A 115343-nucleotide genomic window follows, 5' to 3' on the forward strand; every position below is an offset into this window, starting at 1 on the left:
CCAACGGCGGCATGGGCCGGGCGATCGCCCGCCATCTGGCCGAGGTTTACCGCTGCACCCTGTTGCTGCAGGTACGCAAGCCGCTGTCGCCCCGGTCCGACTGGCCGGCACGGATCGCCGCCGAGGGCGCGGATGCGGCCTTCCTGCAAGAGGTGATGGCCCTGGAAGCCGCCGGCAGCACGGTCATCGTGCTGGCGGCGGACCTCGCCGACGAAGCAGGCCTGGCCAAGGCGTTCGCACCGGTATTCCGCCTGGTGGCCGGCGGCAACCGCATCGACTATGTCTTTCATACCGCCGGCCGTGGCGAAGGCGCGATGATCCAGCTGCGCAACGAAGCCGAGTCGCTGGCCACGCTGGCGCCCAAGGTCACCGGGACCCGCTTCCTGTGCCGTAACCGCGAGCTGCTGGGCAATCCGGCCCTGCTGCTGTTCTCCAGCCTGGGCAATCTGCTGCCCAAGGAAAAGGTCGGCCAGGTAGCTTATGTCGCCGCCAATGCCTGCCTCGAAGCCTGGGCCGGGCAGGTCCGGCGCGAGGGCGGGCGGGCACTGGCGATCGCCTGGGATGACTGGGCCGAGTCCGGCATGGCAACGCGTTCCGCCCACCAGCTGGACCGAGCCCTGGGCCAGGCGCTGGAAGCCCCGGCTGCAGGCGTACTGTGGCGCGACCGCCTGCACGCAAGGCAAGACTGGTGGCTGGATGAGCACCGGCTTGACGGCACCACCGCCGTGATGCCGGCGATGGGCATGGTGGCGCTGGTCCGCAAGGCCTTGTTGGCTTCGCACCCGGCTCCTGCCACGCCGCTCAGCCTGCAGAACATTGCCATCGAGCAAGCCCTGGTCGCCGTCGAGGGTGCCGAACCCGATGTGGTGGTGAGCTTCAGCAGCGATTTCGATGCTTTCGAGTTGTACTCGGGCCATGGCGAATTCTCGCCGGGCGGCTGGCAGCGCCACGCCAGCGGCAAGGTCCGCCTCGCTGAGCCCCTACCCGCCGTGCCCGTGCTGACGGCACCGACCGACAGCCTGTTCCGTGCCGTCGATGGCGTGGGAATCAGCCCGAAGGCCGCACTGCAGTTCGGTCCACGCTGGCGCAATGTCGTGGCGGTCGATCGACTGGCGCCGGACGCCATTCTCAGCCAGCTACAGCTGCCGGCTGCCTACCAAGGCGAAGCCGCGGCCTGCGATGTGCACGTGGCCCTGCTCGACACCGCCACGCTGATCGGTTCGCCGCTGGATGAGGATGTGCAGTTCGCACCGGTTTCCATCGGCGGCTTTACCCGCTACGCCGCAATGACCGACCGCGTGCAAAGCCATGTGCAGGTGACGGACCTCGGCGGCAACAAGCTGCTGCAGGTAAAGATCTGCTCGGCAGCCGGTGAACTGCTGGTTGGCATCGATGACCTGCTGCTGGTCGATGCTTCGGCCGCGCTGCGGGATGCGGAAGTCCGCCGGCACGGCGTGATGCGCCTGGCGGCCGAGCCCGAATTGCGGGCGGACTTCCACTTTGCGACTCGCCATGAAGCCCGCCGCCAGCCCGGCCCGCAGGAAGTCGAAATCGAAGTCCGTGCGGCCGGCCTCAATTTCAAGGATGTGCTGATTGCAGTCGGAGTACTGCCGGAACCCACCGATCCTGCCATGACTTTTGGCCAGGAGGCGGCCGGCGTCGTTACCCGTGTCGGCGACGAGGTGACCGACCTCAAGCCGGGCGACCGGGTGATGTGCGCCGGCCATAGCTGTTTTGCCGAGCACGTGCTCATGCCCCGGCGAGTCGTGGCCAAAATGCCGGCCGTGCTGGGCTTCGGCCAGGCGGCCGGGGTGCCGGTGGCCTTTACCACCGCCTGGATCGCCCTGCGCTACGCCGGCAACCTGCGGCGCGGCGAACGGGTGCTGATCCACTCGGCGGCCAGCGGTGTCGGTATGGCGGCGATGCAGATTGCCCTCTACCTGGGCGCCGAAGTCTGGGTAACGGCAGGCAGCGAGGAAAAACGCCAGTTGCTATTGGGCATGGGTGCCCGGGGCGCCGCCAATTCGCGCAGCCGGGAATTCGGCGCCGCTTTCCGCCAGCAGCTGGGCGAGCGGCCGTTCGACGTGATCCTCAACGCCCTGGCGGGCGAGTTGCTGGAAGAGAGCGTATCGCTGCTGGCTCCGCAGGGCCGCTTCCTGGAACTGGGCCTGCGCGACATCCTGCAGAACTGGCAGCTGGGGCTGGGTATCTTTGCCGAGGGCGGCAGCTTCCATGCCGTGCAGGCAGGGGCCGAGCACCCAGCCTATGCCGCCGCCTGGGCCGAGGTAGCCGAGCTGCTGGCGCAAGAGGCGTTGCGGCCCATGCCCACCCGCGTCTATCCGGCCGGCGAGGTCGGCGAGGCGTTCCGCCATATGGCGCAGGGCAAGCATGTCGGCAAGCTCGTTATCGCCATGCCCGAGCGGACCGAGGCCCACGGCTTTGCCGCCAAGCTGCGCGAAGAGGGCTTGAGCGATGCCGAAGGCGTACGGATCGCGATGGCAATGGCTGCACTGGTACCCCAGCTGGCGGTGCCTTATGTCGCCGTATCGAAGCTGCCGATCGGCTTGGTGCTCGAAAAGCAGGCCGGCACCCGGCAGATGCTGTTTGCCGCCGGCCCCGCCGCAGCCGATGCAGCCGGAGCGGCCGAATCGCTGCAGGGCGCTGATGCCGACACCCTGCTGCAGGCCATGACGACCATGCTGGAAGGCTTTCTCGGGGTGGAAGGGTTGGATGTGGATGCCAGCTTCTTTGCCCTGGGGGCGACTTCGCTCGATCTGATCCAGTTCGCCAAGCGGCTGGAACAGCGCGTGGGGCGCGAGATTCCGGTGGCCTTGCTGTTCAAGGCGGCATCGCTGCGCGAGCTGAGCAAGGAACTCGCGCCGGCCGAGGCGGCCGAGGCAGCCGCCGCCGCGCCAGCGCTGGACGACAAGCGGCGCGCGCTGCAGGCCCGCCGCAAGCTGCGCGGCGCCGGCACCCGGCAGGAGAGCGAAGTCGATGAATAAGCTTCGTTTGCAGCACTTTCTTGCACTGCTGCTGGGCTGCTGCCTGCACGTGGCGGCGGCTCCCCAGCCTGTCGCCGACCCGGACCGGCTGATCGGCGAGTTGCAACAGCGCTGGGATGCCTCGCAGGTGCCGACCGGCGGCCTGAGCCTGGTCGTCGGCGACCAGGTCCGCAGCCTGCGGCTTGGCCGGGCCGAGCCCGGTGCCTTCGAACTCGCTTCCTGCTCCAAGGCGGTGACCGGCCTGTTGATCGCCGTGCTGGAAGGCGAGGGTAAGCTCAGCCGCGACGACGCCGTCACCCGCTGGCTGCCCGAACTCGCCGCCAACCCCAAGTCCGGCTACGGCAAGGTAACGCTCGGCCACCTGCTGTCCCACACCAGCGGTATCTCCGAGCACACGCTCGATCTGCTGCGGCCCGCCGGCAGCGCCGATGCGTTGTCGCAATTGCCGACCCTGCTCAAGGATGTGCCGCTGGCACACCCGGTCGGCAGCAAGGAAGAGTACGCCACGCTGAATTACAGCCTGCTGGGGCTGGTGGCCGAACGGGCGGCAGGCAAGCCGTTTGCCGCCCTGCTGCGGGAAAAGGTGTTCCTGCCGCTCGGTATGCCGCAGACCTTCGTCGATGGCGACCCGGTCGGGGCACAGGTCTCTCGCATCGCCGGCTACAAGATCGGCTTTGGCAGCGCCCGGCCTTATCCGGCGCCGCGCTACCGGCAGAACACGCCGGCGGGCTACGTGGTGAGCACGCCCGAGGACATGGGGCGCTGGTTGCAGTTCCTGCTGCGGCCGGTACCGGCCGGCGATGCGGGGCTGGCTGGCCTGTATGCAGCCCGCGAGCGGGCCAAGCAGCCGCATGCGGCCGCCGGTGCCGCCGGCTATGCCTATGGCTGGGATGTCGAACCCGGCCAGACCACCAGCTGGAGCCACCCCGGCCAGAACCCGGACGGTGGCGCCTATGTGGCCTTCGACCCGCAAACCGGCGTGGGCGTGGCCTTGCTCGGCAACAGCAACAGCCCCCAGGTGATCGAGTTGGGCCGTGCCGCCTTCGAGCAATTGCGCCATGGTGCCGCCCAGCCGCTACCGCAGAAATTGGCGGCGGATAGCGGCGACCGTGCCGCCAGCGTACTGACCGTGCTGACCTGGCTGACGGGCTTAGCCCTGGGTCCGCTGTGGTGGCTGTGCCGGCGCCGCACCACCGCGCCTGAGGAGGGCGGCGATCTGGCCAGCCGGATGGAGGCCAGCATCATCCGCGAGAGCCTGGTGCAGTCGGCCAGGAAGGAAAGCGGCCTGGCCTTTGCCGGCCGCATGCTGGCGCACAATCTGGCGCTTGGGCTGCTGCTGGCCACGGCACCGCCGCTGGCATGGGGCTTGGGCTGGACCAATATGCTGGTGTGGGGGCCAGCCAGCCTGCCGTTCGCGGCCGGCGGGCTGGTGTTCCTGACCAACGCGGTCAGCCTGTTCTTCTTTCTGGCCGCACGCCAGAGCGAACGTTTCGACAGCCGAGTGTTCTCGACGCTGATGGTGGTCAGGGTGGTGGGCTTGACCCTGGTATCGGGCCTGCTCAACTCGGCTTTGATCCTGTGCATCCTGCAGGCGATCGACGGCGGCCAGGTCAATCTCATCGCCAGTGCCGCTTTACTGCTGTGCTGCGTCTATTTCTATATCGCCTGCCGCAAGGCGGCCGAGCAGCAGATCATGCACTTTGGCCACGCCTTCGTGCAGGGCTGGCGGATGGAGATCGTCCGCCGCCTGCTGGCCGCCGACTATCGCAGCCTGGAACAACTCTCGCCGGGCAAGATCCAGTCGGTGGTCGGTGAAGACTCGCAGGAACTGGCCAAGAGCGTGCTGGCCTTCGTGCCTTTCTTCACCAATCTGTTGACCATCATCTTCCTGTTCGCCTACCTGATGATCTTCAAGTCGCTGGTGGCCACGGCCGTGCTGCTGGCCTGCGTGGTGCCGATGATCATCCTGTACCACTTCGTGTCGGAGCGGGCCGACCACATCATGCCGCAGGCTTTGCAAAGCCGCAGCGAGTTCATGGATACGGTCGAAGACCTGCAGAAGGGCTACAAGGGCTTGCGGCGGGACGTGGTGCGGCGGGCTTTCTACCAGCATGCACTGGCGGTATCGGAGCGTTTCAAGCAGTTCCGCATCCGTTACGACCAGGGCTTCCTGGGGGCCTTCTTCGTCGGCGAATCGCTGCTGACCGTGTTGTTGGTGGCGGTGGCCCTGGTCTTCCCCTTCCTGATCGCCGGCTTCGACGGAGCGGCCGCCCGCGAGTACCTGATCATCCTGCTGTACCTGATCGGCCCCCTCAACGGGGTGATGAGCCCCGTGCCCGAGCTGGTCAGGCTGCAAAGCCTGCGGCGCAGCATGGTCGCCTTCCGCCAGTCGATCCAACCGGCCGCCACCGGGCAAGCGGCGCAGCTGCCAAGCGTGGTGCGCACGCTCGAACTGTCGGCGGTACGTTTTCACTACCCGACCACCAGCGACGGCGAGAGCTTCGGCATCGGGCCGGTGTCGTTGCGGGCCGAGCGCGGCAAGGCTTATTTCCTGACCGGCGGCAATGGTTCGGGCAAGAGCACCCTGGCGATGATCCTGGCGGGCCTGTATGCGCCGGAGCAGGGCACCCTGAAGGTGGATGGCGCCGTGGTGTCCTCCGGCCAGCTGCAGGAGCTGACCCGCACGATTTTCAGCGACAACTGGCTGCTGCGGCGCGTCTACGACCCTGCCTTGCTGCAGGCGCGCGAGGCGATCAATCACAACATCGCCACCCTGGGCCTGGCCGACAAGACCGCGCTGGAAGCCGATGGCGCCTTTACCAGCATCCGGCTCTCTACCGGCCAGCGCAAGCGGGTTGCGCTGGCGATGCTGCTGGCCGACCCCAGCCCGGTCGTGGTGCTCGACGAATGGGCGGCCGACCAGGATCCCCGTGCCAAGGCTACCTTCTACCGGGAGTGGCTCCCCCTGCTCAAGGCGCAGGGCCGCATCGTGTTCGTGGTCACCCACGACGATGAGTATTTTGCCGAGGCCGACGCCCTGATCACCATGAAAAACGGTCAGATGATCGAATCACACAGAGAGAGCCATGTTTGTTAACCATTTGCTGGAAAACCATTCCGACCATGCCGGAGCCGACATGACGTCGCTGGGTGGGCATGCGTGGGTTCACGAGCAAATCGATGCCCAGGCAGCACGAACGCCCGACCGCCTGGCCGTTTCCTTCGGCGAGCAGGCCTTGACCTACCGGGAGCTCAGCGAGCGCAGCACGCAGCTGGCAGCCGTGCTTCGCCAGCGGGGCATCGCCCGGAACGAGCTGGTCGCCGTACTGGCCGATCGCTCGCTGGAGATGGTGGTGGGCTTGCTCGGCGTACTCAAGGCGGGCGCGGCCTATGTCCCCCTGGACCCGTCGCATCCGCCCGAACGGCTTGCCTATATGGTGCAAGACAGCGATGCCCGTATCGTGCTGACGCGCAAGGCCGAGCGCGAGCAGGTCGCATCCCTGCTGGGCGATGTGCTGCAAACCGTATCGCTGCTGCTGATCGACGATCTGCCGGCGATACCGGATGCGCCGCTGGAACCGGTCGCACTCGGCGGGGATAACCTGGCCTACGTGATCTACACCTCCGGCAGTACCGGCAAGCCAAAGGGCGTGATGGTCCAGCACAGCGCGCTGGCCAATTTCCTGCGCTCGATGGCACAGCGGCCCGGACTGGATGCAAGCGACGTATTGCTTGCCATCACGACCATCAGTTTCGACATTGCAGGCCTGGAACTGTGGCTGCCGCTGACGCAAGGCGCGCGCTGCCACTTGACGGACCGGGCAACGGTGCGCGACGTCGAACGCCTGATGCACTGCATCGCCCAGGTCAAGCCGACCATCATGCAGGCGACGCCCGCCCTGTGGACCATGCTGTTCCTGGCCGGATGGCGCAATGCCGAGGGACTGCGGGCCCTGTGCGGCGGCGAAGCCATGCCGTCGTCGCTGAAGCAGCGCTTTGTCGAAACCGGCACCCAAGCCTGGAATATGTACGGCCCGACGGAAACGACGGTCTGGTCGGCGATCGATCAAGTCCATCCGGATCGGTCGGTGTGCCTGGGCGAGCCCATCGCCGAAACCAGCTTGCATGTGCTGGACCAGGATCTGCGTCCGGTCGCCGATGGAGGCGAAGGGGAGCTTTGCATCGCCGGTGCCGGGGTTGCCATGGGCTATTGGAAGCGTCCTGAACTGACCGCGCAACAATTCATTCAGCACCCGCTGGCGCCGAACGGCCGCATGTACCGCACCAATGACCTGGTGCGCCTAGGGCCCAACGGCGCCCTGGAATACCTTGGCCGGCTGGACTTCCAGGTCAAGATCCGGGGCTACCGGGTGGAGCTGGGCGAGGTCGAAGCCCTGTTGATGCAACATCCCTCCGTACTCAATGCGGTGGTACTGACCCAGCAGGAACAAGCCGGCGGCAATCGCCTGCTTGCCTACGTGATCGCCTCGGCACAGGCCTTGCAACACCAGAGCGAAGCGGGCCTGCTGGATCACCTGCACCGCCATATGCAAAACAAGGCGCCGGATTACATGCGCCCGGCCGTGATTACCGTTCTCCCGCATTTCCCCTTGACCACCAGCGGCAAGATCGACCGCCGCGCCTTGCCGGCAATCGACCAGCTAGCTTACTCGGGCCTGGATTTCGAACCGCCCCGGACAGCGCCGGAACAGATGCTGGTCGAGGTGTGGGGGGAGCAGCTGGGGATAACCGGCATCGGCCGCAACGCCAATTTCTTCAATCTGGGCGGACATTCGCTGCAGATCGTCAATGTGATGCTGGCGCTGCGGCGGCGCGGCGTCATGGTCGAGATGCATGCCCTGTACAAATACCCGCTTCTGTCCGAACTGGCCTTGCAGTTGCCGGAGCCGACGGCGCAGATGGTCGGCGCGCCGGCCTTGCCGCAGGCGAGCGGTGCGCTGACCGCGCTCGATCCGGCCGCGCTCGCCGTGCTTGCCGAAAGCGTGCCGGGCGGGCTGGCCAATATCGAAGCCGCGGGTCCGCTCGGACCGATGCAGCAAGGCATGCTGTTCCATCTGCTGGCGCACCCGGAAGGCGATCCCTTCGTGCTGTGGCAAGTGGTGCGCTTTGCGCGCGAAGACTTGCTGCATGCTTGGCTCGATGCGCTGCGGGCGACCATCGCGCGCCATGCCGCCTTGCGGGTCGGCATCGTGCACCAGGGTCTGGCGCAAGCGCTGCAGGTGGTCTGGCGTACGGCGCCGCTGGTGGTTGAAACCCTGAGCGGCCCGGATGGCGTGCGTGAACTGCAACAACGCGCCCATGCCCCGCATAAGGATTTCGATCTTGCCCAGGCTCCGCTGCAGCGCTGTAGCTGGTGCCATGACCCTCAGTCCGGCCAATGGGTGCTGCTGCACCAGATGCACCATCTGGCCATGGACCATGCGACCGAGGAACTGATCCAGCAGGAAGTCGACCAGCGTCTGCTGGGCCGTCCCTTGGCCGAAGCCCCGCCGCTCGCGATTTTCGCGGCCCTAGCCGAGCCGGAGCCGGATCGGGCGCGCCGGCAAGCGGCACACAAGGCATATTTCGATGCCATGCTGGGCGGCTACGAGCCGATTCCCGCGCCGCTGGGGGCAAGCCAGGTGCTGGCCGGCGATGCGGTGGTGGTCCAGGCCCAACGTCGCCTGCCTGCCGCGTTGGCCGGCGGGATCCGGCAACAGGCGCGCGCGCATGGCGTCACGGTCGCGGCCATTTTCCACCTGGCCTGGGCCAAGGTACTTACCGGGCTGGGCGGACGCGACGACGTGGTATTCAATACCGTGCTGCTGGGTCGCCTGCAACTGGGCGAAGCGGCCCAGACCGCGCCGGGCTTGTTTATCAATACGCTGCCTATCCGTTTGCAGCTGGGTCAACACTCGGTCCTCGACTGCCTGTGGCGCACCCAGGATGCATTGACGCAGTTGATCGAGCATGAGCAGGCGCAATTGGCACTGGCGCAAAAATCGGCGCAACTGCCAGGCAATACCCCCTTGGCTACCGCCTTGCTCAACTTCCGCCACAGCGGTATTGAACGGATGCTGTCGGCCGAGCCATTTTGTGCGGACACGCCGTCGGCGGTGCCCGGCATCAGCTACTCGGGCGTCAACGATCGCACCCCTTATCCATTGGCGCTGAATGTCGATGATCTGGGCGACGATTTTGTCCTGAATGCCCAGGTCGAGCAGGGCCAGGATGCCCAGCGGATCGGCGACTGGGTCGAATCCGCGCTGCAATCGATTGCCGACGCGTTGGCCACGGCGCCCGGCAAGGTCGCCGGCCGCCTGATCGCCATGCCGGCAGCGGAACGCGAACAAATTTTGCACGGTTGGAACCTGACAGAGGCGGCCTTTCCCGCTCAGGCGTGTCTGCATGAACTGATCGAGGCCCAGGCACAGCGCACACCCGAGGCGGTTGCGCTTGAATTCGGCGAAAGCCGCTTAAGCTATGGCGAACTGAACCGCGAAGCCAACCAGTTGGCTCGCCACCTGGTTCAGGCTTATGGCGCGGGGCCGGATAGCCTGGTCGGCGTCTGTGCCGAGCGCAGCCTGGAAATGGTGATCGCGCTGCTGGCCGTACTGAAAGCCGGCGCTGCCTACGTACCCCTCGACCCGCACTATCCGGATGAGCGGCTCGACTACATGTTGCGTGACGCCGCCACCGTGGTGGTGCTGTCGCACGCGGCGATTCCAGCCGGCGCAGCCAGCGTGCTGGGCAGTTACAGCGCCCAGACCGGGGCCCGTGTGCTTGACCTCGAGACCGGTCGTGCGCATTGGTCAGGGCTGGATGCGAGCGATCTGCCCCGCTCGGCTAGCGGCGCCAGCCCAGACCAGCTCGCTTACGTCATCTACACCTCGGGCTCCACCGGCCACCCCAAGGGTGTGATGAACGCGCATCGCGGCGTCGTCAACCGGCTGGTGTGGATGCAAAAAGCCTATGGACTGACTTCGGCCGATGCGGTGCTGCAAAAGACCCCGTTCAGCTTCGATGTCTCGGTATGGGAGTTCTTCTGGCCCTTGATGTATGGCGCGCGCCTGGTCGTGGCGCGTCCGGAGGGCCACAAAGACCCGGCCTATCTGAGCGAAACGATTGCAGCGCGCGGAATTACCACCCTGCATTTCGTGCCATCCATGCTGTCGGCCTTCCTCGACCATGCAACAGTGCAAGCGGATACGCGCCTGCGCCAGGTGTTCTGCAGCGGCGAAGCACTGCCGGCGGCCAGTGTGCGCCGTTTCTTTGAACGCTTTCCAACGGTCGAACTGCACAATCTGTACGGTCCGACCGAAGCGGCCATCGACGTCACCGCCTGGGATTGCCGCCATGCGGCCCCCACCGGGGTCGTGCCCATCGGTTGCCCGATCGACAATATCCGCATCCATATCCTCGACGGTTGGGGCGAACCTTGCCCGATTGGCGTGGCGGGCGAACTGCATATTGCCGGCGTTGGGGTGGCCCGCGGGTATCTGGGGCGGGCCAAGCTGACCGCCGAGAAATTTATTGCCGATCCCTTCCACCCGGACGGCGGCAGCATGTACCGCAGCGGCGATCTGGCGCGCTACCTGCCTGGCGGTGCGATCGAATATCTGGGACGCAATGATTTCCAGGTCAAGCTGCGCGGCTTCCGCATCGAACTGGGTGAAATCGAGGCTGCACTGCAGTCCCATCCGGCCGTCAAGGAATGCCTGGTCTTGCTGCGCCAGGACCTGGGGGATGCACGGCTCGTGGCCTACCTCACGCCAGCGGCCGCCGAAACCGCCAGCGAGCAGTCGCTGCGCGAACATCTGCTGCTCAGCTTGCCGGCCTTCATGGTGCCCGGCAATCTGGTCTGGCTCGATGCCTTCCCCGTCACCGCGAATGGCAAGCTCGACCGCAAGGCGCTGCCGTCGCCGCACGCAATGGCCAACCCCGATGCCAGCGCCGCCACGCTGGCCGAAGGCACCCAAACCCGGCTGGCCGAGGTCTGGGCGCAACTGATCGGCCACAACGCCATCGGTCCGCAAACCCATTTCTACGAAGCGGGAGGGCATTCGCTATTGGCGGTGGCGCTGATGGCCGGCATCGGCCAGGCATTCGGCGTCAATCTCTCCTTGAGCGCCATCGTCGCCCACTCCGAACTGGCCGCCCAGGCCGCGCTGATCGACGCCGAACTGGCTCGCGGCGAGACGGCTGTTGCGGCAGCGGGACCGGCCGGCGATGGCCGGATTCGTGCGCTGCCGGTGCAAAAAGCCATCTTCAAGGCGATTCGGCTCGATCCGCATGATTTGTCCAACAACAGCTACCTGGCGCTGGCATTCGAGGCCGAGCCCGACCAAAAAGTGCTGCGCAATGTGCTGCAAGCGGTATTTGCTCGCCATGAGGGCTTGCGCGCCCGCTTCGTGCTGGATAACGACGAGGTGTATCTACAGCCCGCGCCGCGTTTTCTGTTCCGCTTGGAGAAGCGCCAGACGCTGGGTTCGCTGGAACAGGATCTGCGCGACTTCGTGCAGCCATTCTCGCTCGACGACGGTATCAATGTACGAGGCCGCTGGATCGGCGATGCCGCACAACCCTTGCTGCTTTTGAATATTTCCCATGCGGTGATCGACGGCTCGGGGATGACCCAACTGCTGGAAGAACTCGCCAGCGGTGATACCGAAGCACCCGCCGAGGCCAGCCTGAGCGCGTATTCGAGTGCCTTCCATGGTGCGCGCTTTGCCGGCTTGCGGCATGGCCATGCCGATTACTGGCAAGCGCGGCTGCAGGGCTGGCAAGCGGCTACGCCCCCCGCTGCGGCCGCCGCCCGCAACGGTAGCTGGCAATTCAGCCTGGATGGCATGCAGAAGGCGCAGATCGATGCGCTGGCCAGCAGCCTCAGGATCAGCCTGTCCGAATTTTTCATGGCGCTCTTCCTCAATCTCAAGGCCAGGCTGGAACAGTCGCCCGATCAACTCACCTCGATGATCTTCCACGGCCGCGACGAACTCGCCCAGCAGGCCGTGCTGGCGCCGCTGATGGCTGTTCTACCCGTGCGGGCAGCGGTGCCGATGAGCGGTTTGAGCGCGGCGGATATCGGCAACATCAGCCTCGCCGTACGCGAGGCTTGCCGCCACTACCTGTTCGACGCCGAAGCCCTCGCAGCGCGCTGCCCCGAGCTTGCCCACGATGCGCTGTTCGCACCCGCCTTCTTCGGCTACTTCCAGCGCGCGGGCTTTGCCGGCCATATCGCCGGCCAAGCGTGCCGGCAGCTGGAGACACCCGCCATCGGCGGCGCGCAAGCGCATTGGAAGCTGACGTGCGAAATCGCCGAACACGCCGGCGGATTCGATATCCGGCTGGAAGCACTCGGGTATCGCGCCACCGACGGCAACGCCGACTGGGAAGCGCTGTTCCGTTCACTGCTCGAAGAAGCGTTGGCAATCAATATCCGCACCACTGAGGCAGGAACCCCCAGCTATGCCTAAGCATGACCCCATCGCCCTCAATGCCCGCAAACAGGCGTTGAGGGATTTTATGCAGCAACAGGCCGCCCCCGAGTACCGGGACTGCCCCTTCTTTGCCGCCAGCGCCCAGCCAGGCGCAGCGGACGTACCGACGAAACTGACGTTCTTGCTGCCGGCCGCGCTCCATCAGCGCATCTTCAGCATGGCAGCCGCGTCGGCCCTGCATCGCCAGTCGCTGTTCTCGGCCTGCTTGAAATACCTCGCGTTCCTGCACTGCCGAGAGGCGGAAGGCGTGCTGGCCTGGCAAACGGACGGCCATTGCCTGCCGCTAGCCTGGAAGATCGATGCCGCCGATCTGGAGCAACCCGTCAAGCGCCTGTTCGGCAGCGAGCTGGCGCTGTGGCGGCAGGCGGCCGAATTGTGCAGCGGCTTGGCGGCGGATGTCCTCGCGGGCGAACTGGCGCCCATGCCCGAAGTATTGGTCGCGTATGCCGAGACCGGCGACCCGCTGGAAGGCGTGAAGCTGGCCGATTATCGATTGGCGATCGGCATCGCGGCCGGGCCCGAATCCACCCGCCTGCAGCTGTGCTTTGCCAAACAGCGGGTCGATGAAGAAATCGTCGGGCTGATCGCCGAGCGTTTCATGCTGCTATTGCAAGGCATGGCGGCGGAACCGGCGGCGCCCCTGGGTTCGATGGCCTGGGTGCCGGCAGCCGAGCAGGCACGTATCACCGCCTTGTCGAGCCCCATGCCGGCAGGCCCCTTGCCTTATCCCAACCTGGCCCACGCGATCGCCGCCGCGCTGCGCACGCGGCCCGATCGCCCGTTTTTGCAGGTGGATAAGCAATCCACCCGCTTTGCCGATCTTGCGCGCTATACCGATCACCTGCTGGCCGACCCGGCTTGGCCGGAATGGGATGCGCTGGGCGACTGCATCCTGATCGTCGGCCCCAAAGGGCCCGAAACCACCCTGGCCGCGCTGGTCTGCATGCGTATCGGCAAGCCGTTCTGCCTGCAGCCCGATAGCCAACCGGAGGCGCAGCTCGATAGCGTGATGGCGGTACATCGGACCCGCGTGGTGTTGCTGGAGGCCGGTTGCGCTGCGCTGGCAGGCTTTTTCGAGGCCAGGAACTGCCAGGTATTGCTGCTGCCCGCGCTGGATGAGGCCAACACGCCGGCCGGCGCGAACGCAGCCTGGCTGGAACGCGGCCTCGCGGTCGAAGCCGATGCCAGCCTGTGCGTGGTCATGACCTCGGGCAGCGAAGGCCAGCCCAAGGGCTGCATCGCCACCCACCGGGCCTTGCTCAACCTGGCGCAGGAAAAAGGCAGTTTGTATGGCCCCGGCCGGTCCCGCGTGGCATCGATGAGCAACCACGCGTTCGACTATTTCGTGCTGGAGTGCGTCGAAGCGATGCTGCTGGATGTCGAGCTGGTCCTGCTGCCGCAGGAAGCGCGGGTGGATGCCGTCAAATGCGTGCGCTTCCTCAGCGAACAAGGGATAGACCAACTGTTCGCCACCACGGTGTTGGCCGAAGACATCATGGCCCAGGGAGAAATCGCCGGATTCAAGCAGTTGTTCTTCGGCGGCGAGAGCCTGCGCAGCTTCAGCAAGCACAACTACCAGCTGTTCCATGTCTACGGCCCCAGCGAAACGGGCGTTTTGACCAGTTGTGCGCCGATACATGCCAACCACCAGCGCATCACCATCGGCAAGCCCATCGGCGGCTACCAGTGCGCCATCGTCTTCCCCGGCACGGTCGAACCTTGCCCGCTGGGCGTACCGGGCGAGCTATTGATCGGCGGGGCAGGGGTGGGACTGGGTTACCTCAACCGGCCGGACCTGACGGCCAAGTCGTTTATCGACGTCGATCAAACCGTGCTGCGCGGACGCTTTTACCGCAGCGGCGACATCTGCTGCTGGAATGCCGAGGGCGAGCTGGAAATCCAGGGCCGGCGCGATCGCCAGCTCAAGGTGAATGGCTTCCGGGTGGAGCTCGATGCGATCGAGCGTTGCCTGTGCGAGCTACCGGGCGTCAGCCAGGCGGCCGTGATCGGCCTGGCCGACCAGCTGGGCCATGCCCGGCTTGGCGCCGTCGTCGCGGCCGGTCCCGAGCTGGGCGAACAGCAGGTGCGGACCTTGCTGGCCGCCCGCCTGCCGGCCTATATGGTGCCGGGCCAGATCGCGCGGGTGGCGGCATTGCCGCTTAACCGCAACGGCAAGCTCGATCGCCCGCGCCTGAAAGCCCTGCTCAGCGAAGCCGCGGCCGAGGCGGTCGTGCCGCCACAGGGCGCCATCCAGAATTGGCTGGCCGCGTGCTGGGCCCGCACCCTGGAAATGGACTTGGCCGCTTTGTCGGTAGACCGCAGTTTCTTTGCCTTGGGCGGACATTCGCTGCGGGCGGCCCGCATGCTGGCCGAGCTGCAGCAGGCATACCAGGTCGAAGTACCGCTGCTCGAATTCTTCCGCAACGACAGCATCGCCAGCCTCGCCGGCTTGGTCGAAGCCCGGCTGGCCCAGCCGTCGGATCAGCCGGCCCGAGCTTTCAGCGATTGTTGGCGAGCGTGCCGGCGGGCGAGGCGGGGCGCGGCCCCTTGTCCTCGCAGGAGGCGCGCCTGTATGCGCAGTACCGCTTGTATCCGCAATCGCTGGCTTATCTGCTGGAAATGGCGATTCCCCTGCCGGCCGGGATAGCACAGGAAGCGGTGGCCACGGCCTTGCAGGCCTTGCTGGAGCGGCACGATATCCTGCGTACCCGCTACCGGGTCGAGGCCGACGGTACGCCGTATGCCGAAGTGCTGCCGGAACTGGCAGCCAGCGACGTGCTGGTCGAACCGGCGGCCTGGCCACTGGCACGGAACCAGCCCTTCGCGCTGGAAGAAGGGCCCTTGCTGCGCGCCTGTATGCAGACCGACGGGCAGGGCGGCTGCCTGCAGCTGCAGATCCATCACATCCTGGTCGATGAACCGGCCATGGCGACCCTGCGCGGGGATTTCGAACGGTTGCTGGACGGCGAAACCCTGCCGGCTACCGGCCCAGGCTACCGTCATTACGCACTGGCACTGGCGGAAGCACGCCGCCAGCCCTTGTGGGAGACGGCGCAGCGTTTCTGGCGCGATTACCTGCAAGGGCTGGCATTCGACCCATTCGGCCACGGCGCGGTGGAAGAGGGCGGCCGGATGGCCAGCCTGAGCTGGCAACTGAGCGCCGCCGAGCAGGCGGCCTGCCAGCGCGTGTGCGCCGAACTCAAGCTGACGCCGGCCAGCTTCTTTCTTGCCCTGTGGGGGCTGGTGGTGGCGCGGGAAGGCAGCAGCGACGCCTTTTCCATTTCGGTTGCCAATGCCTACGGTGCGCGGCAAGGGCTGGAGACGGTCGGCATGTTCGTCTCGCTCGTGCCCTGCAGCCTGCGTTTCGGCCGCGATAACCCGAGCTTCGCCGATTACGCACGGCAACTGGCGGATACGCAGTGGCAGGTAATGGAACAGCTGTTCTTCCCGGTCGAAGAAGTATTCCCGCTGCTGGAACCCGATCCGCGCCGGTTCGGCAGCAACCCCCTGCTCAATGTGGCCTACTCCTATCTGGAAGGGGGGGCGTCCGAGCCGACTGTCGCGACCGACAGCAATGGCGTCGAAGCACAGGGGCCGCTTAGCCTGGCGATCCAGCACGGCGACGGGCAATGCCGGCTGGCGCTGGAATACCAGCCAACCCTCTTCACTGCCGCCCGGATAGAGCGGCTGGCTGCATGCTGGCGCGAGTTGCTGCAGCAGCTGGCCAGCCATGCCCCGGCCGACTGGAAGGTGGACGATTGGGTGGGCGCCACGGCGAGCTTCCGTCCCGCTGTGCGGCATGAGTCCGGCCCCGCCATCGATGCCATCCTGCGGCAGAGCTTCCTGCAACTGGGCGGGCGGCCGGCTGTCATCGACGATGCGGGCGAACTGTCCTGGCAGGAGTTTGCCGCGCTGACGGCCGGCTATGTACAACGCCTGAACGTAACTAGCGTGCGGCGGGCACTGATCCTGGGCACGACCGGCCGTCAATTGCAGGCCTTCCTGGCCGCCTGCTTCCTGACCCGTACCACCTACCTGGCGCTGGAAGACGGCACGCCCGAGGCCCGGGTGGAGGAAGTGCGGCAGCACGCAGCGCCGGATCTGGTGATCGACACCGGCCGCGAAACCGTCACCCCGCTCGCCTTCGACTGGGCAGGGTTCGAGAGCGTCAAGACGCTGGCGGACAACCCGACCGGCTGGATCCTGTACAGCTCGGGCACCACCGGCCGGCCCAAGGGCATCTGCGTGGCCGCCGAGACCGTGGCCGCCTATCTGGCCTCGCTGGTCGAACGACTGCGGCTGCCGGCCGGCGTACGTGTCACCCAGCAATTCTCGCCCAGCTTCGACGGCTATCTCGAAGAAGTGCTGCTGGCCTGGGCCATGCAAGGGACCAGCCTGGTCGTCGACCGCTACAGCCTGCTGGACGAACGCAAGGCGCGCGCCTTCCTGCAGCAACGGCGGCCCGATGTCATCTCGGCGGCGCCGGCACTCCTGTCGGCATGGAACCGCATAAGCGATCTGCAGCCGCTTCCGCGCGTCTGCATCAGCGGTGGCGACTTCCTTGCGCCGGCCGACATCAACCGGCTGCGCGCGCATATGCAGATATGGAACAGCTACGGCCCGACCGAGACCTGCATTGCCGCCTCCATGCTCGATTGCAGCCAGGTCCAGGCCGGCGCTACGCTGTCGATCGGTACCCCGTTTGCCCACGTGGCCTTCTCGGTGGTCGATGCGGAAGGCCGCCGACTGCGGCCCGGCCAATGGGGTGAGCTGCTGATCCATGGCGACTTTGCCCGGCACGGCTATCTGGACGACCCCGAGCGGACAGCGGAACGCTTTGGCAGCGACGAAAACGGCTTTTACTTCCGTACCGGCGACATGGCGATGGCCGGCCATGATGGCCAGTACTTCCTGCGCGGCCGGATGGACGACAGCTGCAAGGTCCGCGGCAATTTCATCGGCCTGGGCGAGCTGGAAGGCAAGGCCAGCCAGTACCCCGGCGTGCTGGCTGCCGGGGCGGCCGTTGCCTGGCCCGGCATGGCCGAAGCCTGCCTGGTGCTGGCGGTGGAAGGCCAGCCCGACAGCCTGGGCGGGCTGCAGCAGCATCTGGCCCGCCACTACACCCGCTCGCACCTGCCCTCGGCGATCTTTCCGCTGGCCCAGCTGCCGCGTACCGACACCGGCAAGCTGGACCGGGCAGGCGTGGTGGCGCAGTTCCACGCTTGGCGCGAGCGGGCACAGCCGGTCTCCGGCGAAATCGAACAGGACGAGGACCTGCTTGCCCTGATGGCGTGCTGGCGCGATTGCCTGAATTACCAAGGCCCGCTGGGACGGGATGCCGACTTCTTCCTGGTGTCGGGTTCTTCGCTGAGCGCCGTCCGGCTCGCCGGCCAGATCGAAACCCGCTTCGGCGTGAGTTTCAGCCCGGTCGATGTCTTCCGCCATGCCACCGTTGCCGGCCAGCAGGCCTTGATCGCGGCGCGGCGACTGGGCGAATCGGCGGCGCCGGTCAGCGTGCGGCAGCTGAATGCCGATGTGGCCGGCACACCGAGCCTGATCCTGCTGCCGCCGGCACTGGGCGGGCTGCAGGAGTTGCAGGCGCTGGCCGACCGCTGGTCGGGCCAGGTAGCGGTATCGGTGCTGACATTGGCACCGGAAGCGGCCGAGGCCCTGTCGGAAGCCGCCTTCGAAACCGCCTTGCTGCAAACGCTACAGCCCTTGCTGGCGGCAGCCGGCAGACCGGTGTGGCTGGGTGGCTATTCGCTCGGGGCCGAGATGCTGGCGGCGCTGCTCGAGCGGCATCCGGCACTGGCCGATGGGATCGACAGGCTGGTGTTCCTCGATCCGAACCTCGATACCCGGCTGTTCGAGGGCCCCGGACTATTCGCCGAATTCATCGAGTTCTTCAGCGAGCTGGGCCAAGCCGAAGATTTGGGCGGGATGCTGGACGGTATAGCCGAAGCCAGCCTGCGCCAGCGCATGCCGGCGCTGTATCGCGAATGGCGCCAATACCGGCTGCAGCACGGCTTGCTGGCAGGCCGCAGCTTTGCGGCGCGGGTGCCGGCGCTGCTGCAAGCCGGCACGGCCGTGTCCGTGCTGCTGTCGGACGAAGCCGATGCCGCTGCAATGGCCGGCCTGCCTGCCGAGCTGGCGCGGAATGGTTGGCTGCGGCAGTTCGCCGGCAGCCACACCGGATTCCTGCTGGCCCTCGACGCCCAAGAACTGATGCATGACCACAGGGTAGCGGCGGACCGCTACTCGCTTGTTTAAATAAGGTAATCAAATCGATATGAGCGCAGCAATAAGAGAAGACCTGGACATTGCCGTGATCGGCCTCGCCGGCCGCTTTCCCGGTGCCGATAACTGCCAGGCGTACTGGCGCAACCTGCTGATGGGCGTGGACTGTGTCTCGCGCTTTTCGGAGGAGGAGTTGCTGGCTGCCGGCCATGACCCGGCCAAGATACGCAATAAGGACTACGTGCCGGTGAACGGCGTGTTGGGTGGGGCCGACCATTTCGACGCCGAGTTCTTCGGCTACAGCCAGGCCGAAGCGGCCGTGATGGATCCGCAAACCCGGCTGATGCTCGAATGCGTATGGCACGCATTGGAAAATGCCGGGGTCGATCCCGACAAGCGCGGACGCAATATCGGTCTGTTCCTGGGCGCTCGCAGCACGGTGCAATGGACCATGCAGGCCATGCTGTCGGGCTTGGCCGACAATGTCGGCGGCTTTCTGGCCTCGCAGCTGGCCAACAAGGACGCCATGGCCACGCTGATTTCGTGGAAGCTGGGCCTGCAGGGGCCGAGCTTTACCATGCAGACCGCCTGCTCGACCAGCCTGGTCAGCATTCACCAGGCGGTGCAGAGCCTGCTGAGCGGCGAGTGCGATTTCGCGGTGGCCGGCGGCGTCAGCCTGCTGCTGCCGCAGCAGAACGGCCACACCTACCAGGAAGGCATGCTGTTCTCGCGCGATGGCAAGACCCGCGCCTTCGACGCCGATGCCAGCGGTAGCGTGTTCGGCAGCGGCCTGGGCGCCGTGGTATTGCGGCGGGCCGGGGATGCGATCGCCGATGGCGATCCGATCTGGGCCATCCTGAAGGGCTCGGCCATCAATAACGACGGTGCTCGCAAGGTCGGCTATACCGCTCCCAGCGTCAAGGGCCAGGCCGAAGTGATCCGTTCCGCCCTGGGGCTGGCCGAAGTCGAGGCCGCCGATCTGGACTACATCGAGTGCCATGGCACGGCCACCGCGCTGGGCGACAGCATCGAGTTCATGGCGCTGCGGGAGGTATTCCAGTGCGACCGCATCGACGATGCCGCCGTGCCGAACCAATGCGCTTTGGGGGCCGTAAAAAGCAATATCGGCCACCTGGATTCGGCCGCGGGCGTGGCCGGCTTTATCAAGATGGTGATGGCGCTGCGCCATGGCGTGATTCCGCCCACCCTGCATTTTCAGCGCCCCAATCCGCAGCTGCAATTCGACCGCGCGCCGTTCTACATCAATAGCGACGCCCAGCCCTGGCCCGCGCGGCCCGGCAAGCCGCGCCTGGGCGGCGTCAGCAGCTTCGGCATCGGCGGTACCAATGCCCATATCGTGCTGCAGCAGTATGTGACGCCGGCCGAGCCGTCCGTACCCGCCAGCTCGGCCACGCTGCTGTTCCCCTTCTCGGCCCGCAATCCTGCCGCATTGGGTCGCCAGCTGGAGGCGATGGCGCAATGGCTGGTGACGCAGGAAGGCCTGGATCCGGCGGCGCTGGCCCATACGCTGGCACGCCGTCGCAGCCTGCCTTGCCGCCTGCTGCTGGCGGCGGATTCCCGCGCGGCGCTGCTGCGGGAGATCAAGCGCTATCTGGCGCAGGAAGAGGCCGTGGCAGCCCTGGACTTTATACGTCCAGCCCTGGAAAACAACGCTGCCGACCAACTGGCCGCCGCCGCTGGCTGGCTGGCCGGCAAACCACAGGAACTGCCGGCCGCGCTGCTGGCCTACTTCGAGGGTGTTCCGCTGCTCGACCTGCCGGCTTACCCGTTCGAGCGTGAGTCGCATGGCATCGGCCATATCGCCGACAAGACCTGGCTGCAGATCGCCGAACTGCTGACCGGCTCCGAGGGCGGCAAACGCTCGAAGAACGAAGCGGGGCTGCTGCTGCCATTCTGGCGGCCCGTGCGGCCTGCAAGCGCGGCGGAGACGCCGCCGCGGGCATTGCTGCTGGCCGATCCGGCACTTGCCGCCTTGGTCGAGGGCCTGGCAGGCCGGCAGGTCGAGGCGGCCAGCGTGGACCTGCGGTGTCCGGTCGCCCTGCGCACCGCCCTGGCGCGCTTGACCGCCGAGGCACAGCCCGGCCAGTCGCTGGTCCTGGCGCTCGCCTTCGCGCCCACCGCCTTTACCCTGGCCGACGATGCACTGGCGCGGCTGGCGGAGCTGGGCCGGATGCTGGCATCGACCGATTTCTCGGGCTTCGCCTCCACCCAGCTGTACCTGCTGGCACCGACAACGACCGCCACGGCGGATGCCGATGCCGTCTTCACCGAAGCGGCCTTGAAGTCGCTGGCACTGGTGGCGCCGCAGGAGGTGCCCGGCATCCGCTGCAGCTTTGTCCAACTGGCCGATACCGATGCGGCAAGCACGCAGGCAACGCTGGCCCGCCTGCTGCAGGCCCCGCTGGCCGGGCCGCTCAAGCTCTCGGCGGAGGGCCTGTTCGTCGAGGATTTCCGCAGTCCCGATGCCGACGAGAGCGAGGGCCTGGATGCCGAGCGCTTCATGGGCAAGACCTATGTCCTGACCGGCGCGGGCGGCCGTATGGCCAAGGTGATGGCAGGCGTGCTGGCCCGCCGCTACGGCGCCAGGCTGGCGCTGGTCAGCCGGCAGGCGGCTGACTCCACCGCCATGCAAGCGCTGCGGGCCGACCTGCTGGCGGCGGGTGCGGCGGCGGTCGAAGTGTTCCCGTTTACCCTGGCGACCGAAGCCGATGGCGTAGCGCTATTCACGGACATCCGCGAGCGGCTGGGGCCGATTTTTGCGGTGATCCATGCCGCCGGCGTGACCGACGGGGATTCGTTCTCGCCGCTGGCCGGCCTGGATGCCCGCCATTACCGCGCCCAGCTCGACCCCAAGGCCCGGGCGGCGCAGGTGCTGGCAGCGGTATTCGCCCACATCCCGGTCGAGTACTGCTTTGTCACCTCGTCGATGTCGGCATTCTTCGGCGGGATCGCCCACGCGCCGTATGCTGCGGCCAATCTCTTCCTGGACGGCTGGGGCCGTAGCCGCAACCGGCAGGCAATCGGGCCGCGCTGGGTGGTGGTGAACTGGGAGACCGTGCACTTCGACGCCCATCGGCAGGGCGAGGCGCCGACCTGGGGCGCCAACGAGGTGGCATTGGCCGGCGCCGACTTCCCGGCGTTGTTCGAGCAAAGCCTGCGAGAGCACGACAGCGAAGGGCAGAAGATTTTCTCGGCCGGCCGCTTCGTCGATCGGCTGCAAACCTGGGGTGGTCGCCTGGCCGGCGTGGCAGCGTCCGCACAGCCGGCGGCAGCCGGCGGCTTGCGCCTCAAACCGCGTCCGGCCACCGTGACGGCGGCCTACCTGGCGCCGTCCACGCCCTTGCAGACCGAACTCGCAGCCATCTGGAGCCCGATCCTGGGCGTGGAAGGCATTGGCGTGGACGACCGCTTCATGGACTTGGGCGGCGATAGCCTCAAGACCATCGTGATGGCGGAAAAGGTCTACAAGAAGCTCGGCAAGCGCGTGGTCATCCAGGAATTCTTCGTCCAGCCCACCATCCGCGAACTGGAGCGTCAATGCCTGCTGGAAGGCAACCGGGCCGATGCCGCGCCCGTGGTCGAAATCGACCCGGCCGCGCCTATCGTCGCGAGCGCCACGCAGGAGTCGCTGTATGTACACCAGACCACCTTCGCGGATGCCAGCTACAACATGCCGGTCGCGTTCCATTGCCCGGTACGGTTCAGCGCAGTGGCGGTCGCCGCGGCAATCCGCCAGGTGGCCGAGCGGCATCCGGTGCTCAAGTGCCTGTTCGCGCGGCGGGATGGCCAGCTGCTGTTGCTGCCGCAACTCGCCGGCGATGTCAGCCTGACCGTCGCGCATGCCGCCGCCGACGAGGCCGAAAACACCGCGCGGCTGCAGGCATTTGCCGGCCAGCCCTTCGACCTGCACGTCGATCTACCGATCCGGGCGCTATTGCTGGAATCGACCCGGCCCGAAGTGGCGCACCAGGTGCTGATCGTGGTCCATCACATCGTTTGCGATGCCGTCTCGCTCGGCATTCTGGCCAACGACTTCCAGGGCCTGCTGGCAGGCCATGCGCTGCCGGCAGCGGACTACCAGTTTGCCGCCTATCGCCACCAGCAGCAGAAGTCCGAAAGCGCCGAACAAAGCCGCAAGGACAAGGCTTACTGGCTGGCCAACTTATTGCCCCTGCCCAAGCCGCTGGCCTTGCCGCTGCAAGCGGGCGCGCATGGCCAGGCCGATGCCGACAGCCATCGCGGCATCACGCAGCTGCGGTCGATGCCGGCGCCTTTGGCCGCCAAGATCCGCGCGCTGTGCGAAGAACTGGGGGTGTCGCCGTTCATCTTCTTCCTGGGTGCCTTCGGCGCGCTGATGAGCAAGATCGGCCATAGCGAGTCGGTGCTGCTGGGCGTGCCCGTGACCGGCCGCAACCAGCCCGAGGAACTTGCGCTGGTGGGGTATCTCGTCAACCTGCTGGCGGTAAAGATGGAGGTCGATCCCGACTTCGCGGTGGCCGATTATCTGCTCGACCTGCAAGCGCAGTGGAACGAAAGCGTGCCCTATCAACGCTGCGCGCCGGGCGAGCTGGTGGAAGCATTGCGCGGCGAGCCGTACTGCCAGGACCGGCAGGGCCGGCATCCGCTGTTCGATGTGGTGTTCGGCTATCTGCCCTTCAGCCTGAATGGCGGCACCGAAGCGGGCGACGACGGCGGCTTTGCACGGCTGGAGCTGGCGGCCGACACCGCCAAGTTCGATCTGTTGCTGGAGGTGTCCGAAACCCGCGACGCCTTCGACTGCGAGATCCAGTATCGCGAACGTTTGTTCAGCGAGGCGACCATCACGGCGGTATTCGACTACTTCTTCGAACTGGTCGATTCGGTGCTGGCCGACCCCGAGACCGAGCTGGGCCAGCTGTTGCCGGCACTGCAATCCGCCTCGGCCCAGGCGGGCATCAGCGCGCAGGACGTGGATCAGGAGTTCGACTTTTGATGATGGGACAAACCATGAGTTTTATCGGCAAGGCATGGAATGCCTTGGGTGACGCGGCACTATGGGCGTACGAGGATGTCAGCATCTACCGGCAAGCGCGCGAGCCGGCGTCCCCCATCGACAAGGCCGAGGCGCTGCAGCGCTTGCAACAGGCCGAATATCGCGAAGTTGAGCGGGTCAAGGATATATCGGCCGCCGATTTCGCCGAGCGCTACCTGATGCGCCGGCAGCCGGTGATCGTGACCGATGGTTTGCGCGATTGGCCGGCGCGCGATGGCTGGAGCTTCGACTCTTTCAGCCGCGAGTTCGGCGACATGACGGTGCAACTGCAGGACGCCGGCTTTCGCCCCGGCGCAAAGGCCAAGCTGGGCAGCTATCTGGCCGAGGTAGCGAGCCGGCCGCCCGTGGCGCTGGGTGAGCTGAACCGGGATCTGGATTACCTGCGCTACACCTACGATTCGTATTTCAAGCATCTGTTGTTCACCTGGGGCTTTGGTCACCGGGTGAAAACCGATTCCTTCAGCTTCGTGGCCTTCCAGCGCATCCGCGAGCAATGGCGCCGGCCGTATTTCCTGCCGGCCGGCGGCTACCGGATTCCCTGGGTACAGGTGGGCGAGCTGCAGCCGAACGAGCGGATGTGCCAGGACTGGGGGCTGTATTTCTCGGCACCCGGTGCCTGCACCCGCCTGCACGTGGACGGCATGCGCAGCAATGCCGTGCTGTGCCAGATCGCCGGCACCAAGGCAGGCTGGATCTTTTCGCCCTCGCTCGAAGGGGCAGCCCGCTGCGCGGCGGAAGGCAAGCCCGCCGATGACTTCCCCGGCCATGGCGACGATGCGGCGGACCGCATCTGGCGCTTCGACCTGATGCCGGGCGAGATCATGCTGATCCCGCGCGGCTTGAGCCACGAAGTGCATACGCTGTCGCCCAGCATTTCGCTGACCTACAACTTCGTGACCAAGGGGGAGTGGCAGGAATACTTCCGCTACAAAAAGGCGCGTGGCGCGGGCTGGATCGCCGGTTCGCCCATCTCGGCCGTGCCCGAGTTCGAACGGATCTACCGGGGCGGCGCCGGCACCGCCGCCGCCCCGGCCGACAAGGAGCTGCACCTTGCCTGATCCTCTCTCCGCCAATGTGATCCTGCCCCCGGCGCAAAGCAGGCCGGATGCGGCGGTACAGCTGCTGTTCCTGCACCATGCCGGAGGATCGAGCTATCCCTATCTGCAACTGGGCAACCAGCTCTCGCCGGCCATCGAACCGTTTTGCCTGGAGCTGGCCGGGCGCGGCTCGCGCTTTCTGGAGCCGCTGCAGGCCGACCCGGAACCGACGCTGGCGGCCATCGTCGCGGCGGTCGAGCGGCTGGGCCTGGGTCAGCGCAAGCCGCTGTTGCTGTTTGGCCACAGTCTGGGGGCCGAACTCGCCTACCAGCTTGCTGCGCGGCTGTTGGCCCGTTCCTTGCCGATGCCGCTGGGGCTTATCCTGTCGGCCCGGGTATTCGTCGACCCCGTTACGGTCAGTCGGCAGCCGCCTGGGGTGCCGGATGAGACGCTGACCGATGCGGCCATCCTGCGATTGTTGCAAGCCTATGGCGGCACGCCGGACGAAGTGCTGACGGATCCCGAACTGAGCCGCTACGTGGTCGGTGTCATGCGTAACGACATGGCACTGCTGGCTGCGCTATGCCGTCTGCCCAAGCCGCTGCTGCCGATAGCGGCCGAGGTTGCGGGGGGCGATGCCGATCACCGCGTACCGGCGCAGCAGCTCGCCGACTGGGGCCGCGCGTTTGCCGGGCCGGTCGGGCTGAGCCAGTTCGCCGGCGATCATTTCTACCTGTTTTCGAATGTGCAGATCATCCCCTGGATCGAGCAGCAGGCCAGCCAGCTGGCCTTTGCCGTACCGGGGCGGGCGAGCCTGCCGCAAGCTGCAATCCTTTAACCAAGTCGAGTCCACCCATGTCCGAATTTTCTTCTACCGTCGAGTCGTTCTGGCAATCGTCTTTTCTTAGCGGCGATATCATTTTCAGCAGCGACGCGCTAAGCATTTGCGCCAATCCCGACCTTGGCGCCGATCGCCAGCTGATGCTGCTGGAAACCGCTGCCGGCAAGCTGCAGATGGCACTGACCCCGGCACTGGCCGACAAGCTGGGCCTCTACCTGCAGACCGGGCTGACCCCCGCGCTGCTGCGCCAGAAGCTGCAGGATGCCGGCATCGCCCTGCACGGCGCCGACTACGTGTTCTACTTCAACGAGCCGGCACGGCAGGACTTGCTGCAGGAGCCGCAGCCCGGCCATATCCGCCAGCTGAGCGAGGCCGATGAAGCAGTCTTCGCCGAATTCCAGGGCAATGCCTCGGAGCAGGACCTGGACGATGCCTATGTCGAGCTTGATCACTGGGCGGTATTCGGCGCTTTCGAGCAAGACCGCCTGGTCTGCGCCGCCAGCATGTACCCGTGGGACGAGCAGCAGATTGCCGACCAAGGCGTACTGACCCTGCCATCGTTCCGTGGCCAGGGCCATGCCCGCAGCGTGGTCCGCGCCATCAGCCGCCATGCCTATGCCCAGGGCTACGAGCCGCAGTTCCGTTGCCAGCTCGACAATACCGCCTCTGCCGCGCTCGCCCAGTCCGCCGGCCTCAGCCTGTATGGCACCTGGGACGTGATGGCATCCGGCTCCGACGAATAAAACAATCCCCTGACCGGCAGCGGTGCCTAGGGAAACACTGATTTAATGCGCTAACGAGCGAAAGCGAGGCTCCCTCGCGAGGGCGAGGGCGGGGGGAGTGGGATAAAACAGCGAGGGAATCGTTGATTTATCACGGTCCGCCGGCACCCGGCTTTGCCGGGTGGTGAGCCGCAGCTTGAGCACGCGCAATATTTCAGACGTCCCCAGCGCTGCTGCCTACCTGCACAAGAGAAAATAGTAATGTCACATCTGAAGATCGCCGTCATCGGCGGCGGCAATATCGGTTCGAGCCTGGCTTTTGACTGCGCCCTGCGCGGCCAGCAGGTTGTCGTGGTCGAGCGCGACGCCGACGCATGCGAGCAAAGCCGGGCCCGCATCGAAGAGACCGCCAGCTACGCACCGTTGTTCAGCCCGCTGGCCAAGGGCAAGGCGGCGCAAGATATCCTGCGCCAGATCGTCTGGACCACCGAGCTGGAAGCCATCAGCGATTGCCAGTTCGTGGTCGAGAACATTCCCGAGAATATCGAGCTCAAGGAGGCGCTGTACCGGCGCATGGCCGGCTTTATCGCCGACGATGCCGTGGTGGCCGCCAATACCTCCTGCATTCCCATCACCAAGCTAGGCTCGTTCCATAGCCGGCCGGAACAGGTGATCGGCGTGCATTTCATGAATCCCGTCTACATGAAGCACACGGTGGAGGTGATCGTCAGCCTCACCACGTCCGACCAGACCCGCGACCGTTGCCTGGCGATGCTGGCGACACTGGGCAAGAAATCGGTGGTGGTCAAGGATGGCCCCGGCTTCGTATCCAACCGCATTTCGCATTTGTTCATGAACGAGGCGGCATTTTCCATCCAGGACGGGATCGCCAAGCCAGCCGATGTCGATACGATCTTCAAGGAGTGCTTCGGCCACAAGATGGGACCGCTCGAAACCGCCGACCTGATCGGTATCGACACCGTGGTCAATTCGCTCGATGTGCTGTACCAGCTGTTCCAGGACTCGAAGTACCGGGTATGCCCGCTGATGCGCAATATGGTCGATGCCGGCCATGTGGGCCGCAAGTCCGGTAAGGGCTTTTACAGCTATTAAGCGCTCGGAGCCTGTTCAACTCCCATAAAAACCCCCGGCGATGCCGGGGTTACTTATTTCCGGATGCAATGAAACCATCGTTTTCCACCCATTCACGTCGGCTACGCCGCCCCCGTCTACGCCAGTCCTGTGCCATGGTTCTGCTGGCCTTGCTGCCGGCTGCCTCGCAGGCGTCAGCCATCAAGGCCTATACGCTGGGCAAGGACGAGCAGCCCATTGCCGTTGATGGCCGGCTGGACGAATCCGCCTGGCAACAGGCGCCGCGCCATGACCGGTTCGCGCAGTATTCGCCCACGGCTGGCGCCCCGTATGCCGAGCATCTGCGTACCGAAGCGCGGGTCATCCTGGACGGCCAGGCCGTCGTGATCGGCATCCGCGCCTGGGACAAGCAGGCGCCGCGCGTGGTCCTTTCCCGGCGCGATGCCGTGCAGCGCGACCAGGACCTGATCGGCGTCTGGCTCGACCCCAACGGCCGCCGCGAGTCGGCCATGTTCGTCAAGGCCAGCCTTGCCGGCGTGGTGACCGACGGCATGTATCTGGGCGCCGACGATGAAGAAGACACGGGCCCGGACTACCCGGTCCAGCTTGGCGTGCAACGCCTGGACGACGGCTACAGCATGGAAATCCGCTTGCCGCTGGCCGGCCTGCGCTACCCGTTCGATAGCAGCACGCCATGGCAGATGACCATGGTGCGGGCTATTCCCGGCGCCGGCGACCTGATGCTGGTCAGCGGCGAGGCCGACGACAACGCGCTCAACTTCCTGAATGCGAGCCTGCCGCTTGAAGGCACGGCCGAGACGCTGAACCGCCATCGGCGCCAGTCCGAAGGACAGGCCGTGGTCGAGTGGACCGGCCGCAGCGTCAAGCAGCCCGGCAGCGAGAGCCGCGAAGGCAATCTGGGGTTGGAAGGCTGGTGGCGGCCGCGGGCCGACTGGGTGTTCAACGCCACCCTGAACCCTGACTTTGCCCAGGTCGAGATCGATGCGCCGCAAGCGAGCGGCAACCGGTCGCTCGCCCTGGCCCTGCCGGAAAAGCGCCGCTATTTCCTGGAAAGTGCCGATGTGCTGGGCTTGGCCTTGCCGGCCTTCTACTCGCGTACCGTCGGCGACCTGCGCTGGGGCCTGCGCGGCACCTGGCGCGGCGAAGCGGCCGACGCCTCGCTGCTGCTGCTGAAAGACCGGGCCGGAACCGGCGTACTGCGCGGACGCCCCTGGGGGACCGAAGCCTGGGTGCTCGATAGCCACAGCCAGGTGCAACTGCTGCGGGCGCGTTCGCAGCAGCCGCAGACCGATGGCGGCCTTACCCACGGGCTGATGGCCGGTCAGCGCAAGCTCGACAGTGCCCGCTACAACCGGGTAGCAGGCATCGATGGTCTTTGGCACCAAAGTCAGGATGGACGGCACCTGCAGGCACAATGGAATGTCATGACCAGCCAGAACACCATCGCGTTGGAAGACGAAGGGAGCTCGGGACGCACCGCCGCGCTGGCCCGTTCGGCCGAACGCGGCTGGCGCGCCTGGTTCAAGGGCCTGCACAACGACGACGACTGGCGCAATAGCGCCGAATTCGCCTTCGTCAGCCCCGAATTCGTCAATCTGCTGGGCTTCAGCGATCAGGCCGGCCTCTGGCAGGCCGGCTTCGAACTCAATCGCCAGCTGGGGGCAAAGCAGCTCCCGCTGGGTGAGCAGGGTTTTCCCCTGCACGAAACCGAACTGCATCTGGGCCTGAAGGAAGTGAGAAGCCTGCGCGATGCCGCGCGCAACGAGCCGGGCAATGAAGTCATCCGGCGGGAAGTGCGTCTGGGCGGCGAGATCAGCGCACCCGGCCGCAGCTCGCTATGGCTAGATGCGGGTGCCGACCAGCAGCGGGCCCACAGCGGCGGCCGCCTGCATGCCACCCCGGGCTTGCACGGCGGACTGGAAACCAGCCCCTGGCCCTGGCTTGCGCTATTGTCGGTTGAAGGCAACGTGGGGCGTCAGCTCGATAGCGAGCTCGATCGGGTCGGCTCGGGCGGTTGGTGGTCGGCCAGCGCCCGTATGCGCTGGCCACTGGCAGGCGGCCGCAGTATCGAACTCGACCCCGCTTTCAGCGGCGTCCGAATCAAGGGAAACGATGAGGCGCCCGGCTATAGCGAAACCGGCCTGCGCCTGCTCGGACTGCTGCACTTCAATGCCAACAGCAGCCTGCGCGTTATCCTCCAGCACGAGCACAGCGAACGCGAAGCCCACGCCGACCAGCCCGCCAGCGTAGAGCGCAGCAGCCACCGCTCCCTGCTCTGGCGCCACCGCCTGAACCCCGCCTGGCAAGTCAGCACCGGCCTGCAATGGGACCGCAACGACGGCCGGACCCGCCGGGAATGGTTCGTCAAACTGCAATCGACATTCGAGTCCTGGTAGGCGCGGGTTCAATGCCTGTCGGACGCCGCGCTTGAAACCTTCCGTGCCCCTGTCCGCCGGGTCGGTACGCGTTTTTTCGTACCGGCCCGAGGGGCTTGGCCCAATGCGCCGTCCGTCGCCAGCCAAGACCAGTCGATGTCCTTGACCTCGTCGTATTGCAGCAGATCCGTCTGCCAGAACCGTTCGAATACCCCGGCCTCCAGCCACTCCAGAAAGCGCCGATGGGCCGAACTGCTCGAGCAGATGCCGGTGGAATTGAGTGCATTCCAGCAGCAACCGGTATGCAGCACAAACAGGATCGCCGTCATCGCTGCCCGATTATCCACGCGCTGGCGGTGGCACTCCAGGGGATGGGGCTTGCTCTGTACCACCGGCAGCAAGGGTTTGATGCGGTCCCAAAGTTCATCCGATAACGCCCATTTGGCCCCCATTTTTTACCTCGTTCAGCTGTCTCAAATTAAAACCGGCAGTCACACCTATCCAGATAAGTACCAAGACCCTGTTTACGATCTTGTGCTTAAGGGAAGCTTAGCGAAATCCGGAGTTGCCGATACCTAGCAACCTTGGTCGCGGGCCGTTCAAGCAATTTCAGCTATCAGCCAGCGAGAAGGCCCCGCGCAAAACCAGGCTGTGGGCCGTTGTCGCCTGTTGACGATCATTCGTGGCTCCGCAACGCCAGCCGCCGACCGATGGTAGCCGGCCAGGCCTATGGCTCAACTAAGGAAGCGCTAATCTTAGGCGTCGTTGCGGGTGTTGCCGGGTGGCGAGCTGCGGTTTGAGTACGTGCAATATTCCGAGTAGCCGGGCGTTCTGCCTGTATTCCTTGATTTGATTCGGCAAATACCGACAAAAATCGTCAAGATTCAATAGCGCTGTTTTTTCATCGACGAAACTATGGTGGTTTGATCTTATCGCGTACCGGCAAATAGCGTTCTGTGCCACCGCCGCTGCGAAAACCTACGATAAAGCCGATTGGCATGCCGTAGGGTGAAACGACCAATACCGCCACGCGAGCTAGGCATTCACTACCTAAGTACGAGACAATCCCGCGCATCATGGCAAACAGCAATCAACTCAAGGCGCTACTGCGCTCCTTTGCAGAGGGCGACGACCGTCACTTCTACTCGGTGGCCATGCAGATGGCTGCCCACGAGGCCAAGCAGGGCCATGGCAAGCTGGCGGAGGATCTACGCGAGCTGATTGATGCTGCCAAAGGGCGCCGTAACGCAAACGCCACTGATCGTGCAATTCCCATCGCTCGACCGAAAGGCGAGCTGGCTTCGTTGCTGAGCGTCACTTATCCATCCCGACGCCTGCCAGACATGGTGCTCTCCCAACCCTTGCTCGATGCGTTGCAGCGAGTACTGAAAGAGCAAAGGCACCTGACCAAGTTGCGCAGCCACGGTCTCCAGCCACGGCGAAAGTTGTTATTGGTGGGACCGTCCGGTACCGGTAAGACCATGACGGCCGCCACCCTCGCCGGCGAGTTGGGCATTCCCTTGTTTGTCGTCCGTCTGGATGCCCTCATCACCAAATTCATGGGAGAAACGGCTGCGAAGCTGCGCCAGGTGTTCGATGCCATGTCGTCTACTCGTGGCGTGTACTTCTTCGACGAGTTCGACGCGATCGGCAGCCAACGCGGCATGGCCAATGACGTCGGCGAGATCCGCCGCATCCTGAACAGCTTCCTGTTGATGATCGAGCAGGACGAGTCGAGCAGTGTGATCGTTGCGGCCACGAATCACCCGGGCATCCTGGACGAGGCACTGTTTCGACGCTTCGACGACGTAATCGAATACCACGTGCCTGCAGGTGAGGAAATCCAGGCGCTGCTACGTATGCGATTGGCGAGCTACCTCAAGTCAGCCAAGGCGCATGCGGATCTCGCTGCAGTGGCAGAAGGTTTAAGCCACGCAGAAATTTCGCGGGCAATCGACGACGCGATTAAAGACGCAGTCATGTACGACCAGACCAATGTGCCGGCCGAATCCCTGCAATGTTTGCTACAACAGCGGCAAACCATACGTCAGCGCACGGCCGTCGGTAAAATATAAGGGCGGGGTCCGGGATGGCCACCAAGGAACAGCAGCGACGGCCCCACCTCTTCCCACAAAATACGCGCACCCGCGAGGGTTATACCGCGAGACACGGTGGCAGCGCTCCCTCTGTTCCGGCATTGCCGCGTGAACCACATGCGCTCGTCCTGCGTGCTCAATTGGCACAGGTTACGAGCGCCCAGCAGCAACGGGTCGTCCAGCAACAAGCCGCCGGGCTTCAGGCTGCGATCGGTATTCAGGTTGAGTTCGAGAGCCGGCGCGGCGTCGAATTAGCGGCCGAGAGCCTTGCACGAGACCGACAAGGCATTGAGCTTATGAATGTGCGCCACCTTGGCGATCAGGTGCTGGCTACGGTTTTTGTTCCTCAAGGCAAGCTGCCGCATTTCGAAGAACTCATCGCTGACTACGTAGACCACAAGGCGGACAGGAACGGTAAGCCTCGCGACCACCAGTCGTTGATTGATGCAATTCGCGCAGTGCGCGTGGCGACCTTCCAGTCCTTGTGGACAGACAGCACTGACGCCTTGCCTTCAAATGACGACGAGGCAGTCTGGTGGGAAGCGTGGCTGCCAGCAGGCAAGCACCGAGACCTGCGCCTGACCGACTTCCGCAAGCTGGCGGAGATGGCCAGCCTGGCGGTGAGCGAACGTGAGCTGCACTTTCCTGAACGATCGGTCATACACCTATACGGAAGCAAGAGTCAGCTGCTTCAGGCAGTACTGGTACTCAATATGGTTGCCGAGTTGCGGCGCGCCAAGACGACGGCCGAATTCTTTAATGCATTACCATTGGACGAACAATCCGAGTGGTCAGCAGAACTTCAAAGCCGACTGACACCTGCGCACACGGGCGATACCTACGTGACGCTATTGGATACGGGAGTGAACCATGGCCATCCGCTGCTGATGCCAATGGTGACCAGTGGGGATTGTCATAGTATCGAGCCTGGCTGGGGGCTACACGATCAAAACGGGCACGGTACCGAACTAGCTGGTCTGTCCCTCGTGGGCGATTTAACCCAGGCGCTAGCGGCCGGTGCGCCGCTAGATGTTCCTCACCGGTTAGAGTCGGTAAAAATCCTCTCGCAGCCAGGCGGCAACAAAGGAGAGTCCTACGGCGCGATTACGGCTGAAGCCGTCGCACGCGTCGAAATACGCGGTCCGAAACGTCGGCGAGTCTTTGCAATGGCAATTTCGTCTACGGATGGGCGGGACCGAGGCCGGCCATCTGCTTGGTCGGCCGAAATAGACCGACTTGCCTGCGATTACGACAGGCAGGGTGAATCACCCCGGCTGTTCGTGCTGAGTGCCGGCAATACGCAGGATGGTGGCGCCTGGTCTGAATATCCCGCCAGCCTGGCCACCAATACGGTGCACGACCCGGGGCAAGCCTGGAATGCCTTGACCGTCAGCGCCTGCACCGAATTCACCGCCATTTCCGGCATTGGCATGAAGCAATACCAGGCTATTGCGCCGGTAGGTGGGCTCAGCCCCTATACGACGACGTCGGTCACTTGGCAGAAAGAGTGGCCATTCAAGCCTGATATTGTCATGGAAGGTGGCAATGCCGCGTTCGACAAAACCTGTAACTTCGCCTGCGCGTTGGATAGCCTCTCACTGTTAACCACCTGCCATCAACCGCACCAGCAGCTATTTACGGTAAGTTGGGCGACCAGTGCGGCAACGGCGCTCGCTGCCGGTATGGCCGCCCGCATTCAAGCGGCCTATCCGGAGTACTGGCCTGAGACTGTACGCGCACAAATGGTTCACTCTGCACGATGGACCAAGGCCATGCGTGATGCGCCCACCGTGGGCGGTGTAGCCAACCGAGTAAACATGCTACAGCGCCTACGCCATTGTGGTTACGGTGTACCTAGTCTTGAGCGGGCGCTATATAGCGCCGGCAACTCGCTGACGATGGTCGTGCAGGACCAATTTCAGCCGTATCACAAAGTGAACGGTACCGTGAAGACCAACGAAATGAACCTGCACGAATTGCCGTGGCCAACCGATATCCTTGAGGGTTTAGGAGAAATGCAAGTCACCCTGCGGGTCACGCGCTCCTATTTTATCGAGCCCAACCCTGGCGAGCGGGGCGGCATCGACAAGTACGCCTATCAATCTCATGCCTTGCGGTTTGCCGTGCGACGCTCCCTGGAAACCGAAACGGCTTTCCGCACACGTATCAACGCGCAGGCTGCGGTGGAGGAACAAGGAATTATTGGTAACAGCGGCGGTGATTTTGGTTGGGCAATCGGAGAACGCTTGCGAGCTCGCGGATCGTTGCTCTCCGATTGCTGGACTGGAACCGCCGCCGACTTGGCCAACCGTGGTCAACTGGCTGTTTTCCCCGGCATGGGCTGGTGGCGTAACCGACCCAGTCATGAACGATTCAATCGGTCGGCCAGGTATGCGCTGCTGGTGTCGATTGAGGCGCCAACGATCAAGCAGGATTTGTACGCCAACATCGCGCAGCAATTCGCGCCGATGACGCCCATTGTGAACCAAGTCTGAGACTCAGGCGCATGTAGCCACCGAGCTTAAAGAACCCTGCATGTTCGAACAACTGCGCCGCTTACCTTCGACCATCTGGCTGCTCGGGCTGATCAGCCTACTCAACGATTCCGCCAGCGAAATGCTGTACCCCTTGCTGCCTATCTATCTCGCCTCGGTACTGATGGCCGGGCCGCGTGTGCTGGGCTTGATCGAAGGGATTGCCGAGGCCACCGCCAGTTTGTTGAAGCTGTTTTCCGGCGTACTGGTGGACCGAAGCGGACGCGCCAAGCCCTTGATCGTACTGGGCTACTCGCTGGCGGGATTTGGCCGTCCGCTGCTGGCGCTGGCCGGCAGTTGGCCGGCCGTGCTGGCGATTCGTTTTGCCGATCGGGTGGGGAAGGGCCTGCGCAGTTCGCCGCGCGATGCCCTGTTGGCGGCCAGCGTGGCGCCGGAAGGACGGGGCCTGGCCTTTGGCCTGCACCGCGCCATGGACAATGCCGGCGCCGTGCTGGGGCCGTTGCTGGCAGCCTTGCTGTTGGGGCAGGGCGTCGGCTTGCGCGAGATATTCCTGCTGTCCATCGTGCCGGCGCTTGCCTGTCTGGGTTTGAGCATGGCCTTGAAAGAGCCGGTGACCGCCGTGCCGAAGGTCAAGCCGGTATTCAACTGGGCGCTGCGGGATATGCCGGCTGTCTTCAAGCGCTATCTGCTGGTGGTGGCCTTGTTCACGCTGGGCAACTCTTCGAATATGTTCCTGCTATTGCGTGCCCGCGAACTGGGTTTGCCCGACGCGCATATTCCCTTGGCCTGGGCGCTGATGTCGGCCGTTGCCATGGTCTTTTCCACCCCCTTGTCGGCGCTATCGGACCGGATCGGCCGTTCGCGCCTGATCATGGCCGGCTGGCTGGCCTTTGCCCTGTTCTATCTGGCCATGGGCAGCATGGCGGCGCACTCGCCGTGGCTGATATTCGCGGCGTTCGGCTGTTATGGCTTGTTCATGGCGGCGACCGAGGGCGCCGAGAAGGCGCTGGTGGCCGATCTGGCGCCGGCGGCGCGCATGGGGACAGCGTTCGGCTGGTTCAATCTGGTGACCGGGTTGATGCTGTTGCCGGCGTCACTGCTGTTCGGCTGGCTTTACCATGGCTACGGTGCGCCGACGGCCTTTGCCGTATCCAGCGCGTGCGCCGCCGGTGCGGTGTTGCTGCTGGCGCTCTGGGTGGGCGCGATACCTGAAGCGGCCGGCGCGGGGGGCGGTGTTTCCCGCTAGAATGTCGGGCTTTGCCGCCCCAGCCGCATTCGTCGAGCCCCGAACCGTGAATACCTCCCTCCGCCCCGCCGTTTCAATGCTGGATCGCGTCCGCGCATTTCGTCCGCAACTGAGTGTGGAAACACTGCTCTTGCTGTGCTGCGCCTTCTTTATCCTGATTTGCAACGAGATGTTCTGGCAACAGGCCTTGCAAGGCCGGGAGTGGACTCAGCCGGCGACCTGGCTATTTGCCTCGGCCGTCGCCGTGGGACTGATGGCACTGCATTTCATTGCCTTCGCCCTGGTGCTCAACCGCTGGGTGGTCAAGCCGGTGATGATCCTGTTGCTGATGGTTACCGGCATGGCGACCTACTATATGCAGCGCTACGGGGTGTTTTTCGACTCCACCATGGTGCGCAATGTACTGGCTACCGACGTCAAGGAATCGCGCGAGCTGATGAGCTTGGCCGTGCTGCCGCACCTGCTGGTTTACGGTGTACTTCCCAGCTTGCTGGTCTGGCGCGTGGATCTGAAACTGACAAACCGGGGCCAGGCCATAAAGAGGCGCATTGTCATTATTCTGGCGGCCTTGCTGGTGGCGGTGGGCGCCATCCTGTTGGTATTCCAGGATTTTTCGGCGCTGATGCGCAACCACCGCGAGATGCGGCACCTGATTACGCCGGGTAACTATATCGTCGGCCTGATCAAGGTATTGAAGGCGGATACGGTCAAGGCTGCCGGTCCGCGCCTCGCCCTGGGCAAGGATGCCCGCCTGGCGCCTGCCTGGCGCCAGCATGACAAGCCCACCCTGCTGGTGGTGGTGGTGGGTGAAACGGCCAGGGCAGCCAACTGGGGCCTGAGCGGCTATGCGCGCCAGACCACGCCGGAATTGGCGGCCCTGGGCGTGCTCAATTTCAGCCGGGTCGAATCCTGCGGCACCAATACCGAGGTGTCGGTACCTTGTCTATTCTCTCCCTTCGGCCGGCGCAATTACGACGAAGACAAGATCCGCCAGCACGAGTCGCTCTTGAATGTACTCGACCACGCCGGGCTGAAGGTCCTGTGGCGCGATAATCAATCGGGCTGCAAAGGCGTCTGCACCGGGCTGGAAACAGAGTGGCTCGATAGTGCGAAGCATCCGAAGCTATGCGATGGCGAACGGTGCCTGGACGAAATCCTGATCGATGGCCTGGATGAGCGTATCCGCAAGGAAAAGGGCAGCCTGGTGGTGGTGTTGCATCAGTTGGGCAACCATGGCCCTTCTTATTACCGCCGCTACCCTGCCGACATGCGCCGCTTTACCCCGACCTGCGACACGTCAGATCTGGGTAAATGCTCGCGCGAGGCCATCGTCAACAGCTACGACAATGCACTGCTGTATACCGACCACTTCCTTGCCAAGACGATCAAGCAATTGCAGGCGCAGACCAGCCACAATGCCGCCATGCTGTATGTCTCTGACCATGGCGAGTCATTGGGTGAAAAGGGGATATTCCTGCACGGCCTCCCTTATGCCATCGCGCCATCCGAACAGACCCATGTTCCCATGGTGATGTGGGCGTCGAACGGCTTCGCCGCCAATCGCGGCATGGATGTCGACTGCCTGAAGCGCAAGGCGGACGAACCGCTGAGCCATGACTACGTGTTCAGTTCCATCCTGGGGATGTTGCAGGTGGAGACCAAGCTGTATGAGCGGGAGTTCGACTTTACCGCCAGTTGCCGAAAATAACGGGGTAGGGCGCTGCGGTGGCGGAACCACTGCAGCGGGACCCTTGTGGCGCTGGGACGTTATGGCGTGGCGAACAGCACTAAGCGATGGTTTCGCCGTTTTTCGAGGTGCCCTAAAGCTATAACCAGGCAGCAAATGCGAAAGTGTATGCACCGACTTCTTGTAGTTGTAATGTGTTTTAACTTCCCCAAGGAATTCGTATGGCATCGCACACGGCTGCATCTGTCGAGCCTCGTGTGGTCGGCTGCGCATTGTCTGAATCTGACCGGACGGTGCAAGGCCTTGAGAAAGTGAGGGACAGGCTAAAGGCCAACCCTGAAGAAGCTCGCGCGTTCTTGAGAAAGCTCGGCATCATCAAGGCGGATGGGCATCTGACTAAGCGGTTTGGTGGCTAGTGTACGATCAACTGCCGTCGTTCGTCCTCGCCGCATCCTGGCGCAGACCATGCAGTTGCTCCAGCAACTGCGGCAGTGCCGTTTGCACGGTGTCCCACACCAAATCGAGGTTGATATCGAAGTAGCCATGGGCGATTCGGTTGCGCATGCCACGCATATTGCGCCATGGCAGTTGATCGTGTGTCTGTGCGAACGCGGTATGGCTGTCCATCACCTTCGTGGCGGCCTCGCCGATGATGATAAGGCTCATGACGACCGCTTGCTGGGTACGTTTGTCATCCAGAAAGTCTGCTCTATCCAATCCTTCCACGAAGCCGCACGCATCCTTCGCGGCTTGCAGCATATGATCGAGGTAGTCAGACAGGTGGATGTCATTCATACCGGCTGTGCCTCCGCGAGCACCTTGTCCCGGAACTTCGGCGGTAGATCAGCAGGGGTCAGTAGGTCGACATGGACGCCAAGCAGCGATTCCAGTTCGTCTTGCAGTCCTCCCAGGTCGAACAGCGTCGCGCCGGGAAGTGCATCGACCAGCAGATCGAGGTCACTACCGTCTCTATCGGTGCCGTGCAGCACCGAGCCGAAGATGCGAGGGTTCGTCGTGCGATAACGGCCGGCTGCTTCGCGCACTGCACTACGCTGCATGTCGAGCACAAGGGACGGTCGCACAGGCTTCCTTTCTTGACGAGTTTCGTTTTGAGGAAAAGTGGTCAGTATAGTTTCAATGGACCAGCTCAGTCCGTATACACCAGCCTAGCCCGTTTGACATTACAAAACAGTTCATACGCAATGGTCCCCGCCGCCGAGGCGATCTCATCCGCCGTCAATCCTTCGCCCCATAGCCGCACCGCACTGCCGACACCGGCATCGTCGAAGCCGCTCAGATCCACCACGATCATATCCATGGACACCCGGCCGAGTATGCGGCTGCGGCGGCCGTCTATCAGTACCGGGGTGCCGGTCGGCACCACACGCGGATAGCCGTCGGCATAGCCGCAGGCCACCACGCCGACGCGGGTAACCGGCGCGCTGGTAACGAAATGGGCGCCATAGCCGATAGCTTCGCCGCAGGGCAATTCACGGACCGCGATCAGACGGCTGTCCAGCTGCATCACCGGCTTGGGCCAGTCCGGCAGCTGCCGGTCCAGGGCCGCGCCGCCATAGAGCATGATGCCGGGCCGCGCCCAATCGCCACGGGCGCCGGGCCAACCCAGCACGCCGCCGGAGTTGGACAGGCTGGTTTCCAGCGCCAGGCCGGCAATCGCGGCCTGGAAGCGGGCGATCTGCTCGGCCGTGGTGTCGCAGCCGAGTTCGTCGGCCCGCGAAAAGTGCGTCATTGCGACGATCTTGCCGACCTTGCCGCTGGCCATCAGGCGCCGGTAGGCGGTTTCGAAGTCGTCCGGGTGGATGCCGAGCCGGTGCATGCCGCTATCCACCTTCAACCAGATATGCAGTGGTTTGTCGAAGCTGGCGGCTTCGATGGCGTCGATCTGTTCCAGGCTATGCAGGGCGGTCCACAAGTCATGCTGGTCGATCAAGGCCAGTTCGCTGGATTCGAACCAGCCCTCCAGCAACAGGATGGGCTGGCGGATGCCGGCTTCGCGCAGCTGGATGGCTTCTTCGATCGCGGCGACGCCGAAGCCGTCGGCGATATCGCCCAGGGCTTGTGCGCAGCGAACCGCACCATGGCCGTAGGCATTGGCCTTGACGATGGCCAGGGCGCGGCCGCCGTGCAGGCGCTTGGCCAATTGATAGTTATGGCGCAGGGCGGAGAGATCGATGGTGGCGGTTAGCGGGCGGCTCATGAGGGGCGTATTGCTTTGGGAGGTAGAAAGATTATCGGCCAAAAAGCAGGCAACCGGCCCGATACAGCCAGGGCCGGTTGCTTTCAAGCTGTCTGGATCAGGCTTTGGCTGGGCGCAGGCCAGTCAGATGGCCGGCGACGGCCTTGCGGCCGTAGCGACCGATGTCCAGGCCTTCGGTGCTGATCTCCGGGCGTTGGCCGCTGACCAGGTCGGCCAGCAACTTGCCGGAACCGCAGGCCATGGTCCAACCCAGGGTACCGTGGCCGGTATTGAGCGAGAGATTGGCGTAGGGCGTGGCGCCGACGATGGGGGTGCCATCGGGCGTCATCGGCCGCAAGCCGGTCCAGAAGCTGGCCGCCGCCACATCGCCGCCCTCGGGGAACAGGTCGGTAACCACCATTTCCAGGGTTTCGCGCCGGCGCGGGTTGAGGCTGAGGTCATAGCCGGACAACTCGGCCATGCCACCCACGCGGATGCGGTCGTCGAAGCGGGTGATGGCGATCTTGTAGGTCTCGTCCAGCACGGTGGAGACCGGTGCGCCGGCGGGGTTGGTGATCGGCAGGGTGAGCGAATAGCCCTTGGTGGGATAGACCGGCAGATTCAGGCCCAGCGAGGTCAGCAACTGGCGGCTGAAGCTGCCCATCGCGACGACATAATGATCGGCTTCCAGCCGTTCGCCCGGCAGCGCGACGCCGGCAATGCGGCCGCGCTCCACCAGCAGTTGATCGATCTGGCAGTTGAAGCGGAATTTGACACCCAACTGCTCGGCACGCTTGGCCAACTCGCTGGTAAAGCGCTGGCAATCACCGGTTTCGTCGTTCGGCAGGCGCAAGCCACCGGCCAGCTTGCCGGAAATCTTGGCCAGCGCCGGCTCGGCCTTGGCGCAGCCGGCAGCGTCGAGCAATTCGAATGGTACGCCGCATGCTTGCAATACCGGGATATCGCGGGCAGCGCCATCCAGTTGCTTCTGGCTACGGAACAGTTGCAAGGTACCGCCGGTCCGCTCTTCGTACTGCACGCCCACTTCGGTACGCAACTGGCGCAGACAATCGCGGCTGTATTCCGAAAGACGCATCATGCGTTCTTTGTTAATGGCATAAGCGGCATCGTTGCAATTGGCCAGCATTTGCGCCATCCACTGCCATTGGAACAGGCTGCCGTCCGGTTTGACCGCCAACGGCGCATGGCGCTGGAACAGCCATTTGAGTGCCTTGAGCGGAATGCCTGGCGCGGCCCAGGGAGTGGAGTAGCCTGGCGAGATCTGGCCGGCGTTGGCGAAACTGGCTTCCAGCGCCACACCAGGCTGCCGTTCCAGCACCGTTACGTCGGCGCCGGCCCGGGCTAGGTAGTAGGCCGTGGTCACGCCGATCACGCCGCCGCCCAGCACGATTACTTTCATGGTTTACCTGTCTGCACTTAGTATTAGAGAATTCGCGCAGTGTATTGAGCAAACAGTAAAAAGTGTCGCCATTGTGTGTCATTTTTTCAGTTAAAAAAGCTGCATAAATCAAAATTTACGAGAATAAATCCTGTTATGACCTTTTCGCGTGAGCTTGACCGTATCGACCGCAAGATTCTCGCCCTGTTGCAGCAGGATGGGCGCATGGCACTGACCGAACTGGCAGAAAAGGTAGGTCTTTCCACCACCCCCACGTCGGAGCGGGTCAAGCGCCTGGAGCGGGAAGGGGTGATCGTCGGCTATTACGCCCGGGTCAATCCGCTGGCGGTGGCTTGCGGCCAATTGGTGTTCGTGGAATTGCGGCTGGCGGCCAAGTCGGCCGAGATCTTCGACCAGTTCCGGCGAGAGGTGATGAAGCTGCCCAATATCGTCGAATGCCACCTGGTGTCGGGCGATTTCGACTACCTGGTCAAGGCACGGATATCCGATATGTCGCAATACCGCATGCTGCTGGGCGACATTCTGCTCAACCTGCCCGGCGCGGTGGAATCGCGCAGCTATGTGGTGATGGAAGAGGTTAAGGAAACCCTGGCCTTGCCGGTGGGCGGCTGAAGCGGGCGCGTGCATGCACCCCCTGCGGGCTTACGCTATATATAGTGGGGAGCGGCGATTGTCGCCTGTCGTGGTTGGTAAAGGAGGCAATCCATGCTTCGCCAAGTGCTACCGGCCCTGCTGGCCTCGCTGCTAACGGGGGTAGCCGGTGCGGCCGAAAAGATCGTCCTGTATGGCGACGATGACTACGCGCCTTATTCCTACGTGGAAGACGGCCGTTTCAAGGGCATCTACGTGGAATTGCTGCGCCAGGCGGCCGTGCTGCTGGCGCCCGACTACGAGTTGGAGCTAAAACCCACGCCGTGGAAGCGAGGCTTGCGCGATCTTGAATTGGGAAGCACACTGGGGCTGTTTCCGCCTTATTTCCGCCCGAATGCGCGGCCCTATATCCAACCCTATTCCGCGCCGCTCTATCACGAGGTGGTTGTGCTGTTCTGTACCGAAAAGGTCATGAAGGTCCCGCGCAAGCGGTTTCCGGAGGACTTTGGGGGGCTGACCATCGGCGTCAACCTGGGCTTTATCATCTCCGAACCCATGTTGGTCGCCGCGAAGCAAGGCAAGCTGGCCATCGAGGAGGCCAAGGGCAATAACGCGAATATCATGAAACTGGCCAGCAAGCGCATAGATTGCTATGCCAACGACAGGCTCTCGGTCCTGTATTCGGCCAAGCGGCTACGCGCGGCGGCCAATGCACCGGACAGCATCAAGGCGCTGATTCTGCACGAGGCCGCGGTACTTTCCGGGGAAGATGCCTTTATCGGCTATAGCGAGCTGTTCCAGGCGGGGTACAAGCAGGATTTCATCCAGCGAATGAACGGCGTGCTGGAGACACTGCGCAAGAATGGGGCGATCAACCCCTTGCTCGCGCAGGCAGCCATGTAGCTGCGGTCACTCCTTCAGATACTTGTCATAGATGGCCTGGTAACGGCCGCTGTCCCGCAAGTGCTTGAGTCCCACGTTGAAATCGTCCCTCACCAGCTTGCTGCGAAAAACCGGCCGGTAGTCCATCGGGTTCAATTCCACAAAGCGATGCTCGTCTACCGGTTTGACGACCACGCCGTTGTTCTTCTTCAGCTGCAAGGTGAAGTACTTGAAGATGCTGCGGTCGCTCAGCACCACATCGTAGCGCCCCTTATCCAGCGTCATCACCTGGATGGCCTGGTCGTTCTGCTCGTAGTAATTGCCATCCTTCTTTACCCCGTCCAGCCACTTGGGATAGCGATTGGCCGCTCCCTGGAAGGATATGACCGTCAGACCTTTCAGATCGGCCGGCGTCTTGAGTTGCAATTTCCGCTCCTTCAAGGTGATCAGCACATTGTCGTAGAAAACCGCCGGGTCGCCGTAGTGGGCGCCAAAGGGCCCCAGATCCTCGCCCAGGTCGGTCATGGCGGCGTCCACCAGGCGGTTCTTGAAGGCGATCGGCACCCGGGCAAAGGGAAAGTATTCGGGTTTGAGCACGTGGCCACGGTAGGACAGGGCTTCGCCGATGATTTCCAACTCGATGCCGGAATTGGTCTGCGGAAAGCAGAAGGGCGGAATCTTTTCGCCGAAGGCCATATGCACCTCCACCGCGGAAACGAGCAGCGGGCAGCACAACAGCAGGAGTGTCGGGAAGGGATGGAATCTCATGATCATCTCCGAATTGTATTAAATATATACAGCTGGGCGGCATGGTCAAGCCGCGCCCGGCGATGACCTTGGGCGGCAACGATTTCCATCTTAGGCAAGAAAAAGCGGCAAATCTTGCCGCTGCAAGTGGAGGGCTGCAAAGCGACAGTCGGACGGGCCGGCATTGCGCGTTATGATTTATGCCTGATAAACGACGGTGGAATTCGTAGGTGGAACGATGAGCGAGCAGTTCGAGCGTGGTTTGGCCATGCGCAAGCAGGTGATGGGGGAGGCGTTCGTGGAAAAGGCTTTCGCGGATGCTGACGACTTTACCCGGCCGATGCAGGACTTCGTCACCGAGCACGCCTGGGGCACGGTGTGGAATCGGCCGGGACTGGCGCTGAAGACACGCAGCCTGATTACCCTGGCCATGCTGGCGGCGCTGGGCCGTAGCCAGGAATTGAAAGGGCATGTGCGCGGCGCCTTGAACAACGGCGCCAGCGTGGACGAAATACGGGAAGTACTGATGCACGCGGCCATCTACGCCGGTGTGCCGCTCAGCATCGATGCCATGCGGGCCGCGCGCGAAGTGATCGCGGAGGTGGAGCGTGGCTGACGCGGACGAATTGGCGCAATGGCTGGCCCGGCGACGGCTGCCCGGTGCGGACAAGGCCGGCATCGATGCGGCTATTTTTGCCCGTTTTGGCCGCACCCAGGCCGTGATGTTCACCGACCTGGTGGGTTTTTCCTATATGGCCGCCTCGTACGGCATCGTGGAAGGCCTGCAACTGGTCGAAGCATCCGAAGCGCTATTCCTGCCCCTGGTCGCTCAGCATGGCGGGCAGTGCCTGAAGCGGGAAGGGGACTCCTTGCTGGTGCTGTTCGATCACGCCTTGCCGGCGTTGTCGGCGGCCCGCGCGATGGTGGCCGCATCCAATGCGGCGGGTTTCGAGGTCTGCATCGGCCTCGGCTACGGCGACCTTTTGCGTATCGGTGAACACGAGGTCTGGGGGGCCGAGGTCAATGCGGCTTCCAAATTGGGCGAAGATCTGGCGTGCGGCGGGGAAGTACTCTTTACCCACGATTTTCGCCTGGCGGTACCGCAGGTAGCGGTCAAGCACCATGGTCTCCTGTGCGACAGGTGGCCGGTATATCGCCTGTCGGATACCTGATATTGGCGTAATCCTTGCTTATCCCACCAGTTCCGGCGAGCGCGCCATGCCGGCGGAACCGTAAAATGCGGCACTGCGTATTGAGCGGGCGCCGACTCGCGCGCATCATCGCAGGTTTCAACAACGAGACTCGGCATGCAAGCCAATCAGCGCGACCTAGAAGCCACCATCCAGACCGACTTTGCCGAAAGGCTCAGTTACGGCGGCTATTTGCGCCTGGACAAGCTGCTGGACGCCCAGCAACCCCTGTCCGAGCCCTTCCAGCACGATGAGATGCTCTTTATCGTCCAGCATCAGGTCTCCGAGCTATGGCTCAAGCAGCTGATACACGAGCTGCGCGCCGCGATGGAGTATGTGGCGCGAGACGAACTGGAACCCTGCTTCAAGATACTGTCGCGGGTAAAACTGATCCAGCAGCAGTTGTTCAATATGTGGGCGGTGCTGGAGACGATGACCCCGTCCGAGTATGGCAAGTTCCGGCCGGCCTTGGGCCAGTCGTCGGGTTTCCAGTCCTACCAATACCGTACGCTGGAGTTTCTGCTGGGCAACAAGCACGCCGGCCAGGCGGAAGTGTTCCGCCACGATCCGGAACGGTATGCGCAGATCCAGCACGATCTGCATGCGCCCAGCCTGTGGGATCTGTTCTTGCTCCATCTGGGACGCCGCGGTTTCGCCGTGCCGATGGACAAGGTCTTGCGCGACTACAGCCAGCCCTATATCGCCCACGACGAGGTGGTGGCGGTGCTCAAGGGTATCTACGAGGACCCGCATGCCCATTGGGATGCCTACGAAATGGCGGAAAAGCTGGTGGACGTCGAAGAAGCCTTCCAGCTCTGGCGCTTCCGCCATATGAAAACGGTGGAGCGCATTATCGGGTTCAAGCAGGGTACCGGCGGTTCCAGCGGGGTCGCCTTCCTGAAACGGGCCCTGGAGCTGACCTTTTTCCCGGAACTGTTCCAGGTACGCACCGTTCTGGGCTGAAATTCGACCGTTGGTAGGAAAATCAGTGGCTTATGATCTTGTTCTGAAAGAAAACGCATAGCATCGGGGGGTGGGCCTGGCCAGGCCCCACCAAAAAGGCACGCCATTACGTCAAGCGGGGGAGACGTATAAATGATACAGCGCCGTATTCGTCGAGGAGAAGTAGCCATCGGGCAGCCGCTGCCCTGGAATGTCTACAACGACAAGGGTGTCCTGCTGCTGGCCGAGGGTAACCATATCCAGTCCGGCGATCAGCTGGACCGCTTGTTGGAACTCGGCATCTATATCGAATCCACCCTGACCTGGCATCTACAACCGGAATCCGCGCTGCAGCACGTGCTGCACGCCTGTTACCGGCTGGCCGTGCTGCTCAAGCAACCGGTGCCGCCCGCCGACTTCAGCGAGCAGGTCCTGAATATCGCCCGCTTGATCGATACCGCCTGGCAGCTGGACGCGGGCGTGGTCATGGCGACCGTGGTATTGCGGCGTGGTGGCCGCTACGCGGTTCGGCATGCCGTCAACACCGCCTGTGTGGTGGCGGGCGTGTTGCAGGCCATGGGACCGGCCGCGCCCGAACGCGAATCCACCCTGGCGGCCGCCTTGACCATGAATCTCGGCATGCTGGATCTGCAGGACGTACTGGCACGTCAGACGGAGCCATTGACGCCTTCGCAACAGGTTCGGGTGAGCTGCCATCCGCTGGCCAGCCTGGAGCGGCTGCGCAAGGCCGGCGTCAACGACGAAACCTGGTTGCGGGCGGTGCTGGAGCATCACGAAGCCATCGACGGTAGCGGCTATCCGCATCGCCTGCGCGGTCCCGGCATTTGTCCGTCCGCGCAGCTCCTGGGCCTGGCGGATCTGTTCTGCGCCCGGGTGAGCGAGCGCGGCTATCGGCGCGCCGACAGCGCCAAGATCGTGCTGCGCGACGTGCTGATCGAGCGGGGACGCCACTTCGATGTCATGTTGGCGGCCTATTTCATCAAGGCGCTGGGCGTCTATCCCATCGGTACCGTGGTATTGCTGGCCAACGGCGAGATCGGCGTGGTCAGCGGCCGTACCGACCGGGTCGATACGCCATGGGTGCACGCGTTGCTGGCGGCGGACGGCTCACCCCATATTCCGCCGTTGCGGCGCAGCACGCAGCCGACCAGCCTGACCATCGTCGAGACACTGAGCGCCACCGACGTCGGGGTGCCCATCGATATGGAAGCCATCTGGGGCGAACAGGCGCACGACTTCCAGCTCGGCCAGCAAGAAGCCCGGCGGCAGGCGGTCGATTTTTCCATCTGACCTTATCCCATATCGAACTCGGCACGCCACATTGCGTATCTCTGCATGGCGAACTAAAACAAGCCGATTGATCCATTCCCACGGAGCCCGCCATGCGCAAGATCGGCCGGGATGATATCGACGCAACCGCGCCGCTGGCCTATCCACTTCACGACGTCAACGGCCGCTGTGTGCTGGAAGCCGGCAGCGTTCCCGCCGCCAATGCCAATTGGCCGCGCTGGCTGAATGGCGGCCTGTATGTCGATGTAGGCCTGCTCTGGCGGCAAGCACCCTGTGGCGCCCGCCAATGTGTGCAGCATGCCATTGTCCGCCTCACCGAACTTAAACAGGCGCCGGTGGAGAATTCGCGGGCCTTCGCGGACGAAATGACCGCGATCGCCGCCCTGGTCAGCGAGGCCTGGCGGCGCGATAGCGATGTGATGACCGCCACCGTCATGCTTTGCCGCGATGGCGACCAGGCGGCCCGCCAGGCGGTTTACACCGCTTGCGTTGCCCTGCGGGTATTGTGCTGCATGGACATGCCGGAAGCACACGGCGCATCGGTGCTGGCGGCCGCCCTTAGCTTGCATCTGGAACAGCCCCTGCCGGCCCGCCCGCTGGGCCGCCTGGGGGCGCTGCTGCCGCGCGCCGGTGTCGATGGCGTATCCGGCCTGCGTAGGCGCGGAGTGCGCGACCCGGTCTGGCTGGATACGGTGCGGCAGGCCAAGCGCATCCTCAACGAAGACGATCAGCCCTTGCGACTGCGTGACAAGCAGTTATCGGACGAAGCACAGCTGATCGCCTTGGCCGATCTGCTCTGCGCCAGCCTGGACGAGACCGGCAGCCGCCAAGCGGGCGCCTCGCGCGCGGTACTGCGCGACGTGCTGATCGAACACGGTGCGCATGTCGATATCCGTATCGCCTCATCCTTGATCCGCGCACTGGGCGTCTATCCGGTGGGCACCGTGGTGCAACTGGCGCGCGGTGAAATCGGCGTGGTGAGCGATCTGAGCGAACAGCTGGATGCACCTTGGGTATGCAGCCTGTTCGGCGAGCTGGGCGCGCCGCTGGCCGAGCCGGTGCTGCGCGACACCCGCCAGGGCGGCAACGCGATCCGGGAATCGCTGAGCGCGATGGAACTGCCGAGCCCGGTGAATATGGCGATCATCTGGGGCGAGGAAGCCGCCGACTACCGCATGCCGTCCGGCCTACTGCACGGCGAGCGCCAGTCCGTATAGGATGGCGGCTTGCCGCGCTGCCCGCCTTGTCGCGTCGGGTGGTTTGACGGCCGCCATCGGAGTCCGCCATGCCCGTGCCATCTGCCGCCCTTGCCCCCTTCGACCTTTCCGCTGTGCTTGCCGGCCTGGGGGAGGGCGCATTGCGTGAAGCGGCGCTGACCGAGCACCTCTTTCCCTTGTTCAGCCAGGTGCTGGCACGCGATGCGCGTGAAATCTACCTGGCTAATCACTCGCTGGGCCGGCCCCTGGACGCCACAGCCGCACATATCGCCGAAGCCAGCCAGGCCTGGTTCACCCAGCTTGATGGCGCCTGGGCGCCGTGGTGGCAGGAAATGGCGCAATGGCGCGCCCATACCGCCGCGCTGGTAGGGGCGCCCCGGGCCGACTGCATCGTGCCCAAGACCAGCGCCGGGCAAGGCCTGCGTGCGGTGCTCAACAGCTACGACCGGCCGCCGCGCGTATTGAGCAGCGACGCCGAGTTCGATTCCATCGACCATATCCTCAAGCAGTACGCGGCCAAGGGCAGGGCGCATTTGCGTTCGGCGAACACGCGCGCGGACGGCCTGGTGGCGGTCGACGACCTGATCGCCCGGCTCGACGGGATAGACCTCTTGGTCGTGTCGCAAGTCTTCTTCGCCACCGGGCAAATACTGCAAGACCTGCCCCGGCTGATCGCCGCCGCCCATGCGGCAGGCGCGCGCGTCCTGCTCGATGTCTATCACGGCTACGGCGTGCTGCCCCTCGACCTGGCCGGCTTGCAGGTCGATTACGCCATTGCCGGCAGCTACAAATACCTGCGCGGCGGCCCTGGCGTATGCTGGCTATATGTCTCGCCGGCCATGCTGGCGGCGGGTCATACCACGCTGGATACCGGCTGGTTCGCCAAGCGCGATCCCTTTGCCTATCGTCGGCCCATGCCGCCGGAATTCTCGGAAGGCGGCGACGCCTGGCTGGAATCCACCTTCAATCCGCTCGGCTTCTACCAAGCCAGGGCGGGCCTGGCCCTGGTCGCCGCCCTGGGCGTCGCGCGCCTGCGTGATTATTCCCTGCGGCAGAAGGCCATCCTGTCCGCCAGCCTGCGCGAGCGCGGGATCGCCGTACAAGGCGAGGGAACGGATTACGGCGCCTTCCTGACCATTCCCCATGCCGACCCGATGGGGTTGGCGCAAGCGCTGAAGGAGCTGGGGATCAATGGCGACGCCCGCGCCGCCGGTTTGCGCCTATGTCCCGATCTGCTCAATAGCGAGGCACAGCTCCACCGTGCCGCCGCGGCACTGGCTACCCTGATCGCATAAGGGATGCGCCGGGCTATACTGAAGCGTGTCGGCGGATAGCCGAGCCGTCGTCCCGGCGTAGGTACGACGGCCAAATTAAGGGACAGCATGTACAGTAGTACCAAGGCGCGTTTGAAAAGCGTCGGCAAGCCATTTCGCGCGTTGTTGGCCAGCGATGTACTCATGATCATGTCCCTGATGGTGGGACATGTCGCCGTACCCTGGTGGATCGCCCACGAAGGCGGCGCGGCCCACCTGGCCATCTATGGCGCCATGATGGCCATGGTGGCCTTTGTCTCCATGCCGCTGTTGTCGCCCCTGGGCGACCGTTATCCCAAGCGCAGCCTGATTACCGTCGGCCTGCTGATGTTCGTCGGCGAAGGCCTGTTCATGGCGGCCTTGGCCAGCCTGGGCTTCTACCACTTGGGACTATTGATCGCGCTGGAAGCCATTACCGTGGTGGCCATGTCGCTGATATTGCCGGCGTCCCTCAGCATCGCCGCCGACTTGGTGGAGCCGCATCGCCTGGCCGATGCCATCAGCCTGCAGAAAAGTGCCCAGGCTGCCGGCCGCCTGATGGGCCCGGCGCTTGGCGGCATGATGCTGGCCGTATCCGGTACCGCCGGCGCCTTATGGCTGCATACGGGCCTGGTGATGCTGGCCAGCATGCTGGCCTGGCGTATCCCCTTCATCCCCAAGCATCCGGGCAAGGGCGGCGCGGATCGGTGGTGGCGCGATATACGGGCCGGACTGAGCGCCACCTGGGATGTGCCGATCGAGCGCGGGCGCATAGCCATCAACTTCCTGGTCATGGTGTTCTACGCCCCTGGCGTCGGCATGCTGGTGCCGCTCAAGGTGCAATCGCTGGGACTATCCGGCGCTTGGCTGGGCGCCTGCGAGGCGGCCCTGTCGCTGGGCATGCTGGGCGGTTTTCTGGGGGGCTCTTCCTGGTTGGCTGAAAGTCTGGGGCGTTACCGCGTGGTCATTCTCGCCATCATGGTCGAAGGATTGGCCTTGGCGCTGGCAGGCTACACCCGCCAGCCGCTGGTACTGGTATTCGCCTTTGCCATGATCGGCCTGGGCTTGTCGGTGGTGCAACTGGTCGGCCAGACCCACCGCATGCTGGCCATCCCGGAAGATTTCCGCTCCCGCATGACCAGCGTCGGCATCATGGTGGCGCAAATCGCCGGCACCCTTGGGCCGGGCATCGCCGGCGTGACGCTGCTGCACTTTCCGATCGGCCCGGTCTATATCGTATTCGGCCTGGCCGTGTTCGCCTCGGCCTTCGGCTATTTCGTGATACCGCGCTACCGCGAGTTCCTGTCGCTGGACCATACGGCGGTGATTGGCTGGTATGGCAAGCAGTATCCGAAGGCGTTTGGGCGGGGCGAGGTAAAATAGCGGGGGCGTCGCATGATATTCGTCAAGCGAACCAGTTATTACTCGTGCCCCATTGCAGTTACCACGCCACTCATATGCAGAAACAATATAAATGCCAAGGCAGAAACAGCAAACGCTAGCGGCGCCCAATTTTTCACCATGGAAGCGGCTGTCGAGTCTGAAGACCGCTTTGATGCAAATACTGCCGCAATGACTGCAAGCACCCCGAGTACGTAGGCATACATCAATGTATCCGCTCCTATCCGGGTGCTTCCCGTCCAGCGGCTAGCCCGTTGGCAAAGTACAATTCCATACGCAACAACAGCAAGGCTCATTGAAAAAGAGCAAAGACGGGCTAGCATTTTTAACATTATTTTTTCCTGCTTTGGCTCGGCGAGAGTATTTCCGGGTCGCCGGATTTATACCGTCTAACAAATGGTTGGCCAGTTTTCTTATCAAAATTAAAAAGTTAGAAAATCCAATCGCCTTTCGGTCACTTGCATTTGCTAAATCCTGCGCAGCCAAGGTGCTTATGGTCGCAAAGCGGACCTACGAGGCCAAGTGTCAGGCAACGTCCGGTTCGCTACGGTCAAACGCGTGCTATCGACCCCTCGCTGTCATTGGCGCCGTCTATCATGGGGCGGCAGATTTCTGAACCGAAGCCGTCATTCGGCAACGGCCGCCAAAGGCGGGGAACAGCCCTCCAGTCATAGCAGTTCAGCGGCGGGTTTGGCCGCAAGCGCGCTAGTTCGCTTCCAGTAAATCAACGCAGCACAAGGGCTCTTCGCGGCTAGCAAGTGCAAGCGAGAGGTTTGCCCTGGCCACCAGCTCCATCGGCTTTAGTCGTTGAACATAGCAGCCGTGCGTGATGCGATCCATGCCGGCGCCGGCAAGCTTGGCTACCGTGCGTAGGCTTGCAGCGAGCGCCACGCTGTCCAGCCTGGCCCCGTGTAGAATCAAATTGCGCTGCCGGTACAGTCGGTGGAATGACTCCCCAATCGCGTCGCGGATCGTCTGCAGCTCCGGCCCTGGGTTGTCCAGAAGCTTCTTCAGTCGAGCGATCGCGGCCTGATCAACCTCTCCGCGCATGGCCGGCATGCGCCCCTCGACGATCATCAGCCCTACAGCCCTCGCTCGGTCCCTGTTCCCAGTCACCCCAGCCAAGTCCTGAGAGGCTTCTGGGTGCTGTCTCTCACAGCGGTAGGAAAGCGTCGTCAACTCTGCCCGCGGAAACGAGCACGTCATCAGCGTAGCCAAGTTGTCTGCCGCCGAGGACCTGTCGCTCGGATCCGCCAGGAGACCCTCGATTGCGCCCCAGCCTCCTGCAATCGCAGCTGGTGGCGAACTGCCGTCAAGGTGCGCCAGTAGTTCCAGTGCGGCATCTACGCTCTGGCTGGCCTCAGTCGAGAACACCCGGTCCTCACGGAATAGCTCCTTGACTCCCACCCCTCGTGATGCCTCTTTCATCGGTGCCGGCGACGGGGCACCTTTCACCCATAGCAGCGGAAGCTGTCTCAGCTGATTGCCTGTGGCAATCAGCGATCGTGCGGCATACCGGTCCGCCTCTCCTCTTGCCGCGCCTGCCGCACCTACATGATCGCGAGCCTGTACCTTCAGGACCATGGCAACCGAAGCGCGAACGTTGGTAGTCGAAAATCCGTTTTCCTGTAGCCAAGCCGTGATCTCGTTTCCGCGAAGCCAGCTCAATGGGACGCCGTTGGGCATGACTGGTGTTTCAGCAAACGCCAGCAGAACTTCGAACTCACGGCGCGGACTTGCAGCTCCGCCTGCAACGCCTCGCACAGCTGCGGCAGTGTGATCGCTTCGGGTGCGTCGACCCTAGACCTGATAAAATCGTAGAGATACGCACCGGAGAACCCAGCGTCGAGGAGGTGAGCCGCAACGCTGCGAGAAAAATGCTCCACCGCCACGTTGCTTGCAGCCACCGCTTGACCCCAGCGAGCCAGGTAGTCCCTCGAGACCCGCTCGGACAGCTCGCGTACGCCGAAATGGGCTGGCCCGTCGGCCTTGGGGATCTGTTGGACTTGCAGCCTTAGAAACTGCTTCTCAGAGTCCTTGAAGGCCGGGTGGACTCCCACACGCTTCTGAAGATATGAGGCCATCCGCTTGATGGAACCTTCGCTCAGGTGCCCCTGCTTGGACGCGACGCATGCCTCGAAGAGCTCCTCCATTGCGAGCACCACACCAATCCCCCACAGTGATCGCTGCCATGGGGTGCGCTCAGACAGGAATTCCAGCAGCCTCCAAGCGGCGAGGCCGTCTCGCGGATTGACTATGTTTAGCATGAGGATGTAATATTAACTCAACGGCTATTAGTAGTTGGCCCAACGTCTAGCGGGGCAAGACCCGGACGGAAGCGGCGGTTTTACTGCTCAATCTAGAAGGCTCGAGCCCCCAGTTACAAAGGAAAAGACCCTGCGTGCGGGGTCTTTTCCTTTTGGGCGGTGACATTCACTTGGCGACACCCTGAGGCTTCTTTCCTCATAAGAGCAACCGCTCGGTTGCCGTGAGGCCGGGCCTTGACCAGGGCATTCGCACTCGGACGTCATAGAAGCGTGAGTCCAAGCATATTTGCACGAATGCCATCGTCCCAATCGGCATGCTTGCGTTTCTTGCTGGGCCCTCCCTTGTGAGGATCAGTCGTATCAGCCCGAGTGACGTTGAGCACGATCTTACGGAGCAACGCCAAGTTTTGCGGAGCGTTATCTTTGCGGACAGTCGCGCCATCTTCCGAGAAATTGACGTCGAGCATCCAATGAAGCCGGTTTTCAATACCCCAATGGGCTCTAACCGCCTCCGCCAACTCGGTGGCGCTCAAATCCCGTGAACTGATGTAGTAGCGTACTTCCAACGTTGCTTGTCGCCCCTTCACGGAACGTGCCGAGGTGATACAACCGATTGGGCCATGGATTGCCGCCTCGGACATTCACATGGCCAGAATCAGACACAGCTTAACGTAGATTCCCTGCTGTAAAATGGCAAAGCTTTCTCTTTCTAAATAATATCGTCAGCAGCTATTTAATGACATCCGAGTGCGAAAGCCCTGGCAGCCAGGCGGGCTGCCTGATCCTATTGCTTCTCTTTTAATTCATTGCGGGTTAAAAACAAGCTCCACGCGAGTCCCTTCCGGCAGATCCTTTATCTGATCCGCCACATAGCCCCTAAATTGCATGCCGTATACAGCATTTGAACTAACCAGGTTTCCAAGCTCATACTTGCCCCCCAAAACAAACGGATATTTTGGGAAAAGCCTCTCGTGCGCAAGAAGCGGTCGATTTGCCAATTGCCACTCATGGGCAAAGGGAAATCCGGTTTGAAATTCGTAGTCATTCAACACCAGTGCCGCCCATTCCTCAATCGAATCTGCGATCTTCTCAGCAGCACCTGATTCTGAATTAAAAGAATAAATTCCGTCATTTCTTATGGAAAACTGGAATCCAAAAATATCTTCCGCAAAGAATAAATGGCCATCCGCCAAGTCTTGGTAATAGCTCCGCCACAGCTCGGCCGAGTTCCAGGTGGAGATATCCATTACTCCATTCTGAAAGCCTGCCGGAAAAATATGTAACGCAGACTCAAAAGCATAGAGCCCATTCTTTCTTCCCAGCAAAGCAAGGAGATCGCCCGAAAATAATCCGGCCATTTCTTCAATGCCTGCCCCCAGCACCGGTACGCTCTTTATAAGAGGTGGGCTGCCTATCTCAATTAGCTTTTCTAGTGCTGACATTTATGTTCACTCAAAATTAAATAAGCAACAAACCCTTACGCCTACCCCCGCGATCCGCTTTCCCTAGATTCGTGTTTTCAGCAAACTGGACTTCGGTGTAGCGGTGCTTTTACCTATCGCCATGCACTTGGGCGAAGAGGCCCGGCCAGGTGGGACGAGCGGTTAAGGTAGGCAAAGGAGGTGCCCGTCCATTCCGGATACTCATTCGGCGGTGTGTTACCGAATGGTTCGCCCTGCCCAGCCAAGATCGGTTGGTTGTCGGCGTCTGGGCCCCACCGAGCCGGGCGCAAATATGCAGAGTGAAGCTCTATTACTCAGAGTTAATGCAATTCGATATTTCTTTTCTCTTCCTCCGCCAAGAAAATACTCTGCAGATCGCCATTCAATTCTTCATCCCCGTTGGCAATAAGTTGAAATTCCACATCCCCGCCCTCTAGCGAGTTGACTCCATCCATTACCCCTAAAATATTGGATGTCGTATCAACAGCGACCTGCCTGAGTATTTCAAAAAAGACTTCGCGTTGCGATGGCTCTAGAGAGCTAAAGAACGCTAGCGCACGCTTCCAGTATGCATCAGACGTGTTTTCTATCGTTGAATTCGAAAACAAATCCCTGTACGCCACGGTATTTTCCTCCACAACCGCAGCGTGCAGCTTAATTGCAAATTCTTGAGGCTTCATGAGTTTCACCTTTTCTTGGAAAAAGCACCGGGGAATGCTTCTTTGTTCATTTCAATTAATTTCTGCAACTGGCCATTTGGCATGTCCGAATAAACTCGACGAAGCTCCTTTATGTCACGAGCCAAAACATCGTGCGGAGTGGTTAGATCGGCAAATGCGCGAGATACAATTCCATTAGGCCCTTTAATCGTGTGCCCAACTTTTGGCACAAGAATTGCAGGCGCCCTTGCTGCATCGTAGCCCTGAATCATTTTTGCAAGCAGAGCTTTTTGCCCAACATGATGCGCATCGAGACCTGGGACAGTGCCTTTTATTTCGTTATAAAGGAAAAATCTTTTCATTTTCAACTACTTAACAGCGTGAACGTACGGATATTCGCGAAGCGAAGTCTATGTTGGACAGTCGCGGGGCAATATTATATCCAAAAAATACTGACACCTGCCGCTGAAGTTCCGGGCCAAGGTACTCGCGGAGGCGCAGCCGGTATGAGCGGTTTCCAGTCCTCAAATTCTTGAGAGTTTCCGTACCTTGAAAGCAGTCCCGAACATCCCGCCTACCGCAGCGAAGACCACGCCATACAAACAAGGCGCCCAATATCGTCGCGATCGCTTCGGAATAGTTGGGTAAGCCTGGATTCCCGTCGGCCCATAAGGTCCCAAGTATTCAGAGCCAGGCACAGGCCATAGGCTGCGTAGCAATGACTGTATGTAAAGTGCGAAAGCGGCGCTGTTTTATGTAAGCGCGATTTGATAGGTGGGGGTTTCCTGCTTCTTTATCCCTTGTGGGTGGCTTTGGCTTATCCGTTAATAATTATTCGCTAAGGAAATTTTATGTTGAAGAGAAAATTATCGGTTGCGCTTTTGTTGTCTGGCATGCTTTGCACGGTTTCTCCCGCATTCGCGGGGTATTTTAGTCCGGTATGGTCGACCAAGTTCGTGTTCCTCAATTTCGATACCGCCTCCTCTTTCGATTTGGACCTTGGGAATCCTGTGACGGATGACGGTAAGGAAATTACGGAGGGCGAAGATCACCGCGACTTCAGGACGCCCACCTGGAGCGTGGGGAGAGGTGCTTACTCCTACAATTGCCATCGTGACCAGGGTGACCTCGGCTGTAAATTCGCCGCTATCCATGTGCCGCCCGCAACCTGGGAGAATGGTCGCATCCGGCCGGCGCAGGTGGTAATTCCCATCCTCTTCAACGCGACGATGCACGGGGGGGTGAAAAAGAGCTGCTACTACGCCAGCTATAGAATTCTTATGACGATGAACGCAAATGAACGGCGCGCCATGGATTATTTTCTAAACAGTTCCAGCTGCAGGTATGGCAGGTTCGGCGCCCAGCCGTCAACATTTTATTTCAATCTGGAAACAGACAAGCGCGGATACCCTGCTGTCTTTCACAATGGCAATACCCTGGTTTGGGCGCCTAGCCCCTACGGGGAGTCTTTTCCCAAAATCAATAACAACAATTTAGGCTCGCTCGCCTGGAATGACGAGATGTGGGACAACATTGCGCAGCTTAACCCGGGTAATTCGGGCGTATGTGTTTTACCCCCTGTTGCAAGAGGGGGTGGTACGGTTACTTGCCCGGCCGATTTCAAGAATTATTGAAAGGAGAATAATTGTTTGCGCGAGGCAATGCGATGATGACAATTAAAATTATCGACGACACTTTTTTCATCCCGCATGCTTGGCGCAATCTCTCCCGCGCTTGCCGGGGGGTAAGTTGACGGAATGCCTACCCCTCACATTCTTGAGGGCTTCCGTACCTTTGGGACAGTCCCGAACACCCCGCCTATGGCGGCGAATACCGTGCCATACAGCAAGGTACCCAAAACCGTCGCGACCACCCCGGAATCGTTCGGCACGTTCACATGTCTGTCGGTCCACAGGAAAAGGATCTTGAGCACGCCGGCGGCAATTGCCGCCACGCCGCCCATGGAGATCGCCACCGCTATTTTTCTGGCGGGCGACACCGGGGCCAGGTAAGCGGAGACTGCGCCGCCCAGTATGGGCGACACCATGAGAAATATCATCGCCGCGCTGCCGAGCAGGTTCCATGTCTTCAGGGCCAGGCACAGGACATATGCCGCGACGATGATCGCGGCGCCGAATAGCCAGGCGAGCCTGATGCTGCCTTTATCGGTACGCTTCACGCCGATCGACCCGCCAACAACTGCGCCAGATCCAATGCCGAGCGCACACCCATCTTGGCGAACACGCTGGCGCGGTGGACTTCGACGGTACGTACCGCGATATTCAGTTCATCGCCTATCTGCTTGTTCAGCTTGCCGGCCAATACCAGCTGCATCACTTCCCGTTCGCGCGGCGACAGGGTGGCCAGGCGCTTGTCCGCTTGCTGCTGGCCGCCCCGCGAGCGGCGGCGAGCGTCGGCCACGGCCAGGGCGTCGTCGATCTTGTCCAGCAATTGCCGTTCGCTGCAGGGCTTTTCCAGGAAGTCGAAGGCGCCTTGCTTGACTGCCTGGACCGCCATGGGGATATCGCCATGGCCGGACAGGAACAGCACGATCAGTTCGCTATCGATAGCCCGTAGGCGGTCGAACACATCCAGGCCGCTCAGGCCCGGCATGCGCACATCCAGGATCACCACCCCATCGCCGTTCAGCGCGGCCAGGAAGGCCTCGCCGCTTTCGAACGCTCTGACGGTGTAGCCATGCGATAGCAAGAGCAGTCCCAAGGCGTCGCGGACCGCGGCGTCGTCATCGACCAGGTAGATAGGTAGCGGTGTCATCGTGGCAGGCTTACGTGAAATTGAGTGCCGCCGTCGGGGCGGGCATGGTGGTGGAGTTTGCCATGGTGTTGCTCAATGATGGAGCGGCAGATATTCAAACCTATGCCCATGCCCAGGGTCTTGGTGGTGAAAAAGGCTTCGTAGAGCCGTTCCACGATCTCGGCGGGAATGCCGTGACCGCGATCCGCCACGCTGAAGCCGACCTGGTCCGCCGTGCAGCCGGTACTGAACACCACTTCGCGCCGGTCCGCCGCCTGCTCGGCACAGGCATCGATGGCGTTGCGCAATAGATTGACCATCACTTGCCCCAAGAGCACCCGGTCGGCGGCGATGATAGGCATGTCCGGGGCCAATTCGCAAACCAGCCGAACGCCACGGGCCCGGGCATCGGGGTCGATCAATTCCAGGGTGTCGCGGGCGATTTCGTTCAGGTCGCACTCTTCGCGATGCGGCGCATGCTTGCGGACGAATTCGCGGATGCGTCGCACTACCCCGGCGGCCCGTTGTGCCTGTTCGGCGATCTTGTTGAGGGTGGAGTCGAGCATATCCTGCTCGCCCCGGCCGGCGAAGTTGCGGGCGGCACTGGCGTAGCTGCTCATGGCCATCAAGGGCTGGTTCAATTCATGTGCCAGGGTGGAGGCCATCTCGCCCATGGCGATCAGCCGGCCGGTCTGGCGCAGCTTCTCTTCCTGCTCGTGTTCGCGCGCCTCGGCCGCCTTCTGGCTGGTGATGTCCACAACCGAACTCATCCAGCCGCGCTGGCGGCCGGTGGCGTCGATCAAGGGGGTGGTGTAGACGCGGGTCGCCACCAGCTGGCCATTGCGGTGGCGCACGGTCGATTCGAAGCCGCCCTGCGGCGCCCGGCCTGCCAGCACGGCTTCGTTCTGCGCCTGGTGGCCGGCGATATCGGCCGGATTCCAATAGGGATAGGGTGGCATGGAACCCATCAGTTCGGTGGCGCTGTAGCCCACCATGCGGCAGAAGGCGGCATTGACATAGATAATGCGGCCATCCAGATCACGGGCGCGCATGCCGACGGAAAGCGAGTCCTCCATGGCGGTCCGGAAGGCATATTCTTCGCGCAGCGCCGCTTCGGCGTTGAGCCGGCCTTGCACTTGGCGATTCAGGCGCAGCCAGCTGAGCAGCACCATGACGGCCAGCACCACCACCCCGGCGATCAGGCCTTTTTGCACCGTGCCGGTCGGCGTGCGATAGGCGGTAATCCGCAATATCATGCCCCGCCCTGGCGGATCGAAGGGCAATTGATAGCTTAGCGCCTCATCATCGGTACTGACGCCGGACTTGCTGGCGATCTGCCGTCCTTGCCCGTCGAGCACGGTGAGCCGGTATTTATTGGCGAACCACCACGGCACCTGCTGGTTCAATATTTTGGGGAGCGCCATCAGCGCGACCAGATCGCGCCCCTGATCGCTGATCGCTACGGCCAACAGGTTGTTGCCAAGTACATCGGTATAGGCGGGACGGCCGGTGGCGCGGCTCAACCGCACCATATCGGCGATCTGGCTGCTCTCCAACACCTGGCCATAATCCAGCGGCTCAACCGCACCGCTTATATGTAGTCCGACCAGCGCCGGATTCGCTTGCGCGATCAGGCGGGCGCGGGCGCGGAAATCGGCTTCGCCGAGGCCGCCGTCCCGGGCCGACTCCAGCATGGCGGCCAGCCGTTCTTCGGTCTGTTCGAATTGAAAGCGCAGGTTCTGTTCCATCCACAGCACATCACTGACCAGCACCAGGCGAGCTTCCTCGCGCTCGCTCATCCGTACATAGGCGAGCAAGCCTATCACCGCGGCCACGAACAGGACCAGGGCAAGACGAGGTAGCAACCAAAGCTGGCGGCCGCCGGCGGCGGAGAAGGAGGGGGAACGGGGAAACATGGCTCAATCGTAGAGCAGTGCTTGCTTTGGCACACTGTGGTCAACCACAATCGGGCCGCCACAATTGTCGCAGTCTTGCCGCTAGGCCAAGAATGCGCGTATTACACCAAGGAGACCTTAACATGCAACGCCGTACCCTGTTTGGCGCAGCCTTTGCGCTCGCTCTTTCCTTCAGCACCGCTTGGGCCGCGGAACCCATCGTGATCAAGTTCAGCCACGTCGTGGCCAATGACACGCCCAAGGGTAAAGCTGCCTTGTATTTCAAGAAGTTGGTGGAAGAGCGCAGCAAGGGCGCGGTGCGGATCGAGGTCTATCCGAACAGCCAGTTGTATAAGGACAAAGAAGAACTGGAAGCATTGCAGCTGGGCGCCATCCAGATGCTGGCGCCTTCGCTGGCCAAGTTCGGACCCCTTGGCGTCAAGGAATTCGAAGCTTTCGACCTGCCGTTTATCTTCGACAACTATGAAGAACTGCATAAGGTCACCCAAGGTCCGGTAGGAGCCATGCTGCTGAAAAAGCTGGAAGGCAAGGGGATCCGCGGACTGGCTTACTGGGATAACGGATTCAAGCAATTCAGCGCCAACAAGCCATTGCGTACTCCGGCGGATTTTCGTGGGCTGAAGATGCGTATCCAATCCTCCAAGGTGCTCGATGCGCAAATGCGCACCCTGGGCGCCATCCCGCAGCAAATGGCCTTCTCCGAGGTCTATCAGGGTCTGCAGACCGGTGTGGTGGACGGCGCCGAGAACCCGGCTTCCAATTTCTATACGCAGAAGATGCATGAGGTACAGAAGTTCCTGAGCGTGTCCGACCATGGTTATCTGGGCTATGCCGTGATCGTCAACAAGAACTTCTGGGACGGCCTCCCGCCCGCAGTCCGTAGCCAGCTGGAAACCGCCATGCAGGATGCCACCAAGTACGCCAACGATATCGCCAAGAGCGAAAACGCCGGCGACCTGGAGAATGTGAAGAAGTCCGGCAAGACCCAGATCGTGGTGTTGACGGCGGCCGAGCGCGCCGCGTTGAAGAAGGCGATGGCGCCGGTGCATGCCCAGATGGCCGACCGGATCGGTGGCGATCTGATCAAGGCGATCTACAAGGAAACCGGTTACGTCCAGTAAGACTGACATCCAGGGTGGCCAGGCTCTCGCCGGCCACCCTGGATGCTTCGCGGATGGCTGCCACACGGATGGCCACCCCACGGATGGCCGCCCCACGTAACCGTCTTTCCCTGCCTGGCCGAATCCGTGCCCGGCGGGCTGATTTCGTCCCTCTTTCCGGGAGTCCCCATGAAGTATCTCAATCATCTTGAGGAGTGGTTTATCGCCACTCTGATGGCGGCCGCGACGCTGATCATCTTCGTCGCCGTGCTGCACCGCTACTTTTCCGGCTTTTCCATACCGCATGTGCAGGACTGGCTGCTGTCGCTCAACCTATCGTGGGCGCAGGAATTGTGTATCTACCTATTCGTCTGGATGGCTAAATTCGGCGCGGCCTACGGCGTGCGTACCGGTATCCACGTCGGCGTCGATGTGCTGGCCAACCGGCTTGAAGAGCGCTACCGCAAGATGTTCGTGTTGATCGCCCTGGGCGCGGGCGTCTTGTTCACCTGCATCGTGGCCACCCTGGGTGCGACCTTCGTCTGGGAAATCGCCCATACCGACCAGACCTCGTCCGACCTGGAAGTGCCGATGTGGCTGGTTTACCTGGCGGTGCCTTGTGGCTCCTACCTGATGTGTTTCCGCTTTCTGCAGGTGGGCTGGCAATTCTGGCGTACCGGCGAGCTGCCGCACCATGATCATGGCCATGTCGATGGCCTGGAAGAAGAAGGAGTGCCGGCATGAGCACCGTAAGCATCCCTCAAGGCAAGCCCTTGTCGATCAAATGGCCCATCGGTATCGCGGCGGTACTGGTGGCGGCCAGCTTGCTGCTGGGCAAGCAGGCGTTGATTTTCTGTCTCCTGATAGGCTTGATGCTGACGGGCATGCCCATCTCCATCGCCCTGGGCCTGACGGTTTTGACCTTCCTGTTCACCATGACCCAGGTGCCGATCGAATCGGTGGCGCTGAAGCTGTTCACCGGCATCGAGAAGTTCGAGATCATGGCGATCCCGTTCTTTATCCTGGCCGGTAACTTCCTTACCCATGGCGGGGTGGCGCGCCGCATGATTGCCTTTGCCACCGCCATGGTGGGGCATTGGCATGGCGGACTGGGCCTGGCGGGCGTGATGGCCTGCGCCTTGTTCGCAGCGGTTTCGGGCTCCAGCCCGGCCACCGTGGTGGCGATCGGCTCGATCATCCTGCCGGCCATGGTCAAGCAGGGCTTCCCCAAGCAGTTCGGCGCGGGAGTGATCACCACCTCGGGCGCATTGGGCATCCTGATCCCGCCATCCATCGTGATGGTGATGTACTCGGTAGCCACCAATACCTCGGTCGGCGCCCTGTTCATGGCCGGTGTGATACCGGGCCTGATGCTGGCGGTATTGCTGGGCCTGGTCGCCTGGTGGCGCGCCCGCAAGCATAACTACCCCCGTATGCCCAAGGCCACCTGGCTGGAGCGCTGGACGGCATTTCGCCGTGCCGCCTGGGGCCTGCTGCTGATCGTGGTGGTGATGGGCGGTATCTATACCGGCCTGTTCACGCCCACCGAAGCGGCTGCCATGAGCGCGGTGTACGCTTTTGTCGTGGCGGTATTCGTCTACCGCGATATGCGCCTGTCCGATGTGCCGCGCGTACTGGTCGGCTCGGCCAGCATGAGCGCCATGCTGCTGTACATCATCACCAATGCGGTGCTGTTCTCCTTCCTGATCACCCACGAGAATATTCCGCAAGCCATGGCTGATTGGCTGTTGGGCATGGGTCTGGGACCGATAGCCTTCCTGCTGGCGGTCAATGTGCTGCTGTTGTTGGCCGGCAATGTGATGGAACCGTCCAGCATCGTGCTGATCTTCGCGCCTATCCTGTTCCCGGTGGCCATCAAGCTGGGCATCAACCCGGTCCACTTCGGCATCCTTATCGTGGTCAATATGGAGGTGGGCATGTGCCATCCGCCGGTGGGGCTGAATCTCTATGTCGCTTCCGGCATTACCCGCATGGGAATCACGGAGCTGACGGTGGCGGTCTGGCCGTGGCTGCTCGCCATGCTGGGCTTCCTGGGCTTGATTACCTATGTGCCGGTGATCTCGACCTGGCTGCCGACGTACCTGGGCATGATGTAGGGCATGAAAAGCGCTGGGACAGGCCCGTCCTGCCCAGCGCTTTTGCTTGCCTAGTTGCCCAGGCGGTGACGGATTGCCCTATTTTGGGGAGCCACCGCAAGCCGGCCTGCCTGGGCGGCATTATGGTGTTTTTCGCGGAGCGATTCGAGGATGGGCCGGACTTGGAGGTAGGTATCGCTGCTGCCGTGGAACTCATGCATCTCGCAATCGTTGCCGCTGTAGTAGGCCTGCTTGTATAGACGCCGCGCGGTTTGATACTCCCCTGCGGCGGCTGATTTGCTGGCCAGCCGCATCAATATCGGGGCATAGGCTTTGCCGAGCGGGACCGAGCGGGCGAGGATTTCGTTGATCTGGGCGGCATCCTCGCAGTCGAAGAGATCCATTTGCTTGTCGAGACGGCAGCGGGTGAAAAATCCATACAGCGCCTCGGCATCATCATCGTCGGCCTGTTCCTGCTTCATGCTCAAGGCGCCCTTCAGCAGGTGCAGGACGCTGATCGCGCCACCCGGGCCGATGTCGTTATTGCGCAAATCCAGGAATGTCAGGCCCACGGTGAGTTTGTTGAACGCCGGCAGCATCGGGACGCCTGGGAGGCCACGCTCGAAGATAAGTTCGCAAAGTTTGATGAATGCGGGCAGGCTGTGGGTCTTTTGGCCATTTATCAAGGCCGCGCGGAACAAGGCCTCGACACCGGCGTCGCCGATCCCGTTCTTGCCCAGGTCCAGCTTGTTCAGGGTGAGATTGGCTTCGGTAATCAGCCTTGGTTCTTTTGGGGATGTATCGTATTCCCCCTCCAGCAGCCTGGCCAAACTCATTGCGCCGTCGCAGCCGATGCCGCATCGGCTCAGATTCAGCTCGTTAAGCGCGGACACACCGCCGTCCGGCTGGGGGGCGAGGGCAGCGGCCAATGCACGTGCGCCATCGTCGCCCAGCTTGTTTCCCTCCAGGCTAAGCGTCTCGAGCGTGCGGTTTTCCACCAGGAGCCGGGCAAGCCTTGCCATTTCCACGGGGCCAATCCCACATTGCCGCAAGGTCAGGCTGGTCAGGCCCTTATTGTGAAAGAATATTTCGGCCAGGCATTCCATGGCGTTGCAAGGCAGCGGGACGTCTACTTTCTCATCGGTACCGGGCTTGGCGCCATCCAGCAGCAGTGTGTCGAGCTGGGTATTGTTCACCAGTGCGTGGGTAAGCTCACGCCAGCCATCGTCGGCTATCGTGCATGCGGTGAGCGACAGCGTACGCAGGCCGTTATAGGCGCGCAGCAGCGTGGCCAAGGCGCGGGCGCCGTTCGTACCGATGTTCATATCAACCATGCAGAGGGTATCCAGCTTGCTTCTGCTGCCTTCCCGGCTGATGGCTTCGGCCAGCCCCCGCAATACCTCGTCGCCGTACTGCGCGCCATACAGGCTGAGTTTGGTCAGGTGGCCGTGATTCGCCACGGCGTTGCCCAGCACCTGGGCGTCGCAGTCCTCGATCATCCGGCCACCCTGGGTGCTGAACAGCTCGCAATGGTTCTGGCAGGCGCTGTTTTCCCGCAGGCGGCGGATGACATGATGCAGCTCGGGGTCCACCACGCGGCTGGATCGGTCGTTGAAGAGCGAAAAATTGGGAAAACTGAAATTTATGGCTCTCGGCATGTTCCATCTCCTCGGGACTCGAATGGCAATCCGGTATCGGGAAAAACCGGATCTGCCGCGCAGCATTGAATGGACGGCAGACCTATCGATCAAGATGCATCCGTCGGCGGGGCCCTTCGGTAAACCGGTACGCCATTGTCGAAAATCAGGGGAAGCCGCCTTGCCTAGTCCTGACGGGCTACCTACACTCGTCCGCCCATCCGCTTGTCTTGCCCGCCCATGAAGCCAGCCACCTGTTATGCGCTCGCCGCCATCGCCCTATGGGGTTCCCTGGCCTTGTTGTCGGTACGCCTGACGGCCGTGCCGCCTTTTCTGCTGGTGGGCTTGGCCTTGTGCCTGGGCGGCTTGGTCGGCCTGCCGCGCTGGCGTGACTGGCGGGTGCCGGGCAAGACCCTGCTGCTTGGCTGCTATGGTCTGTTCGGCTATCACTTCTGCCTGTTTCTGGCCCTGCGCTACGCCCCGGCGCTGGAAGCCAATCTGATCAACTATCTATGGCCGCTGCTGATCGTGCTGCTGTCGCCCTTGTTCCTGCCGGATCTGCGCTTGGGTGTCCGGCATGTGCTGGGCGGCGCCTTGGGCCTGGGCGGTTGCATTTTGATCGTGGCCGGCAAGGGCGAGCTGTCATTGTCCGGCCAGCACGGCCTGGGCTATGCGCTGGCCGCCGTGGCTGCGCTGATGTGGTCCAGCTATTCGCTGCTTACCCGGCGGGTTGCGCCGTTCCCCACCGCCGCGGTGGGCGGTTTTTGCCTTGCATCCGGTTTGCTGTCGCTATTGGCCCATGCCTTGCTGGAACCGGCTTATACCCCGAGCGGCGCGGAGTGGGGCTATCTGGCGCTCCTGGGCGCCGGGCCCATGGGCGCTGCCTTTTACTGCTGGGATATGGCGCTCAAGCGCGGCGATACACGTGCCATCGGCACGCTCGCCTACCTGACTCCGCTGTTGTCCACCAGCCTGCTGGCATTGTTCGGCGGGGGACATTTTGGCTGGCAGGCGGCGGTTGCACTGGGCCTGATTCTGGCGGGCGCCTGGCTGGGGAATCGCGCGCCACGCCGCACTGCGTCATGACGGGCTGAATGGCTGCTCGTATGATCGGGTATTCAGCCATGTGGCTGGCCCCGGGCCGGGATCTTCCCTATGTTGGAAACCATGGAACAGCGCTTCAAATCCCTGCAGCCGCGGCTGGATTTCTGCGCCTTGCGCTATGTCGAGGAAGAGACCGAAATCCTGTCGGTACGGCAGGGCGTGGCCGAACCCTTGCGACGCCGGCTCGATCGCGGCGCCATGATTACCGTGCTGCACCAGGGCGGCTATGGCTATGCCGCCACGTCCGATTGTTCGACCGAGGGATTGCGCGCGGCACTGGCGCATGCCACCGCCTGGGCTGCAGCTTCCGCGGGACATTCCCTGTTCGACTACCGCCGGATCGACATGCCACGGCTCCAGGGACAATACCAGGGGCCGGGAGTGGGGCAGCCCCTGGATTGGAACCGCAAGGCGCTTTACGATCTGCTGCTGGACGAATCGGCGGCCGCCAAGGCCGGCGATGCGCGCATTGCCGATTGGTCGGCGCAGTTGTCGCGGCTGACGGTGCGGCAGCGCTATATCACGCTGGATGGGGGAAGCATCGAACAGGATTTCCAGATGCTGTTGCCCTGCCTGTCGGTCACCGCCTTCGCCGATGGCGAGGCGCAGACCCGCAGCCTGGGCGGTGTACATGACGGCATCTGCCGGCAGGGCGGCATGGAGATCGTCGCCGAAGCGGGGCTGATCGGCGCCGGCCGGCGGGTGTCGGACGAAGCCTTGGCCCTGCTGGCGGCGCCCAACTGTCCCAGCGGCCGATTCGATCTGCTGCTGATGCCCGAGCAAATGATGCTGCAGATCCACGAGAGCATCGGCCATCCGCTGGAACTGGATCGCATCCTCGGCGACGAGCGCAACTATGCCGGCAGCAGCTTCGTCAGCCTGGATATGTTCGGTCACTATCAATATGGCTCGCACTTGCTGAACGTGACCTACGATCCCGGGCCGCGCAATGAATTCGCCAGCTACGGCTGGGATGACGAAGGCAGCCCCGCCGCCAAGGTCTGGCTGATCGAAAATGGCGTGCTGCGAAGGCCTTTGGGCGGCGCGATCTCGCAAGCGCGGGCGAGGGCTGCCGGTTACGCCCTGGAAGGCGTGGCCAATAGCCGCGCGTGCGGCTGGAACCGTCCCGCCATCGACCGCATGGCCAATCTCAATATCGAGCCGGGCCGGCATAGCCTGGCGCAAATGGTGGCGGGCATCGAACGAGGCGTGTTGATGGATACCAATGCATCGTGGTCCATTGACGATACCCGCAATAAATTCCAGTTCGGCTGCGAATTCGGCCGTTTGATAGAGAATGGTAAACTGGGGCCGGTGGTGAAGAATCCCGGCTACCGCGGTACATCGGCCACCTTCTGGCGCTCGCTCAAGGCGGTCGGCGATGCGTCCACCCGGCAGGTGATGGGGACGGCGGACTGCGGCAAGGGAGAGCCGAACCAGGCCATCAGGGTGGGACATGCCTCGCCGGCCTGTGTGTTTGCCGATGTCGATGTGTTCGGCGGGGAGGGCTGATGCGAGAACATTTTTTTCGCCTGGCCGATCATCTGCGGACCCGGCTCGAAGGCAGCGAGGAGTTCACCCTGTGGCTGGTGGCCGAGCAGAGCGACTTTGTCCGCTTCAATGGCGGCAAGGTGCGCCAGGCCGGCCGGGTCGAGCAGGTCTATCTGGAATTCAAGCTGCTGCTGGGCAATAAGCATGTCAGCCAAAACCTGTCGCTGAGTGGCAAGGACGACGACTTTGCCTTGCTGGACCAGGTGGTGGCCGACTTGCGTAGTGCCCTGGGCGACGTGCCGGACGATCCTTATCTACTGCTCAATCGCACCCCGCGCGACAGTGAAAGGGTACTGGCCGACACGCTACCGCCCACCGCGGACATGCTGAACGATATCGTGACGGCGGCCGCCGGCTGCGATCTGGTCGGCATCCTGGCGGCCGGTCCGATCTATCATGGCTTCGCCAACAGCCTGGGCCAGTCCAACTGGCACCAAGCGGCAAGCTGGAATTTCGACTGGAGCCTGCATGGACCGGGCAACCAGGCGGTCAAGCGCGGCAGCGCCGGCACCGACTGGTCGGCCGAACGCCTGCGGGCCGAATTCGCCCATGCCAGCGCCGAACTGGCGTTGCTGGCGCGAACACCCCGCCATCCGATGCCCGGTAGCTACCGCGCCTACTTTACGCCGGCCGCCGTGGCGGAGCTGCTGCAAGTGCTTAATCTGGACGGCTTTTCGGAGAAGCAGCAGCGGGCCAAGCGTAGTCCACTGGTGCGGCTGGTAGAGGGAGAGGCCAGCCTGTCCCCGCTGCTACACCTGGCTGAGGACTGCGCCAACGGCATGACGCCGGGCTTCCAGGCCGAAGGGTTTATCAAGCCGGACCGTATCGAGTTGATCACGGCCGGCCGTCATGCCGGCAGCCTGGTCAGCCCGCGTAGCGCCAGCGAATACGGTATCACCGGTACCGCCGCCGAGGGCGACGAGGCGGGCCGGTCGCTTGAGCTGGCGGCGGGGACACTGGCGCAGGCCGACGTGCTGGCGGCGCTGGGCACCGGTCTGTATATCGCCAATCTGTGGTATCTCAACTTCTCCGAGCAAAGCGCTTGCCGTATCACCGGCATGACCCGCTTCGCCTGCTTCTGGGTGGAGCAGGGCAAGATCGTGGCGCCCCTGGCGGTGATGCGTTTCGACGACACCATTTATCGCCTGCTGGGTAGCGAACTGGAAGCATTGACCCGGGAGCGGGAAATGCTGGTAGATCCGGGAAGCTATGGCGCGCGTGCTTGCGCAAGTGTTTGCTTGCCAGGTGCGCTGGTGAAGCGCTTCAATCTGGTGTCGTAGCCGATCCAATCGACAGCTACCGAAGAGGGGGGAAATCATATGCAAGATTCCGCACAGGATGTCGCCACATTGGCGGGCGGGTGCTTTTGGTGTCTAGAGGCTGTATTTCTGCAGTTGTCCGGCGTGGAAAAGGTCGTGTCCGGCTATATGGGCGGGCAGGTGGAGCAACCCAGCTACAAGCAGATCTGTACCGGTACCACCGGCCATGCCGAGGTGGTGCAGGTCTATTTCAACCCGGTACGGATTACCTATGGCGACCTGCTGGCAGTATTCTTCGCCATCCACGACCCCACCACGCTCAACCGTCAGGGCAACGATGTGGGGACCCAATATCGCTCGGCCATCTTCTTCCATACGCCGGAGCAGGAAAGGCAGGCGCGGATGGCCATTGCCAGCCTGACCGCCGACCGGGTCTATCCAGACGCACCGGTAACCGAAGTGGTGCCGGCCGAAACCTTCTGGCCGGCCGAGGACTACCATCAGGGCTACTTCGACGCCAACCCGCGCCAGCCCTATTGCGAAGCGGTGGTCGCGCCCAAGGTGCGCAAGGTGGTGGAGAAATTCGACCGTTTGCTGAAGTCTTGAGGCGAGCGGGGGGATGACGCAACTACGTCTCGCGATCCCGGCCGATATCGCGTCCGTCTACGCTATCTGTCTCGCCACGGCCGACGCCGGCCAGGATGCCGGCGCACCGGGCCGGCAGGGCGAGCTATATGGCCATCTTTACGCCGGCCCTTACCTCGATTTGGCAGCACGCTTCGCCTGGGTGGCGGAAGACGGGGAGGGTGTCTGCGCTTACGCCCTGGCCACGGATGATTCAAGCGCCTTCTATGCCCGCATGGAGGCAGCGTGGCTGCCGCCGCTGCGCCGGCAATACCAGACAGCGATCTCACCCTTGGACCAGGGCCTGCTGGATCGCCTGCACGCGCCATTCACGCTCGATCCGCGCTTGGCGGACTGGCCGGGCCATCTGCATATCGACCTGCTCCCGCGCTGCCAGGGCAGGGGCTTGGGGGCCGCTTGATGGAGCGTATCCTCGCCGGTTTGGCCGAGGCCTCGGTCCCGGCGGTGCATCTGGGCGTGGACCCGCGCAATGTACGCGCGCTGGGCTGGTATGGAAGATTCGGTTTCACCGAGTTATTCCGCCAGCCCGGTTGCGTTTGGATGGGTAAGCAACTCCGCTGACTTGCAAGCAAGCGGAGCCTCGCCCCCTATCAATCCACCACGAACTTCCCGATCTGCAGATTCAGGTTCCGCGACAGTTCGCCCAGATGTTTAGCCAGCAGATTGGCCGAGGAGACCGAAGCGTGGTTTTCCTCGCTCATCTGCGCGATATGCTCGATGTTCTGTGCGATCTGGTTGGAGGCGATCTTCTGTTCCCTTACCGCGGTGGAGATCTCGGTCAAGGTATGGACCGTACCCTTGGCGCCGCTACGAATATTGACCAGGGTGGTAGCCAGGGCCTGCGCACAGGCCACGCCGGAATCGATACGGCTACTGGCCTCCTGCATGCGGCTATGGGCTTGGGCGGTGTCGCGCTGCACCGTGTCGATCTTGCCGGAGATATCCGCGGTAGCACCGGCGGTACGTTCAGCCAGTTTGCGTACCTCGTCGGCCACCACGGCGAAACCGCGACCCATCTCACCGGCCCGGGCCGCTTCGATGGCGGCATTGAGCGCCAGCAGATTGGTCTGCTCGGCAATGTCCTTGATCACCCGCACAATGCCGCCGATCTCTCCGGAGCGGGCATTCAGCGCCTCGATCGCCACGCCGGCGGCCTCCAGCGCATCGGCGATGCGGCCGATTTCCTCGGCGGCCTGGCTGGCCAGTTTTTCGCCGTCATCGGCCTGGGTAACCGCCTTGGAGGCTTCGGTGCGCACGCTGTCGGCGCTATCCGACACCACCGCGATGCTGGTGGTCAATTCCTCGATGGCCGCAGCGACGGCCGCGGAAGCCGAGGCTTGATGCGACGACGCCACGGCGACCTGCTCGGAGATGGTGTCCATTTCGGTGGCGGAATTGGCCACCTGCTTGGCGCTGTGGCCCGCTTCGCGCACCAGGTTGCGCAATCCCAGGAATAGCTGCGTGAACGCGCCTATCGTGCGGCCGACCTCGTTCCTGCCGGCATCGGGCAGGGCCAGGGTCAGGTTATTGCCGGCGGCGATACGCTGCGCCACCTGCTGGGTAGCATCCAGCGGCCGGCGGATGGAAACGGCCACCCCGCTGGCTACCGCAATGCCCAGCAAGACTGCCAGGATGGCTTGTACCCACAAGGCCTGCTGAGTACTTGAGCGCGAGGCAGCCAATTCGCCGGTAACGCGGCCGGCCTTCTCCTCGGTGACCTTCAGCAAGCCATTGAGCGATTCTTCCATGCCATGCACATGGCCCTTGAATTCGCCCATGGCCTTGTTGGCGTCTGCGGTCGTCGTCAGGCTCTGGCCCAACTGGCCGGCGACTTGGCGGAAGCCAACGGCGTATTTGTCCATCTGGCTGCGCAGCTCGGCGATCTGCTTCTTGGTATCATCGTCGGCCAGGCCTTCGGCGCGCTTGATGCTATCCTGCGCCTTGATAATGGTGTCATCCCATTTCTTGCGGTACTCCTGCACCTTGTCGGACTTGTCGATATTGATAAAGCTGTCTTTCTCGTATCGGCGTAGATTACCGACGTGATAGCGGGCATCGCTCGCGGCCGTATTCAGGGCGATATCACCCTCCACCAGCAGCTTGACCCGCTGGTACTGGCTTTCCACGCCCCAGGAGCCGGTCAGGGCGACCGCCACCATCAACAGCAACAGTAAGCCGAAGCCCGCGATGATGCGTAGGGCAAAGCTGAAATTCTTCATGCTTGCTACTCCCTGAAGACGCCTGCGATCTTGATAAACCGGGATATCGCCCGAAGGTACCTGTTAAAGCATATGAAATATCCGGGCCGCCTGTCGGTCTGTTTGCATGGATGCGTCGATAAGCGGTCGAGTTTGCTAGAATCCGCGTTTTTTCAAAGGCTTGGAATTGACTGTGCGAATTGCGTTGGCACCCATGGAAGGCTTGGTCGATGCGCCGCTGCGCGCCGCGTTGACCGAGATAGGCGGCGTGGACTGGTGCGTCACCGAGTTCGTGCGGGTCACCAGCACCCTGTTGCCGCCCCGCTATTTCAAGCGCGTGGCGCCGGAGTGGGCCAATGGCTGGCGGACAGCGGCCGGCGTCCCGCTCAAGCTGCAATTGCTCGGTTCCGATCCCGCCTGCCTGGCCGACAATGCCGCCCGGGCTGCCGAGTTGGGTGCGCCGGGCATAGACCTGAACTTCGGCTGCCCGGCCAAATCGGTCAATCGCCACCGAGGCGGGGCCGTGCTGTTGAACGAGCCCGAGCTGCTCAACGAGATCGTGCGCGCGGTGCGTGCCGCCGTGCCCGCTGCCATTCCGGTCACTACCAAGATGCGCTTGGGCTATGAGGACACCGCGCTGGCACTGGATTGCGCGCGGGCCATGGACGAAGGCGGCTCGGCCGAACTGGTGGTGCATGCCCGAACCAAGGTCGATGGCTATAAGCCGCCGGCCCACTGGCATTGGATCGCCCGCATCAAGGAAGTGGTAAGGGCGCCCGTGGTCGCCAATGGCGAAATCTGGACCGTGCAGGATTATCTGCAATGCCGGCGCGAATCAAACTGCGACGATGTCATGCTGGGACGTGGCCTGATTTCGCGGCCGGACTTGGCGCGGCAGATCCGCGCCGAGCTGGCCGGCCAACCGGCCGACACGGTGGAGTGGCCTGAACTACTGGGCATTGTGCGGCAATTCCATGCCGGCCTGATCGGTAGCGGCGCCCCTAGCTATGCACCGGGCAGGCTCAAGCAGTGGCTGGGATATTTGCGCCGCAGCTATCCGGAAGCCACCGCCTTATTCCGCGAGATTCGCGGCCAGGCTACGCTGGACGCCTTGCCGATCAGCGCCGATCAGCCGGTTTCGCCTTGAAGCATCACCTACCGCCAGCAGGCGGATATCCATTTACCACGCCGCGCTGCGGTGGCAATGAGCAAACACGATGAGTCAAATCCTGGCAGGTACTCCCTACGAAGTGATAGGCGCGGAAGCCGGCGTACGCCTGCTGGTGCAACGCTTCTACGACATCATGGACAGCGACCCGGTCGCCGCCGGCGTACGCGCTGCCCACTCGGCCGATCTATCCGAAGCGCGCGAACGGCTCTACCTGTTCCTGGTCGGTTGGATGGGTGGTCCGGCCTTGTATGTTGAGAAGCACGGCCATCCCATGTTGCGGGCACGTCATCTGCCATTTCGTATCGACGAACGGATGCGGGATGAGTGGCTGTACTGCATGTATAAGGCGATGGATGAGCAGTTGGGGGATCGGCCTGCGCTGAAACTCCATTTGGAACAGGCGTTTATGCGGACTGCGGATTTTATGAGGAACTGTAGGTAGCTAAATGAACCCCGCAATGTACCCCGCTTTGTAAGGCGGGCATGGTTGGTGTGGGGTTCTCCTAACAGGCTGGTGAGAAACTCCCGGCATCAGCGACTGCGTGGGAAAATCCGACCAGATCAGGGAGGTTTGCTCAAAAAATAGGCGAAAATTGCCTGATTCTTGAACAAAATCCCGTATTTCCACAGTTTTCCTGCAGTACAGTGGGACTCCGACGAGTTTCTCACCAGCCTGTTAACGCGTTATCAGCATTTGTCAAATTCGGCCGCGCGATTTAGATAAGCTTTACAAAAATCGGCATCCCCTTTATCGGATTTCAGTTCCTTACCGTCAAATTTAGCACTGATCACTTTGGATTTGGTGATGGAGAGGCGCTTATTTTCACAAGCCTCCAGTGCTGCCTTCTTACAGGCACTCGCATCCGCCGCATCAACAAATTCGGTACAGGCAGCCTTGCCTTCGCACTTCTTATAGCTTATGGCTTCCTTGCCAGCGCAGGCAGTCCGAGTAACATGCAGTTCGCATCCGGCTGCCAGAGCGTTGCCGTAATATAAGCAGAGTGCCAGCCCAAACAAATGTTTGATGATTGGTTTCTCCATGGAAAGTTTACTCCTTTTTGGGTTTAGTACGTTTTCGAAATTATTAATTGCGAAAGCGGCTAATACTGGCTTCCAGCCGATGTACTACCGTTTCCAGCTCGTTTGCCAAGTAGGATGCTTCATTTGAAGCTCGGGAATTTTGCTCGGTCATGTCGGCAATCTGTTCCACGTTAACTGCAATTTGCTGGCTGGCGATATTTTGCTCGACCAAAGCGCCCGAGATTGCACTGACTTGCTGTTCGACCTCCTGCGTACCGGCTGTAATGGCATGCATGGCACCGCCTGCCTGGCGGGTCAGTGTTACACCGCTCTCGACCTTTTCAACCGTACTACGCACCGCTTTCACTGCGATCTCTATGGAGGACTGGATCGCGCCTATCTTGCTTGCGATATCCAGGGTCGCGCCGGTAGTGCGCTCTGCAAGCTTGCGCACTTCGTCGGCCACTACGGCGAAGCCTCTACCTTGCTCGCCAGCCCTGGCGGCCTCGATGGCGGCATTCAGTGCCAGAAGATTAGTCTGCCCTGCTACATCCTTGATGACCTGGACAATGCTGGAGATTTCCTGGGAGCGTCGACCCAACTCATCCACTGAACCACCAAGCAGGTTAATTTCGGTGGAAATGCCGCTCATTTCATTGACTGTACGGTCGATTACCTCACGACCGCTACGTGCCCTTTCCCCTGCGTCGCGCGAAAAGCTGCGCGCCTGGTTCGCCCCATCCGTTACGTGGCTGATGCTGGTTGACAACTGCTCTATGGATGCCGCCATGGCACCAGCGGCATCGCTCTGCTTTGCAGAACCATTGGCGACCTGACCCGCCGTGTTGAGCAACTTGCGTGCAACTCCCGCAATCTCGGCAGATGCCTCATGGGTTTCATGCAAAGCGTTTTGCACTGTTGCCACAAGGCGATTGAATGAGCGAGCCGCCACGGTCAGTTCGTCGTTTCCCTTTATCGTAACTCGCCGCGTGAAGTCGAGATCATGTTCCATAGCCACCATGGAGCCGGAAAGATTACCCAGTTGGCTACTGATCGCCCGAATGATCCAAGCCGCAACCACGACAGAAACAAGTAGGGCGACTAAGGCAAAGACGGTCAGTAGGCCAGTACTGCTCTGCATCGTTGCAGCAGCAGACTGCTTGGTGCTCGCCGTTAATTCGTCCACCACCTTGGTCATTGCGCCGATTTGCTGCAAGGCGATCACACTGGATTCATCAATCTGTCCCAACGCGCCTGCTGCTTCTTTGCGCAATTTGAGTTGCGCGGCATAAAGCGTGAGAAGACCACTTTCTCCCACTGAAGCGGCCTTAATGCGATCCGTGCTTTGTCGCGCCTTTAACTGGGCCGGATCAGCACGGGAAATCGCTTCAGCCTGCTTGTCGATTTCACCAAACTTAGTCTCGACTTCGCTCCTTACCGCCAACACCGCCGATTCCAGGTTCTTTTCCAGCCCAATGCTGACACTGTGGGCTATCTGATCAGCTAGACTACCCCAGGTTTTTGCCTGAGCCGGCGCACCCTTTATCTCAGAAAGCAGTCCGGTCAATTCATCGCCCATATCGCCGAACTCACGCTTTTGCTTAACCAGGTGGATGCCTTTCTCGGTATCTACACGATGTGCTTTCATGACAGCTGGGCCTTGCTGGAAAACTTGTGTGCTAGCTGCGTCAGCGGCGGTGAGCGCCTGTTCTAGCCTGGGTTGCTCCTTGGTAAGCAATTGAAGTGTCGAGCGTGCTTGTTCGTACTGCTTGCGTTGTTCGTCGAATACCTGTTCCAGGCGACTCAATTCCCCCAGATTGCTTAGTTGAAAATGGCGCATCACCGCAAGCTTGGCCTGCAATAGACTGGACTGCATGCGGCTGGTGGCCGAAATCATGGGGGCCGATTTGTCGGAAATCACCAGTAGACTGTCATTGACGCTATTCAAACCGAGCATGCCGACAATCAGGATGCCAGCAGCCAAAAAGAGTACGACGGCATAGCCGCCTGCGATCCGGGCAGTTACAGTGAGTCGCATCACTACCTCCCGCCTATGTACCTGACGATCTTGATGAGCCTACGCTTGATCTCGCCAGGTCGGACTAAAGAACCAGGCGATGACGAATTGCATCTCGTTGTTTTATAGACTTCATGGGCAAGAATCGCCAGTCGTGCTTCATGGGACGGGTATGATCTCGATTGATGCTTTAACTTGTGCGAGGATTGGCCAGAAGCCCAATGAACCTCTCGGGATCCCTGCCGAATTACAACACCTGCGGGTCTGCGGACCCGCGAGATTCCGCTAGTTACAAATACCCCACCTCGGTTTCGTTTCGCGTCTCTGCGCAACCCGTTGTCGGAATCCCTCCCACTCCTGCAAGCCTGATGGCAGCAGAATTTTCGTGCTGTCGGTGCGTTAAGCGGCCGGTCCTGCGTCGCACCACCGAAACTGGATGGTATCTGGTCTGCATTTATTCAGCCCAAACCAGATGGGACTGGCTATCGGCCTCACCCGGACTTCAAAACGTTCAACGCTCGAAGTGACAGGCTCTCCATTTGGAACAGGCGTTTATGCGGACGGCGGATTTTATGCGAAATGTGGAATCCTAGATTCTGCCATGGAACACCTCTAAGCAGCTTGTGCCGGCGGCACGCGCTTTAAAAGAATTCGGCGTCGCCCGATGAAGCGCTGGACGCGGTAGTGCCACCATGCAGATGCGCCTGTTCCAAGGTGGAATACGTACCTTGCAGCCGGCGCAGCCAGTCGTTCGGCGACACGGCTGGCGACTTGCCGTCCGGGTCGTGCAATACGGCGGCCAAGTGCTCCTCCATGCGGGCCAGGTCCTGTACGACATGGTCCATCATCTGGCAGGCCCTATCCTGGAACTGCATCGCCACCAGGTTCTGGTTCAATTCCTGCTCGACCTGGTTGCCGTGTGCCTTCAAATTACTGTTGATATCCGCCATGCGCTGGGTCGCGACGGTGAAATCGTCCAGCGAGGCATCGAGCATCTTCAGCGCCGCACCGGTCTGCTGGTTCTCCGTCACGCTGAACCCCCGGCCGTGCTCGCCGGCCCGCGCCGCCTCGATGGCAGCGTTGAGCGCCAGCAAGTTGGTCTGGTTGGCGATTGCCGCCACCCCCTTGGCCATGCCGTCCAGTTCCGCCGAAAAGCTGGCCAGGCTGGTGACCTGCTCGATCAGTTCGGCGCGGAAGTGGCAAGGAAATTTCAACGTCGCGACCTGCTGTGCTGCGGTAATGGGCTCCTCAGGCACATTAATTGCCAAAAAATTTTATTCAGATACGACGAGTTGCGAGCTATCTGCTTGGCTTTAAAGCATTGTTCGCTGGAGCCCAAATGACCGATATCCGAACAGGGCAGGCACCGCCGCCACTCACGCGCGAGCAGTTCCACGCTCGCTTCAATGTTCGTTTCTATGACCCGGCCTATGCAGTCGAGCGCGATGCGATTGCACGGCTGGAAGAGATTGCCTGGCAGGCCTTCCAGGAAGGTCGGAAGGCGCCAATCACCCAGCCGGCGGGACCGGAATTCGCTGATCCGAGCTATCAGATATCCGTGCAATGGTTGGAAACACGCAAGCGCCTGCGGCTGGCCCAGCAGCGCTGGAATGACAGCGCCACGCCATCACGCGTGTTGTTGGTGTGTGGCAGCGCGCGCAACGATGGCACCTGTCCCGGCGAGATATCCAAGACCTGGCGGTTGACCGGGATCGCCCAGCAGGTGCTGGAGGCGGAAGGCGTCGAGGCGGATGTGCTGGATTTGAGCCTGGTCACATCGGAATACGGCCGCACCATTCAGCCCTGCAAGGGTTGCGTATCGAGTGCGATGCCGCTGTGCCACTGGCCATGCACCTGCTATCCCAACCACGCACAGGATCAAGCCGATGACTGGATGGCCGAGATCTATGAGCGCTGGGTGGCCGCGCATGCGGTGATTATCCTGGCGCCCACCTATTGGTACCAATCACCCAGCCCACTCAAGTTGCTGATAGATCGCATGGTCTGCGCGGACGGCGGCAATCCGGACCCGACCACCACGCACGGTAAACAGGTGGTGGAGGCCAAACGCATGGAGCAAGCCGGCTGGGATTATCCCAAGCATGTGGCAGGGCGGGTCTTCGGCGTGGTGGTACACGGTGATGTGGCTGGCGTGGAGCCGCACCGGCGCAGCCTGGTCGATTGGCTGGAATGGATGGGCATGATCGACGCAGGCGCGGCCGCTAAGCTCGATCGCTATATAGGTTATTACGAGCCTTACTACAGCAGCCACGATGTGCTCGATAAGGACGAGGACGTGCAGGAAGAAGTGCGTAATGTGGCCCGTTCGGTGTTGAATGCCGTTAAGGCACTGCGCGCCGGGACCCTGAGCCAGCCAGATAAAGCGACCAAGCCGCCGCGGCCGAAGTGAGGCGAGTGGCTGCGCGGAACGGTTGGTGTGCCGCCTCCGCCTGGCTTGGATAGCATTTGGCGTGGAGCAATTTGCTGATCAGAGGTTCGATGGGCGGATACGGAAGGGTAGGGAACCTGTAACTGCCGTGCGTCCATCAGACATGCAGCTTGTCCAGATTTGCTTGATCCAAAATCGTTTGGTCAACGACATTGACGATTTGTCCGGCCGGTATGTCGAAAATCCGTTGGAAATCCGCTTGCCCCAATAACTCCTCCGCTTGACGCAGAAAGTTATTGTTCAGCGCATTCAACATCTCGGCAGACGGTACCGACGTGCGGCCATCACCTGCGCCCTCGCCGATTTGAAGCAGGCTCGCTTGATGATGACGACGCAGCTTCAGTAACTTATCGATCTTGTGCGCACGAGGTGTCTCTCGGAGCACCGAATCGACCTTTCGTTCAAAGTTGTCTTTGGGATGTTGCATGGCACTTTCTCTCCGGTGAGCCTGAACACCATGCGTCCGCGATGGTGATGCATGGCAATGCAACTTGCGTGCCTCCCAGTCTGCAGGCACGTTACCGTAGTCGCCATACAAAGCGCTTGTGACACCATAGCCTCGTGCCAAATGTACCGTCAAGGGGGGCGAGCTGCCTTGCCCTGTTGCCCATAGGACTTGATTCGACAGCTGGTGACAGACGCCGTGTACTCCATAGACAAAGATTGTCCCGCAGGCCTGCGGATCCGTGCCTGAAGGGATATTGGGTTTGCACAAGCATTCGGCCAAAGCCTTATTACCTGCGGCGGAACCTATCAGTCCATCTGGAAGCGACGGTGTCCCGCCCGTCGGATGAAAGTCGCCCCAACAGTACCTAATAACGTGATCCCGCCGCGATCACAGTAGAAATGTCTGCATACACGGGCACCCTGTTATCGAAATCCGTTACCCAAGTATGATCCCACTTAAAGGTGGAAGTGAACGCGGGCTTGGCCCAACTGAACAGCATAAATGACTTCCTATGATTTATACGGAAATCGGTCGTGCGGCCATCCCCCAAAAAATCCAGGCCGGCACCTCAGTCTGACGCTGATATGCGTCCGTCCTGTATAAGACCCGCGATATCTGGCGAGTTCAATGCGCGGGATGCAATTGTTGGCGGGCCATGCCATTGTGACCGCGGCTTGTGCGCTCGGTGCCTAAGCATAAGCACTAATCAAATTATTAGGCAGCCCCGACTCCCGCGCCCCCTGATAAGCCTGCCGAACCCGCTCCGCCGAGTCCTTGCTGTCGTCACCCGTCCCGTTTGCCTCAGCCGCAATCTCAATCCGTGCCGCCTGTGCCATCCTCCCAGCCTGCGCCGCCACCGCCTGGTCCGCGCCGGACGGATCGCGTGGAGCCAGTGCTGCACGAGCGATACTAAGCGCCTTCTGCAGCGATTCCTGCGGCGTACTCCCAGGCGACACATCGATATTGACCTCGCCACCAATGGCATAGCTGACCCCATCCGGCCCGCGCTGATAGCTGTAATGAGGGCCAGAAACCGTAATACCGCCCGCCGCGCTCAGATGCGCCTGTTCATGCTGGCGCACCTCACGGTCGCGGGCCTGCAGCTTGCGGACCTGCTCCTGTTCTTCCTGGCTCAGTTGCGTATCGGTTTTCGACAGCGGCGAATTGCCGTCCCGCGCCTGGATATCCTCCGGGGCGGGGCTGGTTTCGACCCGTTGGGCGGCGCATTGCGTGCAGCCGCAGCTGGCGGCGTGCAGCCTTAAGCTGGTGGCGGCAAGATAATTGCTGCTGGAAACGCCGGAGAGCGTCATGGTCAAGCTCAGCCCTGTGGAACTGGCTTGCCCGGGAATCATTGCCATGGTCCGCCGCTCCCGCAGCGATGCGTGGCGGCTCCCCGGTTGGCCAGTGTTTATAATCAACGCATGTAAGCCGGATTTTACCCACTTGCCGTCGCGATGGCATGACCGCGCGTCGGTAATCCATTATTAAGTAATTGTTTCCAAATGGATCAAGGTGCCGACATCCAATCCGTTCATGACGTGCCGTCCGGGGCTGGTTAAACTCCCTGCCGTGCCACGTCCATCCTTTACTCCCCGTCTGCTCGCCTTGCTGATGGCCGCACCGGCATTTGCGGCAGGGCTCGATTACCACGTCGATATCAACGCCCCCGCGCCGTTGGCCGAGTTGTTGCGCCACAACCTCGGCATCCTGCGCTGGAAAGGTAACGATTACATCGACCGGGAGCAGTTGGAGCGCCTGTATGAGGCCACCCCGAAAGAGATCGAGACACTGTTGGCGCCGCAGGGTTACTTCCAGCCCAAGATCGAAAGTTCGATCAAACTCGAACGGAAGGGCTGGCAATTGCAGTTCACGGTGGAGCCCGGCGAGCAGGCCATGGTCCACGATGTGGACGTACGGGTCGAGGGCGCCATCGTCAATGAGCCCGACTTTCGCGCCCGCTGGGCAGAGCTGCTCGAAGTGTGGCCGCTACCCATCGGCGGTAACTTCACCCAGTCCGAATGGAGCGGCGCCAAGCGGCGCGGGCTGCAGGCCTTGATCATCGACCGTTTCCCGGCCGCGACCATCAGCCAGAGCCGGGCCGAGATCGACCCGGCCAAGGCCAGCGCCGAATTGACGGTCAACTACGATTCGGGCCCCCGCTTTACCTTCGGCGAACTGCAGGTGAAGGGTCTGCAGAAATATCCGCGCACGCTGATAGAACGTTTCTCCACCTTCAAGGCGGGCGAGGGCTATAGCCAACAGAAGCTGCTCGATTTCCAGACCGCCTTGCAGAACACGCCGTATTTCTCCAGCGTATTCGTCGATGTGCCTATCGACGCGAGCAAGCCGGATGGCGTGCCCGTCAGCCTGGAACTGGTCGAGGCGCCACGCTACAAGACGGAAGTGGGCTTGGGTTTCGATACCGATAAGGGGCCGCGCGCCAGCGTGGTCTATCGCGACAGCAATCTGCGGCGGCGGGGGTGGATCGGCACGGTGGATCTGAAGCTGCAACGCCGCGAGCAATCGTTCAATGCCGGCGTGGAATTTCCGCCGAATTCGGATGGCTATCGCTATGCCGGTAATTTCGTGCTCAAGCACGAGGATGTGTCCGGCGTGAACACCACTACCCAGACCGTCAAGGTGCAGCGCAGCCGGCAGAAGGGCAAGATCGAGATCACCCAGGCCCTGCAGTACACCATGGGCCACGAAAAAACCGAGGATAAGCCGGAGCAGCGCAACAAGGCGCTGATCCTGTCGCAGGACTGGTCCCGGATATCGGTCGACAATCCGGCCGATCCACGCCGTGGCCTGTTGCTGAACTGGCAACTGGGCGGGGCGGCCAAGACGCTGTTTTCCAGTACCAACTTCGTGCGCGCCTGGGGGCGGGTCGGTTGGTACCACCCCCTGGGAGAAGACGGTCTGCTCTTGCTGCGCGGCGAGGCCGGCCAGGTGGTCAGCGACGATACCGCCGCCGTACCCAACGATTGGTTGTTCCGTGCCGGCGGCGCAGGCTCGGTGCGTGGCTACGATTACCAGACCTTGGGTTTGAAGACCGCCAGCGGCGCGGTCGAGGGCGGGCGGGTGCTGGCGACGGCCAGCGCCGAATACCAGCACAAGATCGTCGGCAAGTGGCGGGCCGCGGTGTTCGCCGATGTCGGCGGCGCGGCCAACGACTGGCTTTCGTTCAAAGCGCACAAGGGCTATGGCGTGGGTGCCCGCTGGGCCAGCCCGGTAGGGCCGTTCGCGCTGGATGTGGCCTATGGCGCCACGGACAAGAAGGTCCGCGTGCATTTTTCCTTAGGCGTGGGGTTCTGAATTGAGTGAACCGGATAAGCAGGCGCAAGCCGAGCCCGCCGCCCCGCCGCCGCGGCGCCGCTTTCGCCTGGGGCCATTGTGGCTGGAACTGTTTCTGTTTGCCTGCGTGGCGGCGCTGGCGGCCTTTGTGCTGCTGGCGGCCAGTCCCACCGGTACGCGCGGCCTGTTCGCCGTGGCGAGCAAACTGTCTGGCGGAATACTGCGTGTCGGCCATGTGGAGGGGAGCCTCTGGCACGAACTGGGCCTGTTGGATGTGCGGCTGGACTTAGGGCATACCACGGTGGAACTGGACCGCCTCAAGCTGCAATGGCAGCCCGCGCAACTACTGGCCGGCAAGGTGGATATCGACAGCTTGGCCATTGGCGGCGTACGTATTGCCAGCCAACCCGCCACGGAGCCGACCACCGTACCCACCTCGCTGGATCTACCGCTGGCCTTGCGGGTGGGACAGCTTAGCCTGGACGATATCCAGATCGATGGCCAGCTCGTGTTGCGCCGCGCCACGGTCAAACTCGACAGTGACGGCGATCTGCACAAATTGCAGCTGGTGCATGCCGAGACGCCGTGGTTCAGCGGCGAGGGACGCCTGACGCTGGCCGGCGCACGGCCTTTTCGCCTGGCTGGAAAGCTGGCCCTGATCGGCGCCGCCGAAGGGGCGCCCTGGCATATCGACGTGAACCTGGCCAATAGCCTGGAAGCATTGCAGTTGAAGGGGCAGGGCAGTGGCGGGCCGCGCGGCATCAAGCCCTTCCTGGCCGATTTCGACCTGGCGTTGCGGCCATTTGCCGCGTCGCCCTATGCCATGCTGCAAGCCGGCCATCTCAAGACCGAGGCACTCGACCTGCGCGTGCTGTCTCCCAACTTGCCCCGTACCGCGCTCGACATCCAGCTCCGCGCGAAACCACAGATCTGCGGGCCCGTCCAAGGTCCGGACAAGACTGTATGCAAGGATGAAGGCGTTTCGACCCAGCTGGCTATCGTTAACAGCCTGGCCGGAGATTGGCCGGCCGGGCGATTGCCGCTGTCCAAGGTCGAAGCGACGCTGCTGCTCGACACCAAGCAGGCCCGCATCCAGCGTTTCGATGCCAGCCTGGCCGGTGGACAGCTAAGCCTGGCCGGCAGCGCCGGCCTGCAAAAACTCGACCTTACCGCCACGCTGGACAAGCTCAAGCCGCAAAGCTTCGGTGGCCCGAACTGGCCGCTTTCCGGCAAGCTCAAGTTGCAAGGCAGCCCCGAGCAGCCACGGTTGCTGGGCCAGTTGAGTGACGGGCGCATGAATATCGAACTGGATGCCGGCCTGGCAGGGAAGGGCGAACAAGCGCAGCTGCTGGCCAAGCGCCTCAAGCTGGCCAGCCCGCAGGGGCAATTGGAACTCAGCGGGCAACTGGGTTTGGCAGGTAAGCAATTGTTCACGCTCAAGGGCAATCTGGCCGGTTTCGATCCTGCCCTGCTGTCGACCCCGCTGGCGCGGCCGGTTCCGGCCGGTGAGCTGAATGCCGATCTGCAGGTGAGCGGCCAACTGGCCGATGGCTTGGCGCTGGCCGGCAAAGTGACGCTGCGCCCCAGTAAGTTCAATGGCCAGGCCCTGCTGGGCCAACTGCAAGGCGATTGGCGCGCCGGCCGGCTCAGCGACGTCAAGGCGGCGTTGGCGCTGGGTCCCAATCGGCTCAATGCACAGGGAAGTTTTGGGCGTCCCGGCGACAATCTGAAGCTGGATCTGCAATTGCCGGATGTCGGCGATTTCGGCCCCGCTTTCCACGGCCGCCTGGAAGCCGACCTGGTGCTATCCGGCAGCCTGCAGCGGCCTCACCTGGAAGGCACGGCCAGTGGCGAGAACCTGCGCCTGCCGGGCAAGATCGCGGTCGGTCACGCCAAGCTGGCGGCACGCCTGGATGCTGCTCCCGACAAGCCGGCCAGCAGTCCGCTGGTGCTGAAGCTGGAGTTGACCGGCCTGACCGCGCCGCAAACGGAAGTGGCCAATGCCAGGCTGAATATCGCCGGTACCCAGGCCGCTCACACGGTGGAGTTGGACGGCAAGGGTAAATTGGCCGAGCAGGCCTTCGACCTGGTGTTGAAAGGCAGTGGCGAGCTGAGCGCGCAAGCCTGGCGCGGACGCATCGATGTGCTGGAAAACCGTGGCCTTTGGCCGGTGCGGCTGAATGCGCCTGCCCAACTGGCGATCGGCGCCGACGGCGGTGGCGTGCAGGGGCTGGATGCCAGCGCGGTCGGTGCGAAGATACGCATCCAGCACGCTGAATGGCACGCCGGCCGGTTTGGCGCGCAAGGCGAATTGCGTGACGTCGCCTTGGCGGAATGGCTGGCCCGCCTGCCCAATCTGAAAAAACGGGTCGCCACCGACCTGGTCCTGGCCGCCCGCTTCGACTTGCGCGGCGACGACAGCCTGGCCGGCAGCGTCGTGCTGGAACGGCAGGCCGGCGACCTGCAATTGTCGGTGGAGGACCCCACCATCAAGCCCATGCCGCTCAAGTTGTCCGATGCCCGCTTGCAAGTCGATCTGAGCGGGAATAAGGCAAGCCTGGGCGTGGATTTGAAGTCGGCGTCCTTCGGCACCGTGTCGGGACGCTTGGCCAGTCATTTCCAGAAGACCGCGACGGGTTGGCAACTGGCGAATGGCGCGGCGCTGGAAGGACATCTGCAGGCACAGATGCCGTCGCTGGCTTGGCTGGGGCCGCTGATGGGCCCCAGTGCCAAGGTGGCCGGCAAGCTGTCGGCCGAGCTGACCGCAGGCGGCGTGGTGGGCGCACCGCGCTGGTTCGGCAAGCTCCACGCCCAGGATGTCGCGCTGCGTTTGCCCGAAAGCGGCATCAATTATCGCGAAGGGCAGCTGGAAGCCACCCTGGATGGCGATACCGCGCAGCTTGCCACGCTGTCGCTGCAGGCGGGCAAGGGGCGTGCCACCGCTTCCGGCCGCATGTCGCTGCGCGACGCCGGTCCCGAAGGCGCGGTGCAAGTCCGCTTTGAGCGCTTCGGCGCCTTGACCCTGCCGGACCGCAACCTGGTGGTGTCGGGCGAAACCAGCCTGGGCGTACAGGGCGAGGCGCTGACCCTTACCGGCAAGCTGACCGCCGATGAAGGCTTGATCGAACTGCCCAAGAGCACCGCCGCGGTGTTGGGCGACGATGTGGTGATCAAGGGTAGACCCGCAACGGCCGGCAAGCGCGGCAAGCCCACGCCGCTGACCCTGCGGCTGGATCTGGACCTGGGACAGAAATTCGTCTTCAAGGGGCAGGGCGTGGATGCCCGCCTGTCCGGCCTGGTGCGCTTGGCGTCCAGCCCCAGCCAGCCCCTGACCGCCAGCGGGGCGATGAAGGTCGAGGAGGGCCGTTACGCCGCCTACGGCCAGAACCTGGCCATCTCCCGCGGCATCATCACCTTTCAGGGACCGCTGGATAATCCGGCGCTGGATATTCACGCGATCCGCAAGAACCTGCCGGTGGAAGTGGGGGTGAAAATCGTCGGTACCGCGTTGTTGCCACGGGTTTCGCTGACCTCCGATACGCCGATGGCCGATGCGGAAAAGCTGTCCTGGCTGGTGCTTGGACGGGGTTCCGCCAGTGGCGGCGGCGATGCCGACCTGCTGCTGACGGCCGCCGATGCCTTGTTCTCGGCCGGCGAATCGGTCGGATTGCGGCAGCAGATGGCCGGACGCCTGGGCTTGGACGACGTCAGCATCGGCCGCTCGGATGCCTATTCGAGCAAGACCGACAGCAGCGGCAATGCTTTGTCCGGCCGCGTCGTCAGTCTGGGCAAGCGGCTGTCCGAGCGGGCTTATGTCAGCTACGAACAAAGCCTGGACGGTGTCGGCTACGCGGTAAAATTGACCTACCAGTTGACCCAGCGGGTCTCGGTTGCCCTGACCGCCGGCAAGACCAGCGCCACCGATGTGCTGTATTCATGGGTGTTTGATTGATTTCTTTCCGAGTAGCCGATGTCTTTCTCGTTGGACCAGCCTTTTATCTTTGTCGACCTGGAAACCACCGGGGCCAATCCCGAGCGTGACCGCATAACCGAAATCGGCTTGGTGGCCTGGGAGGGCGGCGAGGCACGCGAATGGAGTACCCTGGTCAATCCGCAGACCACCATCCCGCCCTTTATCTGCCAGCTGACCGGCATCAGCGATGCCATGGTGGCGCAGGCGCCGGCATTCGCCGATATTGCCGCCGAGGTGATGGCGCGGCTGCAAGGCCACGTGTTCGTCGCCCACAATGCCCGCTTCGACTATGGCTTTCTGCGCAATGAATTCAAGCGCGCGGGGCTGGATTTCCGGGCGCGGGTGATCTGCACGGTCAAGCTGTCCAGGAAGCTGTTTCCGGGCGAGTACAAGCACAATCTCGACGCGGTGGCCGCCCGCAACGGTCTCAGCGCCGACGGGGTACGGCATCGCGCGCTGACCGATGCCCGCCTGATCCACCAATTCCTGGTCAAGCTCAGGCAGGAACTACCGGAAGACACGCTGGCCGGCGTATTGGCCGATATCAGCCGGCAAGCAGGGCCACCGGCCGGGCTGGATGCCGAGATGATCGATCGCCTGCCCGATGGGGAAGGTGTCTACCTGATCTTCGGCGAAGCCGGGCAGCCGCTGTATGTGGGGCGTAGCAAGCAGTTGCAGCGCGGTGTGCTGGCCCACTTCGCACCGCCGGGCCGCGGCAACAAGGCACTGCGCATCCAGCAGCCCATCAGCCGTATCGAGTGGGTTTCGACCGCCGGGGAGTTCGGTGCCATGCTCGCCGAAGCCAAGCTATTGAAGTCGCTTGAACCCAGCCTCAATCCGCCAAGGCGCGGCCAGGCGGAACTATGCGCCTGGCGCTATCTGCCGAATGCCGACGGCAGCGCGCAAGTGCAATTGGTCCATGCCGCCGAGCTGGATTTCGGCCGCGAAGCAGGGCTTTACGGCCTGTATGCCAATCCGCGTGAAGCCAACCATACCTTGCGCAAGATCGCCGAGGTCCACAAGCTGTGTCTGGTGCGCCTGGGCCTGGAACAAGCGGGCCGTCGTCGCGCCGCGCCCTGCTCGGCCATGCCGCTGGGACGCTGCCGTGGCGCCTGTGTGGGCAAGGAAACCGCCTTGTCCCACCAAGCCCGTGTCAGCGCCGTCCTGGCGAAATTGGCATTGGCGCGCTGGCCTTATGCCGGCGCTGTGCTGATACGCGAACAAAACCCCGGTAGCACTGCCTGCGACTTGCACTTGATCGATCATTGGCGCTACCTGGGCAGCGCAGCCAATGAAGCGGAAATGCAAGTCTTGCTGGCGAATCCACCGCCGGGTGAATTCGATGCGGATATCTACAAGCTGCTGAACAAGCAGCTGCGAGAGGGTAGCGGCCTGAAGGTGGAAACCATTTCCTGAGTCATCGCTACTATTCCGCCAACTGCGATTTCCGCAGCGCTTCCAATGCCTGATAAGGGCCTCGCGCCCATTGATTGACCTGGGCGATCAATTCCGGCGCCGCTTCGCGCCGTTTGCGCTCACGGTCGGCCTCGAATGGCAGGTCGGGTTGTTTGGCGTTTTGGCGGGCGGCGGCTTCGGCCATGGGCAAGTCTGCCGCGCGCAAATCGAATAGCGGAGCCAGGCGGCCGGTGAGGGCATCCGGCAGTTCCTCGTAATTGACCGCCAGGCCGCCAAAGGCTTGGCAACGCGCCAACCCGGCCGCCAGGATGCGACCCAGGCAACGGGCGATGAATTCCGGGCGCGACATGGCCAGCGCCTCGGCTTGCGGGAAGGCCAGCATCGAGGGGCCTATCATGCCGGGGACCATATGGGCGCCCGGCGCCCGCAGCTGCGAGACGGCGATTTCCAGCGGGTCGCGATAGAGAAAGAGCCAGGGTGTATCGGGGAAAGCCCGCTGCAACAGCGGTAGGTCGAAGATATTCCAGGCATCCAGCTTGACCACCAGCGCTTGCTCGCTGCCCAGGCGCTGCTGGCCATAGGCGGACAGCAGCGCCCGCGTCCAGGCCAGTTGGGTGTCGCCCGTCAAGGGGGAGAAGTAATGGGCCCGCAGTACCGTGTCCAGCGTGGGCGGCTCCGACAGGACCGTGTGGCTGGCCAGCCGGGCCAGCATCTGCGCCATCAGGGTCGAGCCACAGCGCGAGGCATGGAAGATAAAACAGGTGGGCGGCCGGCCGGGGCTGCGTTGCTGCCAATCCAGCAAGGCGGTAATGGAGGTGTCGCGACGAAAGGCTTGATTGAAGGGCAGGCGCAGGGCGTGATCGACGCTGCCACGGAAAAAAGGATCACGCAGCGCCTGCCGGCCGAAGCGGCACCAATCGACGCGCCAGTCGCCGCTTTCCGGCGCGACGCGTATCGGCAGCCAGTCCAGGAAATCTTCGCTGTACGGGTTCAGGCCATCCATTGTTCGATCCAGTCGCGGCGCCCTTGGCGCATGGCGGATTGCACATCGTCGGGTGCGAGTACCAAGCCATAGACGCCTGCCAAGGCAACGACGGCGGCGGTAAAATCGCCGGCGTCGGTTATGTCGGCCAGCTTCGCGGTCAATTGGGCGTCGTCGTGGACGAGCCGGCGGAAGGCCTGGAACAATTCGGTACCATGGCTGGCTGCTGCCTCTGGCGTGCTGGCCAAGCCGGTCTCGATGATCTGGTACAGCCAGCGCGAGGGGCGGCAATCGAGTACCAGGTGTACGCGCGCTTCGTCGGCGCGGTTTTCCACCCGATGCGGGCGCGAGAGATCGAGAAACCAGCATTCACCGGGCTGCATGGGGATGCGGCGGTTATCCAGCAGGAATTCCACCCCGACGGGACTGACGATGGGGATATGCAGGCGCATATCGCTGCCCGGCATCCCCAGGTCCGGGTCGCAGTGCTCGCGAATTCGGCTACCCGGCCCCAGCCGCAGCAGCCGGGCACTGCGCAGGTCCAGATCCAGCCGTCCCAGCAAGCCTTGCCAGAAGGCATCGTAAAGCGGGGTGGCCACGCCGGCGGCTTGGCCTGCACCGGGCGCCAGGGCGCTGGGTGCGTCCGCCGGGGCGATCAACGCCACGCCGCTCCAGTCGCCCTCGTAATAGCCGCTATTGAAGTGCGCTTGCCAGTGGTCCGCCGGGATGGCTTGCATGGCGGCACGCATCGCCTCCACCTCGAAAACCAGAGGCAGCCGCGCGTAGAGGGGCAGGGAAGTCAACATGGTCGAATCCGGCAAAGGCGACGAGGGCATTCTAGACTGCCACTTCAACGCCTGCCGAAAGGAACGCCCGCCATGCACATGCCCCCGCGGCTGATCATTCCCCATCCCGTGACCATCACACCCGCCATGCGCGCCGCCCGCAACGGCCATGGCGCGGCGGTATTGCTGCTGACCGGCCTGCCCGCCGCCGGTAAATCCACCGCGGCGCAGGCGCTGGATGCCCTGCTGTTTTCGCAGGGCCACCATGCTAGCGTGCTGGATGGCGATAACCTGCGTACCGGACTGAATGCCGACCTGGGCTTCAGCCCGGCCGACCGGATGGAGAACCTGCGCCGTGCCGCCGAGGCGGCGCGCTTGTTGTACCAGGCGGGCCAGATCGTGATCGTGGCCATGATCGCCCCCTTGGCGGCCCATCGCGCCCAGTTTGCCGAACGGCTAGGCCAGGACTACCTCGAAGTGTGGTGCAGCGCTCCCCTGGCCAGCTGTGAGGCGCGTGACCCTAAGGGCTTGTACGCGCGGGCCAGGGCAGGGCAGCTGGCCGACTTCACCGGTATCTCCGCGCCTTACGAGCAGCCCTTGGCACCTGCCCTGGTCCTCGATACCCATACGCTCAGCCCGGCCAGGTGCGCCGAGCGGCTACGGGTCTTGCTGGTCGAGCGGGGCGTGTTGCCCGAACGCGAAGTCGGACATGCACCCTTGCCCATTGCCTGAACCCGCGCTCAGTTCGGCTTACCGAAGCTGAGTTCCCCATCGCGGTAGTCCACCACGATGGTGTCCTTGGCGACAAACTCGCCACCCAGGATAGCCTTGGCCAAGGGGTTTTCGATCTCGCTCTGGATCGCCCGCTTCAAGGGGCGGGCGCCATAGACGGGGTCGAAGCCGGCCGTGGCGATATGGTTCAGTGCCGCTTCGCTGACGGTCAAGCCCATCTCCAGGGCAGCCAGCCGGCTTTGCAGGCGTTGCAGCTGGATACGGGCGATCCCGGCGATCTGTGCCTCGCCCAAGGCATGGAAGACGATGACTTCGTCGATGCGGTTGAGGAACTCCGGCCGGAAATGGCCCTTCACTTCGCCCATCACCGCCAGCTTGACCAATTGATAGTCGTCGGTGGTCATGGCCTGGATATGCTGCGAGCCCAGGTTGGAAGTCATCACGATCACGGTGTTCTTGAAGTCCACCGTGCGGCCCTGGCCATCGGTCAAGCGGCCATCGTCCAAGACTTGCAGCAGCACATTGAAGACGTCGGGATGGGCTTTTTCCACCTCGTCCAGCAGGATGACGCTATAGGGTTTGCGCCGCACCAGCTCGGTCAGGTAGCCGCCTTCCTCGTAGCCGACGTAGCCCGGCGGGGCGCCGATCAGCCGCGACACGCTGTGCTTCTCCATGAACTCGCTCATATCGACGCGAATGATATGTTCCTCGGTATCGAACATAAAGCTGGCAAGCGCCTTGCATAGCTCGGTCTTGCCGACACCGGTCGGCCCCAGGAACAGGAAGGAACCGTAAGGGCGATTCGGGTCGCCCAGGCCGGAGCGGGAGCGCCGGATGGCATCGCTGACCAGCCGTACCGCTTCCTCCTGGCCGATGACCCGCCGTTGCAGGGCGTCTTCCATCTGCAACAGCTTGTCGCGCTCGCCCTGCATCATCTTGTTGACCGGAATGCCGGTGGCGCGGCTCACCACCTCGGCGATCTCCTCGGCGCCCACCTGGGTGCGCAGCAAGCGGTTCTGCTTGGGTTCGCCCTCTGCTGCCTCGGCCACATGCAGGCTGGCTTCCAGCTCGGGCAGCTTGCCGTATTGCAGCTCGCTCATCTGCTGCCAATCGCCTTTGCGGCGTGCTTCTTCCATGGCGTGGCGGATACGCTCGATTTCCTCGCGGATGGCTTGGGAGCCCAGTACGGCCGCTTTTTCCGCCTTCCAGATTTCTTCCAGGTCGGAATATTCCTGTTCCAGGCGGGCGATTTCATCGTTGATCAATCCCAGCCGCTTGATCGAGCCCTCGTCCTTCTCCTTCTTGACCGCTTCGCGCTCGATCTTCAGCTGGATGACGCGCCGCTCCAGCTTGTCCATGACTTCGGGCTTGGAATCGATCTCCATCTTGATGCGCGAAGCCGCTTCGTCGATCAGGTCGATGGCCTTATCCGGCAGGAAGCGGTCGGTAATATAGCGATGGCTCAACTCGGCCGCCGCGACAATGGCGGGGTCGGTGATCTCCACGCCATGGTGGACCTCGTACTTCTCTTGCAAGCCGCGCAGGATGGCGATGGTGTCTTCCACGCTGGGCTCGCCCACCAGGACCTTCTGGAAGCGCCGCTCCAGCGCCGAATCCTTCTCGATGTATTTGCGGTATTCGTCCAGCGTGGTGGCGCCCAGGCAATGCAGTTCGCCACGGGCCAGCGCCGGCTTGAGCATATTGCCGGCATCCATGGCGCCTTCGGCCTTGCCCGCGCCGACCAGGGTATGGATCTCGTCGATAAAGATGATGGTATTGCCTTCATCCTTGGACAGCTCGTTGAGGACCGCCTTCAGCCTTTCCTCGAATTCGCCGCGGTACTTGGCACCGGCCAACAGCGAGGCCAGGTCGAGTACCAACAGTTTCTTGTGCTTGAGCGACTCGGGCACTTCGCCATTGACGATACGCTGGGCCAAACCCTCGACGATCGCGGTCTTGCCCACGCCCGGCTCGCCGATCAGCACCGGGTTGTTCTTGGTACGGCGTTGCAGCACCTGGATGGCGCGGCGGATCTCGTCGTCGCGGCCGATCACCGGGTCCAGCTTGCCTTGGCGCGCCCGCTCGGTCAGGTCCAGGGTGTATTTGCCCAGCGCTTCGCGCTTCTGTTCGGCGTCCGCGCTATTGACCGATTCGCCGCCCCGTACCGCGTCGATGGCGGCGGTAATGGCCTCCTTCTTGCCGCCGTACTCTTTCAGTAGCCGGCCGGTTTCGCCCTTGTCCTCGGCCAGCGCCAGCAGGAACAGGTCGCCGGAAATAAACTGGTCCCCCCGCTGCGTGGCGGCCTTGTCCATCAGGTTCAGGAGCTTGGACAGTTCCTTCGATACCGTGATCTCGCCCTCCGTGCCGGATACCTGCGGCAGCCGCTTGATGGCGCCTTCCAGGCCGGTCCGCAGGGGATTGATATTGACGCCGGCACGGGCCAGCAACGATGCCGCACCGGAGTCGGCATCGTTCAGCAAGGCCAGCAGGGTGTGCTGCGGCTCGATATAGGGATTGTCATTGGCCAGCGCAAGGCTTTGCGCCTCGGCCAGCGCCTGCTGGAATTTGGTCGTCAGTTTGTCGTAGCGCATGGTCGGATCTCCTGGTGTGCGGCGCAGCGCGCCCGGTCACATATGGCTTTAGAGATGGGGGAGGCCGCAGGGCATTTCAAGCGGCTTCCATGCCGGACAAGGCGGGCACGTTCCATGCCTATTCGCCGTATAGCGGCGTGGTACCACGCCACATCGCCATTCGGCTGAGTTTCCCTCCAGGAAAGGATTACATAATGTCCGGTAAAAAAGTTGCTTGGTTTACCCAGCTGGCGAAACAGATCGCCTCGTTCACAGGCAAGCCGGTTACCTTCTCGGTCGCACTGGGTCTCGTCCTGGTCTGGGCGATCAGCGGACCGATGTTTGATTTCAGCGACACCTGGCAACTGGTGATCAATACCAGCACGACCATCATCACCTTCCTGATGGTGTTCCTGATCCAGAACACCCAGAACCGCGATACCGAAGCCTTGCAGATCAAGCTGGACGAGCTGATCTACTCCTTGGAAGAATCGAACAACGCCTTGCTGGACCTGGAGGAATTGGACGAAGAACAACTGGACAAGATTCGCCAACGCTATGTACGGCTGGCTAAAAAGACGCGCGCGGAGGCAGATGAAGAGGCCGAGGCGCCGCAGCCCGAGTAGCACGCCGTACAATAGGCGCATGGTTACCATCATGGTTTGCATCAAGCGCCGTTTCGAAGACCAGCCATCCTGCGCCGGCCGTGGTAGCGAAGCGCTGGCCTGCAGGCTGGAGGCCGAGATCGCCAGCCAGGCGCTGCCGCTCAAGGTGCAGCGCTTTCCCTGCCTGGGTTTGTGCGAGATCGGTCCGAATATCAAGGTGGTGGGCGGCGACCTTTATCATCGGGTCGATGAGGCGGCGCTGCCCGCCATTTTGTCGGAGGCGTTGGGGACACGTTGATACGGCGGCACACCGGCGAGCAGGTTCGTGGCAGTACAATTTGGACGCTGACAGCGGGTAGAGAACGCATCCGCAAAGGCTGGTGTCTCTATGAAGTCGGTGGTCGGCTGGCGCTCGTCGTCGGCGGTTGGATTGGCGCGAAGCTGCCAGGATGAAAGCGATATTTCCGCTTCTCAATTCAGCTTGAGGGCGATGTGAGGTTAAAAATGTTTACTTATTTCAGCCGCGGCGAAGGTGCTCGGATCAACAGAGAATTGATGGAGCGCAAGACGCTGGATTTGTCCGGTTTGTCGCCGCAAGGTATAAAAATTATTCGAGAGACGAGATTTTCTCGAGAAGAGATCAATCGAGCCTTTGCAGCGGCGCGCAAGGATATTGCCTACGAGTGAAGTGATGAGCTCTGAGGTTAAATGCAACTGGATTTTCGCGAAGCTTGTAAGGAATAGCCAGGCGATCTGACATTTGGGACAATACGATTCCCATCGTATCCCGTCCGTCTCTGCACATCTTCCGTCCCCACGCATTCGTCGCTTGATCCCTTCCCCTTTTATCCACCATCGGCACCGTGATAGCGTGCGGGCTTGCCTCACAGGGGAAGCAAGCATGGAACAGCAGGTCGTCAAGCCGGGCAGTTGGTTGAGCAGGCTATTTTTGCGGGGAGATGCGTATGGCGCGTGGATGATACGGTCCCGCTCCAGCGTGGAGCAGCGCGACGTGGATATCCTCGACCGCGTGACCCATTCGCCCCGTTCGCTGGGTTTTGCGCTTGGTCTGGTATTGAGCGTGGGCTTGTTGATACTCCTCTGCAACGCCATCGTGGTGGATGAAGTCGCATTATGGCGGGTCGAGGGTCGCTTGCAGTCCCGGTTCAGTTTAGATTGGGCGGCGCCCACCGCGGCGGATTGGTTACGGGCAGGTATCCTCGCTCCCGTGCTGGTCTGGTGCGTGCTGGATATCTGGCTTGGCTACCGCAAGTACCTGGGGAAATTCCGCTACTACTTATTGCAGAGTGTCGGTGTCGCACTGGTCCCTACCGTACTGGCGGCTTTCGTGATGGGTAGCCGGCAGGGGTGGCATTCGGCGATATCGGTGCTGACCATGGCGGGGTTCCTCACCGTGCTATGTACCCTGCTGCTGGTGGCGGCCGTCAGGCTGGTGGCGCATCGCCGCCAGCTGCGGCGCAACGAGGAGCAGGAGCTGCTGCGCGCCGAAGCCGAGAGCGAGCGTTTGGCGCGGCGCTTGAGCGAAGCACATTTACGACTGCTGCAAGCGCAGATCGAACCGCATTTCCTCTTCAATACCCTGGGTGCCGTGCAGCAACTGGCCGAAGCCGGCGCACCGCGTGCGTCTGCCTTGACCGCCAGCCTGATACATTTCCTGCGCGGCAGCATGGCGCAAATGCGCGCCGAGCAGGTCGGCCTAGGCGAAGACTTCATCCTGGTGGAAGCCTATCTGCGGGTCATGCAAGCCCGCCTGGGCGACCGCTTGCGCTTTGCCCTGGCGCTGCCGCAGGAATTGGCAGGACAGCGGATTCCGACCATGATGCTGCTGACCCTGGTGGAGAACGCCATCAAACATGGCATAGAGCCGGCGCTGCGAGGCGGCCGCATCGATCTCCAGGCGTTTGCCTCGGATGGGCAATTGCATGTCCAGGTCAGCGACACCGGCCAAGGTGTGAGCAATCAATCCGATGGTGGCGTGGGCTTGGCGAATATCCGCGAGAGACTGCGCCTGCAATATGGCGATAAGGCGGAACTGCAGATACCGGAAGCGCAGATCGAGGGCTTTACGGCCACACTCCGCTTGCCGTTGGAGTAAACCGGCCATTGCGCCAGGATGGAGACAAGGAACAGCATGCGCACCAAGATATTGATCGCCGAAGACGAACCCCTGATGCGCGAACGGCTGCTCGATCTGCTGCAGCGGAGCTGGCCCGACGCCGAGGTGGTGGCGGCCGCCGAAAACGGCAACGATGCCTGGGACGCCTTCCTGGAGTTCGAACCGCAGGTGGTCTTCCTGGATATCCGCATGCCGGGATTTTCCGGGCTGGAAGTGGCCGCCCGTATCGGTACGGCCGCCCATGTGGTGTTTGTCACGGCTTACGACCAGTATGCCGTCGACGCCTTCGAGGCCGGGGCGGTCGATTACCTGCTCAAACCCATCGAGGCCGATCGGCTAGCCAAGGCGATTGCGCGCATACGCCAGAAACTGGCCACGCCGCCGGCCGACCTGAGCGAGTTGCTGAGCCGCCTCACCACGGCCGCGCCCACCCCTGAGCGCGAGAAGCTGAAATGGCTGAAGGCCACGGTGGGGAAACAAATCAAGCTGATCAAGGTGGAGGACGTATTGTTCTTCCAGAGCGATACCAAGTACACCCGGGTGGTGCTGGCCGACTCCGAAGCCCTGATCCGTACCCCGCTCAAGGATCTGCTGGCCGGGCTGGACAGCGAACTGTTCTGGCAGATCCACCGTGGCACCCTGGTCAATGTGCATGCCATTGCCGCGGCCGAGCGCCTGGACGCCGAACGCATGGTGGTGCTGCTGAAAGGCAGCGAGGAGAGATTAGGCGTGAGCCGGGCGTTTACCTACCGGTTTCGGGAGTAGCGAATTGCAGGTTCGCCAAGGCCGCCCGCTCCGCCGGGCTGGCTTGCTCAGCGCCCCAGCCCCGGCACATAGACCGCCGCGATCCGATAGACAATCTTCGCCACATCCGCATCCGAGCGATTGGTCAGCACGATCACCGTCAGCTTGTCGTCCGGAAAACGGCTGATCTGCGTGGTGAATCCCTGCCACGCACCATCGTGCTCGACTACGCGGTGGCCTTTGAGCTCGAGCACCGACCAAGCGAAACCGTAAGGGGCACTGCTGCCGTCGTTCAGTTTCACCGGTGTCCAACCGGCCTGCTTGCTGGCCGCGCTCAGCGGCTTGTCGCCATTTAGGGCGATATCCCAGCGGGCCAGGTCGCGCGCCGTCAGGTAGAGACTGCCGTCGGCTGTGGCGTTGAGCGTGGGGGAGACCCAGTCCTGGTTCTTGGCGGCACCCTCGACAATATCGTAGCCGGCCGCGCGGTGGGGAACGATATCGCGCTCACTGATCAGGCGGGTGGCCATGCCCAGCGGCTTGAACAGGCGAGTCTGCAATTGTTCGGCGTAGTGGCTGCCGCCCAGCTTGTTGCAGAGGAAGCCAAGCACCTGATAGCCGCTATTGCTGTAGGACCACTTCTCGCCCGGTTCGGACAGTAGCGGCACCGCACCGGCCAGTTGCAGCAGTTGCTCGTCGCTGTAGTCGCGATGCAGGTCGATATGATCGACGGGCTCGTCGCTGATACCGGCGGTATGGGTCAGCAGATGGCGCACCGTGATCTTCCCCCAGTGGGGCGGTACCGATAGATGGGTGGAAATAAGGTCGTCCAGGCCCAGCTTGCCATCCTCCACCAATAGCATGACCAGCGCTGCGGTGAATTGCTTGCCGATGGAACCGGACTGGAACACCGTCGCCGGGGTGACGGGCACGCCGTGCTCGATATTGGCCAGGCCGTAGCCTTGTTCTTTCACGATCCTGCCATCCCTGATGATGGCGATGCCGATACCGGGAATGGATTGCGCCTTCAATTCCTGCCTGACCACCTTATCGACCCGGTCGGCATGTGCCGTTCCCAGGCACAGATAGGCTGCCGCCATCAATGGAAAACCAATGCGCATTCACGACTCCTGCTGGTAGGCCCGTCCCGGTCGGGGCGGGCTGCCGGCAGCTTAACCAAGATGGGTATGGCGTTCCACCCGTGCCTCGGTTTCCATGCTGGCCAAGCCCTGCAGGATGCCACAGTCGGCCAGGGCCTGTTCGGCCTGGCACTGCCGGCGTAGCGTGCTTAGTTGTTGCTTCAGGTGCAATAGCTCATCGATGCGCGCGTCGACATGGCCGATATGGGCATCGAGCAGTTGGTTCACCTGGCCGCAGGCGATGGCCGGCCCGTCGCGCAGCGTCAGCAGCGCGCGGATTTCCTCATGGGTCATATCCAGTACTCGGCAATTGCGGATAAAGCGCAACCTTTCCACATGGGGATTGCCGTAACTGCGGTAGTTGGCTGCAGTCCGCTCCGGTTCGGGCAGCAGGCCTTCCTTTTCGTAGTAGCGGATGGTTTCCACCGTGCAGCGTGCCACTTGGGCCAGTTCACCGATTTTCATTGTGCGTTTCCCTGCAAATGCGTTGCCGCGCTTGACCCTATAGTAGCTTTAGGCTGTTAGATGTAGCAATCGTCAAAAGGATCACCAGCCATGTCTGCCTGCTGTCCCGATAAACCGCAATGCCCATCCTCGCCCGAAGCTGCCAAGGAACAGGGGAAGATTCGCTATCGCCCGCTGCGGCATGCCCATGCGCCATCCGCTCCCGCGCCAGCCGAGCAGCTTGGACTAGCCCTCGAGGCGGGCTATACCGGCAGCCGCCTGCATATCGCCCAGCTGGACTGCCCGACCGAAGAGGCGCTGATACGCAAGAAGTTGGCCGCCATGAAGTCGGTACAGTCGATGCGCTTTGATCTGCTGAAGGGCGAACTGAGCGTGGTCCACGCCGAGGGTGCCTTGCCGCGTGTGGTTGCCGCCATAACGGAACTGGGGATGACGGCCAGGGAAATCACCGGCCAGACACCCGCGGCTGAAAGGGCGAGCACGCAGGTGCCCCATCGGCCCTGGCGCCTGTTGGCCTTGTCCGGTGGCTTGGCCTTGGCCTCGGAAATTGCCCATTGGGCCGGCTTCTCGCCTTGGCTGGTGGCGCCCTTGGCGCTGGCGGCCGTGCTTGGCAGCGGCCTGGGCACCTACCGCAAGGGATGGATCGCCCTCAAGCATCGCGATCTGAACATCAATGCGCTGATGACCATTGCCGTCACCGGCGCGATGCTGATCGGTCAATGGCCGGAAGCCGCCATGGTAATGGTCCTGTTCAGCATCGCCGAAATGATCGAGGCGCGCTCCCTGGACCGGGCGCGCCATGCAATCGATGGTTTGCTGCAATTGGCGCCGCAACAGGCAACGGTCAGGCAAGCCGACGGCGAATGGCTGGAAGTGGCGGCAGACAAGGTCAAGGTCGGCGAGCGGATACGGGTGAAGCCCGGTGAGCGGATCGCCCTGGACGGTACCGTGGTAGCCGGCGGCTCGGCCGTCGATCAGGCCGCTATCACCGGTGAAAGCGTGCCGGTCGACAAGGCCGAGGGCGACCCGGTGTTTGCCGGGAGTATCAATACCACCGGATCATTCGAGTACCAGGTCGTCGCGGAAGCGGGAAAGTCCGCACTGGCCCGTATCATCCACGCCGTGGAGCAGGCACGCGGCGCACGGGCGCCTACTCAGCGATTCGTCGAGCGCTTTGCCCGTATCTATACGCCCCTGGTCTTTGCGGCGGCGCTGGCCTTGGCGCTGCTGCCGCCTTTGCTGCTGGGTGGCGACTGGCATGACTGGATCTACAAAGCGCTGGTCCTGCTGGTGATCGCTTGTCCTTGCGCCTTGGTGATTTCCACGCCGGTTACCGTGGTCAGCGGGCTGGCCGCCGCTGCGAAGCACGGCATCCTGGTCAAGGGCGGGGTCTATCTGGAAGAAGGCCGCAAGCTGAAATGGCTGGCGCTGGACAAGACCGGTACCCTCACGCATGGCAAGCCCGCCTTGAGCCAGGTCCTGCCGCTCGACCCGCAGCGGGAGGACGAGGCAATGCAACGGGCCTGCAGCCTGGCGGCACGCTCCGATCATCCGGTTTCGCAGGCGCTGGCCCGAGCCGGCCAGGCACGCGGCATTCCCTTGCTGGCCGTCACCGATTTCACGGCTTTGCCTGGGCGTGGCGTCCAAGGCAGCCTGGAGGGAGAAACCTGGTGGCTGGGCAATCATCGCCTGATCGAAGAGAAGGGGGTTTGTTCGCCCTCCCTGGAGCAGCAGCTGGCTGCGCTGGAACAAGCGGGACAGACCGTCATCGCGCTGGGGGACGGCAAGGCGGTGCTGGCCTTGTTCGCGCTGGCGGACGCCATCAAGGACAGCAGCCGCGCGGCGATCCAGGCCTTGCATGAACTGGGCATCAAAACGGTGATGCTCAGCGGCGATAATCCGCACACCGTCAGCGCGATCGCCGCTCAAGCCGGCATCGACCAGGCCCATGGCGATCTATTGCCGGATGACAAGCGCGCCGCCATCGACCGCTTTGCCCAGTTGGGCATGGTCGGCATGGTCGGCGACGGCATCAACGATGCGCCGGCCCTGGCCCGCGCCGATATCGGCTTCGCCATGGGCGCGGCCGGCAGCGATAGCGCCATCGAAACGGCCGATGTGGCCTTGATGGACGACGATCTGCGCAAGATTGCCCGTTTTGTGCGCCTGTCGCAGACAACCCACCGCCGGCTGCTGCAAAATATCGCCCTCGCCCTGGGGATCAAGGCGGTTTTCCTGGTGTTGACGCTGCTGGGCATGGGCAGCATGTGGATGGCCGTCTTCGCCGATATGGGTGCAAGCCTGCTGGTCGTCGGCAACGGCCTGCGACTGCTACGTAGTTGAGCGATACGCATACAAACCAGCGAACGAAAGGAAGTCCATGAAACCCTCTCCCGACAATATCGGCCGCCGCAATCTACGTACCGTTGCCTGGCTGCTGCTCGCGGTGGCCTGCCTGGTATTCAGTGTGTTCTACAAGCGCGGCGTATTTGGCTGAGCAGGTATTAGTTCAGCACGCGCCTGAGCCCTGGCAGCCGCCCTAGCAGCAAGTCCATCAGCAACAGCAGCAACAGCGAAGCCAGCAACAGCGGGAAAATCAGCGCCAACACGCCCAGTACCGCCATACCCAGCTTCCAGTTCGGCAAATGACGCGAAGGGGCCGGTGCGCCGAGACGTCCGCTCGGCTTGCGCCGCCACCACATCCATATTCCGCTGACCGCCACCAGCAATACCAGCAGGCAGGCCAGGGTCATCAACAACTGGTTGGCGAGGCCGAACAGCTTGCCCTCGTGCAGGGCCACACCCATCTCGACCGCCTTGGGCAGCAGGGCATAGTCCTGGAAGGTCACCTTGGCCAGGACTTGGCCGCTGTACTGATCGATATGCAGGGTCTGCTCGTCGCGGGGGTCGGACGGGAAGATCGAGATCGTATATACCCCATCCGCGCCGTTCGGCAGGCTGATGCTGTAGCCCGGCAGCAGCCGGTGGGCGGTCGCGATGGCGACGATCCGGTCAAGGGGGATAAGCGGCTGGGCGGCCGGCGCCGAGGCGCCCTGTTCATGGTGGTGGCCCGCCGAGGCGGGTAGCGGGCTATGCTCCACCGCCCAGGGCACGGTCTGCGCAGCCAGGTTGAGGGTCGCGGCGGGCGGCCTGGAGTGGGGCACGGCATCCCACAATTGGGCCGGGAAGCGGCTCCAGATGGCGGCAAAGCGATCCCCCCATACGCCGGTCCAGGGCATGCCGCTCAGCAGCATGAAGGCCAGCAGCAGACTGCTCCAGAAAGCGCTGACCACATGCAGGTCGCGCAGCAGGAGATACTTGCCTCGGCGCAGGCGCGGGTAAAGCACCCCGCCCAGCCCGCCATTGCGCGGCCACCACAGATAGATGCCGGAAATCAGCAGCAAAAAGCCCCAGCTTGCGGCCAGCTCGATCAGCAGATCACCGCTTTTGCCCAGCAATAGCGTGCCGTGTATGCGCTTGGCGATGGCTTGCAGATTGCGCGTCTCGTCGCGGCTGCCCAGTACCTTGCCGCGATAGGGATCGACGAAGACGGTCAGCGGCCCGGCCGGCGTCTGCAGCAGGAATTCACTACTTCGTCCCTCGCCTGGCGGCGGCGTGAATTTCCGTACTTCCGCGGTCGGCCATGTCTGCCGTACCGCCGCCAGTTGATGCTGGGCCGGTAGCGGGCGGCCGGAGACGCTCACGAACATCTCGGCGCGGTACATCGCTGCGTCGAGCTGTGGCTTGTACAGATAGATCAGGCCGGTGATCGCCAGTATCACCATGATGGGCGCCACCAGCAGGCCGGCATAGAAATGCCAGCGCCAGGCCAGGGTGTAGAAGCGCGGTCTGGTATTGCGGGTATGAGTGGTCAAGGTGCGTGTTTACGGTAAGGGAGACGGACTGCCGGGACTGCCGTTGGGCGGGCAGTGGAAGGGACAGGATTTTAATGGCGCCCATGCGCGCGACGGATGCGACTTTATGTCGCAGTCCGCTGCCGCGCAGTGGAGGGGGCAAGGCGCTTCAGGCTGGGTGGGCGCCGTGGCGGGCGAATTGCGATTGGGAATAACGGGCGTCGAGATCCAGGATGATCTGACGCAGTTTTTCGTCTTCCGGGTGATAGCGGCGAGCGTCGTACACATAGTACAGATAGCCGTTGTTTGGCACGGTCTGGTAGGCGCAGACGGGTTCGACGCCCCGGTAGGGGCCGAGGCACTTGATCAGCCGCTCGGAATAAAGGCTGGCGGGCGTCTTGGTTCCGTGAATGGCAACCACCCCATACGTAAGGATGGCATCCACGGCATCGTAGATATTGTCCCTTTGACCAAATATTTTCATGGCACGCTCGGGTAGTGGCAATACGCCGACTGTATGTGAGCGGCTTGTGTCGCTGCATCCCTCATGTGGATGAGCTGTGAATAATTACTCCGGGTTCGGCAATCCGGGCCGCGCGGGGCGACGCCCGCTACTGCGCGTAGTCAATCTTGACGTTGCCATCCACTTCGCCTTTGTCCATATAGCCGATCTAACCGCCCGAGCCGTTGAGGATGCTGGAATCGGATTTCCGCGCCACCCATTCCCCTTGGACGATATTGTCGTCGTCATCCCAAGTGAAACCGATATTGGGTATCTTGTTGACTACATTGTCTTCCTCGAAGCGAGCGGCGGGCGACCCTGGAGGTATGGCGGGATTTGGCACAATGCGCTGACGCGCGTGGGAAGAGCGCGATTGTGGGCGTTTCAGCGCCCTACAACCCACTCTCGGGAGTGCCGGTATTGCCAGTTGATGAGCCGCAGTTCGAGTACGCGCGATAAGTTAACGCGTCCTAGCTGGGAATCCCGTTGAAGCAGATGGTATCGAGGTTGAAGACGGCCTGTTTTAGCTCTTCATCGCCGGTTGCGTAGCGATTGCTATCGAAAACGTAATAGAGGTAACCGTTGTTGGGTACATTCTGGTACGAAATGATGGGCGCAACGTCGCGATAGGGTTCCAGGCACTGCATCAGCCGTACCGCATAGGCGATAACCGGGGCCTTCTCGCCCTCGATGGCTGCGATGCCATGCGTCAAGATGGCATCGATGGCATCGTCGATATTGTCCAGTGGGGCGAAGATTTTCATGGCGGCCGCTCGGGGGAAGTCACTTTAACAAGACTCTAAACAGCGGGCTCGGCAGGCGCATCCTTCATCTGGGGGAATGACGGAAATATTCTGCTCGCGCGGCTAAAGCCCGGATTCAGCGTTTATTTTCCCTTGGCCATCAGCCGCCAATCTCAACAAAACCGTAGTATGTACAGCGTTTTTTGGCGGGGGCGATGCCTGAATCTCCCGGCACAGGCACCGCCCCAAACGATGGGCCCATTCCCGTCTAAGGTTTGAACTGTCCCAAACGTCTTGCATAGATGGTGGCCCGTCCATGGAAGGGATCGGGCGCGCGATGGGGAGGCGCATCCCCCGCAGGCGCATGGTCGAAGCGATTATGGAAAAGGGACAGTAATTGCTGTCGATCTCCGCCGACCGCCGATTCGCCCGAGCGAAAGCCCGCCAGCAGCGCGCTCATCGCCGTCTCGGTGGTGTGCCGCCAGTACTCGATCCACCACGCGGGCAGATTGGCTACGTCATGCCATGGTTTTTCCGGCTTGGTTTGCGATGGTGTCGCTTCAGCGGCAAATGGTCGTCCCGCCGCAGCGATGCCTGCGCATAGCGTACGGGCGGTGGTGAAAAACATGGCGTTGGTTCGTCGGCCTGTTTCGAACAAGCTGTGAATAGGGTCTTCGGTCATGGTGACTGCTCCTTGCAAGGTTTAGGTGGGGTTTGCAAGGTGAGCAAGTACCTTGCCCGATCCAGGCGCACACCGGTCGTCAGGACAGATCAGCCGGCTGCAAGCGAAACGGGCAGTCGAAATGAGGCGTTGAGAGAGAAATGATAGCAAGTGCGATTTTTTGATAGCGTGTATTCAGATCAGTTGTGAATGTATGTCGGCATCGAGCCGCGCAATGACTTGACCAGACACCTACCTGATTAAGCAGGAGTCTCGCCATGGGCTTGCCGGCTATTACCGCCGCATTCAGACGTACGTTCACGAACTTTGCAACATCCGAGGCTGGCCACAAGAAAGTCGCCATGTCCTCAACGCAACGGGATATTAAAAGGAATACCCGGGATTGTGTGTTTTTTTATAGCTGGTCCATCCTTTCTGGTGTTAGCGCCGCAGTGAGTGCGGTCGTGGCGATCTTCAATGGTGATGCTGCTCCAGCGCTGAATATGGCGAGCGACGTAGTGCTGACTATCGCTAAAGGCGTAATGGCTGCCGGTGAATCCGCCGCTTCGAACCACGAGCTCGCCGGTGGAATTGAAAAGAGATTGGATATCAGAAAACAAAAGGAACAAGACAGAGACGGTATGAATCGTCATCTGCGCGGGTGCGTGCATAAAATGGCCGACATGAGGACTTTTTCTGAAAAGACAAATGATTGCGCAGCCTTTCTTAGGCACGATAAAGCGAGAATCGATGAAATCAGGCAAAACAAGACCCTCCTGTCCAAGGGCCTGGGGTTTGGTCGCGATGGCCTGCTCCAGCTTGGCAGTGTGGGAACGCGTGCCGCAGTCGTTGCCGAAACAATCAATACCGCCGTGAATGTTTCCGTTCCAGCGGCATCGCTTGGAGGCGCCATATTCGGTTTCATCAGTGCGATACTACAGGTCGGCCAAGGCATTGCGGAATATTGCAATGCCTTGAAAGAGCTGGCGATCGTGGATAGGCACTGCGCACGAATATCGCACTGTCAAGATGCCGGGAATTTACCGATATTGAGTACCTTTCAATCCGCTAAAGACGTGGAAAGAGTAAAAGACGATCATATGTCCCCGGCCCCTGGAATTTTGGATGGGCAGGTCGGTACGGATAGCACGCGTAGCACCCATTTGGATAAGTACCTAAAGACGCTTGAAGCCACGGAGAGGGAGAGTGCGGCGGAGTTTAAACAAATAGAAAAAATGTACGAATTTATGTTTAGCCACTTTAAGGCCAATCACCTCAAGGAGCGTAAGGTTCAAGAGGCGTTGAAATCAAACGCCGTTATTCGCATTATCTACGGCGGTATCTGCGTCGTACTGGCAGGCGTCGGATTGGGCTTGACCGCGACAGGAGCGGGTGCGTCAATCGGATTGCCTATCATTGCGGGAGGAGGGGGTGCGCTGGGCGTGGCATGGCTGGCACGAGCGGGTAAGAACGCCTGGCGAGAACGTAAGGAACTGCAGGAAGCAAGCGAGCTGGACAACGCGTTGCGGGCCGAAGCCGACACCTTATTAAAACCAACACCTTCGCTTGCGGAGTTGGAGGCAAGCATCCTGATTAATGCAAACTATCAGAAGAATCCCTACATTATGGTGGCGGTGATTGCTCACCATCTGGGTGGTGGCAAATATGTAGCGGAAAAGGAAGGGATAAGCAAGGACGAAGTCGCGACAAAGCTGGTAGGCGAAGTTAGTTATATTTCGAAAGCAGGCTTGAAAATGAGGCGGGAGGTCGCAAGCCGTTTTCTGGCGGAAACAGGTATGAGTTCGGACGGGATACGTGCCGTGAAGGGCGTGCTTGCTACAGGAGCAAGTGAAATGGTTGCGCTGGGGATCGAGCGGATGCAACAGTTTATATTGGGTGATACGGGTAGGGTTTTAGGGCTATTGCGACGGTGAAAGGCTGTAAGTTTTTGCTGCAGGGCAATCTCCTTCCTGGCAGCGCGGGAGCCAAACGCTTTGCCGTTTGGCTCCGTTTTTTAGAGAATTGAAGCGTGCGTCACCAGCGTTGTCGATTGGGTGCCGTTCAGCGCGGGAAAATTTCGGCCTGGACGATGACCTCGAAGCCGCCCTGATCAAGGACAAGCCATTTTCCCCTTTCGGTATAACGAGCTTTATCTTCCTTGGTGAAACGATCGCTGAGTAGATACCACCTTACTTCGCATCGTTCGCCGGACTCCGTGCGGCTCGGCGTCACGACGAGTTCCAAATCGAAAAGTCCCTTCCGGGTCACTATCCGTGAATCGACTCCGGGTGCTTGCGGCTGTGTGGCATGCATTGGATCGAGACTCAGGTTTGCCAGCAAAGCGGCAACTTGGCCCGAAATGCCGGCAAGCCTCGAATAGTCGCCCGACAACAAGGCTTCGGGTTTAGTGACCATCCGCTGCCTATGTTTTACGGTAATTTCTTTGAAAATGGCAGCTTGTATCATGGGGCAAACTACATCTTGTAAGTCCGCCATATCGAAAATGTCGAGTTGCTTGACTAACAAGGCCGAAATTTCGCCCCAGAATTGACTGGCAGCGTTGTCCCAGGCGTCCGTATCGACAAGGCAATACGCGCGATTCATTCGCTGTAGCGTGCCTTTCCCGACGGTGAACCGGAGTGGAGACCCGGTAAGATCGGCTTCGCTGGGCGGTATATGCGGCATACTGGTATGCGGTAGGGATTGCAGCCCTTGCCTTGCCGACACGTGATCATGGCATAGCGCGAGGGCTTGCTCGAATGCGGTGTTGGCTTCCGGATATCGTTGCGCCAGAAGATGTACGTGCCCTTTATGGGAAAGCTGGTTTGCCTGTTTTACCAGCTGGCGGGCATGCTCGTGCGAAGCCAGGATCGCATTGTTGCGTTGGGCGCTGGATAGCTGAAGCAACTTTGACAATTCGATATAGGCCTGGCGGTAATCGCGACGATCGACTAACTGCCGGCTTTGCTCAAGTTGCGCATTAATGCGCTGCCATATGCCTTTCTCATTGGTATTGACCGATAGGGATTTTTCTATTAAATCCTGGCTTTGCTTGTCATCGATGTCCATGAAATTCAAATCGAGCTTGTTGAGGCTGGAATTGGATTTCAATGCCGCCGCCAAAGCTTGCGCGCCAATGGCGCCGATCAGCGAAGCGCCGAGGCCGAGATGGATAAGGCTATTATTTCTTTCCAGCATCGTCGCCAGCGCAATTGCGCCTTCATTGCCAATCTTGTTGTAATCCAATTGCAGCCCTGCGAGGGTGAAATTGCTTGCCAGCGCTTCCGCCAAGGCCTTGGCGCCCTCGTTGCCAATAGTGTTCCCGGTCAGATCGAGTTGCACCAGGCTGGTATTCGTTGCCAGTTCTTTGGCTAACAGACTGGCCGCATGGCCGTCGATTTGGCATCGGCGTAGACTTAGTGTGGTCAAAGTACTTTTCTGCGCGATCAAGCCAGCCAGTTCCTTTCCGCAGTTGGCGCCGATAGGCGTATTGCAGTCCAGTGTCAGCGTGCCAAGGCTATGATCGGGATGCTCGGTGAGTGCGGTCATCAGTGCACGCGCGCCATTTTCGCTTATGCTGGTGCTGGATAGATCGAGCGAAGTCAAGCCAGTGTTGTTTCGGAGCGCGGATGCGATTGTCAGGGCACCTTCATCGCGAATGGGATTGCATTTCAAGTTCAGCGTCGAGAGTTTGCAAGTCGGCGCGTTGGCTTTGGCCAGTGCTTGTAAACCGGCGCGTCCGATTAGATTCGATTCCAGGTCCAGCGAGACCAGGTAGTGGTTTTTTTCCAGGATGTTGAACAAAGCCCTGGCACCTTCATCGCCAATGGCGTTGCGCCCCAATTGCAGCGTGGCCAGGCGACAGTCTTGCGCTAGCGCACTGGCTAGCGACTTCGCGCCGTGCGCATCGATTCGATTGTTGCGCAGATCGAGCGTGGTCAGGGAATGATTTCGGCTCAGCATGCGGCCCAAGGCTTCTGCCCCTTTGCCGCCGATACGATTGCCGTTCAAGGCGAGCTCAGCCAGGCTCGGGTGCACTGCAATGGCATCGGCCAACTGTACTGCCGCCTGATCATCCAGCTCGCTGTTATTCAGGTGGAGTGAGATCAAGCCATGATTACTTGCAAGCGCATCAACCAATATGGGCACTCGAGCGGGATGGCCCCGCAAGGACGCGCCTAAATCGAGCATGGTTACGTACGGGTTGCTTGCAATCGCAGCAGTCAAGAGTTGGAAATCGCAGTCGCCAAGTGTATTACTCCCCGACATATAAGTGGCTAGATTGACCGCATTCAGGGCAGGGTCGTGCTCAAATAGGCGCTTGATATCATTGCACAGTTTTTCGTTTTTATTGCTTGCAGGCCGTTCACTCCAGTCGCCAGGTTGTGGTTTGGATATATGTGTAATCAAAGGCATATTAATTTTCTCCTCGAGGCGTGCAGTCGCTTTTAAAAGCGGATGACTGGCCAATTACCAGGAAAGCTCCTCACGTGCCTGATCTACCGCATTGCCATCATGGGAAGCGTAGGGAAGTGTGCAGGCCGGCGAGCAAGCCGAGACGGGTACCAGCGAGTCTGAAGGCTGGAATTGGCTTGGCGACTTACCTTCCGAATTTACCCGAGACTTTCCATTTTTTGGCAGGCAGTGGAAGGGGCTGTCTGAAAATTAGACGGACGTCCTAATTGACTGGCGACAAGGGCGCTATCTGGGAGGCAGCTGAAGCTGCTGAAAATGAAAACCAGTTGAAATGTATGTTAATTAATGCATACGAAATACAATATTATTCTTTTGTCATTATATGGATGGTATTGCGGCGACGTTTAAATCCCGAGCTGTATTTTAGCACTTCCTAATGTTATTCATAGAAAAAAATTCAAACCGAAAATTGCTGTGATAAAGTGCGCGCGCTTTCGGAATTGATAATATTAATTTTATATTAACTCCATCAGCAATTTACCCTGTCACGAGCAGGGTTTTTCCAACTCAACATAAGGTGTTGATAAATACCATGAAGTCGAAATGGCATCTGAATTTGCTTGCCTGTAATTTGTTGCCCGCCGTGGCAATCCTAACTGTCAGTGCGCCGGCTGTGGCTGCCGAAGCGGACGGCCCCGTCTCCCTGCGCGCCCGCTACACCTTCGTCGACCTGGGTACGCTAGGCGGTTCGTTCTCCGCCGCCATCGACATCAATAATAAGCGCCAAGTGGTCGGCCGCTCGACACGCAACGACAATCCCGAGTGCGACAGCAGCGGCATGATGCAGCCGTGCCAGTTCGTATTCTTGTGGCACGGCGGCAAAATGACCGATCTCGGCAACGCCAGTCCCCGCGGCGCCATGTCCCAGCCACGCAGTATCAATGAGCAGGGCGTGATTGTCGGCGATGAAGAAGTGTCCGTGGTGGGCAGCGATGGCATTACATTGTCGAACAACCGGCCGTTTATCTATAGTCATGGCGCCTTCCGTATGTTGCCCTTGTTGGCCAGCAATTCGGCCTATGGCTTGGCATACGCGGTCAACGGCAGTGGCGTGGTGGTCGGCATGTCGCAAGACGGCGATGAAACCCAGGCGACGGTGAGCTGGACGGGTGAGAAGCCCAGCCGTGGCCTTGTCGAAGCCGGCATCTATCGGCGTGGCACTGCCATCAATACCCGCGGCCTGATCGTAGGCTGGCAATATCCGCCGGCTTCGGGCAGGGCGACCAACGGCTTTGTGCAGACCGGCACGACGGTCATCAATTTGTCGCAGCCATCGAGCGATACCTGGTCTTCGGCGCAGGACGTCAACGATGCCGGCGTGGTCGTGGGCAATATGGCGGAATTGGGTTTTCTGAGAAAAATGGCAACGGTCTGGACGCCGTCGAACGGCAGATGGGTAGCAAAGCGCATCGGTGCATTGCCCGGGCACAATGTATCGAGCCTCTCGCGCGTCAATAAGTTCGGTGATGCCGTGGGCGATTCCTACAATGGCATGGCATTGGGCAGCCAGCGCGCGGTGGCGGTGATCAATGGCCGCCTGGTCGATTTGACGGCCGAATTGGGGCGCAGCGATATCGTACTGACCTCGGCGACGGGGATCAATGACAGTGGCGACATTGTCGGATCTGCCAGCGTCAATGGTGCAACGCGCGCGTTCATGTTGATCCGCAGATAAGTTTTTCCTGCCGGAAGGGGCTGCGTGTCAGACCCATTCCGGCAGTGATTGCGATGCTTTCGCAAGCAGGTAGGTTTTTTGCATTTCCGCCTTGCCTTTGATCGCTACCTCGCCCCGCGCTTCAAAATTGAACCATTGCCTGGTCAGCTCGAAGGTCTCCTGCGAAACCTGGATGTGCCCGCTCAAGCCTTGGGATTCCATGCGAGAGGCCATGTTCACGACATCGCCCCACACATCGTAGATCTGCCGCGATTGACCGATCACCCCGGCGACCACCTCACCCGAAGCAATCCCGATGCGCAGATCGACACCGTCGAGGCTTTGCACGATCTCCAGCATCTTCTGTCCGAACTCGACGATCTTCCGGGCATGTTGGCCATCTGGGTCCGGTATGCCGGCGGCCACCATGTAGGTATCCCCTATCGTCTTGATCTTGGTCAGTCCGTACTGTTCAACGCATTGGTCGAAGCGTACGAAGATACCCGAAAGCAGTTTGACGAGATCCTCCGGCGCCAATTTTGCGGCGAGCGGCGTAAACCCCACGATGTCGGCAAACAGGATCGAGCAGTTGCTGTGCCGTTCCGCAAAAGCCTGGCCCGTTGAAAGCAAGCGCTCGGCAATGCTCCGGGGAAACATACTACCGATCAGTTCGACAAAACAGTTGTGGGCGCGCTGCAGTTGCGTCTCGATACGATCGATGTCGCCGAAAAAAACGACGATAAGCAGGTAAAGAATGCCCATCGCCAGGCCACAATTGAACCACCCGCCGCCGATCCTGACGCTGTCCGGCAGCGCCATGGACGTGAGCACCCCAAAATTCGAGCTGGATAGGATGACCACGGTCAACAGGCTCAACACAGGCGGGCCATGCCGCAGCCAAGGGCGTTCGCCTCTAAGCAGCAGGTTCGTGGAAAGCGCGAGCGGAATCAGGTAGAGCTGGACGGTTCGGGGAGCGGCATCGCTTGGCAGGTCAAGGAACAGCGCCATAAAGACCAATATTCCGAAAACGCTCGCGTTCATCAGCAGGGTCGACTGGGCCGTTTTTCCTGCGCGAACCATCCGCAGGGATAGCGCGCCCGCGCAAATCAGGGCGAAATCCATCCCCACAACGGGCCAATTCTCCTGGGACGCAAAATAAACGGCCCAGATCAAACCAGCCACGAGCATCCCCGAACTGCCGACCAGCAGTATCAGCTTTGCCCTGCGGGCATGGATGGCCCGTTCATCCTGCAGCGCCATGAAAGGCGCTGCTTCGTTACTTGTTGTTGCCATAAGTCCTTGTTATAAATCAAATATTATCCGCTGAATTGTCGGTCTACACATTGGCCGATTGATGATCGATGATGCGCTCCGCGTCACCTTCCGCGAGCGCCTCGCGTATCAAATAGGTGCAGGTTTCCAAGTGCGCCAAAGGGGCTTCGGGTTCGTCCAGCAGCGCGCTCGGCACCGGCCGGATGGTGTCGGTGTCGTGCTCCGTGATGACCCAGCGCAGCTTCTCCAGGCTGTCGTGCAGCTCCGAGCATGCCTCGCGCGCCTGTTGGAAGTCCGGCTCCGCTTCGGCCGCATTTTCCGTTATTTCCGTCGACAAGATACCTATCGCGCGCTGTAGATTGGCGATCCCCATTTGACTGTGCGCCAGTTTGGCCTGCAAGGCGCCATCCGCATCCAGCTGGATGTCCTGGTCCATTTCACCGGTCTGTTGTGCCAGCTCGGCGGTATATTGCCGATAGGCGGCGGCTAGCCGACCAATGTGGCGCAGGCTGGTAGCGGTCGCCATGCTGTCGAGCCGAGCCTGCAAACGTGCCGCCTCCTGCGCGAGCTGGTCGCCTAGTGCAGCCAGCTCCAGCCTATGTGTTTCGATGCTCATGCCGGATATCTCCCTTGGACCAAAGCGTAGTTCTACCATCCAGCGCGTGGCTTGGTTTTGCAGCGCATGATATTCCCGGAATAGGGGTGGGGAAGGGGCCATCATCGCGTAGCTGCTGCGGTGCGGCAAGCGGCGGATTGTGTTCAGGCTGATCGGGTAGTGCTTGCAGGCGTGCCCCCGAGCTTGATCCTGACGTGCTGTGCGATATGCCGTGGCGCTCAGAGCGTGGGTTGCGATGAATTGGGTGAACTCCAAGGTTGACGAGCAACGCTCAGCCCCAGCAGGCCGGGGCCGAGCATTTGCGCCGTTATTTCTTTAGGAAGCCGAGCAGATCCTGATTCAAGCGTTCCTTATGGGTATCGGTTATCCCATGCGGTGCGCCTGCATAGACAATCAACTTGGCATCCTTGAGCAATTTGGCGGCAGCACGGCCGGTGATATCGATCGGCACGATCTGGTCGTCGTCGCCATGGATCACCAAGGTGGGGATGTCGAACTTTTTCAGATCGTCACGGAAATCGGTGGCCGAGAATGCCGCGATGGAATCGTAAGTGTTCTTGTGACCGGCCTGCATACCCTGGGCCCAGAAGGACTGGATCATGCCCTGCGAAGGTTTGGCGCCAGCACGGTTGAAGCCGAAGAATGGGCCGGACGCAATATCCAGGTACAGCTGCGAGCGGTTTTCCAGCGAGCCCTTGCGTATGCCATCGAACACATCGATAGGTAAACCCGCAGGGTGGCTTGGTGTCTTGAGCATCAATGGCGTCACCGCGCTCACGAGCACCGCCTTCTTGACCCGGCCAGTACCATGGCGGCCGATATAGCGCGCCACCTCGCCCCCGCCGGTCGAGAAACCGACCAGCGTTACGTCTTTGAGCTTGAGTGCCTTGATGACAGACGCCAAGTCATCCGCATAGTGATCCATATCGTTACCGTCCCATGGCTGGCTGGATCGGCCATGACCGCGGCGGTCATGCGCCACCACGCGGTAGCCTTGCGAGGCAAGGAACAGCATCTGCGATTCCCAGCTATCCGAATTCAGCGGCCAGCCGTGGCTGAATACCACCACTTGGCCATCTCTCGGTCCCCAGTCCTTGTAGTAAAGGCGGACGCCGTCAGGGGTAAGCACGTAGTTCGACGACTGCTCGATGCCGACGGCTTGGCTGACAGCGGTTAGGTTGGCAGCCGCTGTCGGGGCAGCCTGGGTGGAGGCAGCCATCACCAGTATGGACAAGACCAAAGTGCGATGCAGGACGTTCATGGTATTTCCTTGTATTTGGATGAAGTGGAAACATTGCTCGGTGGCAGAACGTACTGTACGTGGATGCTCAGTATCATTTATCATGATTAGTATCAAAAAATTGATAATGAGTATGATCATGCCTGATCGGCTACAAGCCTTGCTGGAACACTTCTCGGTCAAGGCAAAGGTATTTCGTACGGGCGCGCTGTGTGGCATCAATGATGCCGACGGTGAAGGCGACGCCGGCTATCTGCATGTGATCCGCAACGGCAAAGTGGAGGTTGGGCACGAGCGTGCTGGAATCCTGCGGATAACCCAGCCCAGCCTGCTGCTCTATCCCCGCCCGCTGCCCCATCGGTTTATCACGGATCGAGAGCAAGGGGCGGACACCACCTGCGCGCGACTCAGCTTTGATGGCGGTGCTGCAAATCCGATCGCAATGGCCATGCCCGAATTCATCTGCCTGCCCTTGTCGGAGCTGGAAGGGGCGGAAGGCGTGCTGAGGCTATTGTTCGAGGAGGCGTTCAGCCAGTACTGCGGCCGCCAGGCTATGTTGGATCGGCTTTTCGAAGTCCTGCTTATCCAGGTTCTGCGCCATCTGATGGAAAACGGACAGACGCGCGGCGGCATGCTTGCCGGCTTGGCGCATCTGCGTTTACGTGCTGCCTTGGTCGCCATGCATGAGCAGCCCGCTCGGGACTGGTCATTGGATGCGCTGGCCGAATGTGCGGGTATGTCGCGCAGCGTGTTTGCCAATGCATTTCGCGAAACGGTCGGCTGTACGCCTGGTAGCTACCTACAGCGCTGGCGAATCGGTATCGCGCAAAAGTCGCTACGGCAGGGACGGACGCTAAAACTGATTGCCGGTGACGTCGGTTACGGCAGCGAAGCAGCGCTGTCGCGCGCGTTCAAGGCGCAAAGCGGCTTATCGCCGGGACAATGGCGAAGTGCGCACAAACTGGCCAAGGAAACGAACGGCGCTGCTTGATCCTAGGCCCCGCCATGGCGCCGGCTGCGAGGCAATCGCGGCGCTAGCCGGACGGATTTACCGGTGAAACGGTATTTTTGACCGGTCGGCTTGCCACGGTGGCGAATGCCAGGAACGCTCAAGCGGGAGCCGGCGGCACGGTACTTGCAGGTGGGTATCCTGAAACCGGCATGGCGCCTGCGCTCCATGCCAGCAAGAGGACGTAAGCCCATGATCATCCCGCCTGCCGTATCCGCCCCCGCCGCCATTCCGTCCACCAATGCGGTGCCCATGCTGTCGCCGACCGACGGCACAGTGTTTGCGCCCATCGAGCCCTTGTTCGACGACGGTGGTGCCAGCATCGTCGACTTGTCGCGACTGGGGCGATTGGAGTCGGCCGCCTCGGTCATCGAAAGTCTGGCCCAGCCGGCCGTACTGTCGTCGTCTATCCAGCCAGTGGGCGTCACGCCTGAGCTGGCGGGCCTGGATCCGCAAGCCTCGCCGCTGGACCGTACGGCCGCATCGGCAGCCGATCCGCTGACCGAGTTGCTTCCGGCCGCACAGCGCTTTGTCGAAGCCTTCAATGACTTGCAGACCCAATCGCTTGCCGATGCCGACGGTGCCATTGCGTATGCTCCGCGCGCGCCGGTCGAGCGGCGGGGCACGGAACCGCTGGACCGGTTGCCATTCGAGCCCGAAGGCTTGGACGGTGTGGGCGCCAATGCGCAGCGGCAGGCGGAACAACCTGCGTTGGCGCGTCTGGCTGAATTGGGCATCGTGGTGCAGGAACCGCTCGATGCGCAGAGTACTGCCACGCAATTGGGTTTGGATATCCCTACGCTGAGGTCGGCGCTGCAGAACAATCCGCAGGCCACTTCGGCCGCGCTGGCGGAGTCGGCGCAAGTCATCAGCCAGTTGGCGGCCGATGCCGCCGATGAAAATAGACGCACATCGCGCCTTGAGGCCGAGTCCGCGGCACAGGAGACCATACAGCAGGCGGATTTATTCGCGGACACAGCCAGGCAGAACGATTTGGAGGCGAACGACGCGAATGCCTTATTACAGAGGCAAATCGCCGACAACGCCTTGAACGCGGCCCTGCAGCAGAGAGACGCCTTATCGGAGCCGGCGCCAGTACGACCGGATGAAACCGACAGCTTGCCGGTATCGAACCGTAATCCTGCCGCTGAGCCGGATGTGATTGCCGCCCAGCGCGCGCAAGCCGAACTGGCGGCTTCCCGCCTCCCATCCGACAACACGATATTGCCGCGGACCTTGCAAGCCGATAATGCCGCGGCCCAAACGCCCGAAGCGCCGCAGGCCGACGAGCCCCAAACGGATAGGCGGTTCGATCGGCAGGGTGAACGGGTGAGCGATACAAATTCTCCCCTGCCAGCCGAAAGACAGGCGATCACGCGCGTGCAGCAGCCCGCCGAAGTGCAGGTAAGCGAGGGGGTGGAACGACGGCCCCCACTCGGTGCGGCCGATTTCAACCGCAACCAGCTACTGGCCGGGGATCCGGCGATCGCTGCCGCCGTAGCGGCCTTTCATTTGGGCGAACGGGGTTTCCTGGCCAGCGGCCAGGCGCGCGTAATGGCTCGCCAAATCGGCGCGGACCGTGCCGTGGTGCCCGTTGTCCCAACCCAGGCGGTTGAGCTCGATCTGCAAAACAATGAGCGTGAGAGGTCCCAGCAACTTGTTACCTGGCAATGGCGTTCGGCCGGCCAAGCTGTCGCCGGGACGGGCTTGACGGCCGCTTGATCGTCGAGCGGTCGATTGCTTGGCCACGGCATTTGGGGAGGCATGCAAAGAAGAGAATGGTTGCTATTTGATCAGGCCCGGCGACTCCGCGGCAAACAGGACGTCCATACGTCAAAATACCTGGAGCGCCAGATGAATACCATCCTTATCATTACGAGTAATTCCGCGGATGCATCTGTTCTAAAGAATGTACTTTCCAACGCAGCCGACGGCCCTTACCTAATAGAATGGCTAGCGGATTTATCCACCGCGCTTGTTCGTCTCGGTTCGGGCGGGATTGATGCGATACTGGTCGACCTTTCCTTGCCTGATAGTTCCGGTGTGGCTACTTTTGATAAACTGTTCGCTGCGGCGCCTCAGGTGCCTATCCTTACGCTATGCGACGATAAAGATGAACTCCTGGCGATAGAAGCAGTACAGCATGGCGC

General features: G+C 62.0%; 87 protein-coding genes and 2 pseudogenes (2 of these 89 only partly in view). 53 read left to right on the top strand and 36 right to left on the bottom strand.

Annotated features, from left to right (window positions below; genetic code table 11):
• From FNU76_RS21610 to FNU76_RS21660, 11 genes are all read left to right on the top strand, one after another.
• Positions 1 to 3002, top strand: the 3' portion of a protein-coding gene (locus tag FNU76_RS21610) for an acyltransferase domain-containing protein (protein ID WP_223879130.1). Its footprint begins 2050 nt before the window's first position; 3002 of the gene's 5052 nt are visible here — the last part of the coding sequence; the start codon falls outside the window, past its left edge; the stop codon is at positions 3000 to 3002.
• Positions 2995 to 6099, top strand: coding sequence for a serine hydrolase (locus tag FNU76_RS21615; RefSeq protein ID WP_144280122.1), 3105 nt, complete (start codon positions 2995 to 2997; stop codon positions 6097 to 6099). The genes FNU76_RS21610 and FNU76_RS21615 overlap by 8 nt, the downstream gene beginning before the upstream one ends.
• Complete coding sequence (locus FNU76_RS21620) at positions 6089 to 12478, top strand: non-ribosomal peptide synthetase (RefSeq protein ID WP_144280123.1); 6390 nt, start codon at positions 6089 to 6091, stop codon at positions 12476 to 12478. Before FNU76_RS21615 ends, FNU76_RS21620 begins: the two co-directional genes overlap by 11 nt.
• Positions 12471 to 15149, top strand: coding sequence for an AMP-binding protein (locus FNU76_RS21625; protein ID WP_144280124.1), 2679 nt, complete (start codon positions 12471 to 12473; stop codon positions 15147 to 15149). The genes FNU76_RS21620 and FNU76_RS21625 overlap by 8 nt, the downstream gene beginning before the upstream one ends.
• Positions 15050 to 18772 (top strand): condensation domain-containing protein, encoded by a 3723-nt coding sequence (locus tag FNU76_RS21630; RefSeq protein WP_144280125.1) that lies wholly within the window; start codon positions 15050 to 15052, stop codon positions 18770 to 18772. Before FNU76_RS21625 ends, FNU76_RS21630 begins: the two co-directional genes overlap by 100 nt.
• A 19-nt stretch (positions 18773 to 18791) precedes the next feature.
• Positions 18792 to 23732: a beta-ketoacyl synthase N-terminal-like domain-containing protein gene (locus tag FNU76_RS21635; RefSeq protein WP_144280126.1), complete on the top strand. Its 4941-nt coding sequence runs from the start codon at positions 18792 to 18794 to the stop codon at positions 23730 to 23732.
• Entirely contained in the window at positions 23732 to 24850 is a 1119-nt protein-coding gene (locus FNU76_RS21640) for a cupin domain-containing protein (RefSeq protein WP_223879131.1), read from the top strand. The genes FNU76_RS21635 and FNU76_RS21640 overlap by 1 nt, the downstream gene beginning before the upstream one ends.
• Complete coding sequence (locus FNU76_RS21645) at positions 24843 to 25667, top strand: thioesterase II family protein (RefSeq protein ID WP_179958239.1); 825 nt, start codon at positions 24843 to 24845, stop codon at positions 25665 to 25667. The genes FNU76_RS21640 and FNU76_RS21645 overlap by 8 nt, the downstream gene beginning before the upstream one ends.
• A gap of 17 nt (positions 25668 to 25684) precedes the next feature.
• Positions 25685 to 26413, top strand: coding sequence for a GNAT family N-acetyltransferase (locus FNU76_RS21650; protein WP_144280128.1), 729 nt, complete (start codon positions 25685 to 25687; stop codon positions 26411 to 26413).
• A 240-nt stretch (positions 26414 to 26653) separates the two neighbouring features.
• Positions 26654 to 27505, top strand: coding sequence for a 3-hydroxyacyl-CoA dehydrogenase family protein (locus FNU76_RS21655; RefSeq protein ID WP_144280129.1), 852 nt, complete (start codon positions 26654 to 26656; stop codon positions 27503 to 27505).
• 68 nt (positions 27506 to 27573) lie between these two features.
• Entirely contained in the window at positions 27574 to 29901 is a 2328-nt protein-coding gene (locus FNU76_RS21660; protein ID WP_144280130.1) for a DOMON domain-containing protein, read from the top strand.
• 21 nt (positions 29902 to 29922) lie between these two features.
• On the opposite strand, the pseudogene FNU76_RS21665 reads toward FNU76_RS21660, so the two are convergent.
• Positions 29923 to 30332, bottom strand: a pseudogene (locus FNU76_RS21665) (transposase); the annotation flags it as partial.
• A gap of 624 nt (positions 30333 to 30956) precedes the next feature.
• Here FNU76_RS21665 and FNU76_RS21670 point away from each other — a divergent pair.
• From FNU76_RS21670 to FNU76_RS21690, 5 genes are all read left to right on the top strand, one after another.
• On the top strand, positions 30957 to 31955 hold the full coding sequence (locus FNU76_RS21670) for an ATP-binding protein (RefSeq protein ID WP_144280132.1): 999 nt from the start codon (positions 30957 to 30959) through the stop codon (positions 31953 to 31955).
• 14 nt (positions 31956 to 31969) lie between these two features.
• Positions 31970 to 34471: a S8 family peptidase gene (locus tag FNU76_RS21675; protein WP_144280133.1), complete on the top strand. Its 2502-nt coding sequence runs from the start codon at positions 31970 to 31972 to the stop codon at positions 34469 to 34471.
• Positions 34472 to 34511: 40 nt separating this feature from the next.
• Positions 34512 to 35717 carry an MFS transporter gene (locus tag FNU76_RS21680; protein WP_144280134.1) on the top strand — a complete coding sequence of 402 codons (1206 nt, stop codon included), beginning with the start codon at positions 34512 to 34514 and terminating at the stop codon, positions 35715 to 35717.
• 46 nt (positions 35718 to 35763) lie between these two features.
• Positions 35764 to 37425, top strand: coding sequence for a phosphoethanolamine transferase (locus tag FNU76_RS21685; RefSeq protein ID WP_223879132.1), 1662 nt, complete (start codon positions 35764 to 35766; stop codon positions 37423 to 37425).
• 200 nt (positions 37426 to 37625) lie between these two features.
• On the top strand, positions 37626 to 37820 hold the full coding sequence (locus FNU76_RS21690; RefSeq protein ID WP_144280135.1) for a hypothetical protein: 195 nt from the start codon (positions 37626 to 37628) through the stop codon (positions 37818 to 37820).
• A 7-nt stretch (positions 37821 to 37827) separates the two neighbouring features.
• Here FNU76_RS21690 and FNU76_RS21695 read toward each other — a convergent pair whose 3' ends face one another.
• From FNU76_RS21695 to FNU76_RS21710, 4 genes are all read right to left on the bottom strand, one after another.
• Positions 37828 to 38199, bottom strand: a complete 372-nt coding sequence (locus FNU76_RS21695; protein ID WP_144280136.1) for a HepT-like ribonuclease domain-containing protein — start codon at positions 38197 to 38199, stop codon at positions 37828 to 37830.
• Complete coding sequence (locus tag FNU76_RS21700) at positions 38196 to 38486, bottom strand: nucleotidyltransferase family protein (RefSeq protein ID WP_144280137.1); 291 nt, start codon at positions 38484 to 38486, stop codon at positions 38196 to 38198. The genes FNU76_RS21695 and FNU76_RS21700 overlap by 4 nt, the downstream gene beginning before the upstream one ends.
• A 65-nt stretch (positions 38487 to 38551) precedes the next feature.
• Positions 38552 to 39622 (bottom strand): alanine racemase, encoded by a 1071-nt coding sequence (gene alr, locus FNU76_RS21705; protein ID WP_144280138.1) that lies wholly within the window; start codon positions 39620 to 39622, stop codon positions 38552 to 38554.
• 97 nt (positions 39623 to 39719) lie between these two features.
• Complete coding sequence (locus FNU76_RS21710) at positions 39720 to 41021, bottom strand: D-amino acid dehydrogenase (protein WP_144280139.1); 1302 nt, start codon at positions 41019 to 41021, stop codon at positions 39720 to 39722.
• 135 nt (positions 41022 to 41156) lie between these two features.
• On the opposite strand from FNU76_RS21710, the gene FNU76_RS21715 reads away from it, so the two are divergent.
• Positions 41157 to 41633 (top strand): Lrp/AsnC ligand binding domain-containing protein, encoded by a 477-nt coding sequence (locus FNU76_RS21715; RefSeq protein ID WP_144280140.1) that lies wholly within the window; start codon positions 41157 to 41159, stop codon positions 41631 to 41633.
• Between the two features lie 93 nt (positions 41634 to 41726).
• Positions 41727 to 42515: a substrate-binding periplasmic protein gene (locus tag FNU76_RS21720; protein WP_144280141.1), complete on the top strand. Its 789-nt coding sequence runs from the start codon at positions 41727 to 41729 to the stop codon at positions 42513 to 42515.
• 6 nt (positions 42516 to 42521) lie between these two features.
• On the opposite strand, the gene FNU76_RS21725 is transcribed toward FNU76_RS21720, so the two are convergent.
• Complete coding sequence (locus FNU76_RS21725; RefSeq protein WP_223879133.1) at positions 42522 to 43262, bottom strand: substrate-binding periplasmic protein; 741 nt, start codon at positions 43260 to 43262, stop codon at positions 42522 to 42524.
• Between the two features lie 217 nt (positions 43263 to 43479).
• Between FNU76_RS21725 and pcaC the strand changes: the two genes are divergently transcribed.
• The 7 genes from pcaC (at position 43480) to FNU76_RS21760 (ending at position 50576) form a co-directional block, all read left to right on the top strand.
• Complete coding sequence (pcaC, locus tag FNU76_RS21730; RefSeq protein WP_144280142.1) at positions 43480 to 43857, top strand: 4-carboxymuconolactone decarboxylase; 378 nt, start codon at positions 43480 to 43482, stop codon at positions 43855 to 43857.
• Positions 43850 to 44413 carry an adenylate/guanylate cyclase domain-containing protein gene (locus tag FNU76_RS21735; protein ID WP_144280143.1) on the top strand — a complete coding sequence of 188 codons (564 nt, stop codon included), beginning with the start codon at positions 43850 to 43852 and terminating at the stop codon, positions 44411 to 44413. The genes pcaC and FNU76_RS21735 overlap by 8 nt, the downstream gene beginning before the upstream one ends.
• 135 nt (positions 44414 to 44548) lie before the next feature.
• Complete coding sequence (locus FNU76_RS21740) at positions 44549 to 45394, top strand: tryptophan 2,3-dioxygenase (RefSeq protein WP_144280144.1); 846 nt, start codon at positions 44549 to 44551, stop codon at positions 45392 to 45394.
• Positions 45395 to 45526: 132 nt separating this feature from the next.
• Positions 45527 to 46684: an HD-GYP domain-containing protein gene (locus FNU76_RS21745; RefSeq protein WP_144280145.1), complete on the top strand. Its 1158-nt coding sequence runs from the start codon at positions 45527 to 45529 to the stop codon at positions 46682 to 46684.
• A 92-nt stretch (positions 46685 to 46776) separates the two neighbouring features.
• Positions 46777 to 47901: an HD-GYP domain-containing protein gene (locus FNU76_RS21750; protein WP_144280146.1), complete on the top strand. Its 1125-nt coding sequence runs from the start codon at positions 46777 to 46779 to the stop codon at positions 47899 to 47901.
• A gap of 68 nt (positions 47902 to 47969) precedes the next feature.
• Entirely contained in the window at positions 47970 to 49196 is a 1227-nt protein-coding gene (locus FNU76_RS21755; RefSeq protein WP_144280147.1) for an aminotransferase class V-fold PLP-dependent enzyme, read from the top strand.
• Positions 49197 to 49283: 87 nt separating this feature from the next.
• On the top strand, positions 49284 to 50576 hold the full coding sequence (locus FNU76_RS21760) for an MFS transporter (RefSeq protein WP_144280148.1): 1293 nt from the start codon (positions 49284 to 49286) through the stop codon (positions 50574 to 50576).
• Positions 50577 to 50614: 38 nt separating this feature from the next.
• On the opposite strand, the gene FNU76_RS21765 is transcribed toward FNU76_RS21760, so the two are convergent.
• The 7 genes and pseudogenes from FNU76_RS21765 to FNU76_RS21790 form a co-directional block, all read right to left on the bottom strand.
• A complete protein-coding gene (locus FNU76_RS21765) occupies positions 50615 to 50926 on the bottom strand; it encodes a hypothetical protein (RefSeq protein WP_144280149.1) in 312 nt (103 codons plus the stop codon).
• Positions 50927 to 51299: 373 nt separating this feature from the next.
• Complete coding sequence (locus FNU76_RS24760; RefSeq protein WP_223879134.1) at positions 51300 to 52280, bottom strand: hypothetical protein; 981 nt, start codon at positions 52278 to 52280, stop codon at positions 51300 to 51302.
• A complete protein-coding gene (locus tag FNU76_RS24765; RefSeq protein ID WP_223879135.1) occupies positions 52259 to 52747 on the bottom strand; it encodes a hypothetical protein in 489 nt (162 codons plus the stop codon). Before FNU76_RS24765 ends, FNU76_RS24760 begins: the two co-directional genes overlap by 22 nt.
• Before the next feature lie 374 nt (positions 52748 to 53121).
• Positions 53122 to 53475, bottom strand: a pseudogene (locus tag FNU76_RS21775) (ISAs1 family transposase); the annotation flags it as partial.
• 189 nt (positions 53476 to 53664) lie between these two features.
• Positions 53665 to 54303, bottom strand: coding sequence for an SMI1/KNR4 family protein (locus tag FNU76_RS21780; RefSeq protein WP_223879136.1), 639 nt, complete (start codon positions 54301 to 54303; stop codon positions 53665 to 53667).
• 320 nt (positions 54304 to 54623) lie between these two features.
• Positions 54624 to 54983 (bottom strand): transposase, encoded by a 360-nt coding sequence (locus tag FNU76_RS21785; protein ID WP_144280151.1) that lies wholly within the window; start codon positions 54981 to 54983, stop codon positions 54624 to 54626.
• Positions 54984 to 54988: 5 nt separating this feature from the next.
• Positions 54989 to 55324, bottom strand: coding sequence for a hypothetical protein (locus FNU76_RS21790; protein ID WP_144280152.1), 336 nt, complete (start codon positions 55322 to 55324; stop codon positions 54989 to 54991).
• 489 nt (positions 55325 to 55813) lie between these two features.
• Between FNU76_RS21790 and FNU76_RS21795 the strand changes: the two genes are divergently transcribed.
• Complete coding sequence (locus FNU76_RS21795; RefSeq protein WP_144280153.1) at positions 55814 to 56596, top strand: DUF4179 domain-containing protein; 783 nt, start codon at positions 55814 to 55816, stop codon at positions 56594 to 56596.
• Positions 56597 to 56730: 134 nt separating this feature from the next.
• Here FNU76_RS21795 and FNU76_RS21800 read toward each other — a convergent pair whose 3' ends face one another.
• The 3 genes from FNU76_RS21800 to FNU76_RS21810 are packed head-to-tail and all read right to left on the bottom strand — an operon-like array spanning position 56731 to position 59632.
• Positions 56731 to 57141, bottom strand: coding sequence for a hypothetical protein (locus FNU76_RS21800; protein ID WP_144280154.1), 411 nt, complete (start codon positions 57139 to 57141; stop codon positions 56731 to 56733).
• A complete protein-coding gene (locus tag FNU76_RS21805; RefSeq protein ID WP_144280155.1) occupies positions 57138 to 57737 on the bottom strand; it encodes a response regulator transcription factor in 600 nt (199 codons plus the stop codon). Before FNU76_RS21805 ends, FNU76_RS21800 begins: the two co-directional genes overlap by 4 nt.
• On the bottom strand, positions 57734 to 59632 hold the full coding sequence (locus FNU76_RS21810; RefSeq protein ID WP_144280156.1) for a sensor histidine kinase: 1899 nt from the start codon (positions 59630 to 59632) through the stop codon (positions 57734 to 57736). Before FNU76_RS21810 ends, FNU76_RS21805 begins: the two co-directional genes overlap by 4 nt.
• Positions 59633 to 59754: 122 nt before the next feature.
• Here FNU76_RS21810 and FNU76_RS21815 point away from each other — a divergent pair, with 122 nt between their 5' ends.
• From FNU76_RS21815 to FNU76_RS21825, 3 genes are all read left to right on the top strand, one after another.
• Positions 59755 to 60753, top strand: coding sequence for a TRAP transporter substrate-binding protein (locus tag FNU76_RS21815; RefSeq protein ID WP_144280157.1), 999 nt, complete (start codon positions 59755 to 59757; stop codon positions 60751 to 60753).
• 168 nt (positions 60754 to 60921) lie between these two features.
• Positions 60922 to 61476: a TRAP transporter small permease gene (locus FNU76_RS21820; protein WP_144280158.1), complete on the top strand. Its 555-nt coding sequence runs from the start codon at positions 60922 to 60924 to the stop codon at positions 61474 to 61476.
• A complete protein-coding gene (locus tag FNU76_RS21825; RefSeq protein WP_144280159.1) occupies positions 61473 to 62849 on the top strand; it encodes a TRAP transporter large permease in 1377 nt (458 codons plus the stop codon). Before FNU76_RS21820 ends, FNU76_RS21825 begins: the two co-directional genes overlap by 4 nt.
• Before the next feature lie 50 nt (positions 62850 to 62899).
• Here the strand turns inward: FNU76_RS21825 and FNU76_RS21830 are convergent, their stop codons facing one another.
• Entirely contained in the window at positions 62900 to 64486 is a 1587-nt protein-coding gene (locus tag FNU76_RS21830; RefSeq protein WP_179958240.1) for a leucine-rich repeat domain-containing protein, read from the bottom strand.
• 219 nt (positions 64487 to 64705) lie between these two features.
• Here FNU76_RS21830 and FNU76_RS21835 point away from each other — a divergent pair, with 219 nt between their 5' ends.
• From FNU76_RS21835 to FNU76_RS21860, 6 genes are all read left to right on the top strand, one after another.
• On the top strand, positions 64706 to 65551 hold the full coding sequence (locus tag FNU76_RS21835; RefSeq protein ID WP_144280161.1) for a DMT family transporter: 846 nt from the start codon (positions 64706 to 64708) through the stop codon (positions 65549 to 65551).
• A gap of 69 nt (positions 65552 to 65620) precedes the next feature.
• Positions 65621 to 67081, top strand: coding sequence for a TldD/PmbA family protein (locus tag FNU76_RS21840; protein ID WP_144280162.1), 1461 nt, complete (start codon positions 65621 to 65623; stop codon positions 67079 to 67081).
• Entirely contained in the window at positions 67081 to 68400 is a 1320-nt protein-coding gene (locus tag FNU76_RS21845) for a metallopeptidase TldD-related protein (protein ID WP_144280163.1), read from the top strand. Before FNU76_RS21840 ends, FNU76_RS21845 begins: the two co-directional genes overlap by 1 nt.
• A gap of 39 nt (positions 68401 to 68439) precedes the next feature.
• Positions 68440 to 68985 (top strand): peptide-methionine (S)-S-oxide reductase MsrA, encoded by a 546-nt coding sequence (gene msrA / locus FNU76_RS21850; protein ID WP_144280164.1) that lies wholly within the window; start codon positions 68440 to 68442, stop codon positions 68983 to 68985.
• Between the two features lie 13 nt (positions 68986 to 68998).
• Positions 68999 to 69424 (top strand): GNAT family N-acetyltransferase, encoded by a 426-nt coding sequence (locus tag FNU76_RS21855; RefSeq protein WP_144280165.1) that lies wholly within the window; start codon positions 68999 to 69001, stop codon positions 69422 to 69424.
• The gene (locus tag FNU76_RS21860) at positions 69424 to 69585 is read left to right on the top strand and encodes an N-acetyltransferase (protein ID WP_144280166.1); all 162 of its coding nucleotides are present in this window, start codon (positions 69424 to 69426) and stop codon (positions 69583 to 69585) included. Before FNU76_RS21855 ends, FNU76_RS21860 begins: the two co-directional genes overlap by 1 nt.
• Before the next feature lie 29 nt (positions 69586 to 69614).
• Here FNU76_RS21860 and FNU76_RS21865 read toward each other — a convergent pair whose 3' ends face one another.
• A complete protein-coding gene (locus tag FNU76_RS21865) occupies positions 69615 to 71243 on the bottom strand; it encodes a methyl-accepting chemotaxis protein (protein WP_144280167.1) in 1629 nt (542 codons plus the stop codon).
• Positions 71244 to 71415: 172 nt separating this feature from the next.
• Between FNU76_RS21865 and FNU76_RS21870 the strand changes: the two genes are divergently transcribed.
• Positions 71416 to 72369: a tRNA dihydrouridine synthase gene (locus FNU76_RS21870; RefSeq protein WP_144280168.1), complete on the top strand. Its 954-nt coding sequence runs from the start codon at positions 71416 to 71418 to the stop codon at positions 72367 to 72369.
• A gap of 70 nt (positions 72370 to 72439) precedes the next feature.
• A complete protein-coding gene (locus FNU76_RS21875) occupies positions 72440 to 72835 on the top strand; it encodes a group II truncated hemoglobin (RefSeq protein ID WP_144280169.1) in 396 nt (131 codons plus the stop codon).
• Between the two features lie 245 nt (positions 72836 to 73080).
• Here FNU76_RS21875 and FNU76_RS21880 read toward each other — a convergent pair whose 3' ends face one another.
• From FNU76_RS21880 to FNU76_RS21895, 3 genes are all read right to left on the bottom strand, one after another.
• Positions 73081 to 73434 (bottom strand): hypothetical protein, encoded by a 354-nt coding sequence (locus tag FNU76_RS21880; protein WP_144280170.1) that lies wholly within the window; start codon positions 73432 to 73434, stop codon positions 73081 to 73083.
• A 43-nt stretch (positions 73435 to 73477) separates the two neighbouring features.
• Positions 73478 to 75451: a methyl-accepting chemotaxis protein gene (locus tag FNU76_RS21885; RefSeq protein ID WP_144280171.1), complete on the bottom strand. Its 1974-nt coding sequence runs from the start codon at positions 75449 to 75451 to the stop codon at positions 73478 to 73480.
• A 620-nt stretch (positions 75452 to 76071) separates the two neighbouring features.
• Positions 76072 to 76686, bottom strand: a complete 615-nt coding sequence (locus tag FNU76_RS21895) for a methyl-accepting chemotaxis protein (RefSeq protein WP_223879137.1) — start codon at positions 76684 to 76686, stop codon at positions 76072 to 76074.
• An 83-nt stretch (positions 76687 to 76769) separates the two neighbouring features.
• Here FNU76_RS21895 and FNU76_RS21900 point away from each other — a divergent pair, with 83 nt between their 5' ends.
• Positions 76770 to 77840: a flavodoxin family protein gene (locus FNU76_RS21900; protein ID WP_144280173.1), complete on the top strand. Its 1071-nt coding sequence runs from the start codon at positions 76770 to 76772 to the stop codon at positions 77838 to 77840.
• A 136-nt stretch (positions 77841 to 77976) separates the two neighbouring features.
• Here FNU76_RS21900 and FNU76_RS21905 read toward each other — a convergent pair whose 3' ends face one another.
• Together FNU76_RS21905 and FNU76_RS21910 are read right to left on the bottom strand one after the other, a co-directional pair.
• On the bottom strand, positions 77977 to 78306 hold the full coding sequence (locus tag FNU76_RS21905) for a hypothetical protein (RefSeq protein WP_144280174.1): 330 nt from the start codon (positions 78304 to 78306) through the stop codon (positions 77977 to 77979).
• A gap of 710 nt (positions 78307 to 79016) precedes the next feature.
• Positions 79017 to 79685: a putative metalloprotease CJM1_0395 family protein gene (locus FNU76_RS21910; protein ID WP_223879138.1), complete on the bottom strand. Its 669-nt coding sequence runs from the start codon at positions 79683 to 79685 to the stop codon at positions 79017 to 79019.
• A gap of 211 nt (positions 79686 to 79896) precedes the next feature.
• Between FNU76_RS21910 and FNU76_RS21915 the strand changes: the two genes are divergently transcribed.
• The 3 genes from FNU76_RS21915 to FNU76_RS21925 are packed head-to-tail and all read left to right on the top strand — an operon-like array spanning position 79897 to position 87010.
• Positions 79897 to 81642, top strand: coding sequence for an autotransporter assembly complex protein TamA (locus FNU76_RS21915; RefSeq protein WP_179958241.1), 1746 nt, complete (start codon positions 79897 to 79899; stop codon positions 81640 to 81642).
• A 1-nt stretch (position 81643) separates the two neighbouring features.
• Positions 81644 to 85573 (top strand): translocation/assembly module TamB domain-containing protein, encoded by a 3930-nt coding sequence (locus FNU76_RS21920; protein ID WP_144280176.1) that lies wholly within the window; start codon positions 81644 to 81646, stop codon positions 85571 to 85573.
• An 18-nt stretch (positions 85574 to 85591) separates the two neighbouring features.
• A complete protein-coding gene (locus tag FNU76_RS21925) occupies positions 85592 to 87010 on the top strand; it encodes a 3'-5' exonuclease family protein (RefSeq protein WP_144280177.1) in 1419 nt (472 codons plus the stop codon).
• 10 nt (positions 87011 to 87020) lie between these two features.
• Here the strand turns inward: FNU76_RS21925 and FNU76_RS21930 are convergent, their stop codons facing one another.
• On the bottom strand, positions 87021 to 88013 hold the full coding sequence (locus FNU76_RS21930) for a sulfotransferase family protein (protein WP_144280178.1): 993 nt from the start codon (positions 88011 to 88013) through the stop codon (positions 87021 to 87023).
• Positions 88001 to 88798 (bottom strand): aspartyl/asparaginyl beta-hydroxylase domain-containing protein, encoded by a 798-nt coding sequence (locus FNU76_RS21935; protein ID WP_144280179.1) that lies wholly within the window; start codon positions 88796 to 88798, stop codon positions 88001 to 88003. Before FNU76_RS21935 ends, FNU76_RS21930 begins: the two co-directional genes overlap by 13 nt.
• A 72-nt stretch (positions 88799 to 88870) precedes the next feature.
• Between FNU76_RS21935 and cysC the strand changes: the two genes are divergently transcribed.
• Complete coding sequence (gene cysC, locus FNU76_RS21940) at positions 88871 to 89509, top strand: adenylyl-sulfate kinase (protein WP_223879139.1); 639 nt, start codon at positions 88871 to 88873, stop codon at positions 89507 to 89509.
• Between the two features lie 8 nt (positions 89510 to 89517).
• On the opposite strand, the gene clpB is transcribed toward cysC, so the two are convergent.
• The gene (gene clpB, locus FNU76_RS21945; RefSeq protein ID WP_144280180.1) at positions 89518 to 92100 is read right to left on the bottom strand and encodes an ATP-dependent chaperone ClpB; all 2583 of its coding nucleotides are present in this window, start codon (positions 92098 to 92100) and stop codon (positions 89518 to 89520) included.
• Positions 92101 to 92294: 194 nt separating this feature from the next.
• Here clpB and FNU76_RS21950 point away from each other — a divergent pair, with 194 nt between their 5' ends.
• From FNU76_RS21950 to FNU76_RS21970, 5 genes are all read left to right on the top strand, one after another.
• On the top strand, positions 92295 to 92705 hold the full coding sequence (locus FNU76_RS21950; RefSeq protein WP_144280181.1) for a low affinity iron permease family protein: 411 nt from the start codon (positions 92295 to 92297) through the stop codon (positions 92703 to 92705).
• A 31-nt stretch (positions 92706 to 92736) separates the two neighbouring features.
• On the top strand, positions 92737 to 92982 hold the full coding sequence (locus tag FNU76_RS21955; protein ID WP_223879140.1) for a (2Fe-2S) ferredoxin domain-containing protein: 246 nt from the start codon (positions 92737 to 92739) through the stop codon (positions 92980 to 92982).
• A 206-nt stretch (positions 92983 to 93188) separates the two neighbouring features.
• On the top strand, positions 93189 to 93371 hold the full coding sequence (locus FNU76_RS21960) for a hypothetical protein (protein WP_144280183.1): 183 nt from the start codon (positions 93189 to 93191) through the stop codon (positions 93369 to 93371).
• Positions 93372 to 93585: 214 nt separating this feature from the next.
• A complete protein-coding gene (locus tag FNU76_RS21965; RefSeq protein ID WP_144280184.1) occupies positions 93586 to 94800 on the top strand; it encodes a sensor histidine kinase in 1215 nt (404 codons plus the stop codon).
• A gap of 36 nt (positions 94801 to 94836) precedes the next feature.
• Complete coding sequence (locus FNU76_RS21970) at positions 94837 to 95586, top strand: LytR/AlgR family response regulator transcription factor (RefSeq protein WP_144280185.1); 750 nt, start codon at positions 94837 to 94839, stop codon at positions 95584 to 95586.
• Positions 95587 to 95633: 47 nt separating this feature from the next.
• Here the strand turns inward: FNU76_RS21970 and FNU76_RS21975 are convergent, their stop codons facing one another.
• Both FNU76_RS21975 and cadR read right to left on the bottom strand, forming a co-directional pair.
• Positions 95634 to 96683, bottom strand: a complete 1050-nt coding sequence (locus FNU76_RS21975; RefSeq protein ID WP_144280186.1) for a serine hydrolase domain-containing protein — start codon at positions 96681 to 96683, stop codon at positions 95634 to 95636.
• A gap of 51 nt (positions 96684 to 96734) precedes the next feature.
• Entirely contained in the window at positions 96735 to 97166 is a 432-nt protein-coding gene (gene cadR, locus FNU76_RS21980) for a Cd(II)/Pb(II)-responsive transcriptional regulator (RefSeq protein WP_144280187.1), read from the bottom strand.
• A gap of 90 nt (positions 97167 to 97256) precedes the next feature.
• Here cadR and FNU76_RS21985 point away from each other — a divergent pair, with 90 nt between their 5' ends.
• Entirely contained in the window at positions 97257 to 99509 is a 2253-nt protein-coding gene (locus FNU76_RS21985; protein ID WP_144280188.1) for a heavy metal translocating P-type ATPase, read from the top strand.
• Positions 99510 to 99670: 161 nt separating this feature from the next.
• Here FNU76_RS21985 and FNU76_RS21990 read toward each other — a convergent pair whose 3' ends face one another.
• The 4 genes from FNU76_RS21990 to FNU76_RS22005 form a co-directional block, all read right to left on the bottom strand.
• Entirely contained in the window at positions 99671 to 101041 is a 1371-nt protein-coding gene (locus FNU76_RS21990; protein ID WP_144280189.1) for a PepSY-associated TM helix domain-containing protein, read from the bottom strand.
• Between the two features lie 148 nt (positions 101042 to 101189).
• The gene (locus FNU76_RS21995) at positions 101190 to 101504 is read right to left on the bottom strand and encodes a hypothetical protein (protein ID WP_144280190.1); all 315 of its coding nucleotides are present in this window, start codon (positions 101502 to 101504) and stop codon (positions 101190 to 101192) included.
• 488 nt (positions 101505 to 101992) lie between these two features.
• Positions 101993 to 102286, bottom strand: coding sequence for a hypothetical protein (locus FNU76_RS22000; RefSeq protein ID WP_144280191.1), 294 nt, complete (start codon positions 102284 to 102286; stop codon positions 101993 to 101995).
• Between the two features lie 247 nt (positions 102287 to 102533).
• On the bottom strand, positions 102534 to 102947 hold the full coding sequence (locus FNU76_RS22005; RefSeq protein ID WP_144280192.1) for a hypothetical protein: 414 nt from the start codon (positions 102945 to 102947) through the stop codon (positions 102534 to 102536).
• 257 nt (positions 102948 to 103204) lie between these two features.
• Here FNU76_RS22005 and FNU76_RS22010 point away from each other — a divergent pair, with 257 nt between their 5' ends.
• The gene (locus FNU76_RS22010; RefSeq protein WP_144280193.1) at positions 103205 to 104860 is read left to right on the top strand and encodes a hypothetical protein; all 1656 of its coding nucleotides are present in this window, start codon (positions 103205 to 103207) and stop codon (positions 104858 to 104860) included.
• A gap of 127 nt (positions 104861 to 104987) precedes the next feature.
• Here FNU76_RS22010 and FNU76_RS22015 read toward each other — a convergent pair whose 3' ends face one another.
• Complete coding sequence (locus FNU76_RS22015) at positions 104988 to 107342, bottom strand: leucine-rich repeat domain-containing protein (RefSeq protein ID WP_144280194.1); 2355 nt, start codon at positions 107340 to 107342, stop codon at positions 104988 to 104990.
• Between the two features lie 592 nt (positions 107343 to 107934).
• On the opposite strand from FNU76_RS22015, the gene FNU76_RS22020 reads away from it, so the two are divergent.
• Entirely contained in the window at positions 107935 to 109077 is a 1143-nt protein-coding gene (locus tag FNU76_RS22020) for a hypothetical protein (RefSeq protein WP_144280195.1), read from the top strand.
• A gap of 27 nt (positions 109078 to 109104) precedes the next feature.
• On the opposite strand, the gene FNU76_RS22025 is transcribed toward FNU76_RS22020, so the two are convergent.
• The 3 genes from FNU76_RS22025 to FNU76_RS22035 all read right to left on the bottom strand — a co-directional run bounded on the left by FNU76_RS22025 (position 109105) and on the right by FNU76_RS22035 (position 112205).
• The gene (locus FNU76_RS22025; RefSeq protein ID WP_179958242.1) at positions 109105 to 110316 is read right to left on the bottom strand and encodes an adenylate cyclase; all 1212 of its coding nucleotides are present in this window, start codon (positions 110314 to 110316) and stop codon (positions 109105 to 109107) included.
• A gap of 76 nt (positions 110317 to 110392) precedes the next feature.
• Positions 110393 to 110944, bottom strand: a complete 552-nt coding sequence (locus FNU76_RS22030; RefSeq protein ID WP_144280197.1) for a hypothetical protein — start codon at positions 110942 to 110944, stop codon at positions 110393 to 110395.
• 307 nt (positions 110945 to 111251) lie between these two features.
• The gene (locus FNU76_RS22035) at positions 111252 to 112205 is read right to left on the bottom strand and encodes an alpha/beta fold hydrolase (RefSeq protein ID WP_144280198.1); all 954 of its coding nucleotides are present in this window, start codon (positions 112203 to 112205) and stop codon (positions 111252 to 111254) included.
• Here FNU76_RS22035 and FNU76_RS22040 point away from each other — a divergent pair.
• From FNU76_RS22040 to FNU76_RS22050, 3 genes are all read left to right on the top strand, one after another.
• Positions 112171 to 113175, top strand: a complete 1005-nt coding sequence (locus FNU76_RS22040) for an AraC family transcriptional regulator (protein WP_223879141.1) — start codon at positions 112171 to 112173, stop codon at positions 113173 to 113175. The genes FNU76_RS22035 and FNU76_RS22040 overlap by 35 nt on opposite strands.
• A 210-nt stretch (positions 113176 to 113385) precedes the next feature.
• Positions 113386 to 114915: a hypothetical protein gene (locus tag FNU76_RS22045; protein ID WP_144280199.1), complete on the top strand. Its 1530-nt coding sequence runs from the start codon at positions 113386 to 113388 to the stop codon at positions 114913 to 114915.
• A 132-nt stretch (positions 114916 to 115047) separates the two neighbouring features.
• Positions 115048 to 115343: the 5' end (the start) of a diguanylate cyclase domain-containing protein gene (locus FNU76_RS22050; RefSeq protein WP_179958243.1), read on the top strand. 988 nt of this gene lie beyond the right edge of the window; 296 of the gene's 1284 nt are visible here — the first part of the coding sequence; its start codon is at positions 115048 to 115050; its stop codon lies off the right edge, out of view.

It is taken from the genome of Chitinimonas arctica (assembly GCF_007431345.1).
Classification (GTDB): domain Bacteria; phylum Pseudomonadota; class Gammaproteobacteria; order Burkholderiales; family Chitinimonadaceae; genus Chitinimonas; species Chitinimonas arctica.

Bases quoted from the DNA above. Each gene is read 5' to 3' on its own strand.
- FNU76_RS21615 (WP_144280122.1), top strand. From the start codon at position 2,995: ATGAATAAGCTTCGTTTGCAGCACTTTCTTGCACTGCTGCTGGGCTGC.
- FNU76_RS21620 (WP_144280123.1), top strand. From the start codon at position 6,089: ATGTTTGTTAACCATTTGCTGGAAAACCATTCCGACCATGCCGGAGCC.
- FNU76_RS21625 (WP_144280124.1), top strand. From the start codon at position 12,471: ATGCCTAAGCATGACCCCATCGCCCTCAATGCCCGCAAACAGGCGTTG.
- FNU76_RS21635 (WP_144280126.1), top strand. From the start codon at position 18,792: ATGAGCGCAGCAATAAGAGAAGACCTGGACATTGCCGTGATCGGCCTC.
- FNU76_RS21640 (WP_223879131.1), top strand. From the start codon at position 23,732: ATGATGGGACAAACCATGAGTTTTATCGGCAAGGCATGGAATGCCTTG.
- FNU76_RS21650 (WP_144280128.1), top strand. From the start codon at position 25,685: ATGTCCGAATTTTCTTCTACCGTCGAGTCGTTCTGGCAATCGTCTTTT.
- FNU76_RS21655 (WP_144280129.1), top strand. From the start codon at position 26,654: ATGTCACATCTGAAGATCGCCGTCATCGGCGGCGGCAATATCGGTTCG.
- FNU76_RS21660 (WP_144280130.1), top strand. From the start codon at position 27,574: ATGAAACCATCGTTTTCCACCCATTCACGTCGGCTACGCCGCCCCCGT.
- FNU76_RS21670 (WP_144280132.1), top strand. From the start codon at position 30,957: ATGGCAAACAGCAATCAACTCAAGGCGCTACTGCGCTCCTTTGCAGAG.
- FNU76_RS21675 (WP_144280133.1), top strand. From the start codon at position 31,970: ATGGCCACCAAGGAACAGCAGCGACGGCCCCACCTCTTCCCACAAAAT.
- FNU76_RS21680 (WP_144280134.1), top strand. From the start codon at position 34,512: ATGTTCGAACAACTGCGCCGCTTACCTTCGACCATCTGGCTGCTCGGG.
- FNU76_RS21690 (WP_144280135.1), top strand. From the start codon at position 37,626: ATGGCATCGCACACGGCTGCATCTGTCGAGCCTCGTGTGGTCGGCTGC.
- FNU76_RS21695 (WP_144280136.1), bottom strand. From the start codon at position 38,199: ATGAATGACATCCACCTGTCTGACTACCTCGATCATATGCTGCAAGCC.
- alr (WP_144280138.1), bottom strand. From the start codon at position 39,622: ATGAGCCGCCCGCTAACCGCCACCATCGATCTCTCCGCCCTGCGCCAT.
- FNU76_RS21710 (WP_144280139.1), bottom strand. From the start codon at position 41,021: ATGAAAGTAATCGTGCTGGGCGGCGGCGTGATCGGCGTGACCACGGCC.
- FNU76_RS21715 (WP_144280140.1), top strand. From the start codon at position 41,157: ATGACCTTTTCGCGTGAGCTTGACCGTATCGACCGCAAGATTCTCGCC.
- FNU76_RS21720 (WP_144280141.1), top strand. From the start codon at position 41,727: ATGCTTCGCCAAGTGCTACCGGCCCTGCTGGCCTCGCTGCTAACGGGG.
- FNU76_RS21725 (WP_223879133.1), bottom strand. From the start codon at position 43,262: ATGAGATTCCATCCCTTCCCGACACTCCTGCTGTTGTGCTGCCCGCTG.
- pcaC (WP_144280142.1), top strand. From the start codon at position 43,480: ATGAGCGAGCAGTTCGAGCGTGGTTTGGCCATGCGCAAGCAGGTGATG.
- FNU76_RS21740 (WP_144280144.1), top strand. From the start codon at position 44,549: ATGCAAGCCAATCAGCGCGACCTAGAAGCCACCATCCAGACCGACTTT.
- FNU76_RS21745 (WP_144280145.1), top strand. From the start codon at position 45,527: ATGATACAGCGCCGTATTCGTCGAGGAGAAGTAGCCATCGGGCAGCCG.
- FNU76_RS21750 (WP_144280146.1), top strand. From the start codon at position 46,777: ATGCGCAAGATCGGCCGGGATGATATCGACGCAACCGCGCCGCTGGCC.
- FNU76_RS21755 (WP_144280147.1), top strand. From the start codon at position 47,970: ATGCCCGTGCCATCTGCCGCCCTTGCCCCCTTCGACCTTTCCGCTGTG.
- FNU76_RS21760 (WP_144280148.1), top strand. From the start codon at position 49,284: ATGTACAGTAGTACCAAGGCGCGTTTGAAAAGCGTCGGCAAGCCATTT.
- FNU76_RS21765 (WP_144280149.1), bottom strand. From the start codon at position 50,926: ATGTTAAAAATGCTAGCCCGTCTTTGCTCTTTTTCAATGAGCCTTGCT.
- FNU76_RS24760 (WP_223879134.1), bottom strand. From the start codon at position 52,280: ATGCCCAACGGCGTCCCATTGAGCTGGCTTCGCGGAAACGAGATCACG.
- FNU76_RS24765 (WP_223879135.1), bottom strand. From the start codon at position 52,747: ATGGAGGAGCTCTTCGAGGCATGCGTCGCGTCCAAGCAGGGGCACCTG.
- FNU76_RS21780 (WP_223879136.1), bottom strand. From the start codon at position 54,303: ATGTCAGCACTAGAAAAGCTAATTGAGATAGGCAGCCCACCTCTTATA.
- FNU76_RS21785 (WP_144280151.1), bottom strand. From the start codon at position 54,983: ATGAAGCCTCAAGAATTTGCAATTAAGCTGCACGCTGCGGTTGTGGAG.
- FNU76_RS21790 (WP_144280152.1), bottom strand. From the start codon at position 55,324: ATGAAAAGATTTTTCCTTTATAACGAAATAAAAGGCACTGTCCCAGGT.
- FNU76_RS21795 (WP_144280153.1), top strand. From the start codon at position 55,814: ATGTTGAAGAGAAAATTATCGGTTGCGCTTTTGTTGTCTGGCATGCTT.
- FNU76_RS21805 (WP_144280155.1), bottom strand. From the start codon at position 57,737: ATGACACCGCTACCTATCTACCTGGTCGATGACGACGCCGCGGTCCGC.
- FNU76_RS21810 (WP_144280156.1), bottom strand. From the start codon at position 59,632: ATGTTTCCCCGTTCCCCCTCCTTCTCCGCCGCCGGCGGCCGCCAGCTT.
- FNU76_RS21815 (WP_144280157.1), top strand. From the start codon at position 59,755: ATGCAACGCCGTACCCTGTTTGGCGCAGCCTTTGCGCTCGCTCTTTCC.
- FNU76_RS21820 (WP_144280158.1), top strand. From the start codon at position 60,922: ATGAAGTATCTCAATCATCTTGAGGAGTGGTTTATCGCCACTCTGATG.
- FNU76_RS21825 (WP_144280159.1), top strand. From the start codon at position 61,473: ATGAGCACCGTAAGCATCCCTCAAGGCAAGCCCTTGTCGATCAAATGG.
- FNU76_RS21830 (WP_179958240.1), bottom strand. From the start codon at position 64,486: ATGCCGAGAGCCATAAATTTCAGTTTTCCCAATTTTTCGCTCTTCAAC.
- FNU76_RS21835 (WP_144280161.1), top strand. From the start codon at position 64,706: ATGAAGCCAGCCACCTGTTATGCGCTCGCCGCCATCGCCCTATGGGGT.
- FNU76_RS21840 (WP_144280162.1), top strand. From the start codon at position 65,621: ATGTTGGAAACCATGGAACAGCGCTTCAAATCCCTGCAGCCGCGGCTG.
- FNU76_RS21845 (WP_144280163.1), top strand. From the start codon at position 67,081: ATGCGAGAACATTTTTTTCGCCTGGCCGATCATCTGCGGACCCGGCTC.
- msrA (WP_144280164.1), top strand. From the start codon at position 68,440: ATGCAAGATTCCGCACAGGATGTCGCCACATTGGCGGGCGGGTGCTTT.
- FNU76_RS21855 (WP_144280165.1), top strand. From the start codon at position 68,999: ATGACGCAACTACGTCTCGCGATCCCGGCCGATATCGCGTCCGTCTAC.
- FNU76_RS21860 (WP_144280166.1), top strand. From the start codon at position 69,424: ATGGAGCGTATCCTCGCCGGTTTGGCCGAGGCCTCGGTCCCGGCGGTG.
- FNU76_RS21865 (WP_144280167.1), bottom strand. From the start codon at position 71,243: ATGAAGAATTTCAGCTTTGCCCTACGCATCATCGCGGGCTTCGGCTTA.
- FNU76_RS21875 (WP_144280169.1), top strand. From the start codon at position 72,440: ATGAGTCAAATCCTGGCAGGTACTCCCTACGAAGTGATAGGCGCGGAA.
- FNU76_RS21880 (WP_144280170.1), bottom strand. From the start codon at position 73,434: ATGGAGAAACCAATCATCAAACATTTGTTTGGGCTGGCACTCTGCTTA.
- FNU76_RS21885 (WP_144280171.1), bottom strand. From the start codon at position 75,451: ATGCGACTCACTGTAACTGCCCGGATCGCAGGCGGCTATGCCGTCGTA.
- FNU76_RS21900 (WP_144280173.1), top strand. From the start codon at position 76,770: ATGACCGATATCCGAACAGGGCAGGCACCGCCGCCACTCACGCGCGAG.
- FNU76_RS21905 (WP_144280174.1), bottom strand. From the start codon at position 78,306: ATGCAACATCCCAAAGACAACTTTGAACGAAAGGTCGATTCGGTGCTC.
- FNU76_RS21910 (WP_223879138.1), bottom strand. From the start codon at position 79,685: ATGGCAATGATTCCCGGGCAAGCCAGTTCCACAGGGCTGAGCTTGACC.
- FNU76_RS21925 (WP_144280177.1), top strand. From the start codon at position 85,592: ATGTCTTTCTCGTTGGACCAGCCTTTTATCTTTGTCGACCTGGAAACC.
- FNU76_RS21930 (WP_144280178.1), bottom strand. From the start codon at position 88,013: ATGGATGGCCTGAACCCGTACAGCGAAGATTTCCTGGACTGGCTGCCG.
- FNU76_RS21935 (WP_144280179.1), bottom strand. From the start codon at position 88,798: ATGTTGACTTCCCTGCCCCTCTACGCGCGGCTGCCTCTGGTTTTCGAG.
- cysC (WP_223879139.1), top strand. From the start codon at position 88,871: ATGCACATGCCCCCGCGGCTGATCATTCCCCATCCCGTGACCATCACA.
- clpB (WP_144280180.1), bottom strand. From the start codon at position 92,100: ATGCGCTACGACAAACTGACGACCAAATTCCAGCAGGCGCTGGCCGAG.
- FNU76_RS21950 (WP_144280181.1), top strand. From the start codon at position 92,295: ATGTCCGGTAAAAAAGTTGCTTGGTTTACCCAGCTGGCGAAACAGATC.
- FNU76_RS21955 (WP_223879140.1), top strand. From the start codon at position 92,737: ATGGTTTGCATCAAGCGCCGTTTCGAAGACCAGCCATCCTGCGCCGGC.
- FNU76_RS21960 (WP_144280183.1), top strand. From the start codon at position 93,189: ATGTTTACTTATTTCAGCCGCGGCGAAGGTGCTCGGATCAACAGAGAA.
- FNU76_RS21965 (WP_144280184.1), top strand. From the start codon at position 93,586: ATGGAACAGCAGGTCGTCAAGCCGGGCAGTTGGTTGAGCAGGCTATTT.
- FNU76_RS21970 (WP_144280185.1), top strand. From the start codon at position 94,837: ATGCGCACCAAGATATTGATCGCCGAAGACGAACCCCTGATGCGCGAA.
- FNU76_RS21975 (WP_144280186.1), bottom strand. From the start codon at position 96,683: ATGCGCATTGGTTTTCCATTGATGGCGGCAGCCTATCTGTGCCTGGGA.
- cadR (WP_144280187.1), bottom strand. From the start codon at position 97,166: ATGAAAATCGGTGAACTGGCCCAAGTGGCACGCTGCACGGTGGAAACC.
- FNU76_RS21985 (WP_144280188.1), top strand. From the start codon at position 97,257: ATGTCTGCCTGCTGTCCCGATAAACCGCAATGCCCATCCTCGCCCGAA.
- FNU76_RS21995 (WP_144280190.1), bottom strand. From the start codon at position 101,504: ATGAAAATATTTGGTCAAAGGGACAATATCTACGATGCCGTGGATGCC.
- FNU76_RS22000 (WP_144280191.1), bottom strand. From the start codon at position 102,286: ATGAAAATCTTCGCCCCACTGGACAATATCGACGATGCCATCGATGCC.
- FNU76_RS22005 (WP_144280192.1), bottom strand. From the start codon at position 102,947: ATGACCGAAGACCCTATTCACAGCTTGTTCGAAACAGGCCGACGAACC.
- FNU76_RS22010 (WP_144280193.1), top strand. From the start codon at position 103,205: ATGGGCTTGCCGGCTATTACCGCCGCATTCAGACGTACGTTCACGAAC.
- FNU76_RS22015 (WP_144280194.1), bottom strand. From the start codon at position 107,342: ATGCCTTTGATTACACATATATCCAAACCACAACCTGGCGACTGGAGT.
- FNU76_RS22020 (WP_144280195.1), top strand. From the start codon at position 107,935: ATGAAGTCGAAATGGCATCTGAATTTGCTTGCCTGTAATTTGTTGCCC.
- FNU76_RS22025 (WP_179958242.1), bottom strand. From the start codon at position 110,316: ATGGCGCTGCAGGATGAACGGGCCATCCATGCCCGCAGGGCAAAGCTG.
- FNU76_RS22030 (WP_144280197.1), bottom strand. From the start codon at position 110,944: ATGAGCATCGAAACACATAGGCTGGAGCTGGCTGCACTAGGCGACCAG.
- FNU76_RS22040 (WP_223879141.1), top strand. From the start codon at position 112,171: ATGGACAAGACCAAAGTGCGATGCAGGACGTTCATGGTATTTCCTTGT.
- FNU76_RS22035 (WP_144280198.1), bottom strand. From the start codon at position 112,205: ATGAACGTCCTGCATCGCACTTTGGTCTTGTCCATACTGGTGATGGCT.
- FNU76_RS22045 (WP_144280199.1), top strand. From the start codon at position 113,386: ATGATCATCCCGCCTGCCGTATCCGCCCCCGCCGCCATTCCGTCCACC.